Below are 113031 nucleotides of genomic sequence, written 5' to 3' on the forward strand. Positions count from 1 at the left end.
GATCGAACCGCCGACCTCCTGCATGCCATGCAGGCGCTCTCCCAGCTGAGCTATGGCCCCACGTCGTGAGGAGCGGAATCATAGCGACGCTTTTTTCGATTGGCAAGAAAAAAGTGTCATGCATTCGACACACGCTGATGACGAAGGCGCAGTGCATTACTGATCACCGATACCGAACTCAGGCTCATCGCTACCGCCGCCAGCATCGGCGACATCGTGATGCCAAACGGATACAGCACGCCGGCGGCGACCGGAATGCCCAGCGCGTTGTACAGGAACGCAAACCCGAGGTTCTGGCGCATGTTGCGCACGCTGGCCGCGGAGAGCTGGCGTGCACGCAGGATGCCGCGCAGATCGCCCTTGACCAGCGTGACCTGCGCGCTGGACATGGCCACGTCGGTGCCGTTCCCCATCGCGATGCCGACGTTGGCACTGGCTAGTGCCGGTGCATCGTTGATGCCGTCGCCGGCCATCGCCACGACGCGTCCCTGTGCCTGCAGGCGGCGGATCAGGTCGGCCTTGTCGGCGGGGCGCATCTCGCCATGGACCTCGTCCAGCCCGAGTTCGCGCGCCACTGCATTCGCCGTTGCGGTGCCATCACCGCTGGCCATCACGATGCGGACGCCGTCGGCATGCAGCTGTGCGATCGCTTCGCGGGTCGAGTCCTTGATCGGATCGGCGACCGCGATGAGGCCGGCGAGGGCACCGTCCACTGCCAGGAACATCACGCTGGCGGCCTGCTGGCGCAGGCGCTCGGCATCGTGCTGCAGCGCCTCCAGTGCGATGCCATGCCCGGCCATCAACGTGGTGTTGCCCAGCAGCAGCGCCTTGCCCGCCAGGCTGCCGCGCACGCCCAGGCCGGTGATGGAGTCGAAGTCCTGCACGCTGGCCAGCGCCTGGCCGCGTTCGCGTGCCTGCGCGACGATGGCCGCCGCCAGCGGATGCTCGCTGCCCTGGTCCAGGCTGGCGGCCCACTGCAGCACCTGGTCGGGATCGAATCCGGGCGCGGCCAGTACCTCACGGAAGGCCGGGCGACCCTCGGTGAGGGTGCCCGTCTTGTCCACCACCAGGGTGTCGATCGTGCGCAGCGCTTCGATTGCTTCGGCATCGCGGAACAGCACGCCGTGCTGCGCTGCGCGGCCGGTGGCGACCATGATCGTCATCGGGGTGGCCAGGCCTAGTGCACAGGGGCAGGCAATGATCAGCACCGCGACCGCGCTGAGCACGGCATGCGTCCACGACGGTGACGGTCCGAACAGGCCCCAGCCAAGGAAGGTGAGCACGGCCACGCCCAGCACCGCCAGTACGAAGCCGTAGGCGACCTTGTCGGCCAGGCGCTGCATCGGTGCGCGCGAGCGCTGCGCCTGCGCCACCAGCTGCACGATCTGCGCCAGCATGCTGTCCGCGCCCAGGCGTTCGGCGCGGATCACCAGGCTGCCGGTGCAGTTGAGGGTGGCACCGATGACCGCATCGCCCACGCCCTTGGCGACCGGAACCGGCTCGCCGGTGAGCATCGATTCGTCCACGCTGGAGCGGCCTTCCAGCACGCTGCCATCCACCGGCACCTTTTCGCCGGGCCGCACGCGCACGCGGTCGCCGGGTTGCAGCGCGCCGATGTCCACGTCTTCCTCGCGTCCATCCCCGCGCAGCACGCGCGCGGTTTTCGGCGCCAGGCCGAGCAGCGACTTGATGGCCGCCGAGGTCTGCGCACGCGCGCGCAGTTCCATCAGCTGGCCGAGCAGGGTGAGCGAAATGATCACCGCGGCCGCTTCGAAGTACACCCCCACATGGCCGTGCTGCTGGAAGGAGGGCGGGAACAGGCCGGGTGCCACCGTCGCCACCACGCTGTAGCCGTAGGCGGCCAGCACCCCGGTACCGATCAGGGTCCACATGTTGGGGCTGCGGTTGCGGATCGACTGCGCCCAGCGCTGCAGGAACGGCCAACCCGCCCACAGCACCACCGGCGTGGCCAGGGCCAGCTCGATCCAGACCCGCACGTTGGCCGGCAGTACGTGCAGCAGCGGGGTCATCGCCAGCATCGCCAGCGCCATCGTGGCGATGCTCAGCGGCAGGCTCCACCAGAAGCGCCGACGGAAATCGGTGAGCTCGGGATGCTCGCCCTCGTCCAGGCTGGGCATCATCGGCTCCAGCGCCATCCCGCAGATCGGGCAGGTGCCGGGGCCGTCCTGCACGATCTGCGGATCCATCGGGCAGGTGTAACGGGTGCCGGCCGGCACCGGGCCGGTGGCGCGCGCGGCGTGGGTGGACGCGCCGTGGGCGGAGCAGCAGCTGCTGTGGGTGTGCGGTGCGGTCATGCGCGTGGCTCCGCCAACGCGCCCAGGATCGGGCACTGCTCCAGGTCGCCGTGGCCGGGGCAGGCGTGCACCAGCTGTTCGAGTGCGGTGTGCATGCGTTGCAGTTCCGCGATGCGCTGTTCGATGTCCTGCAGGCGGTGCACGGCGGTATCGCGGACCTGCGCCATGTCCTGCCCGCGATGGTCGCTCAGCCGGAGCAGCTCGCCGATTTCGTCCAGGGTGAAGCCCAGCGCCTTGGCGCGGCGGATGAAGCGCAGCCGGGTCAGGTCGGTGTCGGAAAACACACGGTAGCCGCCTGCACTGCGCTGGGCGGTGGCGAGCAGGTGCTGGCGCTCGTAGTAGCGCACGGTGTCGATGGGCACGCCGGCCTGGCGTGCGAGTTGTCCAATGTTCACGGCGACCTCGCGGGAGAGCAGGGAGCCAGTGTGAACCCTGGAGTCTGGTCAAGAGTCAAGGGTTTTCCGGTCGGGGCGCGGATGTCGTTACCGAACCGATTTACAACTAGTTTCATAGCTGCATGTGAAGCCGCTCCGTACGCTCCTCTGGAATCGCCGGGAAGCCTTGATCCAGCAGGGTTTCACCCGTTTCAGCAGCCGTTCCAGGAGCGCCGTCATGGATGCATCTTTTCCCCCTTCTTCGTCGATGACGAAGCCGAGCTCGCCGACCCTCATGGAAGTCGCCGTGCTCGAATACCCCGGCAGCCTGCGCGCTGCCGCACCCGTGCTGTCCGAACTGGCGCAGCGCTGCAACCGCACGGCGGCGGCGGGCAAACGTACCGGCGCGCGGATGCTGGTGACCCGCTGGACCCTGTCCACGCGCGGGCACGGCATGCAGCGGGTAGCCGGTGCCGAGCTGTTCGGCGACGCACCGCCGGCGGTGATCGTGGTGCCCGGCAACGAGCCGAGCTGGCCGCTGATGCAGGCCGACGAGCGCACGCTGACCTGGCTGCGTGACTGCCATGACGCAGGCAGCCTGCTGGCGGGTTGCGAGGAAGGCGGGTTGCTGCTGGCGTCGGCCGGCGTGCTCACCGGTCGCTCGGTGAGCCTGCCCGACCTGTCGCGCTGCCCGTCGCTGGCGGCGGTGGTCCCGAGCTGGCAGCCGAGCGAGCGCGCGCTGGTGGACGACGGCGACCTGCTGACCGCGTCCGGTCCGGAAGCCTGGAAGTACCTCAGCCTGCGCCTGCTGGCCCGCATCTACGGGCAGAGCGTGATGAGCGCGGCCATCCAGCAGCTGCAGCTGGTCATCCCGCGCGGCGTGCAGGAAGACCTGGAACGGTTCAGCCCGAATTTTGCGCATGGCGACCGCGGCATCCTCAAGGCGCAGCGCTGGCTGCACAGCATCGCCGCGCGCGGGGTGACCCTGCAGGACATCTGCGACGCCGCCGGTCTGGAGCCGCGCACCCTGCAGCGGCGTTTCCTCAAGGCCACCGGGCTGCGCCCGATCGCATACTGCCAGCGCCTGCGCATCGCCAAGGCACAGCTGCTGCTGCAGGCCGGCGGCGCGGTCGATGAAGTCTCGTGGGCAGTGGGGTATTCGGACCAGAGCGCGTTCCGCCGCCTGTTCCTACGCATCGTCGGGGTCACCCCGGCGCGGTACCGTCGCCAGATCTTCGCCCAGCGCCGTGAGCGCACGCGCGGTGCACTGCCGCACCTGCGGGGCGAACCGCTGCGCCCGGCCGCCTGAGCGGCGACAGTGCGTTGCCCGTATCCGGCTGCAGCGGCGGTCGGATGCGACTACCCTGTGGGTCGTTCGTCACTTTTGCGCTCCCCAGGAGTTTCCATGTTGTTGAAATCCTCGCCCATGCTGGGCTCCCTGCTCGCGATGTCCCTGCTGCTCGGCGTGGCCGGCTGCAGCCAGGCCCAGCAACCCTCCAAGCCTGCGACGCCTGCGGCAGGCGGTGCGGCCAAGGCCACGGCAAACCGTCCGGCGGTGCTGCAGGGCATCGAGAAGCACGGGTTCGAAGTGATGGGCGAGTTCGACGCGCCGGGTGGCCTGCGCGGCTTCGCTGGCCTGGTGGGCGGTCAGCAGCCGGCCGCGGCGTATGTCACTGCCGACGGCAAGGCCGTTATGGTCGGCACATTGTTCAATGAGAAGGGCGAGGATGTCGGCGCCGGTCCCATTGACCGGCTCGTGGCCAAGCCGATGTCCGACCGGATCTGGAACAAGCTGGATGCCAGCGCCTGGGTTCGCGACGGCCGCGCCGATGCACCGCGCGTGGTGTACACCTTCAGCGACGCCAACTGCCCGTACTGCCACCGGTTCTGGGAAGCGGCGCGTCCGTGGGTGGACAGCGGCAAAGTGCAGCTGCGCCATGTGATGGTCGGGGTGATCCGCGAGGACAGCCCGGCCAAGGCTGCTGCCATTCTCGGCGCACCCAACCCCAGCGCGGTGTTCCTGCAGAACGAACACGATTTCAGCAAGGGCGGCATCAAGCCGGCGGCGAGCATCACCCCGGCGCTGGCCAACAAACTCGACGCCAACCAGGTGTTGATGGTCGAGCTGGGGTTCCAGGGCACGCCGGGCATCCTGTTCCGTGACGCCGAAGGCGTGGTGCAGCGCGTGTCCGGCATGCCGCAGGGCGAGGACATGGACAAGGTGATGGGCGCACGCTGATCGCGGCGTGACATGAATGCGGCGCCCCGGACGCGCCGCATTGATCTGCACCAACGCAGGCGCCACCGTGCGCCGTCATGCTGCGACGCATGAGGTTCTGTTGCATCCCGACGCAGTCACCCGCCACGTGGCGCTCCGACAGGGGTGCGCGTCATCGGCGTGACACGTTGACTTCACGATCCGGTCACCGCGCGATTGGTACTCAAGGCGCAGGCAAGCGCACCGAGTGCGCGAAACCCGGGATCAGGAGGGAGTCCCGCATTACCGGGTTGTCTGCCAGGGGGCGCACGCGCTGCGTTGCGTTCCCGGCGGGCGGTGTTGTCTGCGGTCCAGGGAGGACGTGATGCGTTGCTCTGTGCTGGTGCTCTGTATTGCCGTGCTGTGCGCGGCCCCCGTTCATGCGCAGGATTCGGCCGAGGCGTTGCGCCAGGACATCCGCGCCGTGCGCCAGACCCTGCAGGCGATGGAACAGCGCCTGGACGCGCTGGAGCGTGCCGAAGGCCGTCCGTCCACGTCGTCGCCGCCCGAGGTGGTCGCGGTCGCGCCCACCGCGATCGCCCCAGCTGCCACGCTCAGCCAGGCTGCGAGCACCAGCGTGCCCGGTACCGGGCAGGCGATCCTGCCGCCGCGCGATTCGGTCGCCGATCCTTCATCGGCCGCGTCGCGACCCGACAGCGCGGCGGGGCCGACCGACCCGGAGCTCAAGGGCTTCTTCGCCATTCCCAACACCGATACGCTGATCCGCATCGGCGGCTATGCCAAGCTCGATGCCATCGCCGATGCGCGCGCGGCGGGCGATGAGGACCAGTTCGTCACCTCGTCGATTCCGGTGGGCAGCGCGCACCGCGACGCCTCCAACTTCAACCTGCACGCCAAGCAGACCCGCTTCAGTTTCGAGGCGCGGCGGCCAACCTCGCGCGGCAACCTGCGTTTCTATCTGGAAAACGACTTCTTCGGCAGCAGCGACGGCTACCAGTTCCGCCTGCGCCACGCCTATGGCCAGCTGGGCAATACCTATGCCGGTTACGGCTACTCCAGTTTCATGGATGCCGACAGCCTGCCCGACACGCTGGACTTCGCCGGTCCGGGCGGGGCGGGCTACCTGCTGGTGGCGGGCATCCACCACAGTTTCGGCCTGGGCAAGGGCAACACCCTGACCGTGGCCGCCGAGGATCCGGACAGCCAGCTGGCCGGGACTACCGACGACACCATCGCCGTGAACCGGCTGCCCGACGTGACCCTCACTGCACGCATGGAGCGCGACTGGGGGCACCTGCAGCTCGGCGCGGTGGCGCGCAGCCTGGGCTACGACGGCGACCAGCAGGATGACCGTCGCTTCGGCGGCGGCGCACAGCTCAGCGGTTCGGCCTCGGTGGGCGAGCGCGACCTGCTGCTGTTCGGGCTGCTGGGTGGCAAGGGCCTGGCCCGGTACACCGCCGACCTGACCGGCTCCGGACTGGACGCGGTGATCGGCCTGGACGGTCGCCTGCATGCGCTGTCGCTGCAGGGCGGATTTGTCGGCTACACGCATTACTGGTCGCCGATGTGGCGCTCCAACCTGATCTACGGCCAGCTCACGATGGCGCGCAACGCCGCACTCGCCGCCGACGCCTTCCGTCAAAGCCGATACGGCGTATTCAACCTGATCTGGAGTCCGGCGCCGTCCTGGACGATGGGCATGGAGCTGCTGTACGGACAGCTCGAGCAACAGGATGGGCAGCGCGGCGACACGATGCGGCTGCAGGGCAGCCTGCAATACAACTTCATCAAGTAGCGGAGAGACCGTCATGGCGCAAGCGAAGAAAATCGGGGTGGTCGGTGCCACGTTCCTGGTGGCCGGCAACATGATGGGCTCGGGGGTGTTCCTGCTGCCTTCGAGCCTCGCCAAGATCGGCACGGCGTCGATATGGGGCTGGCTGGTCACCACCGCCGGCGCGCTGCTGCTGGCGTTCGTGTTCGCCAAGCTGGGCAAGCTCGCGCCCCGGGCGGGCGGCCCATATGCCTATGCGCGCGACTGGTTCGGACCGTACATGGGCTTCCAGACCAACACCGTGTACTGGTTCGCCAACTGGATCGGCAACGTGGCCATCCCGATCGCGGCGGTGGGCTACTTCAGTTACTTCTTCCCGATCCTGTCGCAGCCGATCCCGCGCTGCATCGCCGTGCTCGCACTGGTGTGGGCGCTGAGTTTCGCCAACGTGATCGGCCCGGCGTTCGTCAGCAAGGTGCAGACGGTGACCACCAGCTTCGCGCTGGTGCCGATCCTGGGCATTGCGATCTTCGGCTGGTTCTTCTTCGACCCGGCAATCTTCAAGGGCGCCTACAACGTGTCCGGCGAGTCCAACTTCGGCGCGATCTCCAGTGCGGCCGCGCTCACGCTGTGGGCGTTCATCGGCGTGGAATCGGCGTCGGTGACCGCCGGTGTCGTGGAGAACCCGGAAAAGAACGTCGCGCGCGCGACGCTGGCCGGGGTGTTCCTGGCCGCGGTGGCATACATCGCCAGCTCGTCGGTGATCATGGGCATGGTGCCCAATGGAGAGCTGCAGGTCTCCGATGCGCCGTTCGCGCTGGCAGCGGCCAAGGCAGTGGGCGGGTGGGGCGGGGCGGCGGTGAGCCTGTGCGCCTTCATCGGCGCCGCCGGTTCGCTCGGCGGCTGGATTCTGTTGACCGCGCAGAGCGCGAAGGCGGCGTCCGACGATGGGCTGTTCCCGAGCATCTTCAGCAAGACCAACAAGGACGATGTGCCGGTCAAGGGCGTGCTGATCGTGGCAGTGCTCATGACCGTGGCGGTGCTGGTCACCTCCACCTCGGAGACCGCTTCGGCGCAGTTCGACGTGATCACCTCGGCGGCGGTGGTGCTCACCCTGCTGCCGTACATCTACTCGTGCGTGGCCTGCTATTTCGTGGTGGAGCGCTCGCACACCCTGGCCCACGTCGGCGCGTTCTGGTTCCTGACCAGCATCACCGTGGTGTACTGCCTGTGGGCGATCTTCGGCTCCGCCGGCAGCATCGTGCAGTACGCCTTCCTGTTCGTACTGTTCATCACCGTGTTCTACCCGTTTTTCAGCGAGGAGCGCCGCCGCCAGCGTGGCCAGCTGCCGCCGCTGGACACCACGGGCAGCCGCACGGCTCCGTGACCTTCCACCCAGGAGAACTGCTGTGTACTTCAAGTCACTGGATTACCCGATCATCGTCATCGACGCCGACTACGAGTCCCCGCGCATCGGTGGCATCCTGATCCGTGCGTTGGTCGAGGAACTGCGCGGAAACGACCAGCGCGTGCTGTGCGGGCTCACCCTGGCCGACGCGCAGGCAGGGGCGCGGACCTATGTGGCCGCCTCGGCGGTGCTGATCTCCATCGATGGCACCGAAGACGAGCCGACCGAGTTCCAGCGCCTGCTCGGCTTCCTCCGCGAGCAGAGCGCCCGCCGGGGCAGCCTGCCGGTGTTCCTGTACGGCGAGCGGCGCACCATCGAGAAGGTGCCCAGCAAGCTGCTCAAGTACGTACATGGCTACATCTTCCTGTTCGAGGACACCAAGAACTTCATCGCGCGGCAGGTGATGCGCGCGGCTGAAGATTACATGCAGAACCTGCTGCCGCCGTTCTTCAAGGCGCTGATCCACCATTCCGCCGAATCCAATTATTCCTGGCACACGCCCGGTCACGCCGGCGGCGTGGCGTTCACCAAGTCGCCGGTGGGACGCGCGTTCCATCAGTTCTATGGCGAAAACACGCTGCGCAGCGACCTGTCCATTTCGGTGCCCGAGCTGGGCTCTCTGCTGGACCACAGCGGCCCGATCAAGGCCGCCGAGAATGAAGCAGCGGCCAACTTCGGCGCCGACCATACCTTTTTCGTCACCAACGGCACCTCCACCGCGAACAAGATCGTCTGGCACGGCACGGTGGGGCGCGGCGATGTGGTGTTCGTCGACCGCAACTGCCACAAGTCGCTGCTGCACGCGCTGATCATGACCGGCGGCGTGCCGGTGTACTTCACCCCCAGCCGCAACGCGCACGGCATCATCGGGCCGATCAGCCTGGACCAGTTCACGCCCGAATCCCTGCAGCAGGCCATCGCCGCCAACCCGCTGGCCAGCAGGGCGTACAAGGCCGGCTCCAAGCCACGCATCGCGGTGGTGACCAATTCCACCTACGACGGCCTGTGCTACAACGCCGAGAAGATCGCCGAGGAGATCGGCAGCGCGGTGGATTTCCTGCATTTTGACGAGGCGTGGTACGCCTATGCCGCGTTCCATCCGTTCTACGAGAACCATTACGGCATGGCCAAGGGCAAGCCGCGCGGGCAGGACGCGATCATCTTCACCACCCATTCCACCCACAAGCTGCTGGCCGCCTTCTCGCAGGCCTCGATGATCCACGTGCGCAATGCCGCGACCCGTGAGCTGGATGCCGAGCGTTTCAACGAAGCCTTCATGATGCATACCTCCACCAGCCCGCATTACGGGGTGATTGCCGCCTGCGATGTGGCCTCGAAGATGATGGAGGGGGCGGCCGGCGAATCGCTGGTGCAGGAGATGCACGATGAGGCGATCGCGTTCCGTCGCGCCATGCTGCACGTGCGCGAGGACCTGGGCCGCGACGACTGGTGGTTCAGCGTGTGGCAGCCGGACAAACTGGAGCGTGCGCTCGGCAAGGGCGACGCGCCGGTGCCGCTGGTGGCCAAGCGCGCCGAGTGGTACCTGCAGCCGGACGCGCACTGGCACGGCTTCGATGGGCTGGTGGAGGATTACGTGCTGATCGACCCGATCAAGGTCACCCTGTTGACCCCGGGGTTGTCGATCGACGGCGAGATGGGCCAGCTGGGCATCCCGGCGGCGGTGCTGAGCAAGTTCCTGTGGGCGCGCGGGATCACGGTGGAGAAGACCAACCTGTACTCGGTGCTGTTCCTGTTCTCGATGGGCATCACCAAGGGCAAGTGGAGTACCCTGGTGACCGAGCTGATGGCCTTCAAGGAGCTGTTCGACAGCAATGCGCCGCTTACCCGCGCATTGCCGGACCTCGCCGCGGACTACCCGGTTGCGTATGCCGGCTGGGGCCTGCGCGATCTGTGCGAGGCCCTGCATGGCTTCAACCGCGACTTCGGGGTGGCGCAGGTGATGCGGGCGATGTACGTGGACCTGCCCGAGCCGGTGATGACCCCGGCCGAGGCCTACGACCACCTGGTGCGCGGGCAGATCGAGCGGGTCGACATCGAGGCGATCAGCGGACGCATCGCCGGCACCATGCTGGTGCCGTACCCGCCGGGCATTCCCACCATCATGCCCGGCGAGCGGTTCGGTGCCGCCGACGAGCCTATCATCCAGTCGCTGCGCATCGCCCGCGAGCAGAACGCACGCTTCCCGGGCTTCGAGTCGGACGTGCACGGGCTTATCATCGACCTTGACGGCGATGTGCCGAGCTACAAGGTGGAGGTGCTGAAGACCTGAGCCGCGGCCAGGATCTTCGGCAGGCGATGGATACGGCACGCGAGCAGCGGATCCTCAAGTTTTCAATCGGAGTCACGGTGGCGGTCAGCGCCACCGGCTTCATCGGTGGCCTGCTGGTGGGGTCGCAGGCGATCCTGTTCGACGGTGTGTACAGCCTGGTCGACGTGGCGCTGACCCTGGTGGCATTGGCGGTGCTTCGATTGCTGGGCCGCGAGGGCAGCCCGCGCTTCCAGTACGGCTACTGGCACCTGGAACCGATGGTGGAGGCGCTGGGCGGCGCGATCCTCGCGCTGGCCTGCATCTATGCGTTGGCCAATTCGATCATCGGCCTCACCACCGGCGGGCACGTGGTGCGAGCAGGGCCGGCCTTGATGTGGGCGACCCTGTTGTGCGTCAGCAACCTGGGCATGGCCGCCTTCGTGCGCGTGCATGCGGCGCGGTTGCGCTCGCCGTTGCTGTGGCTGGACGTGCGCGCGTGGCTGCTCAGCGGCATGATGAGCCTGGCCGTGGTGCTGGCGTTCGCCCTGGCGCTGCTGCTGGAAGGCGGCGACCAAGCGCACTGGATTCCCTTCCTCGATCCGCTGGTGCTGGCGATCATCAGCCTGGCGGTGTTGCCGGTGCCGCTGCGCGGTGCGTGGAAGGCCATGCGTGAAGTGCTGCAGGTGGCACCCGACACCCTGGATGCGCGCGTGCAGACGGTGATGACGCAGTTCATCGCCGAGCATGGCTACCTGGGCTTCACCAGCCATGTCGCCAAGATGGGGCGCATGCGCTTCGTCGAGATCCACATCCTGACCCACCCTGACACGGTGATCGGCACCATCGGCAGCGTGGATGCGCTGCGCGATGAGATTGCCGAGCGCCTGGATGCGCGGGGGAGTGAGTTCTGGTTGACGATTGATTTCACCGCGGATCCGGCCTGGACCTGATGCCGCTGGGCTGAGAGGCCTGACAGTTCGATACGTTTCATATACGATACGTATATATCGATCTTTCTGGAGCTCCCCATGGGCATCGTCAACATTGATGACGAGCTGCACGACAACCTGCGCCGCGCCAGCGGCGTCTCCGGCCGTTCCATCAATGCGCAGGCCGGGTTCTGGATCAAGGTGGGCATGCTGTGCGAGATGAATCCGGGCATGTCCTACCAGGAAATCGTCAACCGTGAATTGCGGGCGGCCGGGGTGGATCCCGGTGCCCTGCGGGTGGCGGTCGCGTGATCAAGACGGTGGAGGAACAGGCGCTGATGCGGGCGTCGGGGCGCCTGTTGGCGTCGGTGTTCGAGGCGCTGGACCGGCTGCCACTGGAAGGCATGAGCACCCTGCACGTCAACGACTGGGTGGAGCGCTTCATCGTCGATGAGCTGCACGCTCGTCCAGCCAGCAAGGGGCAGTATGGCTTCGGCTACGTGCTCAACAGTTCCATCGACAACGTGGTGTGCCATGGCGTCCCTTCGGCGGACGATGTGCTGCGCAGTGGCAGTATCGTCAATCTGGACATCACGCTGGAGAAGGATGGTTTCATTGCCGATTCCAGCAAGACCTACCTGATCGGCGAGGTGGATTTCCAAGCGAAACGCCTGGTGCGCGTCACGCGCGAAGCCATGTGGAAGGGAATAGCGGTGGTGCGCCCGGGTGCGACGCTGGGCGATGTGGGCTTTGCCATCCAGCAGCACGCAAAGGCGCATGGCTACAGCGTAGTGCGGGAGTTCTGCGGGCACGGTATTGGCCGCGAAATGCATGAAGAGCCGCAGGTGCTGCATTACGGCAAGCGTGGCACCGGCATGGAGCTGGAAGCCGGCATGACCTTCACCATCGAGCCGATGATCAACCAGGGTCGGGCGGCGATCGACATGAGTGAGGATGGTTGGACCGTGACGACGCGCGATGGAAAGCTGTCGGCGCAGGCGGAGCATACGGTGCTGGTAACCGACACCGGTGTGGAAGTGCTGACCCTGCGCAGCGACGAACGCCGGGTGTAACGCCGGGACCGCAGGTACATCCGCCACCGTAGAGCCGGGCTCTGCCCGGCGGGAACATCCGACCCATTTGTAGCGCCGGGCTCTGCCCGGCAGGGACGTCCGACATGTTGGCCAGCCGGGCAGAGCCCGGCTCTACGCCGGGATAACACTTCCCGGATTATGTTTAAGCCTCACGGGGGTGAATCGCGAGCAGTGAGCTGCGCTCAACGGGCTTTGCGTTGCCGTGTCCTGTGCGTGGATTTCTGTTCGGTGCAGCCTTCGGGGCCGGTGTGCCGATTCGTCGTGCATGTCTCCCATGCTTGCGATCCAGTTGGTCGATGAATACTGACCGCAGGTTGTCCTACATGGGAGTGAATGACGATGAGCAGCGAAAGCCTCGAAGGCCTCGAAAGCCCTGAGGGCTTCAATATCGTGGTGAATCAACCATCGTTGAGCAGCGATGGGCCGAAGTCGAACAAACCTTGGACGTACTTGACCATGTTCAAGGTTACCTGTCAGGGAAGCGACAAGATACGTTGTCCCGTCTATGCAAATGGACGCCAGCAGATACCGATTCAGATCAACATCGAGGCGCGCGATGAGGATGGCGTGGTTGTAGATGTCAATCATGGCAGGCTTTATCTCAATCTAGTCCTGTACGACGACGTCGAGGTATTTCCCAAGGAGCTTGGGCGTTCTGGAAGCGAGAACTCCAAGTATATTTATCAGTGGCCAATAGGAAATGCACCCGCAACTGCATGCGAACTTGCTCATGGGTCGCTCCCGTTTGAGGACGTAGAGAGCACGCAAACGGTGATGCAGTTCGTTACCGCAAACAAGGTGGGCACTTACAAGCTCGGCGCACGTTGCAGATCGCCTGGGTGGGTTCTCTTCACAACAACTACGCCAAACCCTTCACGGGGGAAATTTGACAGTTGGCTGCTCATTGATGCGCGGGAGCCGGTTCCGATGCCCTGGGATGAGTTTGGAATGTCGCGCGAGGACGCCTATAACAGTAGAGAATGGGACCTTGATCTATACTACATTTATTTCAAGGACGTTAATCTCAGAATCGTGGATAGCGTCAGCTATGGATCTGCCGTCCACGACATGCCACATTACTCTTGGAACAAGGGCGGCAAGCAAATTCACCACGTCACCTATCGGGCAAATGAGCGCAGGATGGTGCGGCATCGTTCATGTGCAGATCCCAGTAACTATCTCAACTTCTATGTCAATTCGCGCGCGGGGCAGGCAACCGCGGCACGCGTCACGGATACGCGTCCATGCGGAAGTTTTCATTCCGATCCACGTGTGATGGGATACATCAATCAGTATGGAAACGAAAGCCGGGTCATGATCAAGGGTTCCTCTGACGGGAACACATTGCACCTGCGAGATCCGCACAGCAAAGACGAGGATCCGGTCGAGGGGGAGAGCGGCGAATAGGTGGACACGGCGGCTGCGGAAATCGAACCCTGACAAAGTGAAATGGAGCCTGTTCGATGTGTATGTCGGCATCCGTTGGAGAACCATGTTGGGCGTCTCGCCAGGGCCGCCCGGCTTGATCCGGCGCCCTGCGAATGAGGGTCTCCGAGATCAGGGGCTGCGGGGGGGGGGGGGGCAGGCGCTGATGCGGTCGTCCGTTGACCGAAACCTGCGTAAGTGCTGACCCGTCGCAGCGAAATCAAGCAGGGCCTGCGGGCACATTCGACCCCATAGCGCCGGGCTCTGCCCGGCCGAGACATCCGACATGGTGGGCAGCCGGGCAGAGCCCGGCTCTACGCCGGGATAACAGGTCCCGGATTATGTTGAAGCCTCACGGGGGTGAATCGCGAGCAGTGAGCTGCGCTCAACGGGCTTTGCGTTGCCGTGTCCTGTGCGTGGATTTCTGTTCGGTGCAGCCCTTGGGGCCGGTGTGCCGATTCGTCGTGCATGTCTCCCATGCTTGCGATCCAGTTGGTCGATGAGTTCTGACCGCAGATTTTCCAACCTGGGAGTGAGTGACGATGAACAGCGAAAGCCTCGAAAGCCTCGAATGCCTCGAAGGGCCTGAAGGTTTCAATATCGTGGTGAACCAACCATCGTTGAGTGTCGACGGCCCGAAGTCCAACAAGCCCTGGAAGTACCTGAGTAAGTTCCAGGTTACCTGCCAGGGACTGGAAAAGGTGCGCTGTCCCGTTTACGCAAACGGCCGCCAGCAGATACCAATTCAGATCAATATCGAAGCGCGCGACGAGGATGGCGTGGTTGTAGATGTAAATCATGGCAGGCTGTATCTAAATCTGGTTCTGTACGACGACGTCGAGGCGTTTCCGTCGGGGCTTGGTCGCTCTGGAACGGAGGATCCTAGATTCATCTATCAGTGGACCACCGAAAACTTACTGGCAACCGCAGGCGAATCTGAGCATGAGTCGGTTCCGTCCGAGGGCGTGGAGAGCATCCAGACGGTGAAGCAATTCGTTACCGCCAACAAAGTCGGGACGTATAAGCTTGGCGCTCGTTGCAGGTCCCCGGGGTGGGTCCTCTTCACAACAAACACGCCCAATCCTCCAGAGGGAAAATTTGACAGCTGGGTGCTGGTTGATGCGCGGCAACCGGTCGCGATCGGTTGGGACAAGTTTGCCATCACCAGCCCCAGGGATGCCCACAACAGTGGTCCCCTGGATGTCGACCTGTACTACGTGTACTTCAACGACAAGGATAATACAGCGTTGAGGATCGTTGACTCGATTCACTATAGTGCAGCCCCCGATACCTGCCATTACGCCTGGATAAAAGGCTCGTTCCGGATGGAACAGGCAGCTTTCAGGGCACTGCACAAGCGGCTGGTGACATACTCGTCGTGCGGCTACTCGGCGACCTTCTTTGTCGGTGAGCGGTCCGGAGCGGCAGACGTTGGTCGCATCCGCAACTCAAACGGCAAGCCATGCGGGAACATGAGCTACCACCACGGGCTGGTTGGGTACATCAATCAATACGGTAACGAATCGAAGGTTGTTATCAGGGCATCTTCGGACGGAAATACCATCTCTTTGGGTAACCCTTCCAGGCCGGACGACTCCGCGCCCCCCGTTGATGAAGAGGCGGGATCTGCCGACGCTTAAACCCGGTGCGGCGGTAGTGGCCCAGGCAGGCGGGGATAAGCTTCACGTTTCACGCGTCGAGACGAGCTTGAGGAACGCCTCATTCTGGTAGCGGCTCATGCGCAGCTGCTGGCCGGTGTCCAGGGTCACCACGTGGTGGCCGTTGAACCACGGGTGGATGGCTTTGACGCGGCGGATGTTGACGATGGCGGAGCGGTGGACCCGCGCGAAGTGGCGCGGGTCCAGTCGCGCGGCGAAGGCGGCCATGGTGCCGCGGTGTTCGTGCATGCCGCTGGCGAGGTGGATTTCGACGGTGTTGCGCGCGGCCTTGACCCAGATGATGTCGTCCACGTCGATCAGCACGACGTGTTCATCCACCCGCACCGGGATGCGCTGCAGGTAGGCCTCGCGCTGGCGCAGTGCGTCCAGTGCCTGCAGGATCTGCGTTGTCGCCTGTGCGCTGCTGCCGGTTGGTTGCGCCAGCCGCTGGCGTACACGCTGCAGGGTGGCGGCGAAACGCTCCCGGCTGAAGGGTTTGACCAGGTAGTCCACAGCGTTGGCTTCGAACGCCTTGACCGCGTACTGCTCATACGCGGTGACAAACACCGTGGCGGGCATGCGCTCGGCGCCGATGGTGGCCACCACGTCCAGCCCGGTGATGGCCGGCATCTGGATGTCCAGGAACACCAGGTCCGGTGATCGGTCGCGTATCGCCTTTACCGCCGACACGCCGTCGCCGCATTCGCCGAGCAGTTCCAGCTCCGGGTCTTCGGCAAGCAGGCGCACGATCGCGCGCCGGGCGATTGGCTCATCGTCCACCACCAGTACCGTGATGCTCATGCGGGCGCGGCCCCGGCCTGGAATTCGGGTTCATCGTCCAGCGCGCCGAGTTCGCGGAACGGCAGACGCACGCGGCAGGCGACGCCTTCGGGCCAAGTCATGTCCAGTCGTACGTCGGCGGCGTCGCCGTAGAGCTCCTTCAGGCGCAGCCGCGTGTTGGACATGCCGATGCCGTGCCCCGCCGGTGCGCCGGGAGTGGCGTCGAGCGTACTGTTGCGGTTGCGCACTTCGATGCACAGTACATCGCCGTCGCGGCGCGTTTCGATTTCGATCACATCGCTGCCGATGCGCTGCCCGATTCCGTGGCGCACCGCATTTTCCACCAGCGGCTGCAGCAGCAGGCTGGGCACGGCGCAGTCGAGCGTGTCCGGGGCAATGTAGGTGCGCGTGGTCAGCCGGTCCTTGAAGCGGATGCGCTGGATGCCCAGGTACAGTTCGATCAGGTCCAGTTCCTGGCGCAGCGGAATCTCCTGGCCGTCATAGTCTTCAAGGAAGGCGCGCAGCAGCTCGCTCAGCCGCAGCAGCATGTCTTCAGCCGAAACCGTGTCTTCGTCGAGCAGGGTGATGATCGCGTGCAGCGTGTTGAACAGGAAGTGCGGCTGCAGCTGCGACTTCAGGGCCAGCAGCCGCGACTGCGCCAGTTCGGTGGCCAGCCGGCTGGCCTCCACTTCGCGGCGTGCCTTTTCGGCCTGGAAGTGCAGGGCCTGCTGCAGTGCGAACAGGGCCCAGTAGGTGAGCAGGCCGATGGCGAAGTGCTGGGCCAGGAAGTAGCCCAGCTGTTCCAGGAAGCCGCTGGGCTCGAACAGGGTGGAGGCCAGTGCACCGATCAGCATGGCGCCGAAGGTCACCGCCAGGCTGGCCAGGATCTGCCGGCCCAGGCCAAGAAGGCGGCGGGTGGGATCGATCGGATAGCGCTCGGCCAAGCGGAATACCAGCGGCGCCAGCGCGGCCCAGGTGAGCCATTGGATCATCGCCCAGCGCAGGTGCACGAGGAACGGCCAGCTGTCGCCGTGCAGCCCGTCGCTGAGCGAGTGCTGCACGGCAAATACCAGCACCACGGCGCTCCACAGCAGCAGGTAGCGAGTCAGGCTGATCGAGGTGCTGCCAAGACGAACGTTCATGGCCGGTATCCGAAGCGCCCGGCACGGCGGGGCAGGGTCATCTTAGGCGTGCGGGCGGCTGCCCGGAAAGCGCCATGAGCACCCATTACGATTGGTCCTGCCGGGACGACGATTGGTCCCGGATCGGTGGCGGGCGCGTGCCCGGGCACGGCCTGATGGCAGCGAACCCCAACCGCCGGAGACGCCGCCATGTTCCCTGTCCGCCTTGCCGTCCTGTCCAGCCTGCTGCTCGCCAGCGCCAGCGCCACGCACGCCGCCGCGCCGCGCTATCTCACCCTGCTCAACCGTGCCCACGACAGCATCACCACCCTGGAGGTGGCCGCCGCAGGCAGCGATGCGTTCGAGCAACGACCGATCGATGCCATCGACGGTGGCGGCGGCAGCACGACGGTACGCCTGGGCGACACCGGCTGCCGCTTCGACCTGCGCCTGCAGTTCCGCAACGGACGCAGAGCCCTGTACCGCGACGTCAACACCTGCAAGGGCGACACCCTGGTGATCACCCCCCCGTAGAGCTACGCCCTGCGTGGCTGCCCCATCCGGAGACCGTATGCCCGGAGCGGCACCCATCGTCACCCCGGTCCGCTAGGATAAGCACGGCGTCATCAGGGAATGGCGCGCGTGGCGCTTTGGGACGGACCATGAAAGAACTGATCAACGTAGTGATGATGCTGCCGTTCGGGCTGATCCTGCTGTGCCTGCCGTTCAATGTGCTGATGCTGCAGCGGATGCGCCGGGACCATCCGCTGCTGTTCGAGGCGTTTGGCGAACCGCGGACGTTCGGGCCGGGCGGAGCCCATTGGGGCAACAGCGACTACACGCGCTTCCTGCTGCTCCGCACCCATCACGATACGCTGGATTCGGGCCTGCTACGACTGCGCGATATACAGTGGGTGCTGCTGCTGGCGAGTGTCGCCTCGCTGGTCGTCTTCGTGTTGCTGGCCGTTGCCGGCCAGCAATAACCGACGAAGAACAAAGGCAGCTCCACCGCCACCCTTCACTCGCGTGCGTTGCCGTTTGCTTCGAACCCGGCACGCTGCACCGGGTAAGGAACCACCTGCAGCTGGCCGGCCGCCAGCAGCGGGCGCAGGCGGGTGACTTCCTTGCCGAAGTAGATCGAGGCGCCGCCTGGACCGTACAGGGCGGTGGACTGCGAGGTGATCGTCCTGTCGTCCTTGCCTACCTGGGTCGGGTCTGGGCGCAGCAGCAGGTAGGCAGGTGCGCCGGGACGGGCGCGATCGATGAACACGCTCAACGAGTATTCGTTGCTGCGGCGGACGAACGCGGTGAAGGGGTGCTGCTTCACGGGATGGAAGCCGGCATCGAGCAGCTCGGCGCTGGCAGCGAAGGTGCCGCCCTCGGAAAGCGAGACACGGATGTCGATCTCGGTCTCGCCCTGCAGCCCATCCAACCGGTACAGCGCCACCGGCATCGCCGCCCCGTCGAGGGTCACGCAGGCCGCCACCTCGGCAAACTCGAGGCGGCGGGTGCGGGCCTTCTCTTTCGGCGTCAGATAGGTGAGGGGATGGCTGGCCAGTTCGGCCAGCCCACCCACGCAACCGGACTGGATGTCCGGGACCGATGCGCGGTAGACCTGGTGGCCGCAGGCGGGCAGCGCCGCGACGACGCAGGCCAGCAGCGCGACGCGGGCGCCTGGCTTCACAGCTGCTGGACCAGGGCGTCGCTGGTGCGGTCGATGGCGAGCTTGATGCCCTCCACGGTATCGACGCCGGCCGCTTCCAGTTCGTCGAAATCGGCATAGGCAAAGCGCCGCGGTTCCGGTTCCAGGGTGATCACCTTGGCCTGGTTCTGCACGTTGTTGTAGGCCACCACGTCGGTGAAGTAGTTCTGCTTGCCATCGCGGCTGACCAGGCGCGCGGCGACCTTCAGGGTCGGACGGTACGGCGCGTTGTCGCCCGCACCGGCGGCGGCGTACCCGACGAAGTCCATGTTGAGGTCGAGCTGGGCATCGGCCTGCGTGGTGCTGGCGTACTGCTTGCGGAGCCCGAAGCTGCCGCGCTGGGTTTTCGCATTGGGGCCGTCGACCAGGGCAGCCGGCCAGATCAGGGTCTAACCGCGCTCGCCCATGCGCTGGGTCAGGCTCTGCTTGAAGTACACGCCGGGGTCGAACTGCGCGGAGGCGAATGCCGCCTGCAGCTTGCCGCGCTTGTTGGCCATGTCGGTAGCGACCACGATGCCGCCCACCAGGCCGCCGATGCTGGCGCCGGGGTGGTTCATCATCAGCACGTCGACCTGATAGGGCTGGGCCGGCAGGACCACGATGGTCTTGATCGGCGGGGTGGCATCGCGGTTATAGGACTGCTGTGGTGGCAGGCTGGCGCAGCCACTCAGCGCGGCAGCGACGACAATACCCATGCACCAACGACGGAAAGCCAAACGCTTCATCAGATATCCCCCTGGATAATGTTGGCCCGGGAGAGTCCGCCACGCATGGCCATGCAGAACCTGCCGCCCCCGCGACGGGTCGATCCTCCCCCAGGATCCGTTCCGGAAAGTTCCGGGACCGGGCGAGATTAACCGAGCAGAATCGACCACGCCAGTGGGTGGTCGGAAAACCTGCTGCACTTGCGGCCGGAGTTAATACCTGTCATGTGCGGAGATAATCGGCTGCCTCCCCCTATGGCGATCAAGGGCGCGTGGTTACAGGCACGTGCACGGCCATCAGCGCCGCGACCCAGTCGACAAACACACGCAGCTTGGCGCTGACGTGGCGGTTGGGGCGGAAGGCGATGTGGAGTGGCATCGGGTCCACCGTCCAGTCGGTGAGGACGCGCACCAGTTCGCCGCGTTCGGCATGCGCGGCGGCCACATACTCCGGCAGCCAGAGCACGCCCAGGCCGGCAACGCCGGCGGCAAGGTAGGCGTTGCCGTCGTCCACCGCCAGTACGTACCGGCCGTGCACGGTGGTTGTGTCGTCGCCGCGCTGCAGGGTGTAAGGCATGACGCCGGCCCTGCGTGAGCCCCGGTAGCCGACGATGCGATGCGGCTCAGCTTCCAGCGCCTGCGGATGATCCGGCATGCCCACCCCATCGAGGTAGGCGGGCGCGGCGTAGAGCCCGGCCTGCAGGTCGCCGATGCGCCGCGCCACCAGCGAGGGGTCCGTAAGTTCGCCGCCGCGGATCACGCAGTCCACGTTCTCATCGATCAGGTCGACGTTGCGGTCGCTGACCCCGAGGTCGAGCTGGATGTCGGGGTAGCGGGCATGGAACCCGGGAAGGGCGGGGACCAGCAGGAAGCGCGCCAGTGGCGCAGGCACATCCACGCGCAGGCGGCCACGCGGATTGGCGGCGAAACTGGACAGGCTGGTCTCGGCATCGTCCAGGCTGGCCAGCAGCCGTGCGACGTGCTCGTAGTAGGCGGCGCCATCGGCGGTGACGTTGACCTGCCGGGTGGTCCGGTTGAGCAGGCGCACGCGCAGCCGCGCCTCCAGCTGCTGTACCAGCTGGGTCACGGTGGTGCGGCTCATGTGCAGGGTGTGCGCGGCCTTGGTGAAGCTGCCGGTTTCCACGACACGGGCGAAGGCCTGCATGGCATCGAAGCGGTCCATGGGGAGTTCCGGAAGCGGGATTGTTTGGATTCTACAAACAGTGATGGTCAAGGTGGGTTGTTTATCCGCGATCGGGCAGCGCCTACCTTGGTGGTCTACCCACAAAGGGCCCTCGGCCCCAAGGAGACAACTATGGCAACCCGTGACGTCGTGTTCCCCCCGGGCCGGCAGGACCTGTATGCGAAGTACCGGTACTCGCCGGCGGTGCGCGCCAATGGCCTGCTGTTCGTGTCCGGCCAGGTCGGCAGCCGCGAGGACGGATCGCCGGAGCCAGGCCTGGAGCCGCAGGTGCGCAGGCTGTTCGAGAACCTCAACGCGGTGCTCGCCGAAGCCGGCTGCACGTTCGATGACGTGGTCGACGTGACCGTTTTCATGATCGACCCGGACCGGATCCTGGAGCAGGTGTGGCCGGTGGCGCTGGAATACTGGGGCGAGGCACCGCATCCGGCGCTGACCGCGGTGGGCGTGACCTGGCTCAGCGGCTTCGATGTGGAATTCAAGGTCGTTGCCAAGCTGCCCGGGTGAGGTGACCACGGCAGGCCAGCGCAGCGGCCTGCCGATTTCTTTTGCGCCACCGAGGGCATAGGATCAGCACGGACCTCGGGAGACGGCGATGGCAAGGGTGACCGGAATCGGTGGCGTGTTCTTCAAGAGCCGTGGCGACCGTGCCGCGCTGGCCGAGTGGTATCGGCAGCACCTGGGCATGGCGCTGGAGGACTTCGGCGGCGCGGTGCTGCGCTGGCCGGACGACAAGGCCAACGACGGCGGCCTGACGGTGTGGGCCTTGGCCGACACGGACAGTAACTGGTTCAGTCCAAGCGATGCGCCCTTCATGATCAATTACCGTGTGGATGATCTGGACGGGTTGCTGGCAAACCTGCGTGAGGCCGATGTGACCATTGTCAGCGGGCCGGAAACGCACGAGAACGGTTCGTTCGCCTGGATCCTCGATCCCGATGGCAACAAGCTGGAGCTGTGGCAGCCGATGGCGTGGGACCCGGAACGACGCGTCGGTTGAGCGTGGCGGGAGTGCGTCTTCACGCGGCTCCGGCGCGCGGTTGTCGATAGTGGCGGTGTCATTCCGTTACCTCGCAGATTTCCATGCCCTTGATTCCCGAGCGCGTCCGGCGCTGGCCGCGGCCATGGCGCGTGGCGTTGTTCTCGCTGCTGGCCCTGTACGCGTTGTACCTGCTGGCGGGCAATGTGTTCCTCAACACGCCGCTGTTCGATGCGGTCACCAATCGCAAGCCTGAAAAGTTCACCTTGGAGACCGGGCCGTCATTGACCCTGATGCCCGGGCATGCGTTCGTCTGGAACATCCGCATCCGTGGCCAGGCCAACCACACCGTCTACATTTTCCGCGCGGACCGGGCCAGTGCGTGGATTTCGCTGGTGCACCTGTTCAAGCGCGAGGTGCGCATCCCGAGCATCGACGCGACCGGGGTCGAATCGGAGATCGAGCGCGTGGAAAAGGCGATTCCGCCGCCACCGCGCGGCGATCGTGGCTGGAACATCCGGCTGGATGCGATCCACAGCGACAGCATCCGCAGCGGGCGCTTCGGCAAGCTGCTGATCGTCGGCCAGGGCCACGGCACCGTGGGCTTCCAGAAGCAGACCAAGGGCGGTCCGTCGGAACTTTTCGATTCCACCGCCGGCTTCGAGCAGGCCACGATCAGCTATGACGGGATGACGCTGCTGGATGAGGCGCATATCGCGTCGCGCTTCCACTACCCGCGGCATTACCGCGATGAGGCGCCCGGCCTGCGCAAGCTGGGCATCACCTTCGCCGAACTGCAGATGGACGGACGCAGCCAGGCGATCAACATCGACACCTCCGGCCCGCACGTCAAGGTGGGCAGCATGCCGGCCGAAGCACGGCTCAACGCGACGCTGACCATGGACCGGGGCCTGCTGCAGCCCGGCAGCCGGCTGGTGTGGCGGGTACCGGTGCACGCCGGCGTGCATGCGCCGGACCGGGGGCTGCTGTCGCTGCAGCTGGACGTGGCCCAGGACATCCGCATACAGGCGCGGCTGCCGCGTGATCCGGACACCGGCAGCGAGCTGGATGCCGACCTGCGCGTGAGCGGGCGACGGATTCCGTTCGAGGCGCCGGCGGAACTGCTGCCACGCCTGTCCGGGCAGGTGAAGGGTGCGTGGCGCTTCGATTCGTTGAACTGGATCGCCGACCTGTTCGTGCGCAAGCCGTGGTTCCGGCTGGATGGCGGTGGCCTGCTCCAGGGCGATCTGAAGATCGTGGACGGCGCGCTGGCACCCGGCAGTCGCGTGGACGTGCCGAAGGTGGTGGCGGTGTCCGAGGTGGCCGGGGTGCGCATGCAGGGCGAGGCCAGTGCAGTGGGCCGCATCGTGGAGGACGCGCCACCGCAGGCCGAACTGCAGGTGGCCATTCCGCAGTTCCGCGCCGCGCCGGTCGATGCGCCGAAGACCGTGCTGTTCGATGGCAAGGCGATGGCGCTGACCCTGCGCGGCGACGCGCGCCTGCAGCAGCTGCGCGATGGCATGCGCGCGCGTCTGCGCTTCCGCGATGCGCGCGTGCCGGACCTGACCGCCTACAACCGCTATGTGGGCGGCAACAACGTGCGCCTGCTGGGCGGCACCGGCCTGCTCAGCGGCGATGTCGAACTCGATACCTCCGGCCGGGTTGGGCAGGGCCGCGCCGACCTGCGTGGCCGAGGCGCCCGCATGCAGGTGGCCGGCATGGCGCTGAGCGGCGATGCGCAGGTACAGGCGCGGCTGCAGCGGGCCGACCTGGACAACCGCCAGTTCGACCTCGGTGGAAGTACCGTGACCCTGCGCAATATCCAGGTCGATGGCGCGGGCGATGCGAACTGGTGGGGTGAAGTGGCGCTGCGCAGTGGGCATATCGATGCCGCCGCGCCGTACGAAGTCACCGCCCAGGCCGACCTGCGCCTGCGCGACGCGGGCCCGGTGCTGGGGGTGTTCGCCCAGCGCAGCGACTACCCGCGCTGGGTGCTGGGACTGCTCGATTCGGGCGAGGTGCAGGCGACCGGGCAACTGCGCTGGCGCCGCGATCACCTGGCGCTGGACGATCTGAAGGCCGAGAACGACCGGCTGTCGCTGCGTGCGCGGCTGGACATGGCCAAGGCCGGGAAGCGCGGCGACCTGTACGTGCGCTGGGGCGTGTTCGGTGCCGGCATCGAGCTGGACGGCGAACAGCGCAGCTGGCACCTCAAAGGCGCCCGCGAGTGGTACGACGGCCGCCCGCGGATCCTCCCCGCATCACCCCCGCAACCCTGACGTAGTGCCACGCCCTGCGTGGCAGATCCCAGCCGCGCCGGGCCGGTCATCCTCGGCCGCCTGCCCGCGTTCGCGCGGGCCGGTGGTGCGGGCCGCGTCCTCTGCATCCCCGGCGTCGACCAACTGCCGGGCCAGCCCTGCGTCGGCGATATGCCCGTGCAGGAACAACAAGCCGCTGTAGATGTTCATGTGCGTCCTCCACTTGAGAGGAATTGACGATAGGCGCAGGATGCAGGGCGTAAAAGCGAGCATTTCGCAAGCTTTCCTTGAGCTGGATTCAAGTCGCCATGTCCCGGATGCCGCTTCAGCCCCTGCAGAATTTCGTCACCGCAGCGCGCCTGGGAAACCTGACCCGCGCGGCCGACGCATTGAATCTCACGGTCAGCGCGCTCAGCCACCAGATGCGCCAGCTCGAGGAGCGGTTGGGCTATGCGCTGCTGCAGCGGCAGCCGCGCGGGGTCAAGCCGACGCCGGAGGGCCAGCGCCTGCTGGAACAGGTGGGCCCACACCTGGATGCGATCGCGCAGGCGTTGCAGCCGTTCGCGGCGCGCCACGACCGGGTGCTGTCGGTCAGCGCATTGCCGTCGATGGCGTCGAACTGGCTGGTACCCAAGCTGGGCTCGTTCATGGCCGCGCACCCGGAGATTGAATTCAACCTGGAATCCAGCGAGCGCCTGATCGATTTCGAGCGGCAATTGCAGTTCGACGCGGCGCTGCGGGTGGGGGCGGGGCAGTGGCCAGGCCTGCATGCCGAACCGCTGTTCGACGAGTGGCTGGTGCCGATGGCCAGCCCGGCGCTGGTGGAGCGGATGGGCGGGGTGGATGCATGCCCGTTGTCGCAGTGGCCGCTGCTGGGCGATCCGGATGGCGAATGGAACCGTTGGCTGGCGCTGGTGGGCGACGCTGCGCCGTCGCGTTACGTGGCGATGTTCAACGATTCCGAGTCGCACCATCGCGCGGCGCTGGATGGCTTCGGGGTGGCGCTGGGACGGGTGACGCGGGCGCGGCTGCTGCTGGATTCAGGGCAGTTGATCGCCTTGTCGCCGCATCGGTTGAAGACGCGCTGGTCGCATTGGCTGGTGTACCCGTCGCGCTCGTCCACGCACCGCGGCTTCCTGGCGTTCCGTGAGTGGTTGCACGCGCAGGCACGCGAACACGCCACCCACATGGCCACCCTTTCGTAGAGCCACGCCCTGCGTGGCTGCGCGGTGCCCGATCAGCCAGCGCCCCCCGGCCAATACTGGCTGTCAGGCGTACTCCGCGCGCCAAAAATCGCCTGGCCCACCCGCACCACGGTGGCGCCTTCTTCGATGGCGATCTCGAAATCCCCGGACATGCCCATCGACAGTTCATCGAGCGCGATCCCGGCCGGCAGCGTCGGGCGCAGGCGGTCGCGCAGTTCGCGCAGGCGCACGAAGCAGGGGCGGACCTGTTCGGGGTCGGCGGAAAACAGCGCCAGCGTCATCAGGCCGCGCACGCGCAGCTGGGTGAACGCGGGCAGCTGCTGGACGAAGTCGGGCACCGCGATCGGGTCCAGCCCGTACTTGCTGGCTTCGCCGGAGGTATTGACCTGCACGAACACTTCGAGCGTGCGGCCTTCCTGCGCCAGCCGCTGGTCGAGTGCCTGGGCGACGCGCAGGCTGTCCAGCGCCTGGAACTCGCTGGCGAAGCGCGCTACATCGCGGGCTTTGTTGGTCTGCAGGTGGCCGATCACCGACCAGCGGATGCCGAGGTCGGCCATCGCGTCGGCCTTGCGCTTGGCTTCCTGCACCTTGTTTTCGCCCAGGGTGTCGCAGCCGGCGGCCACGGCCAGGCGTAGTCGCGCTTCGTCGACGGTTTTGCTGACCGGCAGCAGGCGCACGCTGCCCGGATCGCGTCCGGCGCGCGCGCATGCGGCGGCGATGCGCGCATGCACCGCGGCCAGGTTGTGGCGGAAATCTTCGACGGTGCTGGCCTGGGGCCAGGCGGGAGCGGCGATGGACATGGGCGGAAACCAGCAACAGGCGAAGGCCCATTTTCGCATGGCGCATAACTGCCCGGCGCGTTGCGCCGCCGCCCGACCAACGGTCGGGCGCTACCGCTGAGGTCATTGTCCGGGATGCGGGGCCGCCGCCCGGCGGGGTTCAAGGGCGGGTGGCGCCCGACCGTTGGGGTTCAAGGGCGGGTAGCGCCCGACCGTTGGTCGGGCGGCAGCATCAGGGCGCGGCAGCGGTTCCCGGGCGGATGTAATGCGACTGCCCGTTGTCGTTGAGGAAAATCAGCTCCGGCTTGCCCTGCCATGAGGTCAGCATGGCGCCGGTGCTGTTCTGGTGCTTGATCACCAGGGTGGCGCCGCGGTCGGGGTTGGCGGTGATCTTGAACACCTCGGTGGTGCCCTTGGCGTCGTCCAGGGTGAGCGAGGCTTCGTCGCCCACGTCGGCGGTGCCGTAGCTGCCGCGCTGGGAACCGTCGGCGCCCAGCAGGACCAGGCCGGACAACGGCGACGCACGCGGGCCCTGCGGCACGCCCTTGCTGAGCGGGTCGGGCAGTGGCGCACCCACTATCACCCGCGCCTGGCCGCTGCTGTCCTGGATGACCAGGCCGCGCGCGGTGATGACGCGCTGGTCGGACTGGCTCTGATGCAGCCGCACGGCGGTGTAGCCGGAGACCAGCAGGGCCAGGCTGGACACGGCCAGGGTGGTGAGGGTAAGTGCGCGCGACATGGCCGGTTCCGGATCCTTGGATGGCTGCGACGATAGCCGAAGGGGTGTTTGCGACACCAGTCAGGGAAATCTGTATCTGTGCTCGTCGTGAATCCGGTCACAAAGCAGCGGGGCAGAGCCCCGCTCTACCAACAGAGGGCGCCGCACCGCTGCCGGGCTCTGCCCGGCAACCGCAGCACGGGACGGCAGCGCCTCAATGGAAGTCGCGGCTGTGGGTGCGCACGCCGTCGATCAGCGTGTCCAGGTTGTGCATGCGCTGCACGATCAGGTGCTGCACGCCGTCGACGCGCTCCAGCCGGCCATCGATCTGCATCAGCCGGGCTTCCACCAGCACGCGGTGCTGGCGGTCGGCGGTCCTGCGCCAGACCACCGCGTTGACCATGCCGCACTCGTCTTCCAGGGTCAGGAAGGTGACCCCGCTGGCGGTCTGCGGGCGCTGGCGCATGCGCACCAGCCCGGCAAAACGCACGCTGCGCCCATGCGGCAACTGCGCCAGCTGGTCGGAGCGCTGGCAGCGCCGCGCCTGCAGGTCGGCGCGGATGAACGACACCATGTGCTGGCCCAGGGTGGTGCCGGTGCTGTTGTAGTCCGCCTGCATGTCCTCGAAGGCGCTGGGTGCGGGCAACGCCACGTCCGCTTCGGCCGTGGCACGCACCGCCTCGAACAGCGGCAGCGGTTTTTCCACGCCGGACACATCCCAGCGCGCGCGATGGCGATGCCCGCTCAGGCCCTTGAGCGCACCGGCGTCTGCCAGCAGGCCCTGGTGGCGGCGGTCCAGGCGTGCACGCTGGCTGAGGTCGGCCACGCTGTCGAAGGCATGCCGGGTGCGGGCCTGCACCAGCGCGTCGGCCACGTCTTCGCTGAAGCCATCGACCATGCGCAGGCCCAGCCGGATGCCGGGCAGGGCGCCCGCCTGCGTGGCCGGCACCAGGGTGCAGTTCCACGCGCTGTGGCGCACGTCCACCGGCAGCACCGGCACCCCGTGGCGACGCGCATCCTGCAGGATCTGGTCCGGGGTGTAGAAGCCCAGCGGCTGGCTGTTGACCAGGCTGGCGGCGAACGCGGACGGGTGGTGGCACTTCAGCCAGCAGCTCACATAGGTGATCAGCGCGAAGCTGGCGGCGTGGCTTTCCGGGAAGCCATAGCTGCCGAAGCCCTTGATCTGCTCGAACAGGCGCTCGCCGTAGTCGCGGCTGTAGCCACGCGCGGCCATGCCGGCGAGCAGTTTGTCGCGATGCGGTTCCAGGCCACCGTGGCGCTTCCAGGCGGCCATCGAACGCCGCAGGGCGTCGGCTTCGCCGGGGCTGAAGCCGGCCGCGGCAACGGCCAGCTGCATCACCTGTTCCTGGAACAGCGGCACGCCCAGGGTGCGTTTGAACACCTTCTCCAGTTCCGGCGGGTAGTCGATCTCTTCGATGCCTTCGTCCTTGAGGCGTTTGCGGCGGTTGAGGTAGGGGTGGACCATGTCGCCCTGGATCGGCCCGGGACGCACGATCGCCACTTCGATCACCAGGTCGTAGAAGCAGCGTGGCTGCATGCGCGGCAGCATGGCCATCTGCGCGCGCGATTCGATCTGGAACACGCCCAGCGTGTCGGCGCGGCAGATCATGTCGTAGGTGGGGCCATCGCCGGCGGGCAGGCGGGCCATGCTCAACGGCTGCCCGTCGGCGCCGCGCACCCCCTGCTCGTACAGCATCGCCAGGCATTTGCGCACGGCGGTGAGCATGCCCAGGGCCAGGCAGTCCACCTTCATCAGCCCGGTGGCATCCAGGTCGTCCTTGTCCCACTGGATCACGGTGCGCTCGGCCATGGCCGCGTTCTCCACTGGCACCATTGTCGACAGTGGATGTTCGGAAATCACGAAGCCGCCGGGGTGCTGGGACAGGTGGCGCGGGAAATCCACCAGTTCGGCGGTCAGCGCCACCACCCGCCGCATCAGCGGGGTGTCCGGGTCGAAACCGCGTTCGCGCAGCGCATCGGGCAGCGGTTCGTGGCTGCTCCAGCGGTCCAGGCAGGCGGCCAGTTCGTTGACCTGGTCCGGCGGCAGGCCCAGCACGCGGGCGACGTCGCGCACCGCGCTGCGGCCGCGGTAGCTGATCGCCACGGCGGTGAGCGCGGCGCGTTCGCGGCCGTAGCGGTTGAATACGTACTGCAGCACTTCCTCGCGCCGTTCGTGTTCGAAATCGATGTCGATGTCCGGCGGTTCGTCGCGCTCTTCGGAAATGAAACGCTCGAACAGCAGTTCCATGTGGCTGGGGTCGATTTCGGTCACCCCCAGCACGAAGCACACCGACGAATTGGCCGCCGAGCCCCGCCCTTGGCACAGGATCTGCTGGCTGCGGGCGAAGCGCACGATGTCGTGCACGGTGAGGAAGTACGACTCGTACTGCTTGAGGTGGATCAGGCGCAGTTCGTGCTCGATCTGCCGGCGCTGCGAGTCGGTGGCACCCCCGGGCCAGCGCCAGCGCATGCCTTCTTCCACCAGCGCGCGCAGCCAGCTGGCCGGGTCATGGCCGTCGGGCACCAGTTCGCGCGGGTAGGTGTACTGCAGCTGCGCCAGGTCGAACCGGCAGCGTTCGGCCACGCGCAGGGTTTCCTCCAGCAGCTCCGGCGGGTACAGCGCGGCCAGCACCTGGCGGGTGCGCAGGTGGCGTTCGCCATTGGGGAACAGATGCCAGCCGGCGTCGGCGATGGTGCAGTGCCGGCGGATCGCGGTAAGCGTGTCCTGCAACGCACGGCGGCGGCGCACGTGCATGTGCACGTCGCCGCTGGCGACCACCGGCACGTCGTGTTCGTAACCGAATTCCAGCGCGGCTTCCAGCCGCTGCACATCGTCCGCTTCGCGGTGCAGCTCCAGCGCCAGCCACAGCCGGTGCGGAAACCGCGCCTGCAGCCAGGCGGCATCGGTGGCGGCGGGCGCGCGGTCGGCCCACAGGCACAGCAGTCCCTCGGGCAGGGCATCGAAGTCTCCACGCAGGCAGCGGTACTGGCCCTTGGCGGCGCGCCGGCGGCAGGTGGTGATCAGCTGGCACAGCCCGGCATAGGCGGCCAGGTCGGTGCACAGCAGCACGACCTTGGGGCCGTTTTCGATCTGGAATTCGGCGCCGATGATCAGTGCCAGCTGGTGCTTCTTCGCCGCCTGCCAGGCGCGCACGATGCCGGCCAGTGAACATTCATCGGTGATCGCCAGGGCGCGGTAGCCCTGTTCTTTCGCCCGCGCGAACAGTTCGTCGGCGATCGAGGCGCCGCGCTGGAAACTGAAGGCCGACAGGCAATGCAGTTCGGCGTAGTCGGGCAGGGCGCTGGTCATGCGAACCAGCCGTGCAGCATGAACGGTCCATGCCGCGCGCCGGCGGCGGTATAGGCCCAGCCACGCTGGCCCAGCGCGGTTTCCACCACGTAATAGTCGCGGCGCACATCGTCTTCGTCCCACCAGCCCGATTCGATCCGTTCCGGTCCGGACAGGATGCGCAGGTCCGGGTCGTACAGGGGCTGCGGGGTGGCCAGCAGCCAGCCGGGGCGCAGGGGCAATACCGGCGGCGGCCCCTTGGCGGCCTGGGCGGTGGTGCCGGTGGCGCGTTCGGGGCGGTGTTCGGCGCGCAGTGCCACGCCCTGCACGGCGTCGTCGCCCAGCCGCGCGCGCAGGCGTTCGCGCAGCTGTTCCCAGGGCATGGCCTGCTGCGGGCGCGGGTCGAACAGGTCGCGCGCGGCGGGGACGAACGGGGGCAGGTGTTCGGCCTGCAGGCGCAGGCCGCGGCTGCCGGCGGGCAGGCGCAGGTGGTCGACGCGGTTGCGCGCCAGTTCGAACAGCATGGCCGCGTCGCGTTCGGGCGCGAGCAGGCCGATGCTCAGCCGCGTATCCGGGTGCCGTTCGTGTTCGAACCACAGGTCGAACTGCTGCGCGCCGCCATCACGCGAACACAGGAAGGCGGCGAGGTCGGCGGTAAGGCGGCGCAGCGGGAACAGCAGGGCCTGGGTGGAGTCGATCTCATAGTCGAACTCGATCCGCGCATCGAACCGGTCCGGCGGCCGGAAGTACTGCAGCGGTGCCAGCGCGCCGATACCGCGCAGCGCATCCAGGTGGGCCAGCACCTGGGCCGGGAACCGCCGCGCCAGGCTGTCGCGGGGCAGGGCGAAGGCGGCGCCCAGGGTGCGCAGGCCGGAGCGCGCCAGTACCGTGACCGCGTCAGCGGGCAGGCCGCTGCGTTCGATCGGAAGCTGCGCCAGTGCCGGTTCCAGCGTGCCGGCGTCCACCCCCAGCCGCGCGTGCACGCTGGTCAGTACCCAGGCGGCATGCGGGTTCGGCGCGGCCACCAGGCGGTGGCGGAAACCCAGCTCCTCCAGGCCCTCGCGCAGGCGTTGTTCAATCGCCGGCCAGTCGCCGAACAGGGCGCGGCTGGCGCCGATCTCCAGCGCCAGCGCATGCGGGAAGGCCAGGCTCACCTGCGAGCTGATGCCGTACAGCCAGCTGGCCAGCAGCTGCCGGGTGTCCTGCTCGCCGCGTGGGTCGTACTCCACCGTGAGCATGTCGCGGGTGAGCACCTGCGCGGCCGACAGCAGCATGCCGCGGCGCAGGCCGAGCTGGCGCGCCGCGGGGCTGACCGCATGCAGTACCCGGCGCTGCGCCGGGCCGGTCACCAGCACCAGCGGCGCGCGCGGATCGGGCTGCTGGCGCAGGGCGGCGTCCAGCGCCAGTTGAGGCAGCAACAGGCAGGCCCACTGCATGGCGGCGCCTCAATGGGCCACGGCCAGCGGCAGCGGCTGCGCCGGTGCCTGGCCGCCACGGCACTTGAGGACCCGTACCTGGCCGGCCTCCAGCTGCAGCCGCAACGGGGCCGGGGAGGGGTTGCGCGCCAGCCGGCTGTCGCGGAAGGCAAAACCCAGGCACTGCCCGGTTTCGGCCGCGACCTGCAACCGGCGCAGGGTGCGGTCGTCGGCATGCCCGGGCCAGCACAGTACCGCCGCACACGCGGCCGAGCGCAGGCATTGTTCAGCCGCCCACAAGGCCTCGCGCGGACTGGCATGCACCACCTGCAGCTGGCCCAGGGCCAGCCCGGCACCGGCCCAGCCGGGCGCGTGCGGCAGGTGCGGCGGCGCCACCAGCACCACGGTCTGCTGTTGCTGGCTGAGCCGGGCCAGGGTTGGCCAGACCAGCGCCAGTTCGCCCTGGCCGGGCGCGGACAGCAGCACTTCGGACAACGCCGACGGCGGCCAGCCGCCGCCGGGCAGGCGGGCGTCCAGCGCCGGGTGCCCGGTGGGGTGGGCCGGGGTCTCTGCAACCGCACCGCGCGGCTGCCCGCGCCAGACCTGGCGGCTTTCCAGCAGCTGTTCCAGTGCCCGAACCGCGCCCATCAGGGCACCTCCCGGGAGGGCGAAAGCAGGCAGGGATGGGCGATGAACCTGAACATGAAGGCGAGGATGGGCGGAGAGCGTGTCAAGGGGTGAGACCGACATGCTAGCGCCAATTAGCAAAATTGCTAATGAATTTTCCCTTGGAGAGCAGCCGGGCAGAGCCCGGCTCTACACGGGGCCCTGGTCACCTTGAAATGAACCGGCTGTTGACACGGATGAACGCGGTGGACGACCCTTGACCGGATGGGTGCCGGAGACGGCATCCAGCGGATGCGGTGGCTGTAGCGACAGGCGGAGGGGCCTGATCGTGGCCGGCGTACCCGTGTAGTTCCCGAGACCGGGCCAGTGGGCCCGGTGTCTGCCACTACGGCGCTGCACCCTTCTGCGGCAAGACTCCCTGGATTTTCTGCGTCAGCAAAAGGTGTTTCGCCCGCTTATGAAAACGATTACAAAGCCGCTGGCCCTGACGGCCGCCATTGCCGTGTCGCTTGCCGCCGTTGCTTCGGCGGCGCCGGCCGTCGCTGCCGAGGCCTTCACCGTGCTGCGCCTGGAACAGGCGCCTGCGCACCTGGATGCCTCTGCGGTGGCCGCGCAGCTGCAGGCGCTGGACGTGGACGTGCTGACCATCGACAACGTGGTCCGTGCGGCCGACACGATGGACACCGCGCTGGCGCCGGATCCGCTGGCGGCGTTGGCCGACCAGCTGGGCTACACCTACCGTTTCGTCAGCGCCGATCCGGCTGCTGCTGAACAGCGCGGCAGCGTGGTGTTGTCGCGGCTGCCGGTGGAAGCCGAATCGGGCGTGGAGGCGCCGGGCCTGAACTACCTGCGGCTCAACGATGGCCGCCACGTGGTGGCGCTGTATACCCGTGCCCGTGGCGCGGCCGATGCGGCGCCGGTCAAGGCGCTGGTGGACGGCTCGCGCCTGGGTGCGCCGGCGGTGCTGCTGGGCAGCGATGCGCAGACCGCGACCGGCGCCGGATTCGCTGCGATCGGCAAGAGCGATGGCTACAGCGTTGGCTTCGAGGCGGCGGCGTCGACGCCGGTCAAGCTGCGCCTGGATGACACGCTGAGCATTACCGGCCAGCGGGTGACGCTGGGGTACACCGCACCGGTCGGGGGCGATACGCCGTGGATGGACACCGGGCTGGGTGCCGATGCCCGCGCGAAGCTGCTGGTGGCGCGCATGACGGTGGATGAGAAATTCCAGATGCTGCACAGCTATTTCGGGCTGGGCAAGGACGGCGGGCCGTTGCCGGAAGGCGCGGTGGGCTCGGCCGGCTTCGTGCCGGGCGTGCCGCGGCTGGGCATTCCGGCCCAGCAGTCGGCCGATGCCGGCGTGGGCGTGACCAACCCGGGCGGGATCCGCAAGGGCGATATCGCCACGGCGATGCCGTCGGGGCCGTCCACGGCGTCGACCTGGAACCCGCAGATCGCGTTCACCGGCGGCGCCACGATGGGCCGCGAGGCCTGGCAGCAGCGCTTCAACATCCTGCTGGCGGGCAGCGTCAACCTGCAGCGCGATCCGCGCAACGGCCGCAATTTCGAGTATGCCGGTGAAGACCCGCTGCTGGCCGGGCGCCTGGTCGGTGAGTCGATCCGGGGCGTGCAGAGCCAGCACGTGATTTCGACCATGAAGCATTTCGCGCTCAACGACATGGAAACCTCGCGCAACTTCCACAGTGCCGAGATCGGCGAGCAGGCGATGCGCGAGTCGGACCTGCTGGCGTTCGAGATTGCGCTGGACGAAGGCAAGCCGGGGTCGGTGATGTGTTCGTACAACAGGATCAATGGCACCTACGGCTGCGAACACGATTACCTGATGAACCAGGTGCTCAAGCAGGAGTGGAAGTTCCCGGGTTTCGTGATGTCGGACTGGGGCGGCGTGCACAGCGGTTCGAAGGCGGCGCTGGCTGGCCTGGACCAGCAGTCGGCCGGTGAGGTGTTCGACAAGGCGGTGTACTTCGACCAGCCGCTGCGCCTGGCGGTGGCCGGCGGGGTGGTGCCGCAGGCGCGCCTGGACGACATGGTGGCGCGGATCCTGCGCACGATGTTCGCGCATGGCAACTTCGACCTGCCGCCACAGCACGTGCCGATCGACGTCGCGGCCGGTTTCGACGCTGCGCAGCGCACGGTGGAAGAGGGCAGCGTGCTGCTGCGCAATGAAAGCGCTCTGCTGCCGCTGGGCAGGGACGTGCAGCGCATCGTGATCATCGGCGGGCACGCGGACAAGGGCGTGATCGGTGGCGGTGGTTCGTCGCACGTGGGGTTCACTGCGCGGGGCACCAATGCGGTGCCGGGCGTGCTGCCGACGACGTGGCCGGGCCCGGTGATCTTCCATCCGTCGTCGCCGTTGCAGGCGCTGCGTGCGGAGCGCCCGGATGCGAACATCGAGTACGTGGACGGGCGCGACGTGGCGGCGGCGGCGCGCGCTGCGGCGGCGGCGGACGTGGCGATCGTGTTCGCGACGCAGTGGTCGGCCGAGTCGGTGGATCTGCCGCACATGCAGCTGCCGGACAACCAGGATGCGTTGATCGCGGGGGTGGCCAAGGCCAATCCGAAGACGGTGGTGGTGCTGGAAACCAACGGGCCGGTGGAGCTGCCGTGGCTGCAGCAGGTGCCGGCGATCCTGCAGGCGTGGTACCCGGGCATCCGCGGCGGTGAGGCGATCGCGGCGCTGCTGACCGGCAAGGTCAATCCGTCCGGTCGCCTGCCGGTGACCTGGCCGGTGGACGTGTCGCAGTTGCCGCGCCCGCACGTGAACGGGCTGGGCTTCAATCCGAAGCAGAAGCCGGATGACACCATCGATTACAACATCGAAGGCGCGAACGTGGGCTACAAGTGGTTCGCGGCCAAGGGGCTGACCCCGCAGTTCGCGTTCGGCCACGGTCTGTCGTACACGAGCTTCCAGTACGACAACCTGACCTACACGGCGATGGGCCAACGCCTGGTGGCGACGGTGGACGTGCGCAACACGGGCAAGGTGGCCGGGGCGGACGTGGCGCAGCTGTACCTCAAGCTGCCGGAAGGCAGCGCCACGCCGATCCGCCTGATCGGGTTCCAGAAGGTGATGCTGCAGCCGGGCGAGTCGCGCCGGATCCGGATCGAGGCCGAACCGAAGGCGATGGCCAGCTTCGATACGGCCGACAAGCAGTGGAAGATCGCCGAAGGTCGGTACGAACTGCAGCTTTCGCGGGCGGCCAACGAGCCGCTGCAGACCTCGCCGATGGTGTTGAGCGGTGGTGTGGTGAAGTAAAGCCAGAGCCAGAGCCAGAGCGCCTGTCTGCGGGTTTCTCTGGTTTGGGCCGGCGGGGGCGGGTCCGCGGGGGACGCTGCAAGTACGTCCATGTAAGCTCAGTCGCCGCTTGCGCGCGTGCGCTGTCCTGCGCACGCGGCAAGACCGGGGTTGGGCTCCTGCCCAACCCGTCGGGCGTATACGCCCGACCCATGCGGCTCATGCCCCCGCAAACCCACCCCCGCCGACCCTTTGACAATTGGTAGGTGGTCAAAGGAAATCAAACGCAACGGCAACGGCAACGGCAACGGCGTTCTTCGGTTGGGTTCATGCGTTACCGCGCTGGGCGGCGATGTCGGCGGTCGTTTGGGAACCGACCCTACCGCGCATCGCGGTGATCGCCAACGATAGGTACCCGCCGCTTTCATGGAAGGATTCACGGCGCCCCCCGTACCCCCATGCCCGCCGGCCCAAGCCAGGGACGTCCGCAGATCAGGGCTTTGGCTCTGAAGGCTTTGCTGTAGAAGGCCGTTGGCGGCCAACCAAAGGCACATATCGGGTAGCAGGAAACAGCGCTAGGCTGCGGGAGTTGCCTGCCATCACCTTCCCGGAGAGAGCCATGCGTGTTCGTGTCGTGCCTGTGCTGTTGCTGAGCCTGATGGTCGCTGCCAGCGTTTCGGCGCAGACCGCGCCGATGACGCCGGATATTCCGGCCAAGGGCTTCGTCACCCCCACTGCGGGGTATGACTACGACAAGCGCGAAGTGATGGTTCCCATGCGCGATGGGACGAAGCTGTATACGGTGATCGTGGTGCCCAAGGGTGCACGCAACGCGCCCATGCTGCTGACCCGCACGCCGTACGATGCCGCCAACCGTGCCAAGCGCATGGATTCGCCGCACATGCGCGACATCCTTCCGCAGGGCGATGAAGTGTTCGTCGATGCCGGCTATATCCGCGTGTTCCAGGATATCCGCGGCAAGTACGGTTCAGAAGGCGATTACGTGATGACCCGGCCGCTGCGCGGCCCGCTCAACGCCACCAAGGTGGACCATGCCACCGATGCGTGGGACACCATCGACTGGCTGGTCAAGCATGTGCCCGAAAGCAACGGCAAGGTGGGCATGCTCGGCTCTTCGTACGAAGGCTTCACCGTGGTCATGGCGCTGACCAACCCGCACCCCGCACTCAAGGTGGCCGCCCCGCAGAGCCCGATGATCGATGGCTGGATGGGCGATGACTGGCTCAACTACGGCGCCTTCCGCCAGGTCAACTTCGGCTACTTCACCGGCCAGCTGGCCAAGCGCGGCAAGGGCCCGGCCATTCCCAGCCAGGGCTACGACGACTACACCACCTTCCTGCGTGCCGGTTCGGCCGGTGACTATGCCAAGGCCAATGGCCTGGAACAGCTGCCGTGGTGGCACAAGCTGGTCGAGCACCCGGCCTACGACGCGTTCTGGCAGGAACAGGCGCTGGACAAGCGCATGGCCAGCACCCCGCTCAAGGTGCCCACCATGTGGCTGCAGGGCCTGTGGGACCAGGAGGACATGTGGGGCGCGGTGCACAGCTACGCCGCGATGGAGCCGCGTGACACCGGCAATACGCTCAACTATCTGGTCATGGGCCCGTGGCGGCACAGCCAGGTCAACTACGACGGCAGCAGCCTGGGCGCCCTGAAGTTCGATGGCGATACCGCACTGCAGTTCCGTCGTGACGTGCTCAAGCCGTTCTTCGACCAGTACCTCGTCGATGGCGCGGCCAAGGCCGATACCCCGCCGGTCTTGATCTACAACACCGGCGAAAACCACTGGGACAGACTGCAGCAGTGGCCGCGAACCGCTGCCCAGACCCGGCCGCTGTACCTGCGCGCCGGCGGCAAGCTCTCGTTCGAGGCGCCGCAGGCGGGGGAGGCCACGTACGAAGCCTACGTATCCGACCCCGCCAAGCCGGTCCCGTTCGCGCCGCGTCCGGTGCGCTTCGCCGACCGCGACATGTGGACCAGCTGGCTGGTCAAGGACCAGCGCTTCGTCGATGGCCGCCCCGACGTGCTCACCTTCATCAGCGAGCCGCTCACCGCGCCGCTGCGGATCGGTGGCGCGCCGCAGGTCAACCTGCAGGCGGCCACCAGCGGCAGCGACAGCGACTGGGTGGTGAAGCTGATCGACGTATATCCCGACCAAGTACCGTCCACCCCGGAAATGGGCGGCTACGAACTGGCGGTGTCGATGGCGATCTTCCGCGGCCGCTACCGCGAAAGCTTCAGCGAACCGAAGGCGATCACCGCCAACCAGGTGCTCGACTACAGATTCGGCCTGCCCACCGCCAACCACGTCTTCCAGCCCGGTCACCGTGTGATGGTGCAGGTCCAGTCCAGCCTGTTCCCGCTGTACGACCGCAACCCGCAGACCTTCGTGCCCAACATCTACCTGGCCAAGCCGGGTGATTACCAGAAGGCGACCCAGCAGGTGTGGCATGCACCGGGGCAGGCCAGTTTCATTTCGCTGCCGGTGTATTGATGGGCGGAGCCGGGCAGAGCCCGGCTCTACGGCGTGTCAGGGCTCAGCCCGACACGCTGGGGTAGTCGATGTAGCCCTTGGCGCCGCCGCCGTACAGGGTGTCCGGGTCCAGCTCGGACAATTCCACGCCCAGGCGCAGGCGTTCGACCAGGTCCGGGTTGGCGATGAAGGCGCGGCCGAACGCGATCATGTCCGCGTAGCCCGACGCCACCGCCTGCTCGGCACTGTCCTTGTCGTAGCCGTTATTGGCGATCCACGGGCCGCGGAACTTCGCCCGCAGCGCCGCATAGTCGAACGGAATGTTGTCGCGCGGCCCGCCGGTGGCGCCTTCGATCACGTGCACGAAGGCCAGCCCACCGATCGCATCGAGGCGCTCGACCGCGCGTTCGAACAGCGGCTGCGGGTTGGAGTCGTGCGCATCGCCGGCCGGGGTTACCGGCGACAGGCGCACGCCGGTGCGATCGGCACCGATCTCCGCCGCAATCGCACGCACCACCTCGTCGAGCAGGCGGGTGCGGTTCTCGATGCTGCCACCGTAGTCGTCGGTGCGCAGGTTGCTGCCATCGCGCAGGAACTGGTCGATCAGGTAGCCGTTGGCCGCATGCACTTCCACGCCATCGAAGCCGGCGGTGATCGCATTGCGTGCGGCCTGCCGGTAGTCCTGGACCAGCGCCGGGATCTCTTCCAGGCGCAGCGCCCGCGGCCCGGAAACATCTTCGAAGCCCTTGGCGGTGAAGGTCTTGCTGTTGGCGCGCAGCGCGCTGGGCGCCACCGGCACTTCACCCTCGGGCAGCAGGCTGGTGTGCGAGATGCGGCCGACGTGCCAGAGCTGCAGCACGATGCGGCCGCCGCGGGCGTGCACGGCGTCGGTGACCTTGCGCCAGGCATCGATCTGCTCCTGGCTGTAGATCCCGGGCGTATCCAGGTAACCCTGGCCGAGCGGGCTGATCTGGGTCGCTTCGGCGATGATCAGGCCGGCGCTTGCGCGCTGCTCGTAATACTGGACGGCGAGCGGATTGGGCACGCGTCCGTCGATGGCGCGGTTGCGGGTGAGCGGTGCCATCGCGATGCGGTTGCCGACATCGATGGCGCCGAGCCGGGTGGGAGTGAACAGCGTGCCGTCAGGAGACTGGGTCATGTGCGATGCCTTGGGGAAGGGGAGGTCGTGCAGGGGATACGACACCCAGCATAGGCCGGGGTGCGTTGCAGCGATGGGAAGGATTGTTGCGGGGTGCTGTGTGCACGTTGCGTAACGCAGACCAGGCGTAGCGTAGGTGCGAACCCAAGCAGAGGCAGTGCAATGATCGATTACCAACTCAAGGGCAAGGTCGCCATCGTCACCGGGGGCGTGTCGGGCATCGGCCTGGCCGTGGCCGAACTGCTGGCCGATTCCGGTGCGGCCGTGGCGGTCTGGGACCTCAAAGACGACGCGGTACAGAAGACGGTCGAGGCGATCCGTGGCAAGGGCGTCAAGGCCATCGGCATCGCGTTGGACGTAACCGATGAAGCGGCAGTGGAAGCCGCCGTGCAGCGCACCGTGCAGGAACTGGGTGGGCTGGATATCGCGGTCAACAACGCCGGCATCGGTGGCCCGTCGGCGAGCAGTGGGGACTATCCGGTCGATGGCTGGAAGCGCGTCATCGACGTCAACCTCAACAGCGTGTTCCTGTGCCAGCGGGCGCAGATCCAGGCGCTGCGCAAGGCCGGCAAGGGCGGCAGCATCATCAACATGGCCTCGATCCTGGGCCAGGTCGGTTTCCCCAATTCGGCCGCCTACGTGGCCGCCAAGCACGGCGTGGTCGGGCTCACCCAGACGGCGGCGTGGGAACATGCCGGCGACAACATCCGGGTGAATGCAGTCGGGCCGGGCTTCATCGCCACGCCGCTGCTGGACAAGATGGACCCGGCGGTGCGCAAGGCGCTGGAAGCCAAGCATGCGCTGAACCGACTGGGCAAGGCGGAGGAGGTCGCCGCGCTGGTGGCCTGGCTGGCCAGCAGCGATGCGTCGTTTGCCACCGGCACGTATTACGCCATCGACGGCGGCTACCTGGCCCAGTGATGGTGTGCACGCCGCGCTCACAAGCACTTTCACGGCGCTCCCACATCGCCCACGCAACGCTCTGTTCACCTTTGAGGAGTGCGTGATGGGACTGGAACAAGATCTGTCGATTCTGCTGCGCATCGCCGCCGCGATGCTGTTTGGTGGCGTGCTCGGCATCGAGCGCGAGTTGGGCAAGCATGCGGCCGGCCTGCGTACGCACATGCTGATCGCCGGTGCCGCGGCGTTGATCGTGGGCCTGGGCGACAGCATCGCCGAACACTTCCAGCAGGAACGCTACCGCGACCTGCTGCAGGTGGACCCGGTGCGTTTGATCGAGGCGGTGGTGGCGTGCGTGGGCTTCGTTGCCGCCGGTACCATCCTGCGCGGCAACCGCGACGACGAAGTCAGCGGCCTGACCACAGCCAGTTCGCTGATCATGGCTGCAGCGATCGGCATCGCCGTGGGCATCGGGGAGTACGTGATCGCCATCGGGGTGAGCGTGCTGTGCGTGATCGTACTGACAGTGTTCCGTCGGCTGGCCAAGAAACTGGAGTCCACATGAGCAGCGAACGTCCCTTCGAGCTGCAGCGGATCGACCACCTGGTGCTGCGCGTGCAGGACCTGGAGCGGTCGGTCGCGTTTTACCGCGATGTCCTCGGCTGCAGCGTGGCCCGGGAACGCCCTTCGCTGGGCATGGTGCACCTGCATGCCGGTGCGTCGATGATCGACCTGATCGCGGTGGACGGTTCGCTGGGCCGTCGCGGCGGCCCCGCCGCCGGCACCCAGGGCCGCAACCTGGAACACCTGTGCCTGCGCATCGAGCCGTTCGACGAGTCCCACCTGCGCGAACACCTGCAGATGCACGGCGTTGCCGTGGACGGTGAGGTGTCCAGCAACCTGGGCGCGGAAGGCGACGGGCGATCGCTGTACCTGCGCGACCCGGACGGCAACGGGGTCGAACTGAAGGGCCCCTCCACGCCCTGCGGCTGCTAGGGGCACCGTTCAATCTTTGGTCTAATGGGCGGACGGCGCATGTCTCCGCCATGGTTGGACCATGATCATTTCCGCTTCCACCGACTATCGCGCGGCCGCGCAACGCCGGCTGCCGCCTTTCCTGTTCCACTACATCGACGGCGGCGCCTACGCCGAACACACGCTTCGGCGCAACGTCGCCGACCTGGCCGACATCGCGCTGCGCCAGCGCGTGCTGCGCGACATGTCCGAGCTGAGCCTGGAGGCCGAGCTGCTCGGCGAGCGGATGGCGATGCCGGTGGCGCTGGGCCCGGTCGGCCTGACTGGCATGTACGCGCGGCGCGGTGAAGTGCAGGCGGCGCGGGCGGCGGCCAGTCGCGGCATTCCCTTCACCCTGTCCACGGTGTCGGTGTGCCCGATCGAAGAGGTGGCACCGGCAGTCGACCGCCCGATGTGGTTCCAGCTGTACGTGCTCAGGGATCGCGGCTTCATGCGCCATGCGCTGGAGCGGGCAAAGGCCGCCGGGGTGACCACGCTGGTGTTCACGGTGGACATGCCGGTGCCGGGGGCGCGCTACCGCGATGCGCATTCGGGCATGAGCGGCCCCCACGCCGGGATGCGGCGCCTGCTGCAGGCGGCGACCCATCCGCGCTGGGCGTGGGACGTGGGCCTGCGCGGGCGCCCGCATGACCTGGGCAACATCTCCACCTATCGTGGCAGCCCCACCGGCCTGGCCGACTACATCGGCTGGCTGGGCAGCAATTTCGATCCATCGATCTCGTGGAAGGACCTGGAGTGGATCCGCGAGTTCTGGAGCGGGCCGATGGTGATCAAGGGCATCCTTGACCCTGCGGACGCGCGTGATGCGGTGCGCTTCGGTGCCGACGGCATCGTGGTGTCCAACCACGGAGGTCGCCAGCTGGACGGGGTGCTGTCCACCGCACGGGCGCTGCCGGCGATTGCCGACGCGGTCAAGGGCGAGGTGGAGATCCTGGCCGACTCCGGCATCCGCAGCGGGCTGGACGTGGTGCGGATGTTGGCGCTGGGTGCCGACGGCGTGCTGCTGGGGCGCGCGTTCGTCTACGCGCTGGCCGCCCAGGGCGGGGCCGGGGTCGGCAACCTGCTGGACCTGATGGCGAAGGAAATGCGCGTAGCGATGACCCTGATCGGCGCCCGCAGGCTGGCCGACATCAACGCGGATGCACTGGCGCTGTGATGCGGTGGCGCCGGGCCGGGCCCGGCATTACCCGCATTGGACCGACGTGATGATGTTGTCCTTGTCGATGTACACGCGCAGGCGGTCCGGGCGATGGTCGCGGCTGGTGATGGTTTCGGGCCCGATCGGGTTGATCAGTCCGGCGCCGCTCTGCTTGAGCAGGGCGCGCATGGTGGCTTCGTCGGCAGGCTTGCCGACGGCCCAGGCCAGCGGTGCGGCCGTGCACTGGCCGCTGCCGGTGATCTCCGGGCCCGGCGAGGCGGCGCAGGCGGACAGGGCCAGGGTGGCAAGCGCCACCAGCGGAACCAGAATGCGCGGACGGAAGGTCATGGGTCGCTCCAGCGGGGCCAAGCCTGACCATACCACCCCGGCATGCCGTGCGCTCAGTGCGCCTCGCGGGCGTGCAGGGCGGCGCTGTTGAGCAATGTGGTCCATACAGTGTCCAGGTACTCCACGAACACCGGCGGTGCCGTGGCCAGCGACGGGCTCGGGTGCCGCTGCCCGGCAGCATGGACCCCGCCGGCGGCGTCGAGCCGGGTTTCGCCGGCGATGCCGTAGCGGGTGGTGCCATCGATCAGGCTGACATGCAGCTGATGGGGATCGTTCTCGCCGCCGCAGAAGGTCCGGCTGGCCAAGGTGATCTCGGCCTGGCCGTCCCCATCCAGATCGGTGGCGCTAACGTGCTGCAGCAACCAGCGGGCTTCCAGCACGGGCCCGGCACAGGGCTGCCGGATCTGCCGCTGCCATTGCTTCGTCCACGCTGTGCTGGGACCCGGGCGGATGTACAGCCGCGCGGTCAGGATCGCGGTGTCCAGCGTCCCGCCGCGGCCGGCGTCGTCGGCGAGGCTGTCGCTGCGCTCCAGCACCAGCACCCCTTCGCCATGGCGGTCGCGGTAGTGCACCCGCCGCAGCGCGACTTCGCCGCCGGGCATCGAGGCCGGGTCGACGTCCTGGGCGGACATCAGGGTCAGGCCGGGCAGCTGCGCGACCGGCGCGGCGTCGTCACAGGCGGCCAGCGCGGCGCAGGCGGTGCCCAGCAGGGCGGGGCGGAGCAGGCCGATCAGGCCGTGGGCAGGGAAACAGGTCGGCATGGGGGAGATCTACTGCAAAGCGCGATCATCCCCGGTCATTCCCGGATTGACCATGCGGGTCGTCGCTTTCGGCATGGCAGGCAATCGTCAAACAGCCACGCTATAGTGATCGATCAATGCGGTGCCCGCTTTCGCGCCCGGGCTGTCTGGCGCGTCGTACCTGATCAAATCCATGACTGCTGAAACGACTACTCCGCCGGACGCCCCGGCCCAGGCTTCCGGTCCGCTGTTCTACCGCCAGCCGCTGCCGCTGCAATCGGACAAGCACGCCAACTGGCGCCTGCGCCCGGGTTCGCTGGCGTTCGCCGCCGAAACCAATGCCATCCCGGCGGTGATCGGTGAATTCGGCATGGCCGCGCAGCATTTCCCGATCCTGTTCACCGGCAACGATGCGACCCCGATTGTGGCCGTGGGCCTGGCCCGCAACAACCTGTTCGTGACCGACGGCAAGTGGGCCGACAACACCTACGCGCCGGCCTACCTGCGTCGCTACCCGTTCGTGTTCATGCAGTCCGAGGAAGACGGCAACTTCCTGCTGGCGCTGGACGCTGATTCCGAACAGGTCAACCAGGGCGTGAGCGACGAAGGCGAGCCGCTGTTCGTCGACGGCAAGGCCACCGAACTGGTCGACAATGCGATGAAGTTCTGCGCCGATTTCACCCGCGAACACGAGCAGACCCGCCAGTTCAGCGCCGCGCTGAAGGCACAGGACCTGCTGGTCGAGCGCAGCATCGACGTCACCCTGAACAGTGGCGAGAAGATGTCGGTCAACGGTTTCCAGGTGGTCGACGTGGAGAAGTTCGAAAAGCTTCCCGACGACATCATCGTGGCCTGGCACCGCAATGGCTGGCTGGCTTCGATCCACCACCACCTGAGCTCGCTGGCGCGCTTCAACGCGCTGGTGCAGCGCCAGAGCGAGCAGGTTGCCGCAGCCGCCTGATCCGGCTGGCGTGCGTGGGGTAGACCCCTGGCGCCGGGCATTGCCCGGCGCTTTTCATTTGTCCGGCGCTGGCGCCGGCTGCGGGTGCCGTTCGAACCCCACCAGCTTGCAGGACTGCGGTGCGGCGTCGAGGCCGACCCAGCCGTCGCATGCGTTGCCATCGCCGTCGAGCCTCCGCTGGTGGCCGAACAGTTCCTGCGTGCAGATCGCGCCGTCGCCGACCCCGGTGATTTCGGTGATCGAGGCCAGTACCCGGCGGCCATCGTCCAGCCGCACCACGTGCACGATGAAATCGATGGCGCTGGCGACCTGGCGGCGCAGGCTGTCCTCGCTGCCGGTGACGCCCGCCAGCACCGCCAGCCGGGCGATGCGGTACAGCGCGTCGCGCGGGGAGCTGGCCTGCAGGGTGGCCATCGAACCGTCCTGGCCGCGGTTGATCGCCTGCAGCAGGTCCCATGTCTCGGCGCCGCAGAGCTCGCCGACCACCACCCGGTCCGGACGCATGCGCAGGCAGTTGCGCAGTAGCTCGGGGATGCCTACCGCATTTTCGCCGTCGGGACCGCCACTGCGGGTGGCCAGGCGCACCACGCATGGGTGATCGAGCGAGAGTTCGACGCTGTCTTCCAGGGTCACCACGCGCTCGCCGGGCGGCACGCAGCCCACCAGCGCGTTGAGCAGCGAGGTGCGGCCCGAGCCGACGCTGCCGGTCACCAGGATGTTGCAGCGTGCCGCGACCATCGCCTGCAGCAATCCCTGCATGGCGCCATCCAGGCTGCCCCTGCGGTGAAGATCGCCGAGGGTGAACGGATGCCGGCGGAAGCGGCGGATCGACACCACCGGTCCGTCCACCGCCAGTGGCGGAATGATCGCGTTGAGGCGGCCGCCGTTGGGCAGGCGGATGTCCACCATCGGATGGGTCTCGTCGAGGCGATGGCCGAGCGGGGCCAGCATGCGGCGAAGGATGCGCAGCAGGTGCGACTCGTCGCTGAAACGCTCGCGCACCTGTACCCGCCGGCCGCCCTGGGACACCTGGATGTCGTTGCAGCCATTGACCAGGATGTCGTCGATGCCCGGGTCATGAAGCAGGTCGTCAAGCGGGCCGAAGCCGATCAGCTCCTTCACCAGGGCGTCGGCCAGGATCTGCAGCTGCGCCTCGTCCAGCGCTATCGCCCAAGCCTGCAGGAACTGCCCGGTCTGCGCGCGCACGTAACGCGCCACCGTGTCCGGCGCCCACGCCTCGATGTCGATGCGTTGGTCTTCGATGGCCAGCAGCAGGTGCTCGAGCGCGGCGACCAGCACGTTCTGGTACGCGTCGCTGTGCGCGAACGGAAGTTGCGGGTCGGCAGGCACGACCGCGTCCACCTCGCGCGGGGCATGAGGGGCGAGCGGTCTCATGGTGCCGTCCATCGTCGCAAACAGCCACGCACGGCCGTGCGGGCGGTGCGGCACCGTTTCGGTTGCAGCACGTCCATCACCTTGCCCCCTGTTGTGCAGTCCGGCGCCCACCACGTTCCGGCGTCGCCGCTGCGGATTATCTTCAGGTCGTCCTGGCAGTCTCGATGCACAAAATCGGCAAACCCGCCAGCGTTATCGACCTGCGTATTTTTTGCCAAAAACCGGGACGTGCCGGAATCTGTAAAACAAGCTGTTTTCGCCCCGGTTTACAGCGCGGGAGGATTATCCGCGGACACGCGGAATTGACGCGGCGTACACATGGTCGTGACGAAACTTGGATAATGCGCCGCGGGATGGGATGGGCAATCCGCAGCGCGACACCGGGCGGCACCACGTCATCGCGGCATCGCTCGATCTGGAAGGAACGTGTTTCCGCGGCACTGCGGTGCGGCAGCGGGTACGATTCACAACGGGGGTCCACTGTCATGGCCGATGGTGTGGTGGACGAAGCGGGAGCAGCTGCGCTGCGGCCATTCGATCTGGCAACGCTGGGTGGAATGTTGCGTGTGTGCGAGCTGGAGGTGGTGCTGCTGGACGGCAATGGGCCGCACGCATCGATCCAGTCGCAGGTGCATGACGAGTCCCTGTTCTGCAGCGCGACGTGCGGGTTCCAGTTCCGCGGGCGCTTCATGCTGCCGCAGGACTGGTGCCTGCTTGGCTACATCCACGAGACCGATCCCGCGCAGAGCTGGTGCCACGGCGTGCCGCTGGTCGCTGGCACGGTACTGACCGTGTTGCCCGAGGGCGTCAGCGAATTCGCGTTGAGCGCCGGCACGCGGCTGAGCCTGCTGCTCACGCCGTTGCGCCGGCTGGAGCGCAAGCTGGCCGAGCTCACCCTGCGCAACACCCTGCCGTCCGGCCAGGCCTTGTCGCTGTTCCGTGCCGACGCCGGTGATGGCGCGTCGGCGGTGGCGCAGCGGCATGCACAGTGGCCCGGGTGGTTGGGGGAGGACGTCGGCGGATTTCCCGCGGACGCGGTCGAGTCGGTGCTGCACGCGCATGTGCAGGCCCTGCTGGGCGTGGACGGTGCGGAGCGGGTGGCCAGTTCGCGCGCGCGCCGCGCGCACTACCTGATCGCCCAGCGTGTCGAGCAGTTCATGCGCCAGAACCTGCGCCGCTACATCTACATGCACGAGATCTGCGATGCGGCCGGGGTCAGCGAGCGCGCGTTGCGCTACGCCTTTGAAGACCTGTTCGGCACCTCGCCCAACCGCTACCTGTCGATGCTGCGCCTGTGCGCGGCCTGCCGCGGGCTGTCCGTGGCCGACGCCACCCGCAAGTCGGTCAAGGCGGTCGCGTTGAGCTGCGGCCTGTGGGACCTGTCGCGATTTGCGGACAACTATCGTCGTGTGTTCGGCGAGCTGCCCCGCGACACCTTGATGCGCGCGCCCACCTCGATCAGCGGTTCCTCCTGACGGCACGATTCCGGCAATTGCCGGAATCGTGCATGGCGCTGCCGGTTTCCGGCCCTTTCTTGCCGTAATGCGCGAACGCCCTGCCGGAATGCGGCGTGCGCGCGCGCCGCGCCGCGGTGTAATGAACCCACTGGCCGACCGACCTGGATTCAGCATCCGCGTCGCCGGCGCCACGGGGGCATGCGCTGATGGACCGCATCACGGCACCAGAGCAGTTCGAAGACAAGGGGACGCGGACCCCTGCCGCAGCGCCGGCGGTCCGCGCCGATGCCGATGTCGCCGGTGCAGCGACCGCGGCGCAGCAGGCGCTGTCGTCGGGCCCGACCGGTGGGCTGGCCGGCTTCGGGCCCGACGTGGCCGCACGGGTCGCACCCCCGTCCAATCAACGATTCCGCCGCGGGATCGCGCGGAATCCCCACCGTTTGACCTGGCTCGCTGTCAACCGCGGGATGTCTCCCCCGTCATCGCTCAGGGGGCAGCGAGCCAGGCCATTCCCATTCTTCGCAGGGTGCCTGTGCGCACCACGCTGTCCCGGTCGGCCCGGGACCCCGGTTTGACCCGGCTCGTCGCCACGCGCGATGTCTCCCCCGTCATTGGGTATGACGACGAGTCGGGCCATCACTCCTTCCTGGTGCCGTGCTTCATTCCACGCCGGGAATCCTGACCGCCAGTGCGGTGGCTTCGGCCGCGCAGTCCTGCGCTTCCACGCCGTTGCCACGCAGCGCGTCGATCTCGGCGCGCGCGGCCGCCATGTCGGCACTGAACTGCGGGTTGGCATGCAGCACCGCCACGGCGCCGGCCGCCACCGCGCGACCCTGCAGCACGTCGCTCTGCCAGTGCGCGTTGCAGATCAGCCGGTTCTCGCCGAACGCGCGGCCGCGGGCCAGCACGGCGTCGGCCCGGGCCGGACTGAGTTCGCTCAGCAGCAGCGCCCACGCCCAGCCGATGGCGGTGTGCCCGGACGGGTAGGAACCGTCCGTGCGCAGCGCCGCCTCGTCGGCCGGGAAGCAGGTTTTTTCCTTATAGAACACGAACGGACGCACGCGGTTGTAGTGGTCTTTCGCGGCGTAGGTGGCGAGGCCCGCATCGACCATGCTCCGCTGCAGCAGCAGGTACAGCCGCGGGCTGTCCTGCTGGCTGATCGGTACCCCGAGCGCGCAGGCGAAGGTGCTGGCGGCGTGCGGGAAGCGAAGGTCGGCATCGCGGCTGGCCAGCGCGTAACGCGGACCGGCCTTGAGCTTCTGCGAGGCGCGGCTGACCGCCTGGTCGCGGGCAAAGGCAGGCGTTCCCCTGGCAGGCGGCGCGGGCAGCAGGGCCAGGCTGTCGGGCAGGGCCTTGCCCAGGTAGCCGGCCGGCACGCCCGGCCGAAGTTCCGGTACCGGCGGCGCTGCCGCAGGCATCGGGCTGGGCAGTACGGCGGGCGCAGGGCTGGTCAAGGGGCCACTGGCGCAGCCGGCGAGCAGGGCGGCCAGAGCAACGGCGGGGAGGGTACGGCGTGCACGCATGCGATGCTCCTTGCAGTGGGGGCGCGTCGTTGTCGCGCTCAGCGTTCGCGCTGTGCGACCTCGCGCAGGGGGAAACGGACCTCGATCCGCGCGCCGCCCAGCGGGCTGGTGTCTACATGCAGGGTGCCGCCCAGCAGCCGCGCGCGCTCCTCCATGCTGATCAGGCCCAATCCCGGCGAGCGCCGCTGGTGGCCTGGCGGCATGCCGATGCCATCGTCGTCCACGCGCAGCACCAACTGCGTGCCGCGCACGCAGACCAGCACGTCGGCGATACCGGCCCGCGCGTGCTTGTCGACGTTGTTGACGGCCTCCTGGACGATCCGGAACAGGCTCAGTTCCTGTTCGTCGTCCAGCCGCGGCGCGTCCTCGATGCTGCAGCGCAGGCGCAACCGGCCGCGCGCGTTGCGCTTGATGCAGAACGCATCCAGCGCGCTGGCCAGGCCGGTGAAGCGCAGGATGCTGGGATGCAGTTCGTGCGAGATGGCGCGGATGTCGTTGGACACGGCCAGCAGCTGGTCCTGCAGTTCGACCACGCTGGAGCGCTCCTCAAGCGGAATATGGCTGCGCAGCGTGCTCAGCCGGATCGAGATCGCCGCCAGCGACTGGTTGACGTCGTCGTGCAGGTCGCGCGCGATGCGGGTGCGCTCTTCTTCCTGCACCACCAGCATGCGCCCGGTGACTTCGCCCAGGCGCGCATAGGCGCGTTGCAGTTTGATCCGGCTGGACAGTTTCTGTTCCGACAGTGCGCCCAGGAACAGCAGCGCGAAGCCGGTGCACAGTGTCCAGGCCTGCCCGGTGAGCAGGTTGCGTTCGGTCGACCAGAATCCGAACGGCCCCAGTCCTTCCACGCCCAGCTGCATGCCCAGTACCGCCACCGCCAGCATGGTCACCGAGGCGCCGGCGATACCGAACACGATCAGCGCCCAGACCAGCAGCGGGATCGGTGCCAGGGTGAGCAGCGGCGTCACCACGCCGTCCTGCCAGTCCACCGTCCACAGCACCACCAGCAGGCCGAACAGCATAAGCGCCAGTGCCACCGACTCCCAGCGCCAGCCATGGCGGCGTTCGGGCATGTCGATGATGCGGGCCACGTTGACCAGCGCCGGTACCAGCACCAGGTAGCTCACCGCGCTGGTGAGCGCCAGCTCGCGCATCGCGGCAACAGTGAGGATGCCGCCGCGCCCGCCCTGCGCGAGCGTGTACCACCATGCACTGCACAGCGGCAGCAGCACGCAGGCCAGCAGCAGGAACAGGGTCAGGTCACGATAGTCTTCCAACGCTGCGCGATCGCCACGCCAGCGCAGCAGCAGCCATGCCACCCCGCCCACCATGGCGAATTCGGCAAGGCTGGCCAGCACCCGGGACAGTGAGGCCATCGGCACCAGCGGCAATGACAGCACGGTGCCGATGCACGCGGCCAGCACGCAGGTACGCCATTGGTTGCGGGGGGTGACCAGCAGGAACCCGAGCAGCAGCGGACCTGGAATCCAGATCACGTGCAGGTGCAGCTCGTCCGGGAGCAGCGTGGGCAGCCACTGGCCCAGCAGGCAGCCGACGAGGACGGGTAACGCCAGTGTTAAGAGCGTGCGAGCATCGAGTGCAGAATATGTGAATCGCACCGGGCGCGGCGGCACGAACCTCCTGTTTTGCCCGTCCGGCGCCTCTACGGCGACCTGATCTGCTTGGCTGCTGGCCTGCACTCTGCACCTCGGGGAGATGGGCCGGACCGCAACGTCGATCCCTGCGCCATACGTGGTACGAACATCCAGTTTGAGGCTTGCCGCCGTGTCACTTCCGCCCCACAATCGGCCCGATCTAAACAGGTTGCCGCAACGCACGCTATCCAAAATCCGACGCGACGGGGGAGCTGGCGATGGAAGAACCGATGTCACCCTACAGCCGATTCGTGGTCGACGGCTTCGATGCCGACGCACTGCTCGGGGTTGTACGTGATACCCGCTTTGAACAGCGGCTGCTGGCGTCCGGACATTTCCGCGCCTGTGTGCAGCGGCTGGTGTTTCCGGAGTTCAGCCTGGACAGCGGCGCCTACACGCTGCCGATCTTTGCCAGCGGCAGCTTCAGCCAGGGCATGGTCGCGCTGGCCCTGGCGGTGACCTGCGAACAGCCGATGTGGGCGAACGGGCGCTGGATTGCCCAAGGCCAGGTGATGGTGTTCGCCGAGGACAGCGAGCTCAATGTCCGGCCCAGCCCCGGCGGTTGGCAGTGGGCGGTCATGCTGATTCCACGCGAGGTGCTGCAGCGCGAATCGGTGCGTCGGCTCGGCCGTGAGCTGCGCCTGCCGCGCACCGGCTGGTACAGCCGGGCCGCGGCACCGCGCGATGCGCGCAACCTGCGCGAGGGCGTGTTCGCCGTGCTGCAGGAAGCTGCCGAGTCGCAGGGCGTGGTCCTTCCGGACCAGCTCAGGGAACAGGCCCACACCCTGCTCGGGGTCTTCATCGACGCGGTCGGGGCGGCAGACGGCGGGCCGGAGCGGCGTGGCCTGGGAAGCGGTACCGAACGCCGCCGCGACGCGATCGTGCGCCAGGCCGAGGCGTACCTGAAGTCGCAGCTGGAGAGCCCGTATGACAGTCGCGCGCTGTCGCGTTACCTGGGCGTGGGCGAGCGGCAGCTGGAGCGCCTGTTCCGCGATGCCTACGGCCATGGGCCCTGTCACTGGCACCAGCTGGCGCGGCTGAATCTTGCGCGGAGTGCGCTGCGTCATGCGAAGGGGCGGGGAGGGGTCACGGAAATTGCGACTCGTTACGGCTTCGCGCACCTGGGGCGCTTTTCCGTGATGTACCGCGATGTATTTGGCGAAAGCCCGCGGGATACGCTGCGTACCTGAACAGGTTTGCATGGACGTCACAGAATGGTTTGCCGTCACGATGTCGTCACGGTGCGGCTGTAAGTGTCGATCCGTTGCGCGGGAGTGGTCGCAGAGCCGCCCCGTTCAACCTCAATCAGGGGACGATTGACAGCCAAGGGAGACGAGCTCATGCAGGTTTCGTATTCGACGGCGGAGTGCCGATATCGCCGGGTAGTGCTGGCAGACGACCACCGCGTGGTCGCGCAGGGCATAGAACATCTCCTGGAAGACCGGTTCGATTCGATCGAGCTGGTGTCTTCCGGGGAGGAACTGGTGGAAGCGGTCCGCCGCGATCCGCCGGACGTGGTGGTAGCCGATATCAGCATGCCCGGCCTGACCGGCATCCAGGCACTGCGGCGGATGCGCGAGGAAGGCTACGAGATGCCGGTGGTGTTCCTCACCATGCACGATGAATCCAGCGTCGCCGCCGAAGCGATCCGGGCCGGCGCGCGTGGCTACGTGCTCAAGAGCGCCGCCGGCGAGGAACTGGTGCGGGCGCTGGCCGGCGTGATGGGCGGGCATACCTACGTGACCCCGACCCTGGCGATGGATGCCATCACCAGCGCCGGTCGCCAGCAGTACGTGCTGACCGACAAGCAGCTGCGCATCCTGGAATATGTTGCGAGGGGCCTGCGCTCCAAGCAGATCGCCTACGAACTGGGCGTGTCGGTGCGGACCATCGAATCGCACAAGTACGCGATCATGCAGGAGCTGGGCGTGCATGGCACCCTGGAACTTGTCCGCAAGGCCGAGCACGAGGGATTGATCCGGCACTGAGCCGGTCCCCGTCCACGCGCGCGGGCAAGTAGATTTACTTGCCCGCCGCCCGTTGTTTTTCCCTTGTTTCCGCCATGCCTGCGGCACACCATCGCTGTGTGCCTTGACCTGGCGGAAACCATGAATGCTGTGCGCGTGCTGCTGGCCGAAGACGGTTCCGCCATGGGACGCCAGCTGCGCGGGCTGCTGGCCGAGCAGTTCCAGGTGATCGGCCTGGTGCAGGACGGCGCCTCGCTGGTCAAGGCGGCGCAGAGCATGTTGCCTGACGTGGTGGTGACCGACATCGCCATGCCGGAGGTCAACGGCCTGGAAGCGGCAAGGCGCCTGCGCCGGGAGCGGCCGGTGCTCGGGGTGGTGTTCATCACCGTGCATGCCGAGCCGCAGATGGTGGCCCAGGCGATGGCGCTCGGCGCCTGCAGCTACGTGCTCAAGTCCGACGCGGGAGACGACCTGGCGCCTGCGGTCCTGGCCGCGTCGCGGGGCGAGCCGTTCGTGTCGCGTTCGTTGTCCTCCGCCCTGTTGTCGTCAGGCACGCAGCAGCGCGCCCGCTAGAGCAGGATGCCGAACAGCTTGGCGACCAGCTCGTCCACCGACATCGCCAGCAGCACCAGCGGACACAACGGCAGCGCCGCGTGCAGGGCGATCCAGAGCAGCACCCAGCGGTCGACCGGCACGATCGCCATCCTTGCCACGCCCTGGTAGACGGCATTGAAGTCGGCCAGCGCGGACGGGTCGCCGTGGTCGAGCAGTGAATCGGCCGGGCGCGTCGGCGCGCGCAGCGGATGCCAGCGCGCATCGAAGGTGGCGGCCATGCGCGAGGCGAGGGCGTCGAAGCGGAACAGGGCATGGCGTTTGGCCCGCACCATCGGTGGGGCCAGAAGGAACAGTGGCGCGACAAGGACAAACGTGGCGCCGACCACGTAGCCACCCAGCAGGTGGCGCAGGTCATGCAGGGTGGCGCCGAGATAGGTGATCTGGTTCAGGCACGCACCGGCCACCAGTATCCCGCCGACCAGTGCGAGCACCGCGAAGCGTTCCTGGGCGCGCCCAAGGAAGCCCAGCCCGCCGGCGCCGTCCGGATGCTGCGGGCGGAGCGTCAGCCCGACCCTGGGCAGGCGCCACAGCAGCCCCATCCAGAGCAGGAAGCGCCACCACCACAACAGCAGTACCAGCCGGTAGAGCGGCAGCGACACCCATTCGTACCAGTGGCCGGCCGCACTCAACGCATTGCCATCCATGCGCCAGTCGACAACGCCCGGCAGCAGCGTGACCGGTGCCTCGCCGATCAGCGCGGGCAGCCAGGCCAGTACCACGCACACCGCCTCCGGCAGCCAGCCGTCGCGACCGCGGCGGACGCTTGCCAGCAACGCCTCCAGCCGTGGCAGGCGCCTCTCCGTTACCACCGCGGGGTGCGAGAGCTGACGGAAGGCATTGTGCAGCAGCGCGTCCGCGCGCGGCGCAGCGACCACCAGCAGCGGCAGGGCCAACAGCAGGCGTGCCAGTGATGCGTAATCGCCCGACAGGGGCATGCCGGACGCGCGGGGCAGAAGCCAGCCGCTGCCCGCGCACAGCAGCAGCAGCGGCAGCAGCGCCACCGCCAGCAACGCCAGTGCCAGCCACCACGACAGGTGCCGGCTGCGGCGCGTGGCGCCGGTCGCGTCCAGCAGGCGGTGCACCAGGCCACCGCGCATCAACGAATAGCCATGCCGGACCATGCAGGTGCCCCGTTTGCGTCCACCGCGAGGATAGCGCCGCCTGCGCCCGCGGGCGGCGCAGTAAAAATACTGGTGGCGATGCAGTACTTATCTGGGTTGTGCGCCTGCGGACGCGCGTACAAGCTGGATCCCTGTCGCATGGAATCCGGCAATGCTGCTCCTGGTGATCGACTTCCTGACCCGGTTCTGGACCGACATGATCCATCGCGCCGACGGTCCGATGACCTTCCGCTTTTTCCTGCAGCCCACCATGGCGTTGATCACCGCGCTGATCGACGGTATCCGCGACGCAAGGTCCGGGCGCACCCCGTACGCGTGGCGGATCGCGCACAGCGAGCCGGTGGCACGCAGGGCGGCGTGGCGCGAAGGCGTGACCGCCACTGCGCGGATCCTGCTGCTGGGCGTGGCGATGGACGTGATCTACCAGGTCCGCACCCTGGGTGGTTTCAGGTATCCGGCCGAAGCGTTCGTGATCGCCGTGGTGCTGGGATTCATCCCGTATCTGCTGCTGCGCGGGCCGATCGACCGCATCGCCAGCCGCTGGCTCAAGCGTCATCCCACCCCGCCGGAGCACAAGTAGACCGATGAACGATTCCGCTTCCGACGACGAACTGCTTCGCAACCGCGCACGCGGCATCGCCCACGCCAGGGAGCTGCTGGGAGGCGCCGACGAAGCATCGATCGAGCTGTCATCGCGCCGCACCGGCATGTCCTTCCAGCGCACCCGCATGAGTGCGGACCGCACGTTGATGTCCATCATCCGCACGGCGCTGTCGCTGATCGGGTTCGGCTTCACCATCTACCAGTTCTTCGGCCACATGGTGGAAACGGCACAGGGCGGGCTGCGTCCGCACGCGCCGCGCAACTTCGGCGTGGCCCTGGTCGCGCTGGGGTTGGTGCTGCTCACCCTTGGGATTGTTTACCACCTGCGCTACATGAAGGAGCTGCGCGCCGAGCGCGCGCTGATGACCGAGCAGGGACTGATCCACGGACAGAGCCACTACCCCGTGTCGCTGACCCTGATCACCGCCGGCCTGCTGTGGGGCCTGGGCGTGCTGGCGATCGTCAGCATGACCTTCAATGTCGCCCCATTTGGCTGAGGACCTGTGCATGAGCGTGATTGCGGACACCATGATCGACCTCGAAGGCGGGCTCTTCCTGATGGGGTCCAATGACCACTATCCGGAGGAGCGCCCGGCGCACAAGGTGCGGGTGGGGCCGTTCCGGATCGACCGCTACCCGGTCACCAACCGCGAATTCTCCCGCTTCGTGCGCGACACCGGCTACGTGACCGCCGCCGAACGCCCGGCCGATCCGCGCGATTACCCGGGCGCCGATCCGGCGCTGCTGGTGCCCTCGTCGGTGGTGTTCGTGCAACCGTCGCGCCCGGTCGACATGTCCAACACCCACAACTGGTGGCAGTACGTGGCCGGTGCCGACTGGCGCCACCCGCGCGGACCCTTCACCCACCTGCAGGGCATGGACGACCACCCGGTGGTCCACGTCAACTTCGCCGACGCGTTGGCGTACGCGCAGTGGATCGGCAAGGACCTCCCGACCGAGGCCGAGTGGGAGTTCGCCGCCCGCGGCGGCACGCAGGAGACCGAATTCGCGTGGGGCAACAGCCTGACCGTGCGCGGCCGCCACCAGGCCAATACCTGGCAGGGCGACTTCCCGTGGCAGAGCCTGGACGAGGACGGGTTCCGCTGGACCTCCCCGGTGGGCAGTTTCCCGCCCAACGGCCATGGCCTGTACGACATGATCGGCAACGTCTGGGAGTGGACCAGCGACTGGTACCAGCAGCACGACCAGCTGCAGGGCAAGCCCTGCTGTGCGATCGACAACCCGCGTGGCGGGGTGCGCGAGCGCAGCCATGACCGGCACGACCGCAGCGCGATCCCGCGACGGGTCATGAAAGGCGGCTCGCACCTGTGCGCGCCGAACTACTGCCGGCGTTACCGCCCAGCGGCACGCATGGCGCAACCCATCGATACCTCGACCTGCCACGTGGGGTTCCGCTGCGTGGAACGTTGAGCTTCCTTTTCCTGCTGCAACGAGGTGATTGCCATGCCCATCACGACGCCCGCCCACTACCGCCGCAACTGCGTTGCCTGCGCGGTGCTGCTCGGGACACTGGCGCTGGTGGCGGCGCTGCCGGCGCATGCAGTGGAGGGCGGCCTGGGCCGTTCCATCACCGGGATGCAGATCACCTCCTACGTGGGCGTGATTCCCCCTGAGCCCGGCATGCAGTGGTCGCTCAGCTACGTGCACTACGACGGCAAGATCAGCGGCAGCCGTGCAGCCCCCATCGCCGGCCAGGTGTCGCTGGGGCTGGAGGCGGACGTCAGCCTGACCGCCGCCACCGGCGTCTACGTGTGGCCGACCGGCCCGGGCAAATGGAACTTCGCGTCGATGCTGACCGTGCCGTACATCGACGCGGACATCACCGCCGGCCTGCAGGGTCCGCTGGGCAACCAGGTGCGCACCCAGGACAGCACCTCCAACCTGTTCGACGTGTACTTCGCGCCGGTCATCGCCGGGTACCACATCGACCAGGTCCAGCATGTGTCCTTCGGGCTGTATGTGTATGCGCCGACCGCCCGGTACACCCCGGGCAAGCTGGCCAACCCGGGCCTCAATGTGTGGACGGTATCGCCGGCGGTGGGCTACACCCACCTGTTCCAGAAGGGCACGCTGGAATTCAGCGTGCTCGGCGGCATGGACTGGTACAGCCGCAATGACGACACCGATTACAAAAACGGCCTGGTGCTGCGCGCCGACGCGCTGCTGGTCAAGCGCACGCCGAGCGGGTGGGGGTTCGGCGCAGCCGGCGGCTGGCTGCAGCAGGTGCAGGACGACGATGGCGATATCGCCGACCGCCTGGATGGCTTCAAGGGCCGTTCGTTTGGGTTGGGGCCGGTCATCTCCTACGGAAAGAAGTGGTCTGGCGGCGAGCACCTGGACGTGTCCTTCCGCTACCTGAGTGAACTCAGCGTACGCAACCGCTTCGAGGGCGATCCCTGGAGCGTCACCCTGAGCGCCGGTTTCTGAACTGGCTTCTGGCCCTTCGCATTCCTGGAGACTGGTCCATGCCAACCCCTGCAACGACACTTGGCTACGCTGCCTGCCTGCTGCTGGCCGGGGTGGGCGCCACTGCATTTCCGGTGTCCGCCGCGCCACCGGCGCCGGCGGCCGCGGCGACCGCAACCGGGCAGGACCGCGATCCGCAGGCGCTGGCCGCGCTGGACCGCATGGGCGCCGCGCTGCGAGCGCTGGACCATTTCTCGCTGGTGTCCGACGCCAGTACCGAGGTGGTGCTGGAGGATGGGCAGAAGATCGAGCTGGACGGCGTGGTGACCTACAAGGTCAAACGCCCGGACCAGCTGTTCCTGGAACTGCGCAGCGACCGCCAGTTGCGCCAGCTGATCTACGACGGCAACCGCCTGACGCTGTACTCGCCGCGATTGAAGTACTACGCACAGGTGGAGGACGTGGGCGCCACCCTCGGCGAACTGGTGGAAGCGGCCGCCAACCGCTACGGGATCGAGATGCCGCTGGCGGACATGTTCCTCTGGGGCACCGACAAGGCACCCAAGACTGCCATCCGCGGCGCGCTGCACGTGGGTGGCGGCACCCTCGACGGGGAGGCGATCGAACAGTACGCCTTCAAGCAGGACGGGGTGGACTGGCAGGTCTGGATCTCCAGCGCGACCTCGCTGCCGAAGAAGCTGGTGATCAATTCGCTGGACGACCCCGCACAGCCGCAGTACCGCGCGCGCCTGCGCTGGGACACCAGGGCGCCGGTACCTGCCTCGGCCTTCCAGTTCACTCCGGCGGCGGATGTCGCCCGGATCAAGCTGGTGCCGGTGGAAGTTGCCGCCGTGGTACCCGACGCAGACCCGGAGAACTGACATGCGCATGCTGGCAGCAGATCATCGAACCCTCCTGCGCGCCTGCGCGGGCAGCCTGCTGGTGGTGCTGGCGCTGGGCAATACGCTGGCCCATGCACAGCATGGGCATCGCGGTGGGGGCGGCGCGGCACGCGCCGGTGCCCACGCCAACATCAATCGCCCGGTGCAGCGACCGCAGGGCGGTGCGGTCAACCGGGGCGGCGGAAACCACGCGCGTGGCGGTGACATCAACCGCAACGCCGACCGCAACATCAATCGCAATGTCGACCGCAACGTCAACCGCAATGTGAATCGCAACGTGAACGTCGACGTGGACTACCACGACCACCACGACGACCACTGGAACAGCTGGGACGACCATCCCTTCGCCACGGCCGCGGCGGTGACCGCCGGGGTGGCCGTGACCTCGGCGGTAATCGGGTCCATCGTCAATTCGATCCCGCCCAGCTGCGTGACCACGGTGATCAACGGCATGGCCTACCAGCAGTGCGGCAACACCTGGTACGAGCCGCGCTACAGCGGTACCACCGTGCAGTACGTGGTGATCAACGCGCCGCGCTGAGCGGCGGCGGACCGGTAGTTTTGCCTGCTCGGCCTGCGTAGTTATGCGGATTACCCGGCAGTGCGTGCGCAGTACGCTGTGTGCAACGTGACGTTCCCATTCGAATCTGGAGCCCGTGCCATGAAAGCCTTCGCGATTGCGGTCCTCGCCACCCTGCTGGTGGCCTGCGCCTCCACGCCCACCGTCCATACCGATTTCGATCCCGGCGCGAACTTCGCCTCGTTCAAGACCTACAGCTGGGCGATGAAGCCGCAGGGCGGTTCGCCGCTGGTGCAGCAGCGGATCGTCGACGGCATCGACGCCCGCCTGGCCGCGCGCGGCTGGACCCAGGCCGCCAACGGCGACGTGGCGATCGCCGCGCATATCGTGACCACCCAGCGCCAGACACTGGACACCTTCTACACCGGCAGCAACATGGGCGGCTGGGGCTGGCGCGGTGGCGGCTGGGGCGGTGGCATGGGCATGGGCTCGGCCACGACCACGGTGCGTACCTATGACGTCGGCACGCTGGTGGTGGACATGTTCGATGCGCGCAGCAAGCAGGCGGTCTGGCGCGGCACGGCCGGTGGCACGGTGCCGACCTCGCCGGAACGCGTCAACGCGGCGGTGGAAGCCGGGCTGGACAAGCTGTTCGCCAACTTCCCGCCGGGTTCAGCGCCGGCGCGCTGAGCCAGCGCGGCATCGGTTTCACCGCGTGGCGTCGTGCCAGGGCCCATCCCTCCCACTGGCACGGCGTCGCGCACTTTCTCCGTTCACGACCCGTCCCGACGAGGTGCCCCCGTGACGAGCCGCGCAGCTCCCGCCGCTTCCACGCTGCTGCTGGCCCTTCTTGGCGCGGCAGCGCCGGCCTGGAGCCAGCAGGCTCCGGCCGTGAACATGCCCATCGGCGGCAGCTGCGGCCACCGCGAACCGGGCGACACCCGGCCGCGGATCGGGCTGGCGCTGGGCGGCGGGGGCGCGCGCGGCATCGCCCACGTGCGCATCCTGCGCAAGCTGGAAGCGCTGCGGATCCCGGTGGACTGCATTGCCGGCACCAGCGCGGGCGCCCTGGTGGGGGCGCTGTATGCGTCCGGCAAGAGCCCGGCGCAGATCGAGCAGGTGGTGCTGGACACGCAATGGATGGCGATGTTCAGCGATACGCTGCCGCGCCGCGAGCGCTCGCTGCAGCGAAAGGCAGACGACTACGAACAGCTGGCGCCGATCGGCATCGGACTGGGCGGGCAGGGCAAGCGCATCCAGTTGTCTGGAGGCGTGTCGCAGGGCGAGCGGCTGATCGCGTTGTTCGAGACCGCTACCGGCGGCAGCCGGGTCAGCGGCGATTTCGATGATCTCTCCGTTCCGTTCCGCGCCGTCGCCACTGACCTCAACACGGGCCAGGCGGTGGTTCTTGGCCATGGCAGCCTGCCGATGGCGATGCGCGCCAGCATGTCGCTGCCGGGCATCTTCCGCCCGGTGGCGATCGACGGCCGGGTCCTGCTCGATGGCGGCGTCTCCAACCAGGTGCCGATCGACGTGGTGCGTGCGATGGGTGCCGAGCGGGTGATCGCGGTGGATGTCGGCACGCCCCTGAGCGAGCTGGATCGTGACGCCAGCCTGGTCGACGTGATCAGCCAGCTCAGTGGCTTCCTGACCACCCGCAACGCACAGCGCCAGCTGGACACGCTGGGCGCGCAGGACCTGCTGATCGCGCCGGAACTGACCGGCAAGGTGGCCACCGGCGAGTTCGACAAGGCCCCCGAAGCGCTGGAGATCGGGCAACAGGCCGCCGACCGCGCCGCGCCGGCTCTGCGCGCGTTCTCGCAACCGGAGCCGGCCTGGCAGCGCTGGTATGCGACCCGCGCGCAGCGAGCCGCCAGTACCGAGCCGGCGCCGATCGCGTTCGTGGAAGTGCGCAACCACACCGGCTACGCCGACCAGCTGCTGCTGTCCTACCTGCCGGTGGAGATCGGCAGGCCGCTGGACAGCCGGGCGATGCAGGACGGCGTACTGCGCGCCTACGGGATGGATACCCTGGCCAGCATCAGTTACGAGGAAATCCGTCGCGGCGACCAGGTCGGCGTGGTGATCACCGCGTACGAGAAACCGAATGGTCCGGCCTACCTGGAGGCCGGTGTCAGGCTCAGCAACGACCTGGACGGCAACCATGAAAGCAATCTGCGCGCCGGCCTGCTGTTTGCGCCGCTGTCGCCGTATGGCGCCGAGGCGCGGGTGACCCTGCAGATAGGCAGCGAGCCGGCCCTGCAGGGCAGTTACTACCATCCCTTCGATGTCGGCAACCGGTATGCCTTCGCCGCCGCGGGCGGCTACGAGACACGCAGCTTCAACGTGTTCGACGCGGACGGCAACAAGACCTCGCGCTACCGCGTGCAGCGTGCGGGCGCGAGCGTGGCGATGGTCCGCAACGTGTCCAACGTGCTCTCGCTGCGCGTCGGCGTGGAGCGGTTCGCTGGCAGGGCCAGCATGGACATCGGCTCGCCGCGGGTCCCGCGCACCGATTTCGACGAAGGCGCGCTGACCGCCAGCGCCGCCTACGACAACATCGACAGCGTGTACTTCCCCCGCGACGGTTTCCTGGTCAGGCTGGGGACCTACCAGTCGCGCGAGAGCCTGGGTGCCGACAGCCGCTTCGGCCAGATCGACCTGGACGCAGTGGGGGCCTTCCCGTTCGGCAGCAGCGCGCTGCAGCTGGGACTGCGCTACCACGTGACCGCGTCCGGCACCGCCCCGGTGCAGAGCCTGTACCGCCTGGGCGGACGCTGGCGGCTGGCCGGCTTCCAGCACAACCAGCTGACCGGGCAGGACTATGCGCTGGGGTTTGCCGGCTACACCTATGAGCTGGGGAAGGTGCTGGGCCGGTCGGCGCAGGTGGGCGGCACCGTGGAATACGGCAATGCCTGGCAGCGTCGTTCGGACATGTCGCTGAGCGACGGCATCTGGAACGGCAGCCTGTTCCTCGGCTTCGATTCCTGGATCGGGCCGTTGATCTTCGGCCTGGGCATGCGCGAAGGCGGCCACCGCGTGGTCTTCATCGAGCTCGGCCAAGCCTTGTGACGCCGGCGGTTGGCCGGCGCCACGCAGGGTTACAGCACCTGCGCCAGGATCACCGCCAGCGCGCCGACCCAGCAGACGAGGACGAACCATGCCAGCACCGCGTTGGCGCTGATGCCGCGCTTGCGCACGAACAGGCTGACCACCAGCGCGGCCAGCAGCGGCACCAGGAACAGGCACAGGATCCAGAACCAGGGGTGGGTGATCATCGCAGCCGCGCGCCGCTCATCGCGGCGCGTCCACGACGATGTACTGCACGGTGGTGCCGACATAACGCGGCTGGTACCAGCCATTGCTGCACTGCTGGTAGCCGATGCCGTCGATCACCACCGTGCTGCAGTCCACCGGCAGGCTGTACACCACCGAGCCGATCGCCGCAGCGGTGAGCGCGGCCCCGGCGGTGAAAGCGGCTGCATCCCAGAACGGATGGTCCCAGTAGGGCGGCGGCGGGGGCGGCGGCGGGGGATACGGATGGGGTCCCGGACCGGGACCGGGTCCGGGATGTGGACCGGGGCCGGGGCCAGGGCCAGGATGCGGACCAGGACCAGGACCAGGACCAGGACCAGGACCAGGACCAGGGCCAGGGCCAGGGCCGGGATGCGGTCCAGGCCCAGGACCCGGATGTGGACCCGGGCCGGGACCAGGACCGGGATGCGGGGTGAAGCCGCCGCCGCCGTGGAAGCCGCCACCGCCACCGAAACCGCCGTGACCGGCAATCGAGGGATGGGCGAAGCCACGCAGGCCGGGCCGGGCCTCGGCAGAGGCCGGCAGCAGCATCGCGGACGTGCCGGCGCACAGCAGGGCGGTCAGCAGCGCGGTGCGCATCGAGCTGGGCAGGGTCATTTCAGCGGCCTCCAGTGGCTGTGTCATCGGCGGCCACGGCCACCGGCACGAACACGATGCGGGTGGCGCCGTCGGGGCGGAACACCAGGTCGTTGGCGGCCACCGCGCTGCGTGTGTTCCAGTCCAACGTCGCCAGGTAGCTGGGCAGTGCCGGGTCGGCGTGGCTGGTGATGAGCAGTTGCAGCGGCAGCCGGGTGGTGTCGGAGATCCACACCTGCCAGTCCACGCCGGGCTGGCGGAACGCGTAGTGGCGGGTGGGCTGGTTGTCGATGCGGTCGGTGCCGACGAACAGCGCCGAGTCGATGCGCTCGGTCGGGAACCCCGGGGTACCCCACAGGAACAGGTCGGCCAGCGGGAATTCGATGCCCAGCTGGGTCGCCGAATCGTTGAGCAGGGCCTGGATGCTGCGGTCCAGGTTCTCCACCCGCGCGTAGTACTTCTGTTCGGGCGAGGCGATGGTCAGCGTATGCCCGTCATAGAACAGCTGGCGGTGCTGGTGCTCACTGCGGACTTCCACGAAGAAGCGGTCCGGCCCGATCACCTTGTAGTCCACCGTACCGGCCAGGGCCACTTTCTGCCCGTCCTCGAGCACATAGTCGGTGCGGGTATTGGCCGACAGGGCGAACTGCGGCAGCGCGCGCAGGGCCTTGCCCATGCGCTCGAGCGCGGCGATCGCATCCGGGTCGCGGGTGGCCGCGCCGACGGTGTCGCTGGCGGTGGGTGGCGCGGCAGTGGCGGTGGACACGACCCAGGGCGGCGCCAGCAACAACGCCAGCAGCAGGCAGGAACGGGAAAGGCGCATGGTGCTCTCCGGCGGGTGACGGCCTGCGGCGCAGGCCATGCCCCACTGTGCGCACGCGGTTTCGCGCCGACAACCGGAGTTTCACCGAGCCGCCCTAGGTATTTCTACCGGTCAGGGCGCGCGCTGCGGCGGGCTCCCACCCGCGGCGATCCAGGCATCCACCGCCTGCTCGACCACGGTCATCGGCATGGCGCCGTTGCCCAGGATCAGATCGTGGAAGGCGCGGATGTCGAAGCGTTCGCCAAGCTGCGTGCGGGCCTTTTCGCGCAGGGCGAGAAGGCGCAGCTGGCCCATCTTGTACGACGACGCCTGGCCGGGTTGGACCAGGTAGCGGTTGACCTCGATCCGCACGTCCGAAGCCTGCATGCCGGTTTTTTCCTCCATGTAGGCGATGGCCTGTTCCGGCGTCCAGCGCTTGCGGTGCAGGCCGGTGTCCACCACCAACCGCACCGAGCGGAACATCTCGGCCTGCAGGCGGCCGATGTCGCCGGCCGGATCGTCCTTGTATATGCCGGCTTCGGCCATCAGCTGTTCGGCATACAGCGCCCAGCCTTCGGAGAAGGCGCTGGGGTTGAGGCTGCGCCGCAGCAGCGGCAGGTCGGTCAGGGTCTGCCCGATCGAGATCTGGAAATGGTGGCCGGGCGAGCCCTCGTGGTAGGTGAGGGTGGGAAGGCTCCAGCGGGTGTTGGACGCCATGTCGCCCAGGTTGATGTAGAACGTGCCGGGGCGCGATCCGTCCAGCGCCGGCGGATAGTAGTAACCGCCCGGCGAGGTCGCCTGCATGTGCGCCGGCACCGGCTGCACCACCAGCTTCTGCGGTGGCAGGTGGCCGAAGTACGTCGGCAGCAGCGGGTCGAGAGCGCGCAGGCGCTGCTCGATGTCGCCGATCAGCTGCTGGCGGCCAGCCTCGCTGTCGGCGTAGCGGTAGCGTGGGTCCTCGCGCAGTGTGCGGATGCGCGCGGCCACCGTGCCCTCGCGCAGGCCCAGCTCACGCAGCCGTGCGTCCATGCTTTTCTCAAGGCGCGCCACTTCGCCCAGGCCGATCTGGTGGATGGCGTCGGCGCCCAGGTCGGTACTGGTGTACCAGCGCAGCGCGGCATCGTAGTAGGCATCGCCGTGCGGCAGCGCCCACATGCCCTTGTTGCCGGGGTGGGTCGCCCGCAGCGCCACTACGCGGTCCAGCAGGCGCTGGTAACCGGGATTGACCGAGTCGCGTACGGCAGTGGTGGCCTGTTCAACCAGCGCGGTGCGGTCGGTGGCGGGCAGGTCGGACAGTTTGTCGAGCCTGCGCTGCAACGCGGCCACCCACAGGCTGTCGCCGGGAGCAGGGGCCAACAGGGTCCGGAACTGGGTTTCCGCGCCGGCCAGCGCCACCTCGGGTGGCACCACGCCCTGCGCGGCCTGCATGTCCAGGTTGGCGCGGACCTGGTCGAGCTTGCCGCCCATGGCCTGCAGGCGCGCGATGTAGCGGCGCGCGCTGGCCACGTCGGTCACCGGCACCTGGTTGTCGAAGAACTGCGGCAGGTTCACCGGCAGGCTGAACAGCTGGTCCACCGCATAGGTGCTGCCGCCGACCGGCAGCCACGCGGCCGACCACGGCACCGCCATCAGGTCGATCTGGGCCTGGTAGAACCAGCGCGCCAGCCCATCGCTGAGCTGTTGCTGCGGGTCCAGCGGTGCACCGTTCCAGGCCTTGATCGCGGCCAGGTTGTCGGCCAGCAGGCGGCGGTTGACCTCGCGCTGGGCCAGCGACACATCGGTGAGGCGGCTGGCGCTTTCTTCGGCACCGGGACCGCCGATCCCGAGCAGGGTGCGCAGCTCGGGGTCGGCGTTGATCGCGGCCAGGGTCTGCGCGTCGAGCAGGGCGTTGAAGGTCTGCGCCTGCGGCGTGGCGGCGGCGCGCGGCGGTGCCTGGGCAGCGGCCGGCGCAGGATGCAGCGCGGAGGCGATGGCGAAGCAGAGCAGGGTGGCGACAGCTACGGCGGGCGTGGACGAAGGCACGGGACGGACTCCGATGGCGGGCAGCTGGAACGGAGGCTACAGGATTCGTTTACCCGGCGCGTATCGACCAGCAGGCGGCATTGAAGACAACCTCGCTGCCGTGCACGAACGGTGCGAACGCGTCCACGACCGCGTGCAGGATGCGCGTGCGCGCCGCAGGCTCCAGGTCGTTGGCACGCAGCGCCTGGCCGACCGGGCCGAGCAGCGAAACGTAGGTCGGCAGCTCGTCCGCCGCCATGCGGCATTCCATGTCCAGCGCGGTGATCTCGATGCCGTTCCAGCCGCTGCCTTCGAGGATGCTCCGCACCTTTTCCGGATCGGCGAATGCGAACTGCCCGGGACCTCCTTCGGCACGCGCCGGCAGCCGCAGCAGGGGCGCGGCGGCACGCTCGGCGGTGGTCATGAACGGATTGTCGCCCGGGTCGCGCCATGCGATTGCGTGCAGGCTGCCACCGCTGCGCAGCGCGCCGCGCAGCTGGGCGAACGCCTGCACCGGGTCGTCGAAGAACATCACCCCGAAGCGCGACACGATGCGGTCCAGGCTGGCCGGGGCGAAGACCTGCTGCGCGGCATCGGCCACGGTGAAGTCGATGGCCTTCCCGGCGCCGCGGGCGCGCTCGCGGGCCACGGCAATCATCGGTGCGGAGATATCCACGCCGCTGCAGCGCCCGGCAGGACCGAGCCGCTCGGCGATGGCCAGGCACAGTGCGCCGGTGCCGCAGCCCACGTCCAGGACATGTGCATCGGGGCTGGCTGCGATGGGGTCGGCCAGGACAGGAACGAAGCCGGCGAACAGACCGTCCAGCAGCGCTTGCGCCTGCACCCAGGCATCGCCTGCCGGACCGTTCCACAGCGCGCGCTGGGTGGGGGGAGCAGCGGTATCGGTCATCGGGTGCGGTCCATGTTTCGAAGATGGCGATACTGTGCCACCTCAACCGCGATTGAGGTCAAGCCGCTCCGATGCGCCCGGTCAGCCCAGCGATCGCATGCCATGCGTGTGCGGCAGGCTGGCCTTCATCGTGTCGATGAAGGCGCGCAGCCGCGACGGGATCTGGCGTGCGGACGGGAACACCAGGTGCACCGGCAGCGGTGGCGCTTCCCAGCCGGGCACCAGCTGCAGCAGGCGTCCCTCGCGCAGGTCATCGGTCACCAGCCATGACGACACCACCGCGGCGCCGAGGCCGGAGAGCGCGGCACGCCGCACCACGAACAGGTTGTCGGTGAGCAGGCGCGGCTGGATGTCCACCCGCAGTGCCGGACCGCCGGTGGCCGGCAACAGGCTGAAACGTTCGCGGTAGAACGTGGTCAGCGCGATCCACGGCAGCCGTGGCAGCAGCGCGGCGTCGTGCGGATCCGCCGCGCCCACCAGCGCGGGGGCGGCGATGACGATGCGCGGCACCTCCGCCAGTGGCACCGCCACCAGCTGTGGCTGGTCCACGCCGCCAACCCGGATCGCGCAGTCGACGCCATCGGCGATGAAATCCACCGGGCTGTCCTCCAGCATCCATTCCAGCGTCACCTGCGGGTAGCGCGCAAGGAACTGCAGCATCGGTTCCAGCAGCTGGGCCTGGCCGAACGCATGCGGCACCACCACGCGCAGTCGGCCACGCGGCACTTCGCGTTCACCGCGCAGGTCGGCCTGGATCGCATCCCACTCGTCGACCAGCGCCCGCGCGTGCGCGTAGCAGCGCTCGCCGTCCGCGGTGAGGGTCATGCGGTGGGTGGAGCGCTGGATCAGGTGCAGGCCGAACAACCGTTCCAGCGCCTGCAGGCGGCGGCTGACCGTGGGCTGGGTGGTGCCCAGCTGCGCGGCCGCGGCCGACAGGCTGCCGCTTTCCACGATGCGGACGAAGGTATGCAGCAGGTCGATCCGGTCCGCGCCGACGACCGGGGAGGCGATGGCCATGCAACCTTCGTATGATGGATATGTACTCAAGCCTACTACACGCCTGCTGTTCCAAGCACGATCCTTGCACCACTTACTGTTTCATGGAGTGGATCATGTCCAGCGTGCATATAGGGGCCCTGGTGCCCGAACGAACCGGCGTCCCGTCGCGGTTGATCGTGGCGCTGGCGGCTGGCGCCGGCTTTTCGGTCGCGTCGATCTATTACAGCCAGCCGATGCTGGGGGTGATCGCCGCTGGCCTGGGCAGCGATGCGCAGGCCACCGGCATGGTGCCGACCTTGACCCAGCTGGGCTACGCGCTGGGCATCCTGCTGCTGGCGCCGCTGGGCGACCGGGTCGACCGGCGGCGGCTGATCCTGTTCAAGTCCCTGCTGCTGGCCGCGGCGCTGGTGGGCGCGGCCGTGTCCGGCGGCCTGCCGTCGCTGCTGCTGGCCAGCCTGCTGGTCGGGTTGATGGCCACGGTCGCGCAGGACGTGGTGCCGACCGCGGCGATGCTCGCCCCCGAACACCAGCGTGGCGCGGTAGTCGGCAAGGTCATGACCGGCCTGCTGCTGGGCATCCTGCTCTCGCGGGTGGCCAGTGGGCTGGTGGCGCAGGCGCTGGGCTGGCGGGCGATGTTCGGGTTCGCGGCGGCATCGGTGGTGGTGATGGCGCTGGCCTTGGCGCGCGAACTGCCGCACCTGGCCCCGACCACCTCGCTGGGGTACCCGGCGCTGCTGCGTTCACTGGGGCACCTGTGGCGCGGGCAACCGCAGCTGCGCCGCGCGATGCTCGCGCAGGGACTGCTGGCGGTGGGCTTCAGTGCGTTCTGGTCGACCCTGGCGGTGATGCTGCACAGCCGCTACCAGCTGGGCAGTGCGGTGGCCGGTGCGTTCGGCATCGCCGGCGCGGCCGGTGCGCTGGCCGCGCCGCTGGCCGGGCGCTGGGCCGACCGGCTGGGCAGCCATGCGGTGGCGCGCATCGCCATCCTGATCGCACTGGCCGGCTTCGCGCTGCTGCTGCTGGACCGCTGGCTGCCGCGCGCGGCCGTGCTGCCGCTGCTGGCGATCAGCGCGGTGGTGTTCGATTTCGGTTTCCAGGCCGCGCTGGTCTCGCACCAGACCCTGGTCTACGGCCTGGCGCCGGAAGCGCGCAGCCGGCTCAACGCGCTGCTGTTCACCGGGGTGTTCCTGGGCATGTCCGCCGGGGGCGCCCTCGGCGCGGTGGCGCTGGCGCACTTCGGCTGGAGCGGCGTTGCCGGCCTGGCGGTGGCCACTGCGGCAATGAGCCTGGTGGTACGGCGTCGCTGAGTTCAGCCGGCGGCGTCGGCGGCATCGTCGAGGCTGATGATGCCGCGCTTGAGCGCCAGGGTCACCGCGTGGGTACGGTCTCGGGCGCCCAGCTTTTCCATGATGTTCTTCATGTGCGCTTTGACCGTCTGTTCGGAGATCTGCATGCGCTCGCCGATGCCCTTGTTGGAGCGGCCGCAGGCGACGTGCCCGAGTACCTCGGTTTCGCGCGGCGACAGGCTGTCTTCGACCACGTGCGCGGCGATGCTGGCCGCCAGCGGCGCGGGAATGCCGGCGCGCCTGCCGCTGTGCACGGTGCGGATGGTGTCGACCAGTTCATGCCGCAGCATGTCCTTGAGCAGGTAGCCGCTGGCGCCGGCCTGCAACGCACGCACCGCGCGGACGTCGCCGCGGTAGGTGGTCAGGACGATGATCCGCGCGCGGGGATCGTGCTGGCGGATCCGGGTGATGGCTTCCACCCCGTCCACGCCGGGCAGCTGCAGGTCCATCAGCACCACGTCCGGCTGCAGCGCCAGGTACTGGACCACCGCCGCCTCGCCGTCGGCGGCCTCGCCCAGCAGGCGCATGTCCGGCTGCAGGCCAAGCAGCGCGGCCAGGCCGTCGCGCAGCAGGGGATGGTCGTCTACCACCAGGATGCCGATCGGTGGGGGTGCAGCGGTCATGCAGTTTCTCCGGTAACGCCGGGGATTGTCGCAGGCCGGGAGCGGTCGACGACTCCCCATTCGGGGCAGGCGCGGGGGGCGGGCCTGGGGTAGCGTCGGGTCCGCATCCCCCAAAAGAGGTGTCGTGCCCACCATCCATGGGGGGTAGGGCATTGGCGCTGGTGCGCTCACTATCTGCCTACCCCTCCTGCAAGGATTCCCGATGACCACCGCCACCGCCGTTCCCGGCCGCTCGCTGCTGTCGCCTGCCGACCACGCGCTCGTGCTGATCGACTTCCAGTCGCAGATGGCGTTCGCCACCCGCACCATCGATATCGCCGCGCTGCGCAACAACGTGGCACTGGTGGCCAAGGGTGCGGCCGGCTTCAAGGTGCCGGTGGTGCTTACCACCGTGGCTGAAAAGTCGTTCTCCGGCCCGCTGTTCCCCGAGTTGCCGGCGATCTTCCCGGGCCAGAAGGTGCTCGACCGCACCACCATGAACAGCTGGGAAGACCAGCCGGTGATCGATGAGATCAACCGCATCGGCAGGCAGCGCGTGGTGCTCGCCGGCCTGTGGACCAGCGTGTGCATCGTCGGCCCGGCGCTGTCGGCCATCGAGCAGGGCTTCGAGGTGTACGTGATCACCGATGCCTGCGGCGACGTCAGCGACGAAGCGCACGAACGCGCGGTCACCCGCATGGTCCAGGCCGGCGCGGTGCCGATCACCTCGGTGCAGTACCTGCTGGAACTGCAGCGCGACTGGGGCCGCTCGGCCACCTACGACCTGACCACCGGCATCGCCCGCGAACATGCCGGCGGCTACGGCTTGGGCATCCAGTACGCCAAGGCGATGTTCGGCGCGCAGGAAGGCGGCCACTGAGCATGGCCGCCAGCACCACCGGCCTGGATTTGGGGCTGCTGGTGCTGCGGCTGGGCGCCGGAGGCTTCCTGCTGCCGCACGCGCTGGGCAAGCTGTTCGGCTGGTTCAACGGCCCCGGCCTGTCCGGGTTCGCCGACGAGCTGCGCGGGTTCGGCCTGCCTGCACCGGCACCTGCACCGCTGCTGCTGGCGGTGCTGCAGGTGCTGTGCGGGGTGGCGGTGCTGCTGGGTTGGCAGACCCGCATGGCGGCCTCGGTCGCGGCGCTGTTCCTGGCCACCACCGCCGTGCTGGCCCTGCCCAAGGGCTGGTTCTGGATGCGCGGCGGCGTTGAATACCCGGTGTTCTGGACGCTGGCGCTGTGCGCCGTCGCCCTGGCCGGGCCCGGCGCCCTGGCGCTGCAGTCCCTGTGAGCGGAGCGCCGCCCATGTCCCCTGATCCGCAATCGCCTGCACGCCGCGAGCTGCTGCTGGGCGCCGGCGCCGCGATGGCGCTGGGCCTGGCCGGTCGCGCGCTGGCCACTTCACCGGAGAACCCCATGACCCCGCTGCTCATCCGCAATGCCCGCATCACCACGCTGGACCCGCGCCTGCCGCAGGCCGATGCACTGGCCGTGGTGGACGGGCGCATCGCGGCGATCGGCGCCGAGGCCGAGGTGCGCGCCGGGCTCACCGGCGCCACGGTGATCGACGCCGGCGGCCGCCGGCTGGTGCCGGGCCTCAACGACAGCCATACCCACCTGATCCGCGGCGGGCTGAACTACAACCTCGAGCTGCGCTGGGACGGGCTGCGCTCGCTGTCCGATGCGATGGCCATGTTGAAGGCGCAGGTCGACATCACCCCCGCACCGCAATGGGTGCGCGTGGTCGGCGGCTTCACCGCCGAGCAGTTCGCCGAGAAGCGTCTGCCCACCCTGGCCGAGCTCAATGCCATCGCCCCCGACACGCCGGTGTTCCTGCTGCACCTGTACGACCGCGCACTGCTCAACCGTGCCGCGTTGCGCGCCTGCGGCTACGACCGCAACACCCCGGACCCGCCAGGCGGGCAGATCGCGCGCGACAGCCTGGGCAACCCTACCGGCCTGCTGCTGGCCAAGCCGAACGCGCTGATCCTGTACGCCACCCTGGCCAAGGGACCGCGCCTGCCGATCGAGTACCAGGCCAATTCGACCCGGCATTTCATGCGCGAACTGAACCGGCTCGGCATCACCTCGGTGATCGACGCCGGCGGTGGCTTCCAGAACTACCCGGAGGATTACCAGGTCATCGAACAGCTGCACCGCGATGGCGAACTCAGCGTGCGCATCGCCTACAACCTGTTCACGCAGAACAAGGGCAGCGAAGTGCGGGACTTCCAGCAGTGGAGCGAAATGCTGGCGCCGCGCCAGGGCGATGACCTGCTGCGCCACAATGGCGCCGGCGAAATGCTGGTGTTCTCCGCGGCCGACTTCGAACTGTTCAACGAGCCGCGCCCGGAGCTGCCGGCCGGGATGGAGCCGGAGCTGGCCGAAGTGGTGAAGCTGCTGGTGGAAAAGCGCTGGCCGTTCCGCATCCACGCCACCTACGACGAGAGCATCACCCGCATCCTTGACGTGTACGAGCAGGTCAACCGCGAGATACCGTTCGACGGCCTGCACTGGTTCATCGACCACGCCGAAACCATCACCCCGCGCAACATCGACCGGATCCGCGCGCTCGGCGGCGGCCTGGCGATCCAGCACCGCATGGCCTACCAGGGCGAAGCTTTCGTTCAGCGCTACGGCGCCGAGGCCGCGCGGCACACGCCGCCGGTGCGGCGCATGCTGCAGGCCGGGTTGCCGGTCGGCGCCGGTACCGACGCCACCCGGGTGGCCAGCTACAACCCGTGGGTGGCGCTGTCCTGGCTGGTGACCGGCCGCACCGTTGGCGGGCTGGCGCTGTATGGCGAGGAAAACCTGCTCGAGCGCGAGGAAGCGTTGCGCCTGTGGACCCAGGGCAGCGCCTGGTTCTCCGGCGACGATGACCGCAAGGGCACGTTGGCAGTGGGCCAGCTGGCCGACTTCTGCGTGCTGTCGTCGGACTTCTTCGCGGTAGCGGACGCCGCGATCGCCGACATCACCAGCGTGCTGACTGTGGTCGGTGGGCGGGTGGTGTACGGCGACGGCGACTTCGGCCCGCTGGCGCCCACCCTGCCGCCGGCCATGCCGGACTGGTCACCGGTGAACCGCTTTGGTGGCTATCACGTGGGCGGCGTCGCGACCGGGCTGGTGGCCCGGGCGCACGTGCATGGCGCCGGCGGTTGCCGCACGCATGCGCACGGCCACGCGGCAGCCCACCCGGTTCCCACCGACGCGCCGAACGCGTTCTGGGGCGCGCTGGGATGTTCGTGCTTCGCGTTCTGAGCCTGGCGCTGGCGACGGCCTTGCCGTCGCTGGCGGCCGCATGTGAGGACGGGTCGAGCGGCCGCTGCGTGGCGCTGGACGGCGCTGGCGAGCTGCAGCTGGATGCGTCGCTGCGCCTGCGCGGCATGTATTACGACCCGACCCGCTTCGGCATCGGCGGCAGCGAGGATGGCTATGGCCTGCTGCGCGCGCTGGCCTCGGCGGCGGCGCGGCGCGGCGCCTGGGATGGAATGGTGCAGCTCGGCGTGCACGCCGAACAGGGCCGCAAGGGTGGGCCGGGTGGGACCGATCGTGGCGCGCTGGACCTGCAGCAGGGCTATGTGCGTTGGCAGGGTGAGCGACTGGGCTGGCAGCTCGGGCGCCAGGAAGCGGCCTATGGCAGTTCGCGGCTGCTGTCGGTGCGCGACGGGCCGAACATCCGGCTGGCGTTCGATGGCGTGCGCGGGCGCTGGCAGCAGCGTGGACTCACCCTCGACCTGATCGCATTGCGCCCGGTGGATAACCGCAGCGGTGCGTTCGACGACCCCAGCGACCGCGGCCAGTTCCTGGTGGGCAGCTATGCCACCTGGCAGCACGGGCGACCGGGCAACGGCCTGGACCTCTACCTGCTCGGCTACGGCCGCGACGACGCACGTTTCGCCACCGCGAGCGGCGATGAACGCCGCCGCTCGCTGGGCGCACGCTGGTTCGCGTCGCACCCGCGCTGGGACAGCAACATCGAAGGGGTTGCCCAGCGAGGCACGTTGTCGCGCGCGCAGGACGCCCTGGCGATCCGCGCCTGGACCCTGGCCAGCGACAGCGGCCTGCGCTGGCCGGCGCGGCGCTGGCAGCCGCGGCTGGGGCTCAAGCTGGACATCGCCAGCGGCGACCGCGATGCGCACGACGGCCGCTTGGGTACCTTCAATGCGCTGTACCCGAAGTCGGCCTACTTCAGCGAAGCCAGCCTGCTGGCACCGGCGAACCTGGTCGATGTGCAGCCGACCCTGACCCTGAGCCCGCGCGCGGGCCTCAGTACCGAAATCGGCTGGCAGCTGGCGTGGAAGCACCGCCGCAGCGATGCGGTGTACACGACCCCGGCGCCGTTGGCGGCGGTGCCCGGTACCGCCGGCACGTCGCGCCGGATCGGCCAGCAATACAAGTGGGAAACCACCTGGCAGGCCAGCGACCACTGGACCTGGAAAGGTCAGCTGGCCTGGTTCGATGCCGGCCCCGGCCTGCGCGAGGCCGGGGGCAGCGACACCCTGTTTGCATCGGTAGTAGGAGCATGGCAATGGTAGAGACACACGAAAACGCGGCCCCTGGCGCCTGGTCGCCGCTGAAGATCCGGCTGTTCCGCGCCATGTGGCTGGCGATCCTGGGCAGCAATGTCGGTACCTGGGTCAACGACGTTGCCGCAGCGTGGGTGATGGCCGAGCGCACCGGCTCGCCGCTGATGGTGGCGCTGGTGCAGTCCGCGACCACGGTACCGGTGGTGCTGCTGGCGCTGGTGGCCGGCACCCTGGCCGACATCGTCGACCGTCGCCGCTACCTGCTGTTGACCCAGGGCTGGATGCTGCTGGTGGCGGCGACATTGGCCACCCTGACCGGCCTGCAGCTGCTGAGCCCGCCGCTGCTGGTGGCGCTGACCTTCGCCATGGGCTGCGGCGCGGCGATGGCGATGCCGGCGCAGGCCGCCATCGTGTCCGAACTGGTGCCGCGGCCGATGCTGGCGTCGGCAGTGGCGTTGAACTCGATCGGGATCAACATCGCCCGCTCGCTGGGGCCGGCCATTGGCGGCCTGATCGTGGCCCAGCTCGGCGCCGGCTGGGCGTTCGGCCTCAACGCCCTGAGCTTCGGCGCGATGCTGTGGGTGCTGTTCAACTGGAAGCCCGAGGCACAGGCCTCCAGCCTGCCGCCGGAAGGCTTCGGTGCCGGGCTGCGCGCCGGCCTGCGCTACGCGCTGCGCGCCGGTCGCCTGCAGGCGGTGCTGGTGAAGTCGGCCGGGTTCTTCTTCTTCGCCAGCGCGGCCACCGCGCTGCTGCCGCTGGTGGTGCGCGGCGAGATGAGCGGTGGTGCGGGTACCTATGGCCTGCTGCTGGGCTGCATCGGCATCGGTGCGGTCAGCGGGGCGTTGCTGCTGCCGCGGTTGCGTGCGCGCCTGGACCGCGACCTGCTGGTGCTGCTGGCGACCCTGGCCTGCGCAGCAAGCCTGTTCGGGCTGGCCTGGCTGCGGAGCATGGCGCTGCTGCCGCTGGCCATGCTGGTCAACGGCTTCGCCTGGATCACCGTGTTGTCTTCGCTGCAGATCGCCGCGCAGACCGCGGTGCCGGCCTGGGTGCGGGCCCGCGCGCTGTCGCTGTACATCATGGTGTTCTCGCTCGGCATGGCGGCCGGTGGCCTGAGCTGGGGCAGCATCGCGCAGCGCACCTCGATCCCGTGGGCATTGACCCTTGCCGCGATCGGCGCGGTGGTCGGTGGCCTGCTGGTGTGGCGGGTGCGCATCGCCGGCAGCGAGGACCTCGACCTGCGACCCACCGGGCACTGGCCCGCGCCCGAACTGGCGGTACCGGTCACGCATGATCGCGGCCCGGTGCTGGTGACCGTGGAATACCGGATCGACGCGGACGACCGCGCGGCGTTCCATCTGCTGCTCGGTGCCCTGGGGCGTACCCGGCGCCGGGACGGGGCGGTGATCTGGGGCGTGGCCGAGGACGTCGCGACGCCCGGCATCCACCTGGAGTATTTCGTGACCGCGTCGTGGATCGAACACCTGCGCCAGCATGCGCGGGTCACCGCCGAAGACCGCGCGCTGCAGGAGCAGGTGCGCGCGCTGCACCGCAACGAGCATGCCCCGATCGTGCGCCATTTCGTGGGCGGTACGGGGGCACTGGCGGCGCTGCACGCAGGCCACGAACCGCACGCACTGGGCTGACCATGCCACCGTTTTAACCGCAGAGCGCGTATGGTCGGCGCTCTTTGAGAGGAGCAGGTGCATGCGCTGGATCGTTCTGTTGGCCGCCTTGGCCATGCCGCTGGTGGCGTGGCTGTCCCAGACCGGTGCGTTCGGTCCGACCAACGGTGCGATATCCGACCGCTATCCCACGCTGCTGGTGGCAGCCGGCTATGCGTTTTCGATATGGGGCCTGATCTTCCTGTGGGACGTGGCGTTCGGGCTGTGGCAGCTGCGCCGGCGCCGGCCCGATGAGATCGCCGGCGTGCGCGGCTGGGCGGCGCTGGGTTTCGCCCTGACCGCGGCGTGGATGCCGGTATTTTCCCAGCAGCTGTTCCTGCCGGCGCTGGCGATCATATGGGGCGCGCTGGCATGCCTGCTGGTCGCGGCAGTGCGCGCCGCCCCTCCGATCGCCAGCGCCGGGCAGCGCGCGTTCGCCGCGTATCCCCTGGCCCTGCATGCCGGGTGGTTGACCATGGCGGCCTTCCTCAATACCGCGCAGGTGATCGTCGCCTACCAGTGGCTGCCGACCGGCAACATGCTCTCGTGGAGCGTGGTGCTGCTGGCCATGGCCACGCTGCTGGCATGGGTGATGAACCAGCGCCTGCGTGGGCACTTCGCCTATCCGGCGGCGGTGCTGTGGGCGCTGGTCGGGGTCTACGTTAAGCAATCCAGCTGGCGCCTGCCCGGTGCCGACACCGTGGCCGTGCTGGCCCTGGCCGTGGCCGCGCTGCTGGTCCTGCAGACCCTGCTGCTGCGGACGCGGGCCTGGCGCGCGCCGCGCGTGGGCGTGGTTGCCGCACACCGCCACCGTCGCTGAAGAGGAGAACACACCATGCGCGCAGCACTGCACGAACAGTTTGGCGATCCCACCGAAGTCCTGCACGGCGGCGAGGCGCCGACCCCGCAGCCCGGGGCGGGCGAGGTGCGGGTGCGCACCGTGCTGGCACCCATCCACAACCATGATCTCTGGACCGTGCGCGGGCAGTACGGCTACAAGCCCACGCTGCCGGCGATCGGTGGCAGCGAAGCCACCGGCGTGATCGAGGCACTGGGCGAGGGCGTGACCGGGCTGCGGGAAGGCCAGCGGGTCAGTGCGGCGTCGGTGCACGGCACCTGGGCCGAATCCTTCATCGCGCCGGCAAGGATGGTCATCCCGATGCCGGACAGCATCGAAGACAACATGGCCGCGCAGCTGATCGCGATGCCGCTGAGCGCGTTGATGCTGCTGGAGTTCCTGCAGGTGGAAAAGGGCCAGTGGATCGTGCAGAACGCAGCCAACGGCGCAGTCGGCAAGGCGCTGGCGATGCTGGCCAAGGCCCGCGGCGTGCACTGCCTGAACCTGGTGCGGCGCGATGACGGCGTGGCGGAAATGCAGGCGCTGGGGATCGACCACACGGTGTCCACCGCGAAGCCGGACTGGATGGCGCAGGTGCGCGCCCGGTTGGGCGAGGGCGGGGCGACCGCAGCCGTGGATTCGGTCGGCGGCAAGGCCAGCGGTGAACTGGTCAGCCTGCTGGGCGAGAACGGCACGCTGGTGTCGTTCGGCTCGATGACCGGCGAACCGATGCAGATCGGTTCGGGCGATGTGATCTTCAAGCAGGCCACGGTCAAGGGTTTCTGGGGCAGCAAGGTCAGCCAGGCGATGGCGCCGGAGGACAAGCGCCGCCTGGTCGGCGAACTGCTGACCCTGGCCGCGGCCGGCGGCCTGAGCCTGCCGGTGGACGCGGTGTTCGGCCTGGACCAGATCGCGGAGGCCGCCAAGGCCAGCCTGCAGCCCGGCCGCAACGGCAAGGTCCTGCTGAAGCCATGACGGCAAGGCAAGCACACCCCGCACGCTAGAATCCCCCTGATCCAAATTCCACGAGCCCCATCATGAACGACCCCCGCTTCTATCCCATCGGCACCCCCGGCCAGCCCTGGGGCGCCGCAGAGAAAGCGGAATGGCGGACCCGGCAACTGCCGGTACGGCGCTACGCCGACGATGTGTTGCCGGTCATCGACGCATTGCGCGACCGCTTCGACGTGGTCCAGTACGGCACGCTCGATTACGCCCCGCACAGCTACCCGCTGTTCGCCGTCCGCAGCCGCGACTGGAACCCGGCGCTGCCGTCGGTGCTGGTCACCGGCGGGGTGCACGGGTATGAAACCAGTGGCGTGGAAGGCGCGCTGCAGTTCCTGGCCACGCGCGCGGCGGACTATGCCGGTCGTGCCAACGTGCTGGTCGCACCGTGCGTGAGCCCCTGGGGCTATGAGCGCATCCAGCGCTGGAATGCGGATGCGATCGACCCGAACCGTTCGTTCGTGGCCGACAGCCCGGCGCAGGAGTCAGCCGCGCTGATGGCACTGGTGGCGCCGCTGCGGGCGGGGATGGTGCTGCACATCGACCTGCACGAAACCACCGACAGCGACGAAAGCGAGTTCCGTCCGGCCTTGGCCGCGCGCGATGGCAAGCCGTTCGAACCGGGGCTGATTCCCGATGGCTTCTACCTGGTCGACGACACCGAAAACCCGCAGCCGGCCTTCCAGCAGGCGGTCAATGCGGCGGTGGAGCAGGTGACCCACATCGCCCCGGCCGACGAGCGCAACGAAATCATCGGCTCGCCGGTGGTGGCGCCGGGGGTCATCCAGTATCCGCTGAAGCAGCTGGGCCTGTGCGCCAGCATCACCGGCGCGCGCTATACGACCACCACCGAGGTCTACCCGGACAGCCCGCGCGCGACCCCGCAGCAGTGCAACGACGCGCAGGTCGCGGCGATCTGCGCGGCGATCGATTACGCGCTGGCGCATTGAGCGTTGCGGGCGTGGACCTACGCCTTCACCCAGCGTGCGGTGATGCCGACCAGCAGCAGGGCAACGGCAACGAGGCAGAAGGCGGTGACCAGGCTGCTGCCCTGGGCGACGAAACCGATCAGCGCCGGGCCGGCGAGGATGCCGGCATAACCGAGCGTGGTGATCGCGGGAATGGCCAGGCTTTCGGGCATGGTCTTCTGGTTGCCGGCCATCGAGAACAGCGCCGGCACGATGTTGGCGCAGCCGAGGCCGATCAGTGCGTAGCCCAGCAGCGCCGGCAGCAGGGCGCCGGCAAAGGTGGCGATGCCGAAGCCGGCCGCGGCCACGATGCTGCCCAGCAGGATCGCGCGCAGGCGGCCGAGTTTCGCCACGATGCCGTCGCCGACCAGGCGGGTGACCGTCATGGCGATGGCGAAGGTCATGAAGCCCAGCCCGGCGCGGTCCGGCGGCACCTGCTGCACTTCGTGCAGGAATACTGCGCTCCAGTCGAGCATGGCGCCTTCGGCGAGGAAGGCGACGAAACAGAGCACGCCGATTGCCAGCACCACCCCGTGCGGCACGGCGAATACCGGTGCGCCGCTGGGCGCACGGTCGCGGCGCCAGTACGGGACGGACAGCAGCAGCACCGCCACCATCGCCACCGAGGCCAGCACGCAGACCCACAGCGGCGGCAGCCGCAGGGCGAGCAGTGCGGTCATCGCGGCGGCGCCCACGGCCCCTCCGATGCTGTAGAAGGCATGGAAGCCGGACATCATCGGGCGACCACTGTCGCGCTCCACCATCACCGCCTGGATGTTCATCGTGCAATCGCAGGCGCCCACGCCGGCACCGAACACGAACAGCGCCAGGCCCAGCGTCCACGGTGAGGGAGCGATGGCCAGCAGGGGCAGGCTCGCCATCACCATCAACAAGGTGGCGATCATGACCGCGCGGCAACCGTGGCGTGCGGCAAGGATCCCGGCCAACGGCATCGCCAGCAGCGAGCCGGCGCCCAGGCACAGCAGCACCAGGCCCAGCGCGCCTTCGTCCAGTCCGGTGCGGGTCTTGGCGAACGGCACCAGCGGTGCCCACGCTGCGGTGGCGAAACCGGGCAGGAAGAACGCGGCGCGGGTGGCGTGCTGTTCGGCGCGCTGGCGGGTTACGGGCAGGACATCGGGCGGTGATCGCATGTTGCTGGAAGCGTTGACATCGGGGCTGCCAAGCTTACCTGCACCTTCCCGCAGGTCACGACCTTCGTGCCAGCTCCGGCGCAAGCAGCGCTGCTACCCAGTCCATGAACGCAGCGACACGGCGCGGCAGATGGCGCCGCTGCGCATACAGCAGGGTCACCGGCATCGGTTCGGCGACGCAGTCCGGCAGTACTTCCACCAGCGTGCCTGCGGCCAGCGCCGCCCGCGCGCCCAGCCGCGGCACCTGGATGATGCCGAGCCCGGCCAGTGCCGCCGCGCTGTAGGCCTCGCCGCTGTTGACGGTGATGGCACCGCGCATCGGCACGCTGCGGTAGGCCTGGCCATCGTGGTACTCAAAGCCGGGCGAGCGCTGGCCCAGCGTGCCCACGTAATGCACCAGCGCATGGTGGGGCAGGTCCTCCACCGAGTGCGGCACCCCCTGTGCCGCCAGATAGGCCGGACTGGCGCAGTTGACGATGTGCATCACCCCCAGTGGGCGCGCCACCAGCGTGTTGTCGTCCAGCGGGCCGACCCGGACCACGCAGTCGAAACCTTCGCGGACCAGGTCGACGCGGCGGTCGGTGCCGCTCAACTCGATCTCCAGCCCCGGGTGCCGGGCCAGGAAGTCCGGCAGCCGTGGGATCACCAGCTGCCGGGCCAGCCCGCTGGACATGTCCACCCGCAACCGGCCCTTGAGCTGGCCCGTGTCGCGGCGGAACATGCCCTGCAGGTCTTCCATGTCGTCGAGCAGATCGCTGGCGCGCTGCCGGAACTGCTCGCCGTCGGCGCTCAGGCGGACCCTTCGGGTAGTCCGGTGCAGCAGCTGCACACCCACCTCGGCTTCCAGCCGTTGCACCGCCAGTGAGACGCTGGCCTTGGGCAGGCCCAGCTGCTCGGCGGCAGCGGTGAACGAGCCGAGTTCGGCGACCCGGAGAAAGCTGCGGAGGTGGTCGAGGCGGTCCATGGATTGTTCGCCGTGGTTGGACAGTTAAATCAGGATCGCGCGATTTATGCGATCCGGCAATGCCAATAGTCTGATCGCACCCCAACCGGAGCACTCCCATGACCACTTCTTCCCGCATCGTGCTGATCACTGGCGGCAGCCGCGGCCTGGGCCGCAACGCCGCCCTCGCACTCGCCGCAGACGGCGCCGACATCGTGCTGACCTATCGCAACCAGGCGGACGCCGCGCAGGCGGTCGTCGCCCAGATCCAGGCGCTGGGCCGTCGTGCCGCCGCGCTGCCGCTGGACATGGCCGACAGCGCTGGCTTTGCCGGCTTCGCTACGGCCGTGCAGGCGCAACTGCAGGCCTGGGGCGCGAGCGGCCTGCAGGGGCTGTTCAACAACGCCGGCGAAGGCCTGTATGCCGGTTTCGCTGACACCACCCCGGCCCAGTTCGACGAACTGGTGGCCGTGCACCTGAAAGGTCCGTACTTCCTGACCCAGGCGCTGCTGCCGCTGATCGCCGATGGCGGCCGCATTCTCAACGTGTCCAGTGGCCTGGCCCGTTTCTCGCTGCCGGGCAGTTCGGCATACGCGATGATGAAGGGTGGCATCGAGGTCTTCAGCCGCTACCTGGCCAAGGAACTGGGCGCGCGCGGGATCAGTGCCAACACGCTGGCACCGGGCGCGATCGAGACCGACTTCGGCGGCGGGCATGTGCGTGACAACGCCGACATCAATGCGATGGTCGCCGGCAACACCGCGTTGGGTCGCGCGGGCAAGCCTGACGATATCGGGCCGGTCGTCGCCGCGTTGCTGTCGCCGCGTACGGGGTGGATCAACGCACAGCGCGTGGAAGCGTCCGGCGGCATGTTCGTCTGAGCTCGAACGCGTCGCACGGCGCCGGTATGATGGCCGGCCTTGCCGTTCCTGCGGGATTCCCTTGCGCGCTTCCGTTCCGATGCACCCGATGGGTCGTGTGTTTGCCGTCGTCGCCCTGTTCGAGGCGTTCACCTGGGCCGGGCTGCTGGTCGGCATGTACCTGAAGTACCACGCCGCCGTGCCGACCACGGCCGGCGTGGCGCTGTTCGGGCCGGTGCATGGGCTTGCCTTCATGGTCTACGTGGTGGTCACCGTGCTGGCCGCGGTCAAGCTTCGCTGGCCGTGGTGGGCGGCCGTGCTGGCGCTGCTGGCCGCGGTGCCGCCGCTGGTGACGCTGCCGCTGGAGTGGTGGTTCAAACGCCGCGGGCTGCTCGCCCGGCGCTGATCGGCAGCGCCCCCGGCGCTACTTCCAGGGCACCCCGCGCAGCTGCAAGGCGCGCTGCTGCATCAACTCCGCGCGCGCTGCTGCATCAGCTCCGCGTGCACGCGCGCATAGTCTTCGTCGGTGAAGGCCACGGCCATCGGCGAGCGCGCGGCCTCGGCAGCGACGCGGGCGCGTGCCTGGTCCAGGTCCTCGCTGCGCAGGGCGAGGTCGGCCATCACGATCACCTTGCCCGGCTGCACTTCCACGTAACCGCCGGTCACATACACCTGCAGCGGCGGCTCGGCGCCGAGCGGATACACCGACACCATGCCTTCGCGGAGCGTGCCCAGCAGCGGCGCGTGCCGGGCCATCACCCCGAACCGGCCCTCGCTGCCGGGCAGGCTCACCTCGCGCACCTCACCACTCCACAGTTCACCGGCCAGGCTGATGATCTGCAGCGACAGGCCGGGTGCGTGGTCGAACGCGGCGGGTGGGGAAGGTGAGGCCATTGCCGGAAGCTCTGGACGCGGTGGCCCCAGCTTAGTCATGTCGTGGCAAGGCGGTGTGGATCCCGCTGGATGAACGCAACCGCGCTACGACGCGCAAAGCCAAATGCGAGCTGTTACCATTTGACACGATAGCCACGCCGGTCCTTGAATCGACGAAGCCGAATCAATCGAACGCCCGCCCCTGTGCGGCGCGTTGTCCTTTCTGATCGGTCGTGGTGGTGCATGCGTTCAACTCCCGTCTTATCCCGCTTGCCGGCCCCGGTTTCGTCGGCGCAGTTCCGGCTGCGCCTTCCGGACCGCACGCTGGACGCGCGCGGCTGCCATGCCGCGCTGCCGAGCGGTGGGACCGCCACGCTGGAGGCGCGGGTACGCGCGTTCTTTGCGCGCCAGCACGACGGGCCGCCGCTGCTGGTGGGCCTGTTGCCGTTCGATCCGGACGGCGACGACGCGATCTACCAGCCCCGCTCGCTGGAGACGGCGGCGCCGGACGCGGCGACGTCCGCCATGCCGTTCACCGGCGTCGTGCAGGCCGAGCCTGGCGCGGTCCAGTACGCCGACGCGGTCCGCAAGGCGCTGGCCACCCTGCGCGACGACGCCAGCGCGCTGAAGAAAGTGGTGCTGGCGCGCACGCTGCGTGTGCGCGAGCGCACGACGATCGACGCGCGTCGCCTGGTCGGGCGGCTCGAGCAGGATCCGGAAGCGATGACCTATCTGTGCCCGCTGCCCGTGGAAGCGGGCGACGCACCGGCCTGGCTGGTCGGCGCCAGTCCGGAACTGCTGGTCTCGCGTCGCGGTCGGCAGGTGCTGTCGCACCCACTGGCCGGTTCGGCCCGGCGTCGCGCCGATCCGGACGAGGATGCGCAGGCGGCTCGGGATCTGCTGTCCTCCGCGAAGGACCAGGATGAGCATCGCTACGTGGTCGAGTCGATCGTGGCAGCGTTGCGCCCGTACTGCGAGCGGATCGATGCCGCGGCGCAGCCAACGCTGCACGCCACCCCCACGCTGTGGCACCTGGGCACCCGCATCGTAGCCTCGCTGCGTGATCCGTCCACCCCGGTTGCCGCGCTGCTGGCGGTGCTGCATCCCACGCCCGCGGTCTGCGGCACGCCGACCGCACTGGCGCTGCAGACGATAGCGGCGCTTGAGCCGGTGCAGCGCGGTTTCTACGCCGGCGCGGTCGGCTGGATGGACGCGCAGGGCGATGGCGACTGGTACGTGGCGATCCGCTGCGCGCGGGTGCAGGGCCGGGAAGCGCGCATCTACGCCGGGGCCGGCATCGTGGCCGACTCGGATCCGGCCGCGGAAGCCGCCGAGACCGGAGCCAAATTCGGGGCGCTGCTGGCTGCGCTTGGCGTCGACGCCGCCCTGCCGATCGAACAGGGAGATTTCCGATGAACACCTTCGCCGCGCCGCTGCGCCAGGTCTGGCCGCCGGCCCTGGTCGCCCGCTATCGCGCCGCCGGCTACTGGCGCGGCGAAACCTTCCCCGGCTTCCTGCGCGAGCGCGCGGCGCAGTTCCCCGATGACGTGGCCGTGGTCGCTGGCGACGTCCGCCTCACCTACGCGGGGCTGTGGGAGGAAGCCGGCAGGATCGGCGCGGGCCTGCTGGCGCACGGGCTGGTGCGGGGCGACCGGGTGGTGGTGCAGCTGGGTAATACCGCCGCGTTCGTCAGCGTAGTCTGCGGCCTGTTCCGCGCCGGGCTGGTGCCGGTGTTCGCGCTGCCGGCGCACCGCTTCGCCGAAGTGTCGCATGTGCTGCGCACGGCCGAAGCGAGCGCGTACATCGCTGCGGCCAGCTACGACGGATTCGACTACCGTGCGCTGGCGCGCGAGCTGCAGGCGTCGCTTCCCACGCTGCGGCACGTGCTGATCGAGGGCGATGCCCAGGAATTCAGCGAGGTGGCAGGGTTGGCCGGGGACGCGCGGGCGCTGCCGCCCGACCCGGATCCGCAGTCGGTGGCGTTCCTGCAGCTCTCCGGTGGCAGCACCGGCCTGTCCAAGCTGATTCCCCGTACGCACGACGATTACCTGTATTCGTTCCGCGCCAGCAACGCGATCTGCGGCATCGACCGTGACAGCGTGTACCTGGTGGCGCTGCCGGCCGCGCACAACTTCCCGATGAGCTCGCCGGGCTTCTTCGGCGCGCTGTACGCCGGTGCGCGGGTGGTGCTCAGCCCCGGTGCCGGGCCTGACACGGCGTTTCCGCTGATCGCGCGCGAGCGGGTCACCTGCGTCGGGCTGGTCCCACCGCTGGCACTGCTGTGGGCACAGGCGGCCGGCACCACCGCGCATGACCTGTCCAGCCTGCAGGTGCTGCAGGTGGGCGGCGCAAAGCTGGTCCCGGAAGCGGCGCGGCGTGTCATCGACGGCCTGGGCTGCCAGTTGCAGCAGGTCTTTGGCATGGCCGAAGGGCTGGTCAATTACACCCGCCTGCACGATCCGCTGGAGTGCGTGCTCACCACCCAGGGCCGTCCGATCTCGCCGGACGACGAGGTGCTGGTGGTAGATGACCACGGCCACCCGGTCGCACCAGGCGAGGTCGGCCACCTGCTTACCCGCGGTCCGTACACCATCCGCAGCTACCACAACGATCCCGGCGCCAATGCGCGCGCCTTCACCGAGGATGGCTACTACCGCACCGGAGACATGGTCCAGCAGCTGCCAGGCGGCTACCTGGTGGTGCAGGGCCGTGCCGGCGACCACATCAACCGCGCCGGCGAAAAGATTTCCGCCGAGGAGATCGAAGACCACCTGCTCGCGCACGCCAGCGTCTTCGACGCGGCGGTGGTGTCCATGCCCGATCCGTACCTGGGCGAGCGCAGCTGTGCCTTCGTCATCACGCGCGGCGAGCGCCCCACTGCCGCCAGCCTGAAGGCATGGGTGCGCAGTCGCGGTCTTGCCGCCTTCAAGGTGCCGGACCAGGTGGTGTTCGTGGACGCCTTCGGCACCACGGCGGTGGGCAAGGTCAGCCGCCGCGAACTGCGTGCGCAGCTGCGCGCGCGCCATATCGAACAGACAGGAGAACCGCGCTGATGGCGCTGCCCACCATTCCATCCTACGCGCTGCCCACGGCGGCCGAACTGCCGGCGCCGCGTGGGCCCTGGCAGCCAGAGGCCGGGCGCATCGCCCTGCTGGTGCACGACATGCAGCGCTACTTCCTGGCCGCCTTCGGCGCGGAGGTTGCGCCGCTGGCGCCGGCGGTGGCCAACATCGCCCGGCTGGTCGCGCAGTGCCGGGCGCAGGGCATACCGGTGTTCTACACCGCCCAGCGCGGCAACCAGGACCGGCGTGACCGCGGCCTGCAGGCGGACCTGTGGGGGCCGGGCATGCAGGCGATCAGCGAACACGAGGCGATCATCGATGCGCTGGCACCTGCCGACGGCGACCACGTGCTGGTCAAGCACCGCTACAGCGCCTTCCAGCGCAGCAACCTGGAGACGATGCTGCGCGCCCGCGGCCGCGACCAGCTGCTGGTGACAGGCGTGTATGCGCATATCGGCTGCACCGCCACCGTGGTCGAGGCGTTCCAGCGCGACATCGAAGCGTTCATCGCTGCCGACGCGGTGGCTGACTTCTCGCGTGCGGACCACGACCACGCGCTGCACTGGATCGCCCGCACCTGCGGCGTCCCGATGACCACCGACCAGCTGCTGGAGCGCCTGGCATGACCGACACCACGTCCCCCACGCCGTTGACCTTGGAGCGCATGCGCGCCGACGTTGCCGGCATGCTCGGCGAAGCGCCGGATGCGGTCGGCGATGACGATCACCTGATGGACCTGGGCCTGGATTCGATGCGCGTGCTCGGGCTGGTGCTGGCCTGGAGCGAAACCGGCATCGCGCTGGAGTTCGGCCAGCTGGCCGAACACACCACGCTGTCGGGGTGGTGGCAGGTGGTACAGCAGTTGCAGGCCCGCGCGGGCGCATGACGCACCCGGAACGGCAGCCGCTGAGCGAGGCGCAGACCGGGCTGTGGTACGCGCAGCGGCTGTCGGCGACCCCGGCCGCGTTCAACACCGCCCACGTGGAGTGGTTCGACGGCGCACTGGACGTGGCGCGCTTCCGCGCCGCGGCCGACGCAGCGGCCAGCGAGGCCGAGGCCCTGTGCCTGCGCATGGCCGAGGACAGCGCGGGCGTCCCGCAGCAATGGCTGGACCCCGCGCATGTTCCGTTGCTGCAGGTGGTGGACCTGTCGGCACGACACGACCCGGTGCAGGCGGCGCGGCAGGCGATGCAGGCCGATCGCCTGCAGCCGGTCGATCCCGGCCGCGACCGCCTGGCCCTGCAGCAGCTGTTCGTGCTCGGGCAGCAGCGCTTCGCGTGGTACCTGCGCGTGCATCACCTGGCCACGGACGGCTACGGCATGGCGTTGTTCAGCGCCCGGGTATGTGCGCTGTACGCCGGCGACGCTACCGATGCGCTGCAGCCCGTGCACGCGGTATGGAGCGAAGATGCGCTGTATCGCCAAAGCGAGCGCCGGGTCGCCGATGCCGGCTACTGGCGCACGTACCTGCAGGGCGCGGCACCTGTCGACGCGCTGGGCGCGGGCAGCGGCTCGGCCAGCGCCGACGTGCTGCGCCTGACCGACGCGGTGGACGCGCCCCTGCGTGATCGGCTGCTCGCGGCGGCACGGGAGATGGGCCAACCGTGGCCGGACCTGCTCACCGCGTTGACCGCCGAGTACTGCCGGCGGTTCGCCGCCAGCGACGAACTGACGGTGGGCGTGCCGTACATGGGGCGGTTGGGCAGCGCGTCGGCGCGGGTGCCGGCGATGGTGATGAACGTGCTGCCGTTGCGTGTCCAGGCGGGCGCCGACGAGCGCGTGGAGGACAGGGTCCGCGACACCGCACGGGCGCTGGTGCGCGGCCGACGGCATGGTCGCTATCGCGGCGAACAGCTGCGCCGTGACCTGGGACAGGTGGGCCTGCAGCATCGCCTGTACGGGCCGCTGGTGAACGTGCAGCCGTTCTACCGGCCGCTGCCTTGGCCGGGCGTCGACGCGCAGCTGGAGGTGCTGTGCACCGGGCCGGTGGACGACATCAGCTTCGGCTTCCGTGGCGATGCGACCACCGCGCTGGACCTCGAGATCGAGGCCCACCCGCAGCAGCACACGCTGCCCGCGGTGCAGGCGCACGCGCGGCGCCTGCTGCATTTCGTATCGGCCGCGCTGCAGGTGCAGGCGCGCGGCGGACGGCTGGACGAGGTTGCCCTGTGCACGCCCGCCGAGGTGGAGCAGTGGCTGCACACGGTCAATGCCACGCAGCATGCGCTGGCGGATGTCACGCTGGCTGCGCTGCTGGAGGCGGGCATGCGCGCGTCGCCGTCAGCCACGGCGCTGGTGTTCGACGGTCAAACGCTGAGCTACGCCGCGCTGGAACAGCGCAGCCGGGCGCTGGCCCTGCAGCTGCAGGCGCTGGGCGTAACGCGCGAGTCGCGGGTGGTGGTGGCATTGCCGCGTTCGATGTCGCTGGTGATCGCGCTGGTGGCGGTGCTGCGTGCGGGCGGCGCGTACCTGCCGGTGGACCTGGAGCACCCCGATGCCCGGCTGCAGAAGATCCTGGCCTCGGCGCAGCCGCAGTGCGTGCTGGCCGAGGCAGGGGACGCGCCGCGTTTCGCCGGGAAGCAGGTGCTCCCTCCAAGCCAGTGGTCGACCCACGCCGATGCGCCGCTGCGTGACGATGTGAGCCCGGACGACGCGGCCTACGTGATCTATACCTCCGGTTCCACCGGCGAGCCAAAGGGCGTGCTGGTGGAGCACCGCGCCATCGTCAACCGGCTGGAGTGGATGCGCGTGCAGTTCGGGATCGGATCGCAGTCGCGGATCCTGCAGAAGACCCCGGCCACCTTCGACGTCTCGGTCTGGGAGTTCTTCCTGCCCCTGATCAGTGGGGCCACGCTGGTGGTCGCAGCACCGGGGCTGCATCGCGATCCGCGGGCGCTGACGCAGCTGATAGTGGCCGAACGGATCACCACCGTGCATTTCGTGCCGTCGATGCTGGAGGCGTGGCTGGGCGTTCCCGAGCCGGGCGGACTGGCGCTGCGGCAGGTGTTCACCAGCGGCGAAGCGCTGGACGCGCGGCTGCGCGACCGCTTCCACGCGCGCGTGCAGGCGGAACTGCACAATCTGTACGGGCCGACCGAAGCCGCGGTGGATGTCAGCTGGTGGCCGGCGTCGCCGGAGGATCGTTCAGACCCGGTGCCGATCGGCTACCCGGTCTGGAACACGCGTCTGTATGTCCTCGACGCGCAGCTGCAGGCGCTGCCTGCCGGCGTGCCGGGCGACCTGTACCTGGGGGGCGTGCAGCTGGCGCGCGGCTACCTCGGACGCGACGATCTCACCGCCGGCCGTTTCCTCGACGACCCGCACCTGCCGGGCGGCCGGATCTACCGCACCGGCGACCGCGCCCGCTGGCGTGGCGACGGTGCCTTGGAGTATCTCGGGCGCAGCGACCACCAGGTCAAGCTGCGCGGCCTTCGCATCGAGCTGGGGGAGATCGAAGCCGCATTGCGCAGCGTGGCCGGCGTTGCCCGTGCCGAGGTGTTGCTGCGCGACGGCGACGCGGGCATCCCGGCGCGGCTGGTTGCGTATGTCTCCGGTGACGCGCTGGAACCCGACGCGCTGCGCCGCCAGCTGGGCACGCAGCTGCCGGCGTACATGGTGCCGGCCGCCATCGTCGTCGTGGATGGCTGGCCGGTGACCGCCAACGGCAAGCTCGACCGCGGCGCGCTGCCGCTGCCGGATACCGACCTGCCGGGCCGCCGCGCCGAAACACCCTCGGAGCGTGCGCTTGCCGCCCTGTTCAAGCAGGTACTCGGGCTGGCCGAACCCGCTGCGGCGGACGCCGACTTCTTCGCGCTCGGCGGCGATTCGCTGTCGGCGGTCCACCTGCTGCTGGCGATCCAGCAGCGCTGGCGGCACGACCCCGGGCTGGGCGCGGTGTTCGCCGCACCCACCGTGGCCGCGCTGGCGGCGCGGCTGGATGCACCGGTGGCCGCGGCCGACCATGGGCTGGGACCGGTGATCGAACTGGCGCGCGGCGAGCCGGGCCGGGCGCCGCTGTTCGTGATCCACCCGGCGGGCGGCATCGCCTGGAACTACCGTGGGCTGGCGCGTGCGCTGCACCCGGCGCGCGACGTGCACGGGCTGCAGTCGCCCGCGCTCGATCCGACCCGACCGCTGCCCGCCAGCATCGATGCGCTGGCCGCCGACTACGCATCGCGCATCCTCGCGCTGCAACCACGTGGTCCGGTGCACCTGCTGGGCTGGTCGGTGGGCGGCATCATTGCCCAGGCGATCGCCGTGCAGGTCCAGGCCCGGCAGCGCGAGGTGGGCGCGCTGGTGCTGCTGGACGCCTACCCGAGCGAATGCTGGCGGGCCGAGCCCGAGCCCGACCCGGTGGCGGCGCTGCGGGCGTTGCTGGCCATTGCCGGCCATGATCCCGAGCGCCACCCCGAACTGGACAGCCGCGAACGCATCGTCGCGTTCCTGCGCCAGGGCGACAGTGCACTGGGCAACCTGCCCGGGCACGTGCTCGACGGCGTGGTCCGTGCGGTGACCGGCACCAATCGCCTGATCCGCGAACATCACCATCGCCGCTTCGACGGCACCCTGGTGCACGTCCGCGCCGGCCTTGACCACGCACGGCGCCCCCACCTGCAGTCGGCGCTGTGGCAAACGCATGCGGCGAGGGTGGAGGCGCTGCCCTTGCCGTTCCTGCATGCCGAGCTGACCGGGCGCGACGCCGTGGCGCAGCTGGCGCCGTGGCTGTCGGCACGCCTGCAGCAGTGGGACCTCCCTTCACCGAAGGACCGAACATGAAACTCACCGGATTCGATGGCACCCTGGCGCTGGTCACCGGCGCTGCCGGCGGCATCGGCGTTGCGCTGGTCCGCCAGCTGCTGCACAGCGGCTGCGTGGTGGTCGCGACCGATCTCGCGCTGCCCGACCTGCCGGCCCACCCGCGACTGCATGCACGCGTGCTGGACGTGACCGATCCGGCCGCGGTCGACGCGCTGGTCACGGCGACGGAAGCGCAGTGGGGTCCGATCGGTTTCGGGATCAGCGTCGCCGGCGTGCTGCAGGTTGGTGCGGTGACCAGCATCGACGACGCGCAGTGGCGCCGCGTGTTCGCGGTGAATGCAGACGGTGTCTTCCACCTGGGCCGCGCCCTGGCGCGGGTGATGACACCGCGCGGGCAGGGTGCCATCGTCACGGTGAGCTCGAATGCGGCCGGCGTTCCGCGCCATGGCATGGCCGCCTATGCGGCATCCAAGGCGGCCGCCACCATGTTCACCCGCTGCCTCGGCCTGGAACTGGCGCCGCACGGCATCCGCTGCAACATCGTCGCGCCGGGGTCCACGCTGACCCCGATGCAGACCGGGATGTGGGCCGATGCCGATGGCGCGCGGCAGGTGATCGACGGCAACCCGGCGACCTACAAGGCCGGCATTCCGTTACTCAAGCTGGCCACCCCGGACGATATTGCACGGGCGGTGATGTTCCTGCTCTCCGACGAGGCCGGCCACATCGCCATGAGCGACCTGTATGTGGACGGCGGTGCAACGCTGCGCGGCTGAGGCCTACGACCTGCGCCGCGCCCGCGGCTTGGCGGGTGCGCGGCCGGGCGCGCTGTCGCGGCTGGGCAGGGTGCCGCGCTGCTGCATCTGTTCCAGCCAGGCCAGGTTGTCCACGTAGGCAAGGAAGTGCTCCAGGTACGCGGGGGAGACCTCGCCCATCCAGCCCAGTGCACGATGCACCAGCACGCTGGAGTTCAATGGACCGCCGTCGCTGGGGGCCTGTGCCAGCGTCTGCCGGACCTGGCCGGCAGTACGCAACGCCGCCCACGCGCTGCGGAACTCGGCGAGGGCAGGCAGTGCAGGGTAGTCGGGATTGTGCGTCGGGCGAGGCTGGGCCAGCGCGGCCAGTGTGTCCGGCGTTCCAGCGGTCTTCGGTAGCGCCGTGGGAACCGGCGCGGCAGCCATGCGTTCGGCGTAGGCGGCCAGCAGTGCTTCCAGGCGAGCGTCCAGCACGCCGCGCAGCGAACCGCTGGCCAGCTGCGCGCGCCGCTGCAGCGCTTCCAGGAACGCGAACTGCACCGGATCGAGGCGATCCAGCTGCTGCCCGCGCCACTGCGCGAGCCGGTCGGCGTCGGCGCGGTTACCGTCCATCGCCCGCCGCGGTCGGTTTCGGGCGCGGAATCGGCGCCATCTCCACGCGTCGGTTGCGCGCCCGGCCTTCTTCGTCGGCGTTGGAGCCCACCGGTTGTTCGGCGCCGAAAGCGGCAGCGAACACCGACCCGGCCGGCACGCCTTCGGCGATCAGGGTGCGGGTCACGGTCAGCGCGCGCTCGGCCGACAGTTCCCAGTTGTCGGCGAACTGGCGGTTGCTGTCGCGTACCGGGCGGTCATCGGTGAAGCCGCTGACCATCAGGATTTCCTCGCGCGAGGACAGATACCCGGCCAGCGGCGCGGCCAGGCTGCGCAGCAGCTCGCGGCCTTCCGGCTGCAGCTGGTCGGAATTGAGCGCGAACAGCACGCTGCCACGGATGCCGATGCGGCCATCCACCAGCGTCACCCGCCCGGCGGCCAGCGGGCCGGCCAGGGCCTGTTCCAGGGTCTGGCGCCGTTTCGCTTCGGCCTGGCGCTGCGCCACTTCCTCATCGAGGCGATGCGACAGCTCCAGCTGCAGTGCCACCACGCCGACCAGGATCAGCACGAACGCGCCCAGCAGCACCGACATCAGGTCGCCGAAGGCGGCCCAGATCGGCGCGCCGGTGTCGCCTTCCAGTTCGATCTCGTCGCTCATGCGGTGGCCGTTCCGGCGCTGCGGCGGCGGCCGGCCAGCTGCTGCAGTTCTTCGATGATCTGCTGCTGCGAGAGCACGCTCAGGTCGATCACTTCGCGCGCCTGGGTCACGTAATAGGCCAGCTGCTCATCGCTGCGGGTCATCGACGCGTCCAGCGCGCCGGCCACCTGCTGCAGCTGTTCACCCAGCCCGCTGCTGGCGGTGCCGAAGCTCTGCATCGCGGTACCGAACGCCTCGGCCAGGCTGGCCACTTCCACCGCGCTGCCGCTCAGTTGCGCGGCCACGCCATCCAGCTTGCCGGTCTCGGCAGCGATGTGGTCGGTGAACTGCGTGCCCACGCGCTCCAGCAGATCGGCCGAGGTGCTGACCAGCGCGTCCACGGCGGTGCGCTGTTCGGTGGACGCGTGGTTGACCGCATCCAGCAGCGTTTCCAGCGTGGCCAGCAGGCGGGTGCGTTCGTCGAGCATGGCGGTGTCGCGGACCATGCTGTCGGACAGCTTCTGGCGCAGTTCGGCGACCACTTCGGCGGCCGCCTTCGGGGCTTCCGAGGCGAGCGTGACCAGTCGCGAGATCTCGCTGATGGTCTCGGCCGCATGCGCCTGCGCCTGCGTGCCGATCTCGTGTGCGGTACGCGACAGGGTTTCGCAGACCGCCTGCTGGCTCGCCGCAACCTGCGCACCGTTGTCGGCCCATTGCTGGCCGAGCTGTTCCGACAACTGCGTGAAGGCATCGCTCCAGGTGGCCAGGCGCTGCGCGTCGCGGGCTTCCAGACGATCCTGCAGGCCGCTGTGCGAGGCCTGCAGGCCATCCACCAGCGAACGCGCATGGCCATCGAAGCTGGCGGTGGCGGCGACCAGTGCCTGCTGGTTGCGTTCGGCCAGTTCGGCGTTCACCGACTGCTGGCCCTGCAGCGCATCGCGCCACGCCTGCGCGTGGGTGCTGGCGCTGCTGTCCATGCGCTCGGCCACGGTGTCGACCCAAGCAGCCAGACGCGTACCAACCGAATCGAGCAGGCGGGCACCGTGCTCCCCCTGCAGCTGGCTGAAACCCTCAAGCGTGCTGCGCAGATCGCGGGTAAGGGCGGCATGACGCTGCTCCTGTTCGGTCTGCGCCCCGGTCCATGCATCCACGCTTGCGTCGAGACGGGCGGCCAGGGTTTCCAGCAGCTGCACGGCACGCTGGTCGTGCTGTTCGCTGAGCGTGGCCAGGGTAGAACGCAGTTCTGCCGACAGGGTGTCGTGTGCCTGCTTCTGACTGCTGAGCGCAGCGTTCCAGGTCTCGCAGGTGGCGGCGCGGCTGGCCTCGAAGCCACTGGCCAGGCCGTCAAGCTGCGCACGCACGGCATCGCCTACCGTGGCCTGCAGGGCCGTGGTCTGCTGGCTGATGCCGGCCATGGTCTCGGCCATGATCGGCTGCAGGGCCTCGCCGACCGCACGCGCACTCTGCGCGACGCTGGCCTGCAATGCCTCCTGCACCGAACCGGCCAGGCGCTGGTGGGCGGCCTCGGCGCGGGCATGGAAGGCGTCCTGGCTGGCCGACAGGCGTTCGCCCGCCGCGCCGCTCTGCGCTTCGATCGCCGCGCTCATCGCCTCGAGGCGGTCGACCAGGGCCGGCATCAGGCCGGCCTGCGCCTGCAGCAGGCGGAACGCTTCGGCACGCTGCCAGGCCTGCGAATGCACGTGCAGGGTGGTGGCGATGCGGGTGTCCAGCTGCTGCACCACCTGCAGGCGTTCACGCCGGCACAGCGCGGCGAGCAGGCCGAGCATCGCCGAGGTGGCGACGCCGGCGATGGAGGTGCCGAACGCCACCGCCAACCCTTCCACCGGCGCACCGAGCGAGCCGCGGATGGCCTGCAGGTCGGTCGCGCTGCCCAGCGCCAGGCCGGTGCCGCGCAGGGTGGCCATCATGCCGAGCAGGGTGCCGAGCATGCCCAGCAGCACCAGCAGGCCGACCAGGTATGGGGTCAGCACCGGTGCCGGCAGCGCCACGCGCTCGCCCTCCACCCGCAGCCGCACGGCATTGCGCAGTGCATCGGGCACGCGCGCCAGCCACTCGCCCAGGCGCGCCGGCGCCTCGGCGGCATCGGCCACCGCCAGCGCCAGCGCCGAAGTCGCCTGCCGGTAGCGGTGCAGTTCCACTGCACCGGCCACGTAACAGGCGGCGATCACCAGCGCCACCGCCATGCCGACCGGGTTGCTGCCGACATAGCCGGCACCGATCCAGCACACCGCCAGCAGGCCGGCAAGGAAAACAACGAGGTAGAGAGGAGTTCTGAACATGACAGCCCGGTTAGTGGGGGCGAAGCGCTGCAAGCAGGCCTTCGATGGGGTGAAAACGGACATCCAGCTCGGCTAGGAGCACGGCCTGCATGTCGTTCCTGAACAAGTGCAGCCAGCCGCTGTCGGGATCGACCTCAGCGGTGCCGGCGTCGTCGCGCAGACGCTCGAAATGGGCGCCGAGCAGGGCCGGTACGCTGGCCAGCAGTTGCTGCTCGCGCGGGCTCAGCGCCTGCTCCATGGCCGCGTCCACCTCGGCCAACCGGGGCAGCTCGCCGGACCCGGCACTGAGCCGGTCCCGCAGCAGGCCGCGCAGGCGCCCGGTGGCGGTGAGCATGGCGCGCTGCACGGTGAGACAGCGCTGGCGGTAGGCGGTGGCGTCGGTCGCGGCCGGTTTGCCTGCCGCCGGCGGGGCGGTGATGCTTTCGACCAGGGTGGCGCGTACCCGCGCGCATTCCTCGTCAAGCGCCTCGACGGAAGCCGGTGCGGCGTCGGCCACGGCCGGCAGGCGCCCGTCGAGCGCGCGCGACAGCGCCACGGCCCGGGTCCAGTCGATCCACTGGCTGAGCCGGTCGGACAGGTCGGGCCCGGTACGCGGGGCATTGCGGTCGGCCAGCGCCGCCAGCAACCGGATGAAGGGCGGGCCGGGGACAGGCGTGCGGTGCTGCTTCTTCGCCATGGTTCCGGTCAAAAACCGCGAATTTTACACTGTAATGACCGACCGACTCCCTGAATGCCCTTGCACACACGGTGCACACGCGCCTATGCACCGCGCTTACATCCGTTTGCCTACGGTGGGGGCGGGCCAACACATCGCCCGTTTTTCCATCCAAGGAGTTCAACCATGTCCACCCTGCAGATCCCCAAAGGTACCCTCGTCATCGTCGCTGATGGCGGCTCGGCCCGCGTGTTCACCAATGTGGGCGACGGCCGCACGCTGCAGCTGAAGCAGGAGGAGGAACTGGAGGTCAAGGACATCAGCGCCGAAGGCGTCTCCGGCCAGGGGCCGTCCGGCGCAGTGCCCAAGGACATGAGCATTTCCCAGCTCAATGAAGCCACCTTCGCCAAACAGCTGGCGCAGCAGTTGAACGATCACGCGCTCAAGCACCGCTATGAGCACCTGATCCTGATCGCCGACCCCACCACGCTGGGCCACATCCGGCCGCAGCTGCACAAGGAAGTACAGAGCCGGATGCTGAAGGAGATCGCCAAGGACTACACCAATTCCACGCTGGACGACATCCAGCGCGCCCTGGCGGCCTGAGTCATGGCCTACGCACGCAGGTTCACCGATCTGCTCGAGCCTGCCCGCGCCGAGGTAGAGGCTGGCACGGGCTGGCAGCTGCTGGAATTCGGCACGGACTGGTGCGGGCATTGCGCGGCTGCGCAGCCGGTGGTCAAGGACTTTGTTGAAAAACACGGTCTTGACCACCGCAAGGTCGAGGACGGCAGGGGGCGCCCCTTGGGGCGCGCCTTCACGGTCAAGCTCTGGCCCACGCTGGTCCTGCTGCGCGACGGGCAGGAGGTGGCACGGGTGGTGCGCCCCACCACAGAGGGAGATCTGGATGCCCTCGAACGCGCCGTCGGGTAGCTGAATATCCCTTTATTCCCAATTTACCCAAAAGGGGTATAGTGGCCACATCCCTCCGCTGGATGTCCGTCATGAGCCTGCCCTTGGATGTTCCCGGCCTTGAAAAGGCCACTGCGTCATCGGTGAAGACCCGGGGCTGGCCGAGCCTGATGCGCACCGTGCGCGAAAAGCAGGCCTTGGTGATCACCAACCACAACCACCCCGAAGCGGTGATCGTGGACATCAAGGCCTACCAGGAGCTGCTGGCCCGCGCGGCCGGCAACCCGGATGACGCGCGACAGGGGGAACTGGATCGCCTGCGTGCGGAGTTCGATACCACCCTGGCCAGTCTCAATACCGACGGTGGGCTGGGCAAGGTGATGGGCCAGCCGATCCGTCGCGGGCGCAGGACCGCCCTTGGCCCGTCGCTCTGATCGGTGGCGCAGATACTGGTTCTGGCCGGCGTCAATGGCGCCGGTAAAAGTTCGCTGCTGGGCACATGGCTGCGCGACGCCGGGCTGACCTGGTTCAATCCGGACAGCTTCACCCGGCGGTTGGTGGAGCAGGGCTGGCCGCTGGACGAGGCCAACGCCGCAGCATGGAGCGAGGGCGCGCGACGGTTGCGCCAGGCGCTGGCCGATGGCACCGACTTCGCGTTTGAAACCACGCTCGGCGGCAACACCATTCCGCGCCTGCTGCGCGATGCCTGCCAGACCCACGACGTGGCGATCTGGTTCTGCGGCCTGCACAGCGTGGCGCTGCACATCGAGCGCGTGGCCGATCGGGTCAGCCAGGGCGGACACGATATTCCGCACGACAAGATCCGCGCACGTTTCGATTCCGCGCGCGAAAACCTGATCGAACTGCTGCCGCATCTTGCCGAGCTGCATGTGTACGACAACAGCGCGCCCGCCGACGCAAAGGGCAGGGCGGCACCGCTGCCGCTGCTGCAGCTGGATCGCGAGGGATTGCATTTTCCGGTCACGGTGATCGATCTGCTGCAGACGCCCGATTGGGCCAAGCCGATCGTGATGCGCGCTATGGAACTGCACGCAAGCGCATGACACAATCAGTAAAAAACGGCTTGAAACAAGGCGTTTGGACAGCATGTGAAGAATCGATAAAGGCCGCATGCACACACTGTGCTAACATGTTCGCTTGATCATTGCCTCGGGCCATTGCCCGTCTCTCGGTCATCCTTCCTGCAGCGCCGTGGTGTACCACGCGGCCGTCCGGGAACGCCTGTTGCTACCCCTCTTCGCGCCTCGTGCCGCGTTCTTCCAGAGGCGGTGTTTACCTGTGCCTTGCGCGGGACCTCGGGTGCGTTGATGACCCTGCTTCCAGGAGAAAGCAGATGCAGGAACTGCATGCCGCACATGCCCATTTCGGGTGGTTCAAGCGCCGCCGCCAGATGAAGGTCGACGAAGTCACCGTGGTCGATCGCCCAATGCTCAAGAAAGCCGTGGGTGCCGCTGCGCTCGGCAATGCGATGGAATGGTTCGATTTCGGTGTGTACGGCTATCTTGCGGTTACGCTCGGCCAGGTGTTCTTCCCCGCCAGCAGCCCGACCGCGCAGCTGATCGCTACCTTCGCCACCTTCACCGTAGCGTTCCTGGTCCGGCCGCTGGGCGGCCTGGTGTTCGGCCCGCTGGGTGACAGATATGGCCGCCAGAAAGTGCTGGCGTTCACCATGATCCTGATGGCGCTGGGTACCTTCAGCATCGGCCTGATTCCGTCCTACGACAGCATTGGCATGTGGGCCCCGGCATTGCTGCTGCTTGCGCGCCTGGTGCAGGGTTTCTCCACCGGCGGTGAATACGGCGGCGCGGCGACGTTCATCGCCGAATACTCCACCGACCGCAACCGCGGCCTGATGGGCAGCTGGCTGGAATTCGGCACGCTGGGCGGCTACATCGCCGGTGCGGCCACGGTCACCGCGCTGCACATGGCCCTGAGCAGCACGCAGATGCTGGACTGGGGCTGGCGCCTGCCGTTCCTGATCGCCGGCCCGCTCGGCCTGCTCGGCCTGTACATGCGGATGAAGCTGGAGGAGACCCCGGCCTTCCGCGCCTATGCCGAAGAGGCCGACAAGCGCGACCTCGAACGCCCGGGGCTGGGCGCACTGCTGCGCGTGCATTGGCCGCAGCTGCTCAAGTGCGTGGGCCTGGTGCTGGTCTTCAACGTCACCGACTACATGCTGCTCACCTACATGCCCAGCTACCTGAGCGTGACCATGGGCTATGCCGAGAGCAAGGGCCTGCTGCTGATCATCATCGTGATGCTGGTGATGATGCCGCTCAACGTGGTCGGCGGCCTGTTCAGTGACCGGCTGGGTCGGCGCCCGATGATCATCGGCGCCTGCATCGCGCTGTTCGCACTGGCCATTCCGTGCCTGCTGCTGGTCGGCAGCGGCAATGACTGGCTGATCTTCCTCGGTTTGATGCTGTTGGGGCTGGCACTGGTGTGTTTCACCAGTTCGATGCCGTCCACGCTGCCGGCGCTGTTCTACACCCCGGTGCGCTACAGCGCGCTGTCGATCGCCTTCAACGTCTCGGTGTCGCTGTTCGGCGGCACCACCCCGCTGATCACCGCCTGGCTGGTCGAGCGCACCGGCGACCCGCTGGTGCCGGCGTACTACCTGATGGGCGCGGCGGTGGTCGGCCTGGTCACCATGCTGTTCGTCAACGAAACCGCCAACCTGCCGCTGCGCGGCTCGCCGCCCGCTGTGGCCAGCGAAGCCGAAGCGCATGCGCTGCTGCGCAGCGATGAACCGGTGACGGTGGACGCCACCCAACCCACCTTGCCCGAAGCCAACACCAGGGCTACCGAGATCCCCACCGCCACGTAACGGTGACGTAGTGCCACGCCCTGCGTGGCAACCCACCCAACCCGGCGAAACCCCCGCCCCGCGCCGCAACATGCGGCGCGGGGCATTCCGGTGCTAGGATCGACTCATCTTGAATCGATCTAAATCCATATGACCAGAGCGGCAACGTCGGGGTGGGTGGCATTGGCCATGGGTGCCATGCTGGCAGCAGGGGGCGCTACGGCGGCACCGAAGAGCGTGGGCGAACGAGCCTACGCCGCGGTTGACCCGTTCATCGGCACCGGTGGCGAAGGGCACACCTACCCGGGCGCGACGGTGCCGTTCGGCATGGTCCAGCTCAGCCCGGACACGCGCATCCAGCCGCGCGAAAAGGCCTACGACTGGGCGGCCGGCTACCGCCATGACGACAGCAGCATCGTCGGCTTCTCGCACACCCATTTCTCGGGCAGCGGCCATTCCGACCTGGGCGACGTGCTGGTGATGCCGTTCACCGGCGATCCGGGCCTGGAGCGCGGCGATCCGGAAAAGCCGCGCAGCGGCTACGCCTCGCGCTTCGACCACAAGGATGAGAAGGCCGAACCGGGGTATTACGCGGTCACGCTGCAGGACTACAAAGTCCGCGCCGAACTGACCGCCAGCGCGCGCACCGGCGCGCACCGTTACACCTACCCGAAGGGCCAGGAGGCGAAGGTGCTGCTGGACCTGCGCACCAGCCTGTACGACTACCCCGGCAAGATCCTGTGGTCGCGCCTGCGCCTGCGCGAAGACGGCACCGTGACCGGCTTCCGCGAGACCCGTGGCTGGGCGCCGGGCCGGCAGCTGTATTTCGCGATGCGCTTCTCGCGCCCGCTCACCGGGCACGCGCTGCACAACACTGAAACCGACATCGCCTACAAGGGCTTCCCGCCGCCGGGCCAGAACCACCCGGAGCAGCGCCCGCAGATCGAAGGCCGCCAGCTCGTCGGTACGTTCGACTTCGGCAAGCTCGATGCCCCGCTGGTGGTCAGCGTGGCGATCTCCTCGGTCAGCGAAGCCGGTGCCATCGCCAACCTCGACGCCGAGGCGAAGGACCAGGACTTCGACCGCGTCCGTGCCGACGCACGCACGCAATGGCAGCAGGCGCTGTCGGTGCTCGACATCGAGGCCCCGGCGCATGACCGGCGCAGCGCCTACACCGCGCTGTACCACAGCCTGCTGGGCCCGACGCTGTTCATGGACGTCGACGGCCAGTACCGCGGGTCGGACAACGCCGTGCACCGCGCCGAGGGCTACACCAACTATTCCACCTTCTCGCTGTGGGACACCTACCGGGCGCTGCATCCGCTGCTGACCCTGGTGCAACCGGAAAAGCGCACCAGCGACATGGTCAATTCGCTGCTCGCCCACCAGCACAACAGTGCCTACGGCATGCTGCCGGTGTGGGCGTTCCACGGCCAGGAAACCTGGTGCATGATCGGCTACCACGCGGTGCCGGTGATCGCCGACGCCTACGTCAAGGGCATCCGTGGCTTCGATGCCGACAAGGCGCTGCAGGCCATGGTCGCCACCGCGAACTACGGTCCATACGACGGCATCGCGCAGTACCGCGAACTGGGTTGGGTGCCGATCGACGAAGAGGGCGAGGCCGCCAGCAAGACCCTGGAATATGCCTTCGACGACTGGACCATCGCGCGCATGGCAACGGCCATGGGCAAGGCCGACGTGGCCGCCGAGTTCGACAAGCGCGCAGGCAACTGGCGCCACGCGTTCGACCCGGAAACCGGCTTCATGCGCGCGCGCAAGCGCGACGGCAGCTTCCGCACCCCGTTCGATCCCAGTGCCAGCGGCTACGGCACCGATTACACCGAGGGCAACGCCTGGCAGTACTCGTGGTATGTGCCGCATGACGTCGCCGGCCTGGTCGGCGCGCACGGCGGTGCCGACAAGCTGCTGGCGCGGCTGGACGCGGTGTTCGATGCCAAGGTCGACCCGTCGATCTTCGAGCACATGGAAGACATCACCGGCCTCATCGGTTGGTACGCGCACGGCAACGAACCCAGCCACCACGTGGCCTACCTGTATTCGTACGCGGGCCAGCCGTGGCGTGCGCAGGCCCGCCTGAAGCAGATCATGGACACCCAGTACGCCGACCGTCCCGATGGCCTGGCCGGCAATGACGACCTGGGCCAGATGTCGGCGTGGTACGTGTTCACTGCGTTGGGCTTCTACCCGGTGGCACCGGGCAGCGCCGAGTACATCATCGGCCGCCCGTTCCTGCCCAAGGCGGTGCTCAACCTGCCCAATGGCAACACGTTCCGCATCACCACCGACGGCATGGGCAAGGGCCACGAGTATGTCGGTTCGGTGACGCTCAACGGCAAGCCGCTCAACCGCACGTTCCTGCGCCACGCCGAGATCCTGGCTGGCGGCGAACTGCATTTCACCCTGCAGGCCGAACCCAACAAGGCCTGGCCCGGCGCGGACGCGGAACAGCCGTACTCGATGTCGCACTGAGCGCGCTCAGCTGTCTTCGTCCCAGCCATCGCCGTCCCCGTCCACCGGGGGCGGCGATGTCGTTTCAAGATCGGGATCGACCGGTTCGAGCAGGGTGTAGTCGTCGCGCTTGAGGTCACGGAAGGCGCGGCCGACCGGATAGGCTTCCAGTGCCGGCGAGCGCACCTGCAGCGAGGCGGGCGTGTTGGCGGCACCGGAGAGCCACGCCAGGGCCAGTTCAGCGGGCAGGAACACCGGCCCATCCGGCGTCAGCGGTTCCGGAATGGCGCGGTTGGGCGCGGTGAGCACGCTGAAGGAATCCATCGCGCGGCCGTCGTCGTCCTCCCAGTGCTCCCAGATGCCCGCCGCCAGCAGGGCGAGACCATCACGCCGCTGCACGAACAGCGGCCACGGCGGTCGGCGCTGGCGGTCCAGCTTGTAGTACCCGGTCATCGGAATCACGCACGGGCGTTCTGCCCAGGCCTTGGCGAAGATGCGGCTGCCCGGGGCACGATCCAAGCGGGCGGTGACCGTGGTGTAGGGCGTGTCAGGCGTCTTCGACCAGCGTGGCACCAGGCCCCAGACCATGTCCGTCACGATCAGTTCGCCATCTGCGTTTCGGGCGAGCACCGATGCCGGCGAGCCCTTGCCGATGTTGTAGCGGTCCGGCGCGGCGGCAACGGCACTGGCAAGCTCGCGCGGCAGTCCGTCAGGGACCGATTCCGGCTCGGCAATGGCTTGGGCGAAACGACGCATGCCTGCAGGGTAGGGGGCATGCCGTGAGAGCGCGGTTGAGCGGCGGTGCGGGCGGCGCTAGAGTCGGGTGGTGGTTGTTTCGCGGTATCCGCCCATGCCCCATCGAAAAAAAGACATCACGCCGGTCGACGCCGCCGGCCAGCGGCTGCCGCTGGGCCCCGAGTCCGCCGTGCTGTGCCGGGCGCGCGATTACGCCGCCGGCACCGTGATTCCGCTGCACCACCATCCGGATCGCCATCAGCTGGTCTATGCCGCGTCAGGCGTGCTGGTGGTCCAGGCCGGCACAGGGCGATGGGTGGTGCCCAGCACCCGCGCGATCTGGATGCCGGCCGGGATTGGCCACAAGGTGAGCTGCATTGGCGCGGTGCGCATGCGCAGCCTGTACATCCTGCCGCAGGCCATCGCCGATGCGCCGCCCAGCGCAGCGACCGTGTCGATCACACCCTTGCTGGCCGAACTGATCGGTGCGGCCGCCATCGTAGAGCAGCCCTACGTTCCGGACTCACGCGACGGCCATCTCATGCAGCTGATCCTGGATGAGCTGCAGGCGCTGCCGGTGCTGCCACTGCATGTTCCGGAACCGGTCGACCCGCGCCTGCAGCAGATCGCACAGCACTGGGACGCCGCGCCCGACGACGCTTCCACGCTGCAGGACTGGGCCGTTCGCCTCGGCGTGGACGCCAAGACGATCCAGCGCCTGTGTGCGCGCGAACTGCACATGACGTTCGGTCAATGGCGCCAGCAGATCCGGCTCGTCCGCGCCCTCGAACGCCTCGCCCATGGCGAAAAGGTCATCGACGTAGCGCTGTCGCAAGGCTACGCCAGCCCCAGCGCGTTCACCGCCATGTTCAAGAAGCGCTTCGGCCAGCTGCCCAGCCAGTTCTTCCAATAACGCGAAACGTCTGGCGCGAAACGGTACTGCCGACGGTAGTGCCGACTGTTAGTCGGCAACCCCCGTCAGCGCCCGTTGGTCTTCGGCAGAAACGCAGTAGCCAACCCCAACAGCGGGAGGAACGAGGTGAGGTGGTACACCCACACGATGCCATGGATGTCAGCCAGCTTGCCGAGCCCGGCCGCGCCGATGCCGCCGATGCCGAACATCAGCCCAAACATGAGCCCGGACACCATCCCGACACGCCCCGGCACCGCTTCCTGCGCGTACACCACCAGCGCCGCAAACGCAGACGACATCACCAGCCCGACGGCCACGGCCAGCACGGCGGTGCCCATCAGGTTGGCGTAGGGCAGGGCGAGCGCGAACGGCGCCACGCCCAGGAAGGAAATCCAGATCACCGCCTTGCGGCCGATCCGATCGCCCACCGGCCCGCCCATGAAGGTGCCCAGCGCGATCGAGGCGAGGAAGATGAAGAGGTACATCTGGCTCTGCTGCACGCTCAGATGGAAGCGTTCGATCAGGTAGAAGGTGAAGTAGTTGGTGATCGAGGCGATGTAGACGAACTTGGCGAACATCAGCACCGCGACCACGGCGATGGCCTGCACCACCTTGCCGCGGCTGAGCCCGATGCCGTGCGAGCGGGCCAGGCTGTTCATCTTGGCCTGGCCATGCCGTACGGTCCAACCGGTCAGGCGGAACAGCACGAAAATCGCCACGGCGGCAATCAGCAGGAACCAGCCGATGGCGCGTTGGCCATGTGGAATGACCACGGCGGCGGCCAGCAGCGGGCCGATCGCCGACCCGGTATTGCCGCCGACCTGGAACGTGGACTGCGCGGTGCCGAAGCGGCCACCCGACGCCATGCGCGCGACCCGCGACGCTTCGGGATGGAAGGTGGCAGAGCCCACGCCGACCACGGCGGCGGCCAGCAGCAGCATTTCGTAACTGTTCGCCATCGCCATCATCGCGATGCCGACGAAGGTGGCCACCATGCCCGAGGGCAGCAGGTAGGGGAGCGGGCGCTTGTCGGTGTACATGCCCACCCACGGCTGCAGCAGCGAGGCGGTGAACTGGTAGACCAGCGCGATCGTGCCGATCTGTCCGAAGCTGAGCGCGAACTGGCTCTTGAACATCGGGTACACCGCCGGCAGCACCGCCTGGATCATGTCGTTGAGCAGGTGCGCGAAGGCGGCAGCACCGACGATGCGGATGGCAAAGCCCTGCTGGGTGGCGTCCGCGGCAACGGGCAGCGGCGCGGCAGCAGGGGCGGCAGGCGAAACGGACGACGGGGTTTCAGTGCTCATGGGACCAGTTCGACAGCAGCAGCGATCCGGGTGGGCCACGCCCGTGGTGCGGCGCGCTCCCGCCTGGACCTGTGGGGGCAAGCGAAGGCGGAAGCGTAAGGCGGGCGCGGGCGGCCGTCTCGCGCGATTGGGGCGGCCATCGTCGCATTCCGGACAACGGCATGCTGTGCCGGTTCTGGCGTCGTAGATCAAAGCGCCCCTCACGCGCGGGCTGGCACGATGGCACGCGTTCCCCACGATCCAAAGGAGACCACCGTGTCCTCAACGCCCGTCGTGACCCGCCATTGGGTCATCCATCCGTTCCATGCTGCCGTGCTCGGCGGGGTGCTGCCGCTGTTCCTGGGTGCACTGCTGGCCGATTACGCCTACTGGAACACCTATGAGATCCAGTGGAGCAACTTCGCCTCCTGGCTGCTGGTCGGGGCGATGGTGATGACCACGCTGGCCCTGGTGTGTGGCCTGGTCGGGCTGGTGCGCGGCAGCCGCACCGGGTTCTACGTCGCGGTGCTCGCGGTTACCTGGGTCGTTGGCTTCATCAATTCGCTGCACCACGCGCGCGACGCGTGGGCGATCATGCCGGGCGCGCTGCTGTGGTCGGTCGTTGCCACCGTGCTGGCACTGCTGGCGACCTGGCTGGGTTTCGCCAGCGTCCGCGTCCGCGTTGGAGGTGTCCTGTGAATCGCGCATTCCCCAAGGTACTGTCGCTGTCCGTGCTCGCCGTGGCCGTGGCCGCCTGCAGCAGCAAGGCGCCGGACATGAACCAGCTCGGGGCCAACCCGGAGCTGCCCAAGCCGCACCGTGGCGTCATGCCCGACATGACCATCGCCAAGCCCACCCCATGGGGTGACCAGGTGCCGACCGTACCGGCCGGTTACAAGGTGTCGGCCATTGCCACCGACCTGGCCATTCCCCGCCAGACCCTGGTGCTGCCCAACGGCGACATCCTGGTCGCCGAAGGCCGTGGCGGCAGCGCGCCGAACCTGAAGCCGAAGGACGTCATCGCCGGCAAGATCAAGGCCAAGGGCAATACCCAGGTGAAGAGCGGCAACCGCCTGACCCTGCTGCGCGACGCCGACGGCGACGGTGTGTACGAACTGAAGACCGTGTTCGCCGACAAGCTCAACGCGCCCTATGGGCTGGCGATGATCGGCAACGCCCTGTATGTGGCCAACCAGGATGCCCTGGTCCGCTTCGACTATGTAGAAGGCCAGACCAAGGCCAGTGGCGCGCCGACCAAGGTCACCGACCTGCCGTCGGCGATCAACCACCACTGGACCAAGTCCCTGGCCGCCAGTGCCGACGGTACTCATCTGTACGTGGGCATCGGCTCCAACAGCAACATCACCGAGCGTGGCATGGCGGCCGAGGTCGACCGTGCCCAGGTCTGGGAAATCGACGCGCAGACCGGTGCCCACCGCACCTATGCAAGCGGCATCCGCAACCCGACCGCGCTGGCAGTACAGCCGGGCAGCGGTACGTTGTGGGCGGTGGTCAACGAGCGCGACGAGATCGGCCCGAACCTGGTCCCCGACTACCTGACCTCGGTGCAGGAAGGCGGCTTCTACGGCTGGCCCTACAGCTACTGGGGCAAGCACGTGGACTCCCGGGTGATGCCGCAGAACCCGGACAAGGTCGCGTCCGCGATCACCCCGGACTACGCGCTGGGGTCGCACGTGGCAGCGCTGGGCGTGTCCTTCGCCAACCCCGCGGTGGGCGGCGCGTTCACCGACGGTGTGTTCGTGGGCCAGCACGGCAGCTGGAACCGCAATCCGCCGGTCGGCTACAAAGTGGTGTTCGTGCCGTTCCGTGACGGCAAGCCGGCGGGCGAGGCGGTCGACTTCGCCACCGGGTTCCGCACCGAGGACGGCAAGACCCGCGGCCGCCCGGTCGGGGTCACCGTGGACCCGCGCGGTGCGGTGATCGTCGCCGACGACCTGGCCAACACCATCTGGCGGATCACGCCGCCCGCGTCCGCGCCGACGCCTCCGGCGACGCCGGCGGCTCCCGCGGCAACGCCTGCGCCGGCAGCAGCCGGCCAGTAACGCGTTCGACGGCAGGCGCCTGCGGCATCCCCGCACGCGCCTGGTTACCACCGATCTGCAACGAAAAACGGCGGCACCGAAGTGCCGCCGTTCGTCTAGAGGGCGGGAGATGGCGCCCGCCCGGGGCTCAGGCTGCCTTGGCCGCCTGCGCGCCACTGCTGGCCTTGGCGATCAGCGTGAGCTTCTCATCGGTGGCCTTCTCTTCCTGCAGCGTCGCCAGCAGCAGCGGCAGGGCATCCTTGTAGCCGAGCTGCTTGGCCAGCGCGGCGATGGTGCCGTACGAGGCAATCTCGTAGTGCTCCACCTTCTGCGCGCCGCCGATCAGGGCGGCATCGCGGACCGGACCCTTCTCCACTTCCTCGATCACTTCCTTGCCTTCCTCGACCAGGCCTTCCATTGCCGCACACTTGATGCGCTTCAGTTTGATCCCCAGCACTTCGACGACCTGGTCGATGCGCTCGACCTGGCCCAGGGTTTCCTCGAGATGGGTTTCAAAGGCGGATACCAGCTCAGGGTTGCTGGCGGCGCGGGCCAGGCGGGGCAGGGCCTTGGTCAACTGCTTCTCCGCGCTGTAGATGTCGGAAAGTTCGTGGATGAAGAGGTCTTCCATCGTTTTGATCGCCATGGTGCAGGTCCTGCGCGTGAGTTGAAGTCCCATCCTGCACCGAGCGATGTTATGCGCGGTGCTGTTCGCGTGATGCCCGGCGAGAGGAACGCGTGAGCGCGGCCTTGACGCGCGCCTGCGACGCAGCGGCCTACAGTGCGCTGAACCGCGCAGACGAGCTTGGGGGAGCAGGGCCATGGCACGCCGCAAACGGCTGAGGATCGCTACGTTCAACGTCAACGGCATCCAGTCGCGGCTGCCGCACCTGCTCAGCTGGCTGGAGCGCGAGGCGCCGGATATCGTTGCGTTGCAGGAACTCAAAGCCAGCCAGGACGCTTTCCCGGAGGCTGCCATCCGTGACGCCGGCTACGGCTGCCTGTGGCAGGGACAACGGGCCTGGAACGGGGTGGCGCTGCTGGCACGCGGCCAGGATCCGATCGAAAGTCGACGCGGGCTTCCCGGCGACCGTACGGATGACCAGAGCCGCTACCTCGAAGCGGCCGCACATGGCGTACTGGTCGGCGGCCTGTACCTGCCAAACGGCAATCCCCAGCCTGGACCGAAGTTCGATTACAAACTGAAGTGGATGCAGCGCCTGCATCGCCACGCTGCCGGGCTGGTGGGCCTGCCGCATCCCGTAGCGCTTATCGGCGACTTCAACGTGGTTCCCACCGACGATGACATCTACGACCCCACCTCGTGGCGGCGCGATGCGCTGCTGCAGCCGGAAGTGCGGCAGGCCTACGCCGACCTGCTGGCGCAGGGCTGGACCGACAGCCTGCGTCGGGTCCACGGCGACGCACGGATCTACACGTTCTGGGATTACTTCCGGCAACACTACCAGCGCGACCGCGGCCTGCGCATCGACCATCTGCTGCTCAACCCGGTCCTTGCCGATGGCCTGAAAGACGCCGGCGTCGACCGCTGGGTGCGTGGACTGGAGAAGGCTAGCGACCACGCGCCGACCTGGATCGAAGCGCTCGCTCCGCAGTAGATGCGACGAACGCGTGACAGCGGCGCGGCCGGGCATGAAGGATTCAGGTGCGCGCGTGGGTGCACGACGCTCATGGTCGGAAAGCATCTGCTTATAGCGCTCGAGTATCGATATCGCGCACAAAACGCGGCATTTCAGGCGCAATGCGTGTGCGACGCGAAGCCGGGTCACGGACTTGTCGCATCGAGTTCACGCGTTGTTTATTCCGCACACAGGTAGATTCGATCCAAGGTTCGCGCGCGACGATTCCGGCGCCGCAAAAACCCCCGCCCTTGGCGCAATGCCGATGGCACCCCCACCGCGGTACCACCTTCGAGATTCCCCCCATGTCGCATGTGCGTCAGATCGCTGTTCCCGTGGCTTTGCCCGTTCCCGCTGGCGACGAAGGCGGTGCACGCGTTCGCCGCACACCCCGGCTGCGCGCCGTCGAGACCACCTCGCCGCCGCCGCTCGGTCGTGTCGATCCAGGTCGACGCGTCCTGTTCGTCACCTCCGAGATGGCGGACTACGTCAAGGCCGGCGGGTTGGGCGATGTCGCCGCTGCGCTGCCACGTGCGCTACGCACCCGGTCCGACGTGCGGGTGCTGATTCCGGGCTACGACGAAGTCATCGCCGGCGCACCGGACCTGCGCCTGGTCGGCCGCGTGCCGGCACGGGCCGGGATCCCCGCCTGCGACATCGGTGAGACGGTTGCAGGCGGCCTGCCGGTGCTGGTGCTGGTGTGCCCGGGGCTGTTCCAGCGTGGTGGTAGTCCGTATGTGGACGGCAGCGGGCAGGACTGGAGCGACAACGCGGTGCGCTTTGCCGCGCTCTCGCGCGCCGCGGCGGTGATCGCCTGCGGCAACGCCGGCATGGAATGGCAGCCGGAACTGCTGCACCTGAATGATTGGCCGTGTGCACTGGCCGCGGCCTATCTGCGCTGGTACGGCTCGGACGTGCCCGCGCTGTTGACCGTCCACAACCTGGCCTACCAGGGGTTGTTCCCGCTTGAAGACGCTGCCGTGCTGGGTGTTTCGCCGGAGCAGGCCGAGAGCATCACCTTCCATGGCCGGCTGTCGTTCCTGCAGGCGGGCATCGTGCATGCCGACCACGTGAACACGGTCAGCGTGAGCTACGCGCGCCAGATCACCGGCCCGGAACAGGGCTGCGGACTGGACGCGCTGCTGTCCGGGCATGCGGCGAGCGGTCGCTTGAGCGGCATCGTCAACGGCATCGACAGCAGCTGGGACCCGCGCACCGACCTGCACCTGAGCGAGCACTTCGACCTGCACCGCTGGGAAGGCCGGGTCGCCAACAAGCGGCGCGTGCAGCGTGCGCTGGGGCTGCCGCACAGCGATGGGCCGCTGTTCGCGGTGGTCTCGCGACTCGTCCACCAGAAGGGCTTGGACCTGAGCTGCGCGGTGGCGCACCAGATCGCCGCCGCCGGCGGCCAGCTGGCCATCATCGGTGGCGGTGAACCGCGCATCGAAGCGGAAGTGGCCGCGCTGTCGCGGCGGTTTCCCTCCTGCGTGGGCGTGTACCCCGGCTTCGACGAAGGCCTGGCCCGCAAGATGTTCGCCGGGGCTGATTTCCTGCTGATGCCTTCGCGTTTCGAGCCGTGCGGGCTGAGCCAGATGTATGCGCAGCGGTTCGGCTGCCTGCCGATCGCGCACGCCACCGGCGGCTTGATCGACACGGTGGAGGACGGCGTGACCGGCCTGCTGTTCAACTCGGCCGACGCCGACTCGCTGCGTCGCTGCGTGCAGCGCGCGTTCCGCACCTACCGCATTCCGGGCCTGCTCTCGGCCATGCGCCGCGCAGCCATGCTGCGCCCGAGCAGCTGGGACCTGGCCGGCACGGAGTACCTGAGGCTGTATGAGCGCGTGCTGGATGCACGCGTGCAGGAGCTGCAGGCATGAGCGAGCACGCCTTCGTTGCGCGCGACGCCAGCTTCGCATCCGAACCGACCGAATCACCCAGCAGTACGGGCGACACTGCGCTGACCCCGGCGCAGCTTGACGCACTGCGCAGCGGCGACCCGGACGCCGCCCGCCGGCTGCTGGGCGCGGTGGCTACCGACAGCGGCGGCGTGCGCTTTGCGGTGTGGGCCCCCAATGCCAGCCGGGTCGCGGTGGTAGGTGATTTCAACGGCTGGGATGCGGAGCGGCATCCGCTGCGCCTGCATCCCGAAGCGGGGGTATGGGAAGGGTTCGTGCCGCGCGTGGCGGCCGGTGCGCGGTACAAGTTCGCGGTCACCGCGGCCGACGGAAGTTCGGTGGCGCTCAAGGCCGACCCGATGGCGCGGGCCTGCGAGCTGCCGCCCGACACCGCCTCGCGCGTTGCGGGTCCGGCCACGCATGCCTGGCAGGATGGCGCGTGGATGGCCGCACGCGGCGTGGCCGAGGGCCAGGCCATTTCAGTCTATGAAGTGCACGCGGGTTCCTGGCGCCGCGATGCGGACGGCCAGCCGCTCGGCTGGTCGGCGCTGGGCGATACATTGATTCCCTACGTGAAGGCCTTGGGCTTCACCCACATCGAGCTGCTGCCGGTCAGCGAGCATCCTTTCGGCGGGTCCTGGGGTTACCAACCCCTGGGCCTGTTTGCACCGACTGCGCGCCACGGCGGGCCGGAAGACTTCGCGGCGTTCGTCGACCGTTGCCACATGGCGGGCTTGGGGGTGATCGTCGATTGGGTGGGGGCGCATTTCCCGAGCGACGCGCATGGCATGCAGCGTTTCGACGGTACCGCGCTGTACGAGCACGAAGACCCGCGCCTGGGCCTGCATCCGGACTGGAACACGCTGATCTACAACTACGGGCGCACCGAAGTGGCCGCGTTCCTGATCGGCAGCGCGCTGGAGTGGATCGAACGCTTCCACATCGATGGCCTGCGCGTGGATGCGGTGGCTTCGATGCTCTACCGCGATTACAGCCGCGCCGAAGGCGAATGGCTGCCGAACGTCAACGGAGGGCGCGAAAACCTGGAGGCGGTCGCCTTCCTGCGCCAGTTGAATGAGGCGATCCGGACGCGCTTCCCGGAGGTGCTGGTCATGGCCGAGGAATCCACCGCGTGGCCGGGCGTCACCGCGCCTGCCACCGCAAACGGCCTGGGCTTCACCCACAAATGGAACATGGGCTGGATGCACGACACCCTCGCGTATCTGCGCCGCGATCCGATCCACCGTGGCCACCACCACGGCGAAATGACCTTCAGCGCCATCTACGCCTTCAGCGAGCGCTTCATCCTGCCGCTGTCGCACGACGAAGTAGTGCATGGCAAAGGATCGCTGCTGGCGAAGATGCCTGGCGACCGTGCCCAGCAGTTCGCCAACCTGCGGGCCTGCTATGGATTCATGTGGGCGCACCCGGGCAGCAAACTGCTGTTCATGGGCGGCGAGTTCGCCCAGCCGGCGGAATGGAACCACGACGCTGCCTTGGACTGGGACAGCGCGGTGCAGCACGAACATGCCGGCATCGCCCGGCTGGTCGGCGACCTCAACCGGTTGCTTCAGCAGGAACCGAGCCTGCGCCTGGCCAACGATGACGATGCCGGATTCGAGTGGAGCGTCAGCGATGACCACCAGAACAGCGTGCTGGCGTTCGTGCGGCACCCGCCGCACGGCGAGGGCCGGGCAACGCTGGTGGTCTGCAACTTCACCCCGGTGGCCCGGCATGGCTACCTGCTGGGGGTACCGTCCGCCGGTGACTGGGTCGAGATCCTCAACACCGACAGCGCGTTCTATGGCGGCAGCAACCTGGGCAATGCCGGTCGCGTCGCGACCATTGACCAGTCGATGCACGGCCACGCGCAGTCGCTGCCGCTGACCCTGCCTCCGCTGTCGGTGCTTTACCTGCAGGCCAGGGAATGAGTGCAGCGCAGGTGCGGTGGGGAGCCTGGCAGGATGCTGATGGTTGCTGGCGTTTCGCGCTGTGGGCACCGGCGGCCACGTCGGTGGATCTGCTGCTGGAGGACCAGGTGCTGCCCATGCACGGCAGCGACGATGGCTGGTTCGCGCTGACCGCGCCTGGTGCGCCGGGAATGCGCTATTGCTACCGCATCGATGGCGGCGACGCGGTGCCCGATCCGGCCTCGCGCCAGCAGCCTGAAGGGCTGTTCGGGCCCAGCGCGCTGGTGGCCGACGACTTCGACTGGCAGCATCCCGACCGGTCCGGTCGGCCGTGGCACCAGGCGGTGATCTACGAGGTGCACGTGGGCGCGGCCGGCGGGTCGTTCAACGCCGTGCGCGAACAGCTGCCAAAACTGGCCGACCTGGGGTTCACCGCGATCGAGCTGATGCCGGTGGCCACCTTTCCCGGTGACCGCAACTGGGGCTACGACGGCGTGCTGCAGTACGCGCCTGCGCCCGCCTACGGCACGCCTGACGAGCTCAAGGCACTGGTCGATGCCGCGCATGGCCTGGGGATGATGGTGCTGCTGGACGTGGTCTACAACCATTTCGGGCCGGACGGCAATCCGCTGCCGTCCCTGGCGCCGGCGTTCTTCCGCAGCGACCTGTGCACCCCGTGGGGCAACGCGGTCGATTTCCGCCGCCCCGAGGTGCAGTGCTACTTCATCGACAACGCGGTGATGTGGATGCGCGACTACCGGTTCGATGGCGTACGCCTCGACGCGGTGCACGCCATCCATCCGCTGGCGTTCCTGAACCTGCTGCGTGACCGGGTGCGCGCGGCGCTGCCCGGCCGCGAGGTGCTGCTGGTGCTGGAGAACGAGAACAACCAGTCGGCATTGCTGGCCAGCGGGTTCACCGCGCAGTGGAATGACGACTTCCACAACGCATTGCACGTGCTGCTCACCGGGGAGCAGGAAGGCTACTACGGCGACTATGCCGACGATCCTTCCGGCCGCCTGCGCCGGGTGCTGGCCGAGGGATTCGCCTGGCAGGGCGAGACTACCGGCAGCGGGCGGGCGCGCGGCGAACCCAGCGCAGGCATTCCGCCGCAGCAGTTCGTGGTGTTCTGCCAGAACCACGACCAGACCGGCAACCGTGCGCAGGGCGAGCGCCTGCTGCAGCTGGTAGGGCCGCAGCGGACCGCGCTGGCGATGGCATTGACCGCCTTGACGCCGATGATCCCGATGTTCTTCATGGGCGAGCCGTGGGGCGCGCGGTCACCCTTCCTGTATTTCACCGACCATCGCGCGCCGCTGGACGAGCAGGTGCGCCAGGGCCGGCGCGACGAATTCGCGCACTTCAGCAGCTTCAAGGACGAGCACCGTCGCGAGCTGATTCCGGATCCGAATGCACCGACCACGCTGGCCCTGTCCCGCGCGCCCTGGCCGGCGGAGGACGATCCCGATGCCGCGGCCTGGCTGACCTGGTTCCGGGACCTGCTCGCGGTGCGTGCGGCCTGGCTGGCCCCAGTCGCCAGCGCGCAGTCGCTGGGCGCGGATGTGCTGGCGCCGGGCGTGCTGCGCGCCGGCTGGCAGCTGCCCGGTGCGCAGTGGTGGATCGCCTTCAACGCCAGTGATGCCACCGTGCCGGTGCTGTTGCCGGCCGGCCGCGAAGTATTTCGGCTTGGCCCGCCGGCCGATGACGACGGACTGGCGCCCGACAGCCTGTACGCCGTCGTGGTGGCTGCACCATGAGCGCGCAACCGGGAGTGGACGCATTGGCGGAGG

At 68.4% G+C, this 113031-nt stretch carries 104 protein-coding genes and 1 pseudogene (1 of these 105 only partly in view); 67 read left to right on the forward strand and 38 right to left on the reverse strand.

The genetic code is table 11. The features are described from left to right. Nucleotides 1-116: 116 nt before the first annotated feature. Nucleotides 117-2207, reverse strand: a complete 2091-nt coding sequence (locus FSZ13_RS00005; RefSeq protein WP_145478483.1) for a heavy metal translocating P-type ATPase — start codon at nt 2205-2207, stop codon at nt 117-119. A 104-nt stretch (nt 2208-2311) separates the two neighbouring features. After that, the gene (locus tag FSZ13_RS00015) at nt 2312-2710 is read right to left on the reverse strand and encodes a heavy metal-responsive transcriptional regulator (protein ID WP_145477404.1); all 399 of its coding nucleotides are present in this window, start codon (nt 2708-2710) and stop codon (nt 2312-2314) included. Nucleotides 2711-2927: 217 nt separating this feature from the next. Here FSZ13_RS00015 and FSZ13_RS00020 point away from each other — a divergent pair, with 217 nt between their 5' ends. The 10 genes from FSZ13_RS00020 to FSZ13_RS00065 all read left to right on the forward strand — a co-directional run bounded on the left by FSZ13_RS00020 (nt 2928) and on the right by FSZ13_RS00065 (nt 15443). Next, nucleotides 2928-3998: a GlxA family transcriptional regulator gene (locus FSZ13_RS00020; protein WP_260844045.1), complete on the forward strand. Its 1071-nt coding sequence runs from the start codon at nt 2928-2930 to the stop codon at nt 3996-3998. A gap of 96 nt (nt 3999-4094) precedes the next feature. Next, nucleotides 4095-4928, forward strand: coding sequence for a thiol:disulfide interchange protein DsbG (dsbG, locus tag FSZ13_RS00025; protein WP_145477405.1), 834 nt, complete (start codon nt 4095-4097; stop codon nt 4926-4928). Nucleotides 4929-5271: 343 nt separating this feature from the next. Beyond that, nucleotides 5272-6702 carry a DcaP family trimeric outer membrane transporter gene (locus FSZ13_RS00030; protein ID WP_145477406.1) on the forward strand — a complete coding sequence of 477 codons (1431 nt, stop codon included), beginning with the start codon at nt 5272-5274 and terminating at the stop codon, nt 6700-6702. 13 nt (nt 6703-6715) lie between these two features. Next, nucleotides 6716-8065: an arginine/agmatine antiporter gene (gene adiC / locus FSZ13_RS00035; RefSeq protein ID WP_145477407.1), complete on the forward strand. Its 1350-nt coding sequence runs from the start codon at nt 6716-6718 to the stop codon at nt 8063-8065. A gap of 22 nt (nt 8066-8087) precedes the next feature. Next, entirely contained in the window at nt 8088-10376 is a 2289-nt protein-coding gene (locus FSZ13_RS00040) for an Orn/Lys/Arg decarboxylase N-terminal domain-containing protein (protein WP_145477408.1), read from the forward strand. Nucleotides 10377-10402: 26 nt separating this feature from the next. Further along, nucleotides 10403-11305: a cation diffusion facilitator family transporter gene (locus tag FSZ13_RS00045; RefSeq protein ID WP_145477409.1), complete on the forward strand. Its 903-nt coding sequence runs from the start codon at nt 10403-10405 to the stop codon at nt 11303-11305. A 78-nt stretch (nt 11306-11383) separates the two neighbouring features. Next, the gene (locus FSZ13_RS00050; protein ID WP_068852612.1) at nt 11384-11596 is read left to right on the forward strand and encodes a ParD-like family protein; all 213 of its coding nucleotides are present in this window, start codon (nt 11384-11386) and stop codon (nt 11594-11596) included. Next, nucleotides 11593-12357: a type I methionyl aminopeptidase gene (map, locus tag FSZ13_RS00055; RefSeq protein WP_145477410.1), complete on the forward strand. Its 765-nt coding sequence runs from the start codon at nt 11593-11595 to the stop codon at nt 12355-12357. Before FSZ13_RS00050 ends, map begins: the two co-directional genes overlap by 4 nt. Nucleotides 12358-12717: 360 nt before the next feature. Then, nucleotides 12718-13785, forward strand: a complete 1068-nt coding sequence (locus tag FSZ13_RS00060) for a hypothetical protein (protein WP_145477411.1) — start codon at nt 12718-12720, stop codon at nt 13783-13785. A gap of 560 nt (nt 13786-14345) precedes the next feature. Beyond that, the gene (locus tag FSZ13_RS00065; protein WP_145477412.1) at nt 14346-15443 is read left to right on the forward strand and encodes a hypothetical protein; all 1098 of its coding nucleotides are present in this window, start codon (nt 14346-14348) and stop codon (nt 15441-15443) included. Nucleotides 15444-15485: 42 nt separating this feature from the next. Here FSZ13_RS00065 and FSZ13_RS00070 read toward each other — a convergent pair whose 3' ends face one another. Together FSZ13_RS00070 and FSZ13_RS00075 are read right to left on the reverse strand one after the other, a co-directional pair. Beyond that, entirely contained in the window at nt 15486-16262 is a 777-nt protein-coding gene (locus FSZ13_RS00070; protein WP_145477413.1) for a LytR/AlgR family response regulator transcription factor, read from the reverse strand. Continuing rightward, complete coding sequence (locus FSZ13_RS00075) at nt 16259-17383, reverse strand: sensor histidine kinase (RefSeq protein ID WP_145477414.1); 1125 nt, start codon at nt 17381-17383, stop codon at nt 16259-16261. The genes FSZ13_RS00070 and FSZ13_RS00075 overlap by 4 nt, the downstream gene beginning before the upstream one ends. A gap of 189 nt (nt 17384-17572) precedes the next feature. On the opposite strand from FSZ13_RS00075, the gene FSZ13_RS00080 reads away from it, so the two are divergent. After that, nucleotides 17573-17896 (forward strand): hypothetical protein, encoded by a 324-nt coding sequence (locus tag FSZ13_RS00080; RefSeq protein WP_145477415.1) that lies wholly within the window; start codon nt 17573-17575, stop codon nt 17894-17896. A gap of 128 nt (nt 17897-18024) precedes the next feature. Then, nucleotides 18025-18345, forward strand: a complete 321-nt coding sequence (locus tag FSZ13_RS00085) for a hypothetical protein (RefSeq protein ID WP_145477416.1) — start codon at nt 18025-18027, stop codon at nt 18343-18345. A 35-nt stretch (nt 18346-18380) separates the two neighbouring features. Here FSZ13_RS00085 and FSZ13_RS00090 read toward each other — a convergent pair whose 3' ends face one another. From FSZ13_RS00090 to FSZ13_RS00105, 4 genes are all read right to left on the reverse strand, one after another. Then, the gene (locus FSZ13_RS00090; protein WP_145477417.1) at nt 18381-19046 is read right to left on the reverse strand and encodes a hypothetical protein; all 666 of its coding nucleotides are present in this window, start codon (nt 19044-19046) and stop codon (nt 18381-18383) included. Next, nucleotides 19043-19333 carry a hypothetical protein gene (locus FSZ13_RS00095; RefSeq protein WP_145477418.1) on the reverse strand — a complete coding sequence of 97 codons (291 nt, stop codon included), beginning with the start codon at nt 19331-19333 and terminating at the stop codon, nt 19043-19045. The genes FSZ13_RS00090 and FSZ13_RS00095 overlap by 4 nt, the downstream gene beginning before the upstream one ends. A 120-nt stretch (nt 19334-19453) precedes the next feature. Beyond that, nucleotides 19454-19759, reverse strand: a complete 306-nt coding sequence (locus FSZ13_RS00100; protein ID WP_145477419.1) for a hypothetical protein — start codon at nt 19757-19759, stop codon at nt 19454-19456. A 271-nt stretch (nt 19760-20030) separates the two neighbouring features. Then, nucleotides 20031-20951, reverse strand: a complete 921-nt coding sequence (locus FSZ13_RS00105; RefSeq protein WP_145477420.1) for a LysR family transcriptional regulator — start codon at nt 20949-20951, stop codon at nt 20031-20033. A 132-nt stretch (nt 20952-21083) separates the two neighbouring features. On the opposite strand from FSZ13_RS00105, the gene FSZ13_RS00110 reads away from it, so the two are divergent. The 3 genes from FSZ13_RS00110 (at nt 21084) to FSZ13_RS00120 (ending at nt 24227) form a co-directional block, all read left to right on the forward strand. Continuing rightward, a complete protein-coding gene (locus tag FSZ13_RS00110; RefSeq protein WP_145477421.1) occupies nt 21084-21476 on the forward strand; it encodes a RidA family protein in 393 nt (130 codons plus the stop codon). 88 nt (nt 21477-21564) lie between these two features. After that, entirely contained in the window at nt 21565-21969 is a 405-nt protein-coding gene (locus FSZ13_RS00115) for a VOC family protein (protein WP_145477422.1), read from the forward strand. A gap of 83 nt (nt 21970-22052) precedes the next feature. After that, a complete protein-coding gene (locus tag FSZ13_RS00120) occupies nt 22053-24227 on the forward strand; it encodes a hypothetical protein (RefSeq protein ID WP_145477423.1) in 2175 nt (724 codons plus the stop codon). Here the strand turns inward: FSZ13_RS00120 and FSZ13_RS00125 are convergent. Then, entirely contained in the window at nt 24210-24416 is a 207-nt protein-coding gene (locus tag FSZ13_RS00125; RefSeq protein ID WP_145477424.1) for a hypothetical protein, read from the reverse strand. The genes FSZ13_RS00120 and FSZ13_RS00125 overlap by 18 nt on opposite strands. A 98-nt stretch (nt 24417-24514) precedes the next feature. Here FSZ13_RS00125 and FSZ13_RS00130 point away from each other — a divergent pair, with 98 nt between their 5' ends. Beyond that, a complete protein-coding gene (locus FSZ13_RS00130) occupies nt 24515-25411 on the forward strand; it encodes a LysR substrate-binding domain-containing protein (protein WP_145477425.1) in 897 nt (298 codons plus the stop codon). A gap of 32 nt (nt 25412-25443) precedes the next feature. Here FSZ13_RS00130 and FSZ13_RS00135 read toward each other — a convergent pair whose 3' ends face one another. The 5 genes from FSZ13_RS00135 to imuA form a co-directional block, all read right to left on the reverse strand. After that, the gene (locus FSZ13_RS00135) at nt 25444-26211 is read right to left on the reverse strand and encodes a YggS family pyridoxal phosphate-dependent enzyme (RefSeq protein ID WP_145477426.1); all 768 of its coding nucleotides are present in this window, start codon (nt 26209-26211) and stop codon (nt 25444-25446) included. Between the two features lie 211 nt (nt 26212-26422). Beyond that, nucleotides 26423-26929: a hypothetical protein gene (locus FSZ13_RS00140; protein ID WP_145477427.1), complete on the reverse strand. Its 507-nt coding sequence runs from the start codon at nt 26927-26929 to the stop codon at nt 26423-26425. Nucleotides 26930-27122: 193 nt separating this feature from the next. After that, nucleotides 27123-30239: an error-prone DNA polymerase gene (locus FSZ13_RS00145; RefSeq protein ID WP_145477428.1), complete on the reverse strand. Its 3117-nt coding sequence runs from the start codon at nt 30237-30239 to the stop codon at nt 27123-27125. Further along, on the reverse strand, nt 30236-31654 hold the full coding sequence (locus tag FSZ13_RS00150) for a Y-family DNA polymerase (RefSeq protein WP_145477429.1): 1419 nt from the start codon (nt 31652-31654) through the stop codon (nt 30236-30238). Before FSZ13_RS00150 ends, FSZ13_RS00145 begins: the two co-directional genes overlap by 4 nt. 9 nt (nt 31655-31663) lie before the next feature. Further along, on the reverse strand, nt 31664-32281 hold the full coding sequence (gene imuA / locus FSZ13_RS00155) for a translesion DNA synthesis-associated protein ImuA (RefSeq protein WP_145477430.1): 618 nt from the start codon (nt 32279-32281) through the stop codon (nt 31664-31666). A gap of 436 nt (nt 32282-32717) precedes the next feature. On the opposite strand from imuA, the gene FSZ13_RS00160 reads away from it, so the two are divergent. Beyond that, nucleotides 32718-35537 (forward strand): beta-glucosidase family protein, encoded by a 2820-nt coding sequence (locus FSZ13_RS00160; protein ID WP_145477431.1) that lies wholly within the window; start codon nt 32718-32720, stop codon nt 35535-35537. 598 nt (nt 35538-36135) lie between these two features. Then, nucleotides 36136-38031, forward strand: coding sequence for a CocE/NonD family hydrolase (locus FSZ13_RS00165; RefSeq protein ID WP_145477432.1), 1896 nt, complete (start codon nt 36136-36138; stop codon nt 38029-38031). A 43-nt stretch (nt 38032-38074) separates the two neighbouring features. Here the strand turns inward: FSZ13_RS00165 and FSZ13_RS00170 are convergent, their stop codons facing one another. Beyond that, entirely contained in the window at nt 38075-39169 is a 1095-nt protein-coding gene (locus FSZ13_RS00170; RefSeq protein WP_145477433.1) for an alkene reductase, read from the reverse strand. A 162-nt stretch (nt 39170-39331) separates the two neighbouring features. On the opposite strand from FSZ13_RS00170, the gene FSZ13_RS00175 reads away from it, so the two are divergent. The 4 genes from FSZ13_RS00175 (at nt 39332) to lldD (ending at nt 42260) form a co-directional block, all read left to right on the forward strand. After that, nucleotides 39332-40090 carry an SDR family NAD(P)-dependent oxidoreductase gene (locus tag FSZ13_RS00175; RefSeq protein ID WP_145477434.1) on the forward strand — a complete coding sequence of 253 codons (759 nt, stop codon included), beginning with the start codon at nt 39332-39334 and terminating at the stop codon, nt 40088-40090. Between the two features lie 85 nt (nt 40091-40175). Further along, on the forward strand, nt 40176-40634 hold the full coding sequence (locus FSZ13_RS00180) for an MgtC/SapB family protein (RefSeq protein ID WP_145477435.1): 459 nt from the start codon (nt 40176-40178) through the stop codon (nt 40632-40634). After that, a complete protein-coding gene (locus FSZ13_RS00185) occupies nt 40631-41065 on the forward strand; it encodes a VOC family protein (RefSeq protein WP_145477436.1) in 435 nt (144 codons plus the stop codon). The genes FSZ13_RS00180 and FSZ13_RS00185 overlap by 4 nt, the downstream gene beginning before the upstream one ends. 61 nt (nt 41066-41126) lie before the next feature. Then, nucleotides 41127-42260: an FMN-dependent L-lactate dehydrogenase LldD gene (gene lldD, locus FSZ13_RS00190; RefSeq protein WP_145477437.1), complete on the forward strand. Its 1134-nt coding sequence runs from the start codon at nt 41127-41129 to the stop codon at nt 42258-42260. A gap of 27 nt (nt 42261-42287) precedes the next feature. On the opposite strand, the gene FSZ13_RS00195 is transcribed toward lldD, so the two are convergent. Both FSZ13_RS00195 and FSZ13_RS00200 read right to left on the reverse strand, forming a co-directional pair. After that, a complete protein-coding gene (locus FSZ13_RS00195) occupies nt 42288-42590 on the reverse strand; it encodes a hypothetical protein (protein ID WP_145477438.1) in 303 nt (100 codons plus the stop codon). Between the two features lie 53 nt (nt 42591-42643). Further along, nucleotides 42644-43351, reverse strand: coding sequence for a M949_RS01915 family surface polysaccharide biosynthesis protein (locus FSZ13_RS00200; RefSeq protein WP_145477439.1), 708 nt, complete (start codon nt 43349-43351; stop codon nt 42644-42646). Between the two features lie 172 nt (nt 43352-43523). Here FSZ13_RS00200 and FSZ13_RS00205 point away from each other — a divergent pair, with 172 nt between their 5' ends. Next, nucleotides 43524-44291, forward strand: a complete 768-nt coding sequence (locus FSZ13_RS00205) for a SapC family protein (protein ID WP_145477440.1) — start codon at nt 43524-43526, stop codon at nt 44289-44291. Between the two features lie 54 nt (nt 44292-44345). Here FSZ13_RS00205 and FSZ13_RS00210 read toward each other — a convergent pair whose 3' ends face one another. Further along, nucleotides 44346-45686: a CpaF family protein gene (locus FSZ13_RS00210; protein ID WP_260844046.1), complete on the reverse strand. Its 1341-nt coding sequence runs from the start codon at nt 45684-45686 to the stop codon at nt 44346-44348. 485 nt (nt 45687-46171) lie between these two features. On the opposite strand from FSZ13_RS00210, the gene FSZ13_RS00215 reads away from it, so the two are divergent. Then, the gene (locus tag FSZ13_RS00215) at nt 46172-47161 is read left to right on the forward strand and encodes an AraC family transcriptional regulator (RefSeq protein ID WP_145477441.1); all 990 of its coding nucleotides are present in this window, start codon (nt 46172-46174) and stop codon (nt 47159-47161) included. A 641-nt stretch (nt 47162-47802) separates the two neighbouring features. Here FSZ13_RS00215 and FSZ13_RS00220 read toward each other — a convergent pair. Together FSZ13_RS00220 and FSZ13_RS00225 are read right to left on the reverse strand one after the other, a co-directional pair. Beyond that, nucleotides 47803-48666, reverse strand: a complete 864-nt coding sequence (locus FSZ13_RS00220) for an acid phosphatase (RefSeq protein ID WP_145477442.1) — start codon at nt 48664-48666, stop codon at nt 47803-47805. 38 nt (nt 48667-48704) lie between these two features. Further along, nucleotides 48705-50285: a sensor histidine kinase gene (locus tag FSZ13_RS00225; protein WP_186308804.1), complete on the reverse strand. Its 1581-nt coding sequence runs from the start codon at nt 50283-50285 to the stop codon at nt 48705-48707. Between the two features lie 266 nt (nt 50286-50551). Here FSZ13_RS00225 and FSZ13_RS00230 point away from each other — a divergent pair, with 266 nt between their 5' ends. The 3 genes from FSZ13_RS00230 (at nt 50552) to FSZ13_RS00240 (ending at nt 52861) form a co-directional block, all read left to right on the forward strand. Beyond that, nucleotides 50552-51511, forward strand: coding sequence for a helix-turn-helix domain-containing protein (locus FSZ13_RS00230; protein ID WP_186308805.1), 960 nt, complete (start codon nt 50552-50554; stop codon nt 51509-51511). Between the two features lie 150 nt (nt 51512-51661). Continuing rightward, on the forward strand, nt 51662-52309 hold the full coding sequence (locus tag FSZ13_RS00235; protein ID WP_145477445.1) for a response regulator transcription factor: 648 nt from the start codon (nt 51662-51664) through the stop codon (nt 52307-52309). A gap of 120 nt (nt 52310-52429) precedes the next feature. Further along, nucleotides 52430-52861, forward strand: coding sequence for a response regulator (locus FSZ13_RS00240; RefSeq protein WP_145477446.1), 432 nt, complete (start codon nt 52430-52432; stop codon nt 52859-52861). On the opposite strand, the gene FSZ13_RS00245 is transcribed toward FSZ13_RS00240, so the two are convergent. Beyond that, entirely contained in the window at nt 52858-54024 is a 1167-nt protein-coding gene (locus FSZ13_RS00245; RefSeq protein ID WP_145477447.1) for a hypothetical protein, read from the reverse strand. The two genes, FSZ13_RS00240 and FSZ13_RS00245, sit on opposite strands and share 4 nt — an antisense overlap. Nucleotides 54025-54175: 151 nt before the next feature. Here FSZ13_RS00245 and FSZ13_RS00250 point away from each other — a divergent pair, with 151 nt between their 5' ends. From FSZ13_RS00250 to FSZ13_RS00285, 8 genes are all read left to right on the forward strand, one after another. Further along, on the forward strand, nt 54176-54604 hold the full coding sequence (locus FSZ13_RS00250) for a hypothetical protein (RefSeq protein WP_260844048.1): 429 nt from the start codon (nt 54176-54178) through the stop codon (nt 54602-54604). 4 nt (nt 54605-54608) lie between these two features. After that, a complete protein-coding gene (locus tag FSZ13_RS00255; RefSeq protein ID WP_145477448.1) occupies nt 54609-55124 on the forward strand; it encodes a YidH family protein in 516 nt (171 codons plus the stop codon). Nucleotides 55125-55134: 10 nt separating this feature from the next. Then, a complete protein-coding gene (locus tag FSZ13_RS00260; RefSeq protein ID WP_145477449.1) occupies nt 55135-56058 on the forward strand; it encodes a formylglycine-generating enzyme family protein in 924 nt (307 codons plus the stop codon). Between the two features lie 33 nt (nt 56059-56091). Further along, nucleotides 56092-57075 (forward strand): SphA family protein, encoded by a 984-nt coding sequence (locus FSZ13_RS00265; RefSeq protein ID WP_145477450.1) that lies wholly within the window; start codon nt 56092-56094, stop codon nt 57073-57075. A 38-nt stretch (nt 57076-57113) separates the two neighbouring features. Further along, nucleotides 57114-57935 carry a DUF2092 domain-containing protein gene (locus FSZ13_RS00270; RefSeq protein WP_145477451.1) on the forward strand — a complete coding sequence of 274 codons (822 nt, stop codon included), beginning with the start codon at nt 57114-57116 and terminating at the stop codon, nt 57933-57935. Nucleotide 57936: 1 nt separating this feature from the next. Then, nucleotides 57937-58497 carry a hypothetical protein gene (locus FSZ13_RS18655; RefSeq protein ID WP_260844049.1) on the forward strand — a complete coding sequence of 187 codons (561 nt, stop codon included), beginning with the start codon at nt 57937-57939 and terminating at the stop codon, nt 58495-58497. 120 nt (nt 58498-58617) lie between these two features. Further along, nucleotides 58618-59166 carry a DUF4136 domain-containing protein gene (locus FSZ13_RS00280; RefSeq protein ID WP_145477452.1) on the forward strand — a complete coding sequence of 183 codons (549 nt, stop codon included), beginning with the start codon at nt 58618-58620 and terminating at the stop codon, nt 59164-59166. Between the two features lie 111 nt (nt 59167-59277). After that, nucleotides 59278-61548, forward strand: coding sequence for a patatin-like phospholipase family protein (locus FSZ13_RS00285; protein WP_260844050.1), 2271 nt, complete (start codon nt 59278-59280; stop codon nt 61546-61548). A gap of 29 nt (nt 61549-61577) precedes the next feature. Here the strand turns inward: FSZ13_RS00285 and FSZ13_RS00290 are convergent, their stop codons facing one another. Further along, nucleotides 61578-61754, reverse strand: coding sequence for a protein BatD (locus FSZ13_RS00290; protein WP_145477453.1), 177 nt, complete (start codon nt 61752-61754; stop codon nt 61578-61580). A 16-nt stretch (nt 61755-61770) separates the two neighbouring features. Further along, on the reverse strand, nt 61771-61905 hold the full coding sequence (locus FSZ13_RS18660) for a hypothetical protein (RefSeq protein WP_260844051.1): 135 nt from the start codon (nt 61903-61905) through the stop codon (nt 61771-61773). A 143-nt stretch (nt 61906-62048) separates the two neighbouring features. Between FSZ13_RS18660 and FSZ13_RS18525 the strand changes: the two genes are divergently transcribed. Further along, on the forward strand, nt 62049-62207 hold the full coding sequence (locus FSZ13_RS18525) for a hypothetical protein (RefSeq protein ID WP_222116603.1): 159 nt from the start codon (nt 62049-62051) through the stop codon (nt 62205-62207). Between the two features lie 182 nt (nt 62208-62389). Here the strand turns inward: FSZ13_RS18525 and FSZ13_RS00300 are convergent, their stop codons facing one another. From FSZ13_RS00300 to FSZ13_RS00315, 4 genes are all read right to left on the reverse strand, one after another. Continuing rightward, nucleotides 62390-63190: a DUF2092 domain-containing protein gene (locus tag FSZ13_RS00300; protein WP_186308806.1), complete on the reverse strand. Its 801-nt coding sequence runs from the start codon at nt 63188-63190 to the stop codon at nt 62390-62392. A 111-nt stretch (nt 63191-63301) separates the two neighbouring features. Then, nucleotides 63302-65191 (reverse strand): DUF885 domain-containing protein, encoded by a 1890-nt coding sequence (locus FSZ13_RS00305; protein WP_186308807.1) that lies wholly within the window; start codon nt 65189-65191, stop codon nt 63302-63304. 49 nt (nt 65192-65240) lie between these two features. Continuing rightward, nucleotides 65241-66080 (reverse strand): class I SAM-dependent methyltransferase, encoded by an 840-nt coding sequence (locus tag FSZ13_RS00310; protein WP_145477456.1) that lies wholly within the window; start codon nt 66078-66080, stop codon nt 65241-65243. 81 nt (nt 66081-66161) lie between these two features. Beyond that, nucleotides 66162-67097 (reverse strand): LysR family transcriptional regulator, encoded by a 936-nt coding sequence (locus FSZ13_RS00315; protein WP_145477457.1) that lies wholly within the window; start codon nt 67095-67097, stop codon nt 66162-66164. 95 nt (nt 67098-67192) lie between these two features. Between FSZ13_RS00315 and FSZ13_RS00320 the strand changes: the two genes are divergently transcribed. Continuing rightward, nucleotides 67193-68386 (forward strand): MFS transporter, encoded by a 1194-nt coding sequence (locus tag FSZ13_RS00320; protein ID WP_222116578.1) that lies wholly within the window; start codon nt 67193-67195, stop codon nt 68384-68386. Between the two features lie 2 nt (nt 68387-68388). Here FSZ13_RS00320 and FSZ13_RS00325 read toward each other — a convergent pair whose 3' ends face one another. Continuing rightward, on the reverse strand, nt 68389-69048 hold the full coding sequence (locus FSZ13_RS00325; RefSeq protein ID WP_145477459.1) for a response regulator: 660 nt from the start codon (nt 69046-69048) through the stop codon (nt 68389-68391). Between the two features lie 202 nt (nt 69049-69250). Between FSZ13_RS00325 and FSZ13_RS00330 the strand changes: the two genes are divergently transcribed. The 8 genes from FSZ13_RS00330 to FSZ13_RS00365 all read left to right on the forward strand — a co-directional run bounded on the left by FSZ13_RS00330 (nt 69251) and on the right by FSZ13_RS00365 (nt 78006). Beyond that, the gene (locus FSZ13_RS00330; protein WP_145477460.1) at nt 69251-69907 is read left to right on the forward strand and encodes a hydrolase; all 657 of its coding nucleotides are present in this window, start codon (nt 69251-69253) and stop codon (nt 69905-69907) included. 2 nt (nt 69908-69909) lie between these two features. Beyond that, a complete protein-coding gene (locus tag FSZ13_RS00335; protein ID WP_145477461.1) occupies nt 69910-70317 on the forward strand; it encodes a DoxX family protein in 408 nt (135 codons plus the stop codon). A 125-nt stretch (nt 70318-70442) separates the two neighbouring features. Continuing rightward, nucleotides 70443-72284: an amidohydrolase gene (locus FSZ13_RS00340; protein ID WP_186308845.1), complete on the forward strand. Its 1842-nt coding sequence runs from the start codon at nt 70443-70445 to the stop codon at nt 72282-72284. Further along, entirely contained in the window at nt 72263-73561 is a 1299-nt protein-coding gene (locus FSZ13_RS00345) for an alginate export family protein (RefSeq protein WP_145477463.1), read from the forward strand. Before FSZ13_RS00340 ends, FSZ13_RS00345 begins: the two co-directional genes overlap by 22 nt. Beyond that, nucleotides 73555-75195 carry an MFS transporter gene (locus FSZ13_RS00350; protein WP_145477464.1) on the forward strand — a complete coding sequence of 547 codons (1641 nt, stop codon included), beginning with the start codon at nt 73555-73557 and terminating at the stop codon, nt 75193-75195. Before FSZ13_RS00345 ends, FSZ13_RS00350 begins: the two co-directional genes overlap by 7 nt. A 61-nt stretch (nt 75196-75256) precedes the next feature. Beyond that, on the forward strand, nt 75257-76033 hold the full coding sequence (locus FSZ13_RS00355; RefSeq protein WP_145477465.1) for a hypothetical protein: 777 nt from the start codon (nt 75257-75259) through the stop codon (nt 76031-76033). Between the two features lie 15 nt (nt 76034-76048). Further along, nucleotides 76049-77026: a zinc-binding dehydrogenase gene (locus FSZ13_RS00360; protein ID WP_145477466.1), complete on the forward strand. Its 978-nt coding sequence runs from the start codon at nt 76049-76051 to the stop codon at nt 77024-77026. 62 nt (nt 77027-77088) lie between these two features. Next, nucleotides 77089-78006 (forward strand): M14 family metallopeptidase, encoded by a 918-nt coding sequence (locus tag FSZ13_RS00365; protein WP_145477467.1) that lies wholly within the window; start codon nt 77089-77091, stop codon nt 78004-78006. Nucleotides 78007-78023: 17 nt separating this feature from the next. Here FSZ13_RS00365 and FSZ13_RS00370 read toward each other — a convergent pair whose 3' ends face one another. Together FSZ13_RS00370 and FSZ13_RS00375 are read right to left on the reverse strand one after the other, a co-directional pair. Further along, a complete protein-coding gene (locus tag FSZ13_RS00370) occupies nt 78024-79175 on the reverse strand; it encodes an MFS transporter (RefSeq protein WP_145477468.1) in 1152 nt (383 codons plus the stop codon). A gap of 55 nt (nt 79176-79230) precedes the next feature. After that, on the reverse strand, nt 79231-80139 hold the full coding sequence (locus tag FSZ13_RS00375) for a LysR family transcriptional regulator (protein WP_145477469.1): 909 nt from the start codon (nt 80137-80139) through the stop codon (nt 79231-79233). Between the two features lie 98 nt (nt 80140-80237). Here FSZ13_RS00375 and FSZ13_RS00380 point away from each other — a divergent pair, with 98 nt between their 5' ends. Both FSZ13_RS00380 and FSZ13_RS00385 read left to right on the forward strand, forming a co-directional pair. After that, nucleotides 80238-80999 (forward strand): SDR family NAD(P)-dependent oxidoreductase, encoded by a 762-nt coding sequence (locus FSZ13_RS00380; RefSeq protein ID WP_145477470.1) that lies wholly within the window; start codon nt 80238-80240, stop codon nt 80997-80999. Nucleotides 81000-81078: 79 nt separating this feature from the next. Then, nucleotides 81079-81384, forward strand: coding sequence for a DUF3817 domain-containing protein (locus FSZ13_RS00385; RefSeq protein ID WP_145478490.1), 306 nt, complete (start codon nt 81079-81081; stop codon nt 81382-81384). A 62-nt stretch (nt 81385-81446) separates the two neighbouring features. Here the strand turns inward: FSZ13_RS00385 and atpC are convergent, their stop codons facing one another. Beyond that, nucleotides 81447-81872 (reverse strand): ATP synthase F1 subunit epsilon, encoded by a 426-nt coding sequence (atpC, locus tag FSZ13_RS00390; RefSeq protein WP_145477471.1) that lies wholly within the window; start codon nt 81870-81872, stop codon nt 81447-81449. 249 nt (nt 81873-82121) lie between these two features. Here atpC and FSZ13_RS00395 point away from each other — a divergent pair, with 249 nt between their 5' ends. Genes FSZ13_RS00395 through FSZ13_RS00420 form a run of 6 tightly spaced genes read left to right on the forward strand, consistent with a single transcriptional unit; the run spans nt 82122 to nt 90447 of the window. Further along, nucleotides 82122-83267, forward strand: a complete 1146-nt coding sequence (locus tag FSZ13_RS00395; protein ID WP_260844052.1) for an isochorismate synthase — start codon at nt 82122-82124, stop codon at nt 83265-83267. Further along, nucleotides 83264-84904 carry a (2,3-dihydroxybenzoyl)adenylate synthase gene (locus tag FSZ13_RS00400; RefSeq protein WP_145477473.1) on the forward strand — a complete coding sequence of 547 codons (1641 nt, stop codon included), beginning with the start codon at nt 83264-83266 and terminating at the stop codon, nt 84902-84904. Before FSZ13_RS00395 ends, FSZ13_RS00400 begins: the two co-directional genes overlap by 4 nt. After that, entirely contained in the window at nt 84904-85539 is a 636-nt protein-coding gene (locus FSZ13_RS00405; protein ID WP_145477474.1) for an isochorismatase family protein, read from the forward strand. The genes FSZ13_RS00400 and FSZ13_RS00405 overlap by 1 nt, the downstream gene beginning before the upstream one ends. Continuing rightward, nucleotides 85536-85799 carry a phosphopantetheine-binding protein gene (locus tag FSZ13_RS00410; protein ID WP_145477475.1) on the forward strand — a complete coding sequence of 88 codons (264 nt, stop codon included), beginning with the start codon at nt 85536-85538 and terminating at the stop codon, nt 85797-85799. The genes FSZ13_RS00405 and FSZ13_RS00410 overlap by 4 nt, the downstream gene beginning before the upstream one ends. Then, entirely contained in the window at nt 85796-89689 is a 3894-nt protein-coding gene (locus tag FSZ13_RS00415) for a non-ribosomal peptide synthetase (RefSeq protein ID WP_145477476.1), read from the forward strand. Before FSZ13_RS00410 ends, FSZ13_RS00415 begins: the two co-directional genes overlap by 4 nt. After that, nucleotides 89686-90447, forward strand: coding sequence for a 2,3-dihydro-2,3-dihydroxybenzoate dehydrogenase (locus tag FSZ13_RS00420; protein ID WP_145477477.1), 762 nt, complete (start codon nt 89686-89688; stop codon nt 90445-90447). Before FSZ13_RS00415 ends, FSZ13_RS00420 begins: the two co-directional genes overlap by 4 nt. A 3-nt stretch (nt 90448-90450) precedes the next feature. Here the strand turns inward: FSZ13_RS00420 and FSZ13_RS00425 are convergent, their stop codons facing one another. Genes FSZ13_RS00425 through FSZ13_RS00440 form a run of 4 tightly spaced genes read right to left on the reverse strand, consistent with a single transcriptional unit; the run spans nt 90451 to nt 94642 of the window. Next, nucleotides 90451-91038: a DUF2894 domain-containing protein gene (locus FSZ13_RS00425; protein WP_145477478.1), complete on the reverse strand. Its 588-nt coding sequence runs from the start codon at nt 91036-91038 to the stop codon at nt 90451-90453. Beyond that, a complete protein-coding gene (locus tag FSZ13_RS00430) occupies nt 91028-91675 on the reverse strand; it encodes an OmpA family protein (protein WP_145477479.1) in 648 nt (215 codons plus the stop codon). The genes FSZ13_RS00425 and FSZ13_RS00430 overlap by 11 nt, the downstream gene beginning before the upstream one ends. Then, complete coding sequence (locus FSZ13_RS00435) at nt 91672-93954, reverse strand: DUF802 domain-containing protein (RefSeq protein ID WP_145477480.1); 2283 nt, start codon at nt 93952-93954, stop codon at nt 91672-91674. The genes FSZ13_RS00430 and FSZ13_RS00435 overlap by 4 nt, the downstream gene beginning before the upstream one ends. 10 nt (nt 93955-93964) lie before the next feature. Next, nucleotides 93965-94642 carry a DUF3348 domain-containing protein gene (locus FSZ13_RS00440; RefSeq protein ID WP_186308808.1) on the reverse strand — a complete coding sequence of 226 codons (678 nt, stop codon included), beginning with the start codon at nt 94640-94642 and terminating at the stop codon, nt 93965-93967. A 153-nt stretch (nt 94643-94795) separates the two neighbouring features. On the opposite strand from FSZ13_RS00440, the gene FSZ13_RS00445 reads away from it, so the two are divergent. From FSZ13_RS00445 to FSZ13_RS00470, 6 genes are all read left to right on the forward strand, one after another. Further along, entirely contained in the window at nt 94796-95215 is a 420-nt protein-coding gene (locus tag FSZ13_RS00445) for a host attachment family protein (protein WP_068852341.1), read from the forward strand. A gap of 3 nt (nt 95216-95218) precedes the next feature. Next, on the forward strand, nt 95219-95542 hold the full coding sequence (locus FSZ13_RS00450) for a thioredoxin family protein (RefSeq protein WP_145477482.1): 324 nt from the start codon (nt 95219-95221) through the stop codon (nt 95540-95542). Nucleotides 95543-95613: 71 nt separating this feature from the next. Next, the gene (locus FSZ13_RS00455; RefSeq protein ID WP_068852335.1) at nt 95614-95955 is read left to right on the forward strand and encodes a type II toxin-antitoxin system prevent-host-death family antitoxin; all 342 of its coding nucleotides are present in this window, start codon (nt 95614-95616) and stop codon (nt 95953-95955) included. 3 nt (nt 95956-95958) lie between these two features. After that, the gene (locus FSZ13_RS00460; RefSeq protein WP_145477483.1) at nt 95959-96585 is read left to right on the forward strand and encodes a hypothetical protein; all 627 of its coding nucleotides are present in this window, start codon (nt 95959-95961) and stop codon (nt 96583-96585) included. Nucleotides 96586-96875: 290 nt separating this feature from the next. Further along, nucleotides 96876-98369, forward strand: coding sequence for a glycine betaine/L-proline transporter ProP (gene proP / locus FSZ13_RS00465; RefSeq protein WP_145477484.1), 1494 nt, complete (start codon nt 96876-96878; stop codon nt 98367-98369). Nucleotides 98370-98498: 129 nt separating this feature from the next. Beyond that, nucleotides 98499-100841 carry a GH92 family glycosyl hydrolase gene (locus tag FSZ13_RS00470; RefSeq protein WP_145477485.1) on the forward strand — a complete coding sequence of 781 codons (2343 nt, stop codon included), beginning with the start codon at nt 98499-98501 and terminating at the stop codon, nt 100839-100841. 6 nt (nt 100842-100847) lie between these two features. Here the strand turns inward: FSZ13_RS00470 and FSZ13_RS00475 are convergent, their stop codons facing one another. After that, nucleotides 100848-101576: an SOS response-associated peptidase gene (locus FSZ13_RS00475; RefSeq protein ID WP_145477486.1), complete on the reverse strand. Its 729-nt coding sequence runs from the start codon at nt 101574-101576 to the stop codon at nt 100848-100850. A 94-nt stretch (nt 101577-101670) separates the two neighbouring features. Between FSZ13_RS00475 and FSZ13_RS00480 the strand changes: the two genes are divergently transcribed. Further along, nucleotides 101671-102468, forward strand: a complete 798-nt coding sequence (locus FSZ13_RS00480; RefSeq protein ID WP_145477487.1) for an AraC family transcriptional regulator — start codon at nt 101671-101673, stop codon at nt 102466-102468. A gap of 65 nt (nt 102469-102533) precedes the next feature. Here the strand turns inward: FSZ13_RS00480 and FSZ13_RS00485 are convergent, their stop codons facing one another. Further along, nucleotides 102534-103775, reverse strand: a complete 1242-nt coding sequence (locus tag FSZ13_RS00485) for an MFS transporter (RefSeq protein ID WP_222116579.1) — start codon at nt 103773-103775, stop codon at nt 102534-102536. 255 nt (nt 103776-104030) lie between these two features. Here FSZ13_RS00485 and FSZ13_RS00490 point away from each other — a divergent pair, with 255 nt between their 5' ends. Beyond that, nucleotides 104031-104453: a DUF2231 domain-containing protein gene (locus FSZ13_RS00490; protein ID WP_145477488.1), complete on the forward strand. Its 423-nt coding sequence runs from the start codon at nt 104031-104033 to the stop codon at nt 104451-104453. Next, nucleotides 104450-105817 carry a PQQ-dependent sugar dehydrogenase gene (locus tag FSZ13_RS00495; RefSeq protein WP_260844054.1) on the forward strand — a complete coding sequence of 456 codons (1368 nt, stop codon included), beginning with the start codon at nt 104450-104452 and terminating at the stop codon, nt 105815-105817. The genes FSZ13_RS00490 and FSZ13_RS00495 overlap by 4 nt, the downstream gene beginning before the upstream one ends. A 127-nt stretch (nt 105818-105944) precedes the next feature. Here the strand turns inward: FSZ13_RS00495 and FSZ13_RS00500 are convergent, their stop codons facing one another. Next, nucleotides 105945-106442 carry a ferritin-like domain-containing protein gene (locus FSZ13_RS00500; protein ID WP_145477489.1) on the reverse strand — a complete coding sequence of 166 codons (498 nt, stop codon included), beginning with the start codon at nt 106440-106442 and terminating at the stop codon, nt 105945-105947. 175 nt (nt 106443-106617) lie between these two features. On the opposite strand from FSZ13_RS00500, the gene xth reads away from it, so the two are divergent. The 5 genes and pseudogenes from xth to FSZ13_RS00525 all read left to right on the forward strand — a co-directional run. Continuing rightward, a complete protein-coding gene (gene xth, locus FSZ13_RS00505) occupies nt 106618-107415 on the forward strand; it encodes an exodeoxyribonuclease III (RefSeq protein ID WP_145477490.1) in 798 nt (265 codons plus the stop codon). Nucleotides 107416-107741: 326 nt separating this feature from the next. Beyond that, the gene (glgA, locus tag FSZ13_RS00510) at nt 107742-109313 is read left to right on the forward strand and encodes a glycogen synthase GlgA (RefSeq protein ID WP_145477491.1); all 1572 of its coding nucleotides are present in this window, start codon (nt 107742-107744) and stop codon (nt 109311-109313) included. 41 nt (nt 109314-109354) lie between these two features. Further along, nucleotides 109355-111262, forward strand: a pseudogene (glgB, locus tag FSZ13_RS00515) (1,4-alpha-glucan branching protein GlgB); the annotation flags it as partial. Beyond that, entirely contained in the window at nt 111259-112998 is a 1740-nt protein-coding gene (gene treZ, locus FSZ13_RS00520; protein ID WP_145477493.1) for a malto-oligosyltrehalose trehalohydrolase, read from the forward strand. The pseudogene glgB and the gene treZ, both read left to right, overlap by 4 nt. Next, nucleotides 112995-113031, forward strand: partial view of a 4-alpha-glucanotransferase gene (locus FSZ13_RS00525; protein ID WP_145477494.1) — the start only. 1877 nt of this gene lie beyond the right edge of the window; the window shows 37 of its 1914 coding nt (coding positions 1-37); the start codon lies at nt 112995-112997; the stop codon falls past the right edge of the window. Before treZ ends, FSZ13_RS00525 begins: the two co-directional genes overlap by 4 nt.

Origin of the sequence: Stenotrophomonas rhizophila, from assembly GCF_007667275.1 — a bacterium.
Lineage (GTDB): Bacteria > Pseudomonadota > Gammaproteobacteria > Xanthomonadales > Xanthomonadaceae > Stenotrophomonas > Stenotrophomonas maltophilia_AE.

Coding starts and splice junctions, on each gene's coding strand:
- FSZ13_RS00005 (WP_145478483.1), bottom strand. CDS start 2,207: ATGGATCCGCAGATCGTGCAGGACGGCCCCGGCACCTGCCCGATCTGC.
- FSZ13_RS00020 (WP_260844045.1), top strand. CDS start 2,928: ATGGATGCATCTTTTCCCCCTTCTTCGTCGATGACGAAGCCGAGCTCG.
- dsbG (WP_145477405.1), top strand. CDS start 4,095: ATGTTGTTGAAATCCTCGCCCATGCTGGGCTCCCTGCTCGCGATGTCC.
- FSZ13_RS00030 (WP_145477406.1), top strand. CDS start 5,272: ATGCGTTGCTCTGTGCTGGTGCTCTGTATTGCCGTGCTGTGCGCGGCC.
- adiC (WP_145477407.1), top strand. CDS start 6,716: ATGGCGCAAGCGAAGAAAATCGGGGTGGTCGGTGCCACGTTCCTGGTG.
- FSZ13_RS00045 (WP_145477409.1), top strand. CDS start 10,403: ATGGATACGGCACGCGAGCAGCGGATCCTCAAGTTTTCAATCGGAGTC.
- FSZ13_RS00050 (WP_068852612.1), top strand. CDS start 11,384: ATGGGCATCGTCAACATTGATGACGAGCTGCACGACAACCTGCGCCGC.
- FSZ13_RS00060 (WP_145477411.1), top strand. CDS start 12,718: ATGAGCAGCGAAAGCCTCGAAGGCCTCGAAAGCCCTGAGGGCTTCAAT.
- FSZ13_RS00065 (WP_145477412.1), top strand. CDS start 14,346: ATGAACAGCGAAAGCCTCGAAAGCCTCGAATGCCTCGAAGGGCCTGAA.
- FSZ13_RS00070 (WP_145477413.1), bottom strand. CDS start 16,262: ATGAGCATCACGGTACTGGTGGTGGACGATGAGCCAATCGCCCGGCGC.
- FSZ13_RS00075 (WP_145477414.1), bottom strand. CDS start 17,383: ATGAACGTTCGTCTTGGCAGCACCTCGATCAGCCTGACTCGCTACCTG.
- FSZ13_RS00080 (WP_145477415.1), top strand. CDS start 17,573: ATGTTCCCTGTCCGCCTTGCCGTCCTGTCCAGCCTGCTGCTCGCCAGC.
- FSZ13_RS00085 (WP_145477416.1), top strand. CDS start 18,025: ATGAAAGAACTGATCAACGTAGTGATGATGCTGCCGTTCGGGCTGATC.
- FSZ13_RS00095 (WP_145477418.1), bottom strand. CDS start 19,333: ATGGACTTCGTCGGGTACGCCGCCGCCGGTGCGGGCGACAACGCGCCG.
- FSZ13_RS00100 (WP_145477419.1), bottom strand. CDS start 19,759: ATGGGTATTGTCGTCGCTGCCGCGCTGAGTGGCTGCGCCAGCCTGCCA.
- FSZ13_RS00105 (WP_145477420.1), bottom strand. CDS start 20,951: ATGGACCGCTTCGATGCCATGCAGGCCTTCGCCCGTGTCGTGGAAACC.
- FSZ13_RS00110 (WP_145477421.1), top strand. CDS start 21,084: ATGGCAACCCGTGACGTCGTGTTCCCCCCGGGCCGGCAGGACCTGTAT.
- FSZ13_RS00115 (WP_145477422.1), top strand. CDS start 21,565: ATGGCAAGGGTGACCGGAATCGGTGGCGTGTTCTTCAAGAGCCGTGGC.
- FSZ13_RS00120 (WP_145477423.1), top strand. CDS start 22,053: ATGCCCTTGATTCCCGAGCGCGTCCGGCGCTGGCCGCGGCCATGGCGC.
- FSZ13_RS00125 (WP_145477424.1), bottom strand. CDS start 24,416: ATGAACATCTACAGCGGCTTGTTGTTCCTGCACGGGCATATCGCCGAC.
- FSZ13_RS00130 (WP_145477425.1), top strand. CDS start 24,515: ATGTCCCGGATGCCGCTTCAGCCCCTGCAGAATTTCGTCACCGCAGCG.
- FSZ13_RS00135 (WP_145477426.1), bottom strand. CDS start 26,211: ATGTCCATCGCCGCTCCCGCCTGGCCCCAGGCCAGCACCGTCGAAGAT.
- FSZ13_RS00140 (WP_145477427.1), bottom strand. CDS start 26,929: ATGTCGCGCGCACTTACCCTCACCACCCTGGCCGTGTCCAGCCTGGCC.
- FSZ13_RS00145 (WP_145477428.1), bottom strand. CDS start 30,239: ATGACCAGCGCCCTGCCCGACTACGCCGAACTGCATTGCCTGTCGGCC.
- FSZ13_RS00150 (WP_145477429.1), bottom strand. CDS start 31,654: ATGCAGTGGGCCTGCCTGTTGCTGCCTCAACTGGCGCTGGACGCCGCC.
- imuA (WP_145477430.1), bottom strand. CDS start 32,281: ATGGGCGCGGTTCGGGCACTGGAACAGCTGCTGGAAAGCCGCCAGGTC.
- FSZ13_RS00160 (WP_145477431.1), top strand. CDS start 32,718: ATGAAAACGATTACAAAGCCGCTGGCCCTGACGGCCGCCATTGCCGTG.
- FSZ13_RS00165 (WP_145477432.1), top strand. CDS start 36,136: ATGCGTGTTCGTGTCGTGCCTGTGCTGTTGCTGAGCCTGATGGTCGCT.
- FSZ13_RS00170 (WP_145477433.1), bottom strand. CDS start 39,169: ATGACCCAGTCTCCTGACGGCACGCTGTTCACTCCCACCCGGCTCGGC.
- FSZ13_RS00175 (WP_145477434.1), top strand. CDS start 39,332: ATGATCGATTACCAACTCAAGGGCAAGGTCGCCATCGTCACCGGGGGC.
- FSZ13_RS00180 (WP_145477435.1), top strand. CDS start 40,176: ATGGGACTGGAACAAGATCTGTCGATTCTGCTGCGCATCGCCGCCGCG.
- FSZ13_RS00185 (WP_145477436.1), top strand. CDS start 40,631: ATGAGCAGCGAACGTCCCTTCGAGCTGCAGCGGATCGACCACCTGGTG.
- lldD (WP_145477437.1), top strand. CDS start 41,127: ATGATCATTTCCGCTTCCACCGACTATCGCGCGGCCGCGCAACGCCGG.
- FSZ13_RS00195 (WP_145477438.1), bottom strand. CDS start 42,590: ATGACCTTCCGTCCGCGCATTCTGGTTCCGCTGGTGGCGCTTGCCACC.
- FSZ13_RS00200 (WP_145477439.1), bottom strand. CDS start 43,351: ATGCCGACCTGTTTCCCTGCCCACGGCCTGATCGGCCTGCTCCGCCCC.
- FSZ13_RS00205 (WP_145477440.1), top strand. CDS start 43,524: ATGACTGCTGAAACGACTACTCCGCCGGACGCCCCGGCCCAGGCTTCC.
- FSZ13_RS00210 (WP_260844046.1), bottom strand. CDS start 45,686: ATGAGACCGCTCGCCCCTCATGCCCCGCGCGAGGTGGACGCGGTCGTG.
- FSZ13_RS00215 (WP_145477441.1), top strand. CDS start 46,172: ATGGCCGATGGTGTGGTGGACGAAGCGGGAGCAGCTGCGCTGCGGCCA.
- FSZ13_RS00220 (WP_145477442.1), bottom strand. CDS start 48,666: ATGCGTGCACGCCGTACCCTCCCCGCCGTTGCTCTGGCCGCCCTGCTC.
- FSZ13_RS00230 (WP_186308805.1), top strand. CDS start 50,552: ATGTCACCCTACAGCCGATTCGTGGTCGACGGCTTCGATGCCGACGCA.
- FSZ13_RS00235 (WP_145477445.1), top strand. CDS start 51,662: ATGCAGGTTTCGTATTCGACGGCGGAGTGCCGATATCGCCGGGTAGTG.
- FSZ13_RS00240 (WP_145477446.1), top strand. CDS start 52,430: ATGAATGCTGTGCGCGTGCTGCTGGCCGAAGACGGTTCCGCCATGGGA.
- FSZ13_RS00245 (WP_145477447.1), bottom strand. CDS start 54,024: ATGGTCCGGCATGGCTATTCGTTGATGCGCGGTGGCCTGGTGCACCGC.
- FSZ13_RS00250 (WP_260844048.1), top strand. CDS start 54,176: ATGCTGCTCCTGGTGATCGACTTCCTGACCCGGTTCTGGACCGACATG.
- FSZ13_RS00255 (WP_145477448.1), top strand. CDS start 54,609: ATGAACGATTCCGCTTCCGACGACGAACTGCTTCGCAACCGCGCACGC.
- FSZ13_RS00260 (WP_145477449.1), top strand. CDS start 55,135: ATGAGCGTGATTGCGGACACCATGATCGACCTCGAAGGCGGGCTCTTC.
- FSZ13_RS00265 (WP_145477450.1), top strand. CDS start 56,092: ATGCCCATCACGACGCCCGCCCACTACCGCCGCAACTGCGTTGCCTGC.
- FSZ13_RS00270 (WP_145477451.1), top strand. CDS start 57,114: ATGCCAACCCCTGCAACGACACTTGGCTACGCTGCCTGCCTGCTGCTG.
- FSZ13_RS18655 (WP_260844049.1), top strand. CDS start 57,937: ATGCGCATGCTGGCAGCAGATCATCGAACCCTCCTGCGCGCCTGCGCG.
- FSZ13_RS00280 (WP_145477452.1), top strand. CDS start 58,618: ATGAAAGCCTTCGCGATTGCGGTCCTCGCCACCCTGCTGGTGGCCTGC.
- FSZ13_RS00290 (WP_145477453.1), bottom strand. CDS start 61,754: ATGATCACCCACCCCTGGTTCTGGATCCTGTGCCTGTTCCTGGTGCCG.
- FSZ13_RS00300 (WP_186308806.1), bottom strand. CDS start 63,190: ATGCGCCTTTCCCGTTCCTGCCTGCTGCTGGCGTTGTTGCTGGCGCCG.
- FSZ13_RS00310 (WP_145477456.1), bottom strand. CDS start 66,080: ATGACCGATACCGCTGCTCCCCCCACCCAGCGCGCGCTGTGGAACGGT.
- FSZ13_RS00315 (WP_145477457.1), bottom strand. CDS start 67,097: ATGGCCATCGCCTCCCCGGTCGTCGGCGCGGACCGGATCGACCTGCTG.
- FSZ13_RS00320 (WP_222116578.1), top strand. CDS start 67,193: ATGTCCAGCGTGCATATAGGGGCCCTGGTGCCCGAACGAACCGGCGTC.
- FSZ13_RS00325 (WP_145477459.1), bottom strand. CDS start 69,048: ATGACCGCTGCACCCCCACCGATCGGCATCCTGGTGGTAGACGACCAT.
- FSZ13_RS00330 (WP_145477460.1), top strand. CDS start 69,251: ATGACCACCGCCACCGCCGTTCCCGGCCGCTCGCTGCTGTCGCCTGCC.
- FSZ13_RS00335 (WP_145477461.1), top strand. CDS start 69,910: ATGGCCGCCAGCACCACCGGCCTGGATTTGGGGCTGCTGGTGCTGCGG.
- FSZ13_RS00340 (WP_186308845.1), top strand. CDS start 70,443: ATGACCCCGCTGCTCATCCGCAATGCCCGCATCACCACGCTGGACCCG.
- FSZ13_RS00345 (WP_145477463.1), top strand. CDS start 72,263: ATGTTCGTGCTTCGCGTTCTGAGCCTGGCGCTGGCGACGGCCTTGCCG.
- FSZ13_RS00350 (WP_145477464.1), top strand. CDS start 73,555: ATGGTAGAGACACACGAAAACGCGGCCCCTGGCGCCTGGTCGCCGCTG.
- FSZ13_RS00355 (WP_145477465.1), top strand. CDS start 75,257: ATGCGCTGGATCGTTCTGTTGGCCGCCTTGGCCATGCCGCTGGTGGCG.
- FSZ13_RS00360 (WP_145477466.1), top strand. CDS start 76,049: ATGCGCGCAGCACTGCACGAACAGTTTGGCGATCCCACCGAAGTCCTG.
- FSZ13_RS00365 (WP_145477467.1), top strand. CDS start 77,089: ATGAACGACCCCCGCTTCTATCCCATCGGCACCCCCGGCCAGCCCTGG.
- FSZ13_RS00370 (WP_145477468.1), bottom strand. CDS start 79,175: ATGCGATCACCGCCCGATGTCCTGCCCGTAACCCGCCAGCGCGCCGAA.
- FSZ13_RS00375 (WP_145477469.1), bottom strand. CDS start 80,139: ATGGACCGCCTCGACCACCTCCGCAGCTTTCTCCGGGTCGCCGAACTC.
- FSZ13_RS00380 (WP_145477470.1), top strand. CDS start 80,238: ATGACCACTTCTTCCCGCATCGTGCTGATCACTGGCGGCAGCCGCGGC.
- FSZ13_RS00385 (WP_145478490.1), top strand. CDS start 81,079: ATGCACCCGATGGGTCGTGTGTTTGCCGTCGTCGCCCTGTTCGAGGCG.
- atpC (WP_145477471.1), bottom strand. CDS start 81,872: ATGGCCTCACCTTCCCCACCCGCCGCGTTCGACCACGCACCCGGCCTG.
- FSZ13_RS00400 (WP_145477473.1), top strand. CDS start 83,264: ATGAACACCTTCGCCGCGCCGCTGCGCCAGGTCTGGCCGCCGGCCCTG.
- FSZ13_RS00405 (WP_145477474.1), top strand. CDS start 84,904: ATGGCGCTGCCCACCATTCCATCCTACGCGCTGCCCACGGCGGCCGAA.
- FSZ13_RS00410 (WP_145477475.1), top strand. CDS start 85,536: ATGACCGACACCACGTCCCCCACGCCGTTGACCTTGGAGCGCATGCGC.
- FSZ13_RS00415 (WP_145477476.1), top strand. CDS start 85,796: ATGACGCACCCGGAACGGCAGCCGCTGAGCGAGGCGCAGACCGGGCTG.
- FSZ13_RS00420 (WP_145477477.1), top strand. CDS start 89,686: ATGAAACTCACCGGATTCGATGGCACCCTGGCGCTGGTCACCGGCGCT.
- FSZ13_RS00425 (WP_145477478.1), bottom strand. CDS start 91,038: ATGGACGGTAACCGCGCCGACGCCGACCGGCTCGCGCAGTGGCGCGGG.
- FSZ13_RS00430 (WP_145477479.1), bottom strand. CDS start 91,675: ATGAGCGACGAGATCGAACTGGAAGGCGACACCGGCGCGCCGATCTGG.
- FSZ13_RS00435 (WP_145477480.1), bottom strand. CDS start 93,954: ATGTTCAGAACTCCTCTCTACCTCGTTGTTTTCCTTGCCGGCCTGCTG.
- FSZ13_RS00445 (WP_068852341.1), top strand. CDS start 94,796: ATGTCCACCCTGCAGATCCCCAAAGGTACCCTCGTCATCGTCGCTGAT.
- FSZ13_RS00450 (WP_145477482.1), top strand. CDS start 95,219: ATGGCCTACGCACGCAGGTTCACCGATCTGCTCGAGCCTGCCCGCGCC.
- FSZ13_RS00455 (WP_068852335.1), top strand. CDS start 95,614: ATGAGCCTGCCCTTGGATGTTCCCGGCCTTGAAAAGGCCACTGCGTCA.
- proP (WP_145477484.1), top strand. CDS start 96,876: ATGCAGGAACTGCATGCCGCACATGCCCATTTCGGGTGGTTCAAGCGC.
- FSZ13_RS00470 (WP_145477485.1), top strand. CDS start 98,499: ATGACCAGAGCGGCAACGTCGGGGTGGGTGGCATTGGCCATGGGTGCC.
- FSZ13_RS00475 (WP_145477486.1), bottom strand. CDS start 101,576: ATGCGTCGTTTCGCCCAAGCCATTGCCGAGCCGGAATCGGTCCCTGAC.
- FSZ13_RS00480 (WP_145477487.1), top strand. CDS start 101,671: ATGCCCCATCGAAAAAAAGACATCACGCCGGTCGACGCCGCCGGCCAG.
- FSZ13_RS00485 (WP_222116579.1), bottom strand. CDS start 103,775: ATGAGCACTGAAACCCCGTCGTCCGTTTCGCCTGCCGCCCCTGCTGCC.
- FSZ13_RS00500 (WP_145477489.1), bottom strand. CDS start 106,442: ATGGCGATCAAAACGATGGAAGACCTCTTCATCCACGAACTTTCCGAC.
- xth (WP_145477490.1), top strand. CDS start 106,618: ATGGCACGCCGCAAACGGCTGAGGATCGCTACGTTCAACGTCAACGGC.
- glgA (WP_145477491.1), top strand. CDS start 107,742: ATGTCGCATGTGCGTCAGATCGCTGTTCCCGTGGCTTTGCCCGTTCCC.
- treZ (WP_145477493.1), top strand. CDS start 111,259: ATGAGTGCAGCGCAGGTGCGGTGGGGAGCCTGGCAGGATGCTGATGGT.